General features: G+C 52.4%; 80 protein-coding genes, 1 tRNA gene and 2 pseudogenes. 32 read left to right on the top strand and 51 right to left on the bottom strand.

Annotated features, from left to right (window positions below):
• The first annotated feature begins 311 nt into the window (after positions 1 to 311).
• A complete protein-coding gene (locus H6B51_RS01595) occupies positions 312 to 578 on the top strand; it encodes a hypothetical protein (protein ID WP_204881996.1) in 267 nt (88 codons plus the stop codon).
• A gap of 384 nt (positions 579 to 962) precedes the next feature.
• Here H6B51_RS01595 and H6B51_RS01590 read toward each other — a convergent pair whose 3' ends face one another.
• The 21 genes and pseudogenes from H6B51_RS01590 to H6B51_RS01485 form a co-directional block, all read right to left on the bottom strand.
• Positions 963 to 1,712, bottom strand: coding sequence for a metallophosphoesterase family protein (locus tag H6B51_RS01590; RefSeq protein WP_204881995.1), 750 nt, complete (start codon positions 1,710 to 1,712; stop codon positions 963 to 965).
• Positions 1,713 to 1,736: 24 nt separating this feature from the next.
• A complete protein-coding gene (locus H6B51_RS01585) occupies positions 1,737 to 3,374 on the bottom strand; it encodes a recombinase family protein (protein ID WP_207753813.1) in 1,638 nt (545 codons plus the stop codon).
• Between the two features lie 23 nt (positions 3,375 to 3,397).
• Positions 3,398 to 4,174 carry a recombinase family protein gene (locus H6B51_RS01580; protein ID WP_195279772.1) on the bottom strand — a complete coding sequence of 259 codons (777 nt, stop codon included), beginning with the start codon at positions 4,172 to 4,174 and terminating at the stop codon, positions 3,398 to 3,400.
• A gap of 3 nt (positions 4,175 to 4,177) precedes the next feature.
• Positions 4,178 to 5,725 carry a recombinase family protein gene (locus tag H6B51_RS01575; protein ID WP_204881994.1) on the bottom strand — a complete coding sequence of 516 codons (1,548 nt, stop codon included), beginning with the start codon at positions 5,723 to 5,725 and terminating at the stop codon, positions 4,178 to 4,180.
• 69 nt (positions 5,726 to 5,794) lie between these two features.
• Entirely contained in the window at positions 5,795 to 5,941 is a 147-nt protein-coding gene (locus H6B51_RS01570) for an SHOCT domain-containing protein (RefSeq protein WP_006574319.1), read from the bottom strand.
• Positions 5,941 to 7,869 (bottom strand): ATP-dependent DNA helicase, encoded by a 1,929-nt coding sequence (locus H6B51_RS01565; protein ID WP_204881993.1) that lies wholly within the window; start codon positions 7,867 to 7,869, stop codon positions 5,941 to 5,943. The genes H6B51_RS01570 and H6B51_RS01565 overlap by 1 nt, the downstream gene beginning before the upstream one ends.
• A 385-nt stretch (positions 7,870 to 8,254) precedes the next feature.
• Positions 8,255 to 8,572, bottom strand: coding sequence for a DeoR family transcriptional regulator (locus H6B51_RS01560; RefSeq protein ID WP_418055050.1), 318 nt, complete (start codon positions 8,570 to 8,572; stop codon positions 8,255 to 8,257).
• A 344-nt stretch (positions 8,573 to 8,916) separates the two neighbouring features.
• Positions 8,917 to 10,686: a hypothetical protein gene (locus tag H6B51_RS01555; RefSeq protein WP_204881992.1), complete on the bottom strand. Its 1,770-nt coding sequence runs from the start codon at positions 10,684 to 10,686 to the stop codon at positions 8,917 to 8,919.
• A 235-nt stretch (positions 10,687 to 10,921) separates the two neighbouring features.
• Positions 10,922 to 11,986, bottom strand: a complete 1,065-nt coding sequence (locus H6B51_RS01550; RefSeq protein WP_204881991.1) for a hypothetical protein — start codon at positions 11,984 to 11,986, stop codon at positions 10,922 to 10,924.
• A 74-nt stretch (positions 11,987 to 12,060) separates the two neighbouring features.
• Positions 12,061 to 14,130 (bottom strand): protease Lon-related BREX system protein BrxL, encoded by a 2,070-nt coding sequence (gene brxL, locus H6B51_RS01545; RefSeq protein ID WP_204881990.1) that lies wholly within the window; start codon positions 14,128 to 14,130, stop codon positions 12,061 to 12,063.
• Between the two features lie 11 nt (positions 14,131 to 14,141).
• Positions 14,142 to 16,730: a BREX-1 system phosphatase PglZ type A gene (pglZ, locus tag H6B51_RS01540; protein ID WP_204881989.1), complete on the bottom strand. Its 2,589-nt coding sequence runs from the start codon at positions 16,728 to 16,730 to the stop codon at positions 14,142 to 14,144.
• Positions 16,731 to 16,734: 4 nt separating this feature from the next.
• Entirely contained in the window at positions 16,735 to 17,523 is a 789-nt protein-coding gene (locus H6B51_RS01535) for a DUF2971 domain-containing protein (RefSeq protein ID WP_204881988.1), read from the bottom strand.
• 57 nt (positions 17,524 to 17,580) lie between these two features.
• Positions 17,581 to 18,510 (bottom strand): annotated as a pseudogene (locus tag H6B51_RS01530) (BREX-1 system adenine-specific DNA-methyltransferase PglX); the annotation flags it as partial.
• 25 nt (positions 18,511 to 18,535) lie between these two features.
• Complete coding sequence (locus H6B51_RS01525; protein ID WP_204881986.1) at positions 18,536 to 19,459, bottom strand: DUF2971 domain-containing protein; 924 nt, start codon at positions 19,457 to 19,459, stop codon at positions 18,536 to 18,538.
• Positions 19,460 to 19,479: 20 nt separating this feature from the next.
• Entirely contained in the window at positions 19,480 to 22,023 is a 2,544-nt protein-coding gene (gene pglX, locus H6B51_RS01520; protein WP_204881985.1) for a BREX-1 system adenine-specific DNA-methyltransferase PglX, read from the bottom strand.
• A 14-nt stretch (positions 22,024 to 22,037) separates the two neighbouring features.
• Positions 22,038 to 25,577, bottom strand: a complete 3,540-nt coding sequence (gene brxC / locus H6B51_RS01515; RefSeq protein WP_204881984.1) for a BREX system P-loop protein BrxC — start codon at positions 25,575 to 25,577, stop codon at positions 22,038 to 22,040.
• A 14-nt stretch (positions 25,578 to 25,591) separates the two neighbouring features.
• Entirely contained in the window at positions 25,592 to 26,146 is a 555-nt protein-coding gene (locus H6B51_RS01510; protein ID WP_204881983.1) for a DUF1788 domain-containing protein, read from the bottom strand.
• A gap of 15 nt (positions 26,147 to 26,161) precedes the next feature.
• Complete coding sequence (locus tag H6B51_RS01505) at positions 26,162 to 26,767, bottom strand: DUF1819 family protein (protein WP_204881982.1); 606 nt, start codon at positions 26,765 to 26,767, stop codon at positions 26,162 to 26,164.
• A 317-nt stretch (positions 26,768 to 27,084) separates the two neighbouring features.
• Complete coding sequence (locus H6B51_RS01495) at positions 27,085 to 29,151, bottom strand: C40 family peptidase (RefSeq protein WP_207753812.1); 2,067 nt, start codon at positions 29,149 to 29,151, stop codon at positions 27,085 to 27,087.
• Between the two features lie 90 nt (positions 29,152 to 29,241).
• Entirely contained in the window at positions 29,242 to 31,578 is a 2,337-nt protein-coding gene (locus H6B51_RS01490; protein ID WP_204881980.1) for a VirB4-like conjugal transfer ATPase, CD1110 family, read from the bottom strand.
• A complete protein-coding gene (locus H6B51_RS01485; protein WP_006574299.1) occupies positions 31,571 to 31,924 on the bottom strand; it encodes a PrgI family protein in 354 nt (117 codons plus the stop codon). Before H6B51_RS01485 ends, H6B51_RS01490 begins: the two co-directional genes overlap by 8 nt.
• A gap of 102 nt (positions 31,925 to 32,026) precedes the next feature.
• Between H6B51_RS01485 and H6B51_RS01480 the strand changes: the two genes are divergently transcribed.
• Complete coding sequence (locus tag H6B51_RS01480; RefSeq protein WP_227602938.1) at positions 32,027 to 32,389, top strand: molecular chaperone GrpE; 363 nt, start codon at positions 32,027 to 32,029, stop codon at positions 32,387 to 32,389.
• Here H6B51_RS01480 and H6B51_RS01475 read toward each other — a convergent pair.
• From H6B51_RS01475 to H6B51_RS01455, 5 genes are all read right to left on the bottom strand, one after another.
• A complete protein-coding gene (locus H6B51_RS01475; RefSeq protein ID WP_006574297.1) occupies positions 32,386 to 33,231 on the bottom strand; it encodes a VirB6/TrbL-like conjugal transfer protein, CD1112 family in 846 nt (281 codons plus the stop codon). The genes H6B51_RS01480 and H6B51_RS01475 overlap by 4 nt on opposite strands.
• Positions 33,232 to 33,331: 100 nt before the next feature.
• Positions 33,332 to 33,658: a hypothetical protein gene (locus H6B51_RS01470; protein WP_006574296.1), complete on the bottom strand. Its 327-nt coding sequence runs from the start codon at positions 33,656 to 33,658 to the stop codon at positions 33,332 to 33,334.
• Entirely contained in the window at positions 33,655 to 35,220 is a 1,566-nt protein-coding gene (locus tag H6B51_RS01465; protein ID WP_243421089.1) for a VirD4-like conjugal transfer protein, CD1115 family, read from the bottom strand. The genes H6B51_RS01470 and H6B51_RS01465 overlap by 4 nt, the downstream gene beginning before the upstream one ends.
• A gap of 479 nt (positions 35,221 to 35,699) precedes the next feature.
• Positions 35,700 to 36,998, bottom strand: a complete 1,299-nt coding sequence (locus tag H6B51_RS01460; protein WP_204881978.1) for a M56 family metallopeptidase — start codon at positions 36,996 to 36,998, stop codon at positions 35,700 to 35,702.
• A 19-nt stretch (positions 36,999 to 37,017) separates the two neighbouring features.
• Positions 37,018 to 37,377, bottom strand: a complete 360-nt coding sequence (locus tag H6B51_RS01455; protein WP_006574436.1) for a BlaI/MecI/CopY family transcriptional regulator — start codon at positions 37,375 to 37,377, stop codon at positions 37,018 to 37,020.
• A gap of 152 nt (positions 37,378 to 37,529) precedes the next feature.
• On the opposite strand from H6B51_RS01455, the pseudogene H6B51_RS01450 reads away from it, so the two are divergent.
• Positions 37,530 to 37,969 (top strand): annotated as a pseudogene (locus tag H6B51_RS01450) (DUF4368 domain-containing protein); the annotation flags it as partial.
• Positions 37,970 to 38,104: 135 nt separating this feature from the next.
• Here the strand turns inward: H6B51_RS01450 and H6B51_RS01445 are convergent.
• Positions 38,105 to 38,593 (bottom strand): SLOG family protein, encoded by a 489-nt coding sequence (locus H6B51_RS01445; RefSeq protein WP_204881977.1) that lies wholly within the window; start codon positions 38,591 to 38,593, stop codon positions 38,105 to 38,107.
• Between the two features lie 114 nt (positions 38,594 to 38,707).
• Between H6B51_RS01445 and H6B51_RS01440 the strand changes: the two genes are divergently transcribed.
• The gene (locus H6B51_RS01440) at positions 38,708 to 38,932 is read left to right on the top strand and encodes a helix-turn-helix domain-containing protein (RefSeq protein ID WP_204881976.1); all 225 of its coding nucleotides are present in this window, start codon (positions 38,708 to 38,710) and stop codon (positions 38,930 to 38,932) included.
• A gap of 5 nt (positions 38,933 to 38,937) precedes the next feature.
• Here the strand turns inward: H6B51_RS01440 and H6B51_RS01435 are convergent, their stop codons facing one another.
• The 17 genes from H6B51_RS01435 to H6B51_RS01355 form a co-directional block, all read right to left on the bottom strand.
• Positions 38,938 to 39,585 (bottom strand): DUF3801 domain-containing protein, encoded by a 648-nt coding sequence (locus tag H6B51_RS01435; protein WP_204881975.1) that lies wholly within the window; start codon positions 39,583 to 39,585, stop codon positions 38,938 to 38,940.
• Entirely contained in the window at positions 39,566 to 40,972 is a 1,407-nt protein-coding gene (locus H6B51_RS01430) for a relaxase/mobilization nuclease domain-containing protein (protein ID WP_204881974.1), read from the bottom strand. The genes H6B51_RS01435 and H6B51_RS01430 overlap by 20 nt, the downstream gene beginning before the upstream one ends.
• Positions 40,972 to 41,289 (bottom strand): plasmid mobilization protein, encoded by a 318-nt coding sequence (locus tag H6B51_RS01425; protein WP_087378833.1) that lies wholly within the window; start codon positions 41,287 to 41,289, stop codon positions 40,972 to 40,974. The genes H6B51_RS01430 and H6B51_RS01425 overlap by 1 nt, the downstream gene beginning before the upstream one ends.
• A 430-nt stretch (positions 41,290 to 41,719) precedes the next feature.
• Positions 41,720 to 42,463, bottom strand: a complete 744-nt coding sequence (locus H6B51_RS01420) for a DNA-methyltransferase (protein ID WP_204881973.1) — start codon at positions 42,461 to 42,463, stop codon at positions 41,720 to 41,722.
• Complete coding sequence (locus H6B51_RS01415) at positions 42,453 to 43,046, bottom strand: hypothetical protein (protein ID WP_204881972.1); 594 nt, start codon at positions 43,044 to 43,046, stop codon at positions 42,453 to 42,455. The genes H6B51_RS01420 and H6B51_RS01415 overlap by 11 nt, the downstream gene beginning before the upstream one ends.
• Positions 43,043 to 43,822 (bottom strand): DUF7768 domain-containing protein, encoded by a 780-nt coding sequence (locus H6B51_RS01410; protein ID WP_204881971.1) that lies wholly within the window; start codon positions 43,820 to 43,822, stop codon positions 43,043 to 43,045. The genes H6B51_RS01415 and H6B51_RS01410 overlap by 4 nt, the downstream gene beginning before the upstream one ends.
• Complete coding sequence (locus H6B51_RS01405; RefSeq protein WP_204881970.1) at positions 43,819 to 44,454, bottom strand: hypothetical protein; 636 nt, start codon at positions 44,452 to 44,454, stop codon at positions 43,819 to 43,821. The genes H6B51_RS01410 and H6B51_RS01405 overlap by 4 nt, the downstream gene beginning before the upstream one ends.
• A gap of 8 nt (positions 44,455 to 44,462) precedes the next feature.
• The gene (locus H6B51_RS01400) at positions 44,463 to 45,206 is read right to left on the bottom strand and encodes an adenine nucleotide alpha hydrolase family protein (protein WP_204881969.1); all 744 of its coding nucleotides are present in this window, start codon (positions 45,204 to 45,206) and stop codon (positions 44,463 to 44,465) included.
• Complete coding sequence (gene metK, locus H6B51_RS01395) at positions 45,203 to 46,354, bottom strand: methionine adenosyltransferase (protein WP_204881968.1); 1,152 nt, start codon at positions 46,352 to 46,354, stop codon at positions 45,203 to 45,205. The genes H6B51_RS01400 and metK overlap by 4 nt, the downstream gene beginning before the upstream one ends.
• Entirely contained in the window at positions 46,344 to 46,748 is a 405-nt protein-coding gene (locus H6B51_RS01390; protein WP_204881967.1) for a DUF3846 domain-containing protein, read from the bottom strand. The genes metK and H6B51_RS01390 overlap by 11 nt, the downstream gene beginning before the upstream one ends.
• A gap of 15 nt (positions 46,749 to 46,763) precedes the next feature.
• Positions 46,764 to 47,288 (bottom strand): gamma-glutamylcyclotransferase family protein, encoded by a 525-nt coding sequence (locus H6B51_RS01385; RefSeq protein WP_204881966.1) that lies wholly within the window; start codon positions 47,286 to 47,288, stop codon positions 46,764 to 46,766.
• A 7-nt stretch (positions 47,289 to 47,295) separates the two neighbouring features.
• Positions 47,296 to 47,547: a hypothetical protein gene (locus H6B51_RS01380; protein ID WP_006574419.1), complete on the bottom strand. Its 252-nt coding sequence runs from the start codon at positions 47,545 to 47,547 to the stop codon at positions 47,296 to 47,298.
• Positions 47,544 to 48,515, bottom strand: coding sequence for an amidoligase family protein (locus tag H6B51_RS01375; protein WP_204881965.1), 972 nt, complete (start codon positions 48,513 to 48,515; stop codon positions 47,544 to 47,546). The genes H6B51_RS01380 and H6B51_RS01375 overlap by 4 nt, the downstream gene beginning before the upstream one ends.
• A gap of 94 nt (positions 48,516 to 48,609) precedes the next feature.
• Complete coding sequence (locus H6B51_RS17550; protein WP_243421088.1) at positions 48,610 to 48,909, bottom strand: hypothetical protein; 300 nt, start codon at positions 48,907 to 48,909, stop codon at positions 48,610 to 48,612.
• Complete coding sequence (locus H6B51_RS01365; RefSeq protein WP_204881964.1) at positions 48,899 to 49,831, bottom strand: ParM/StbA family protein; 933 nt, start codon at positions 49,829 to 49,831, stop codon at positions 48,899 to 48,901. Before H6B51_RS01365 ends, H6B51_RS17550 begins: the two co-directional genes overlap by 11 nt.
• Positions 49,828 to 50,196, bottom strand: coding sequence for a hypothetical protein (locus H6B51_RS01360; protein WP_007491742.1), 369 nt, complete (start codon positions 50,194 to 50,196; stop codon positions 49,828 to 49,830). Before H6B51_RS01360 ends, H6B51_RS01365 begins: the two co-directional genes overlap by 4 nt.
• A 16-nt stretch (positions 50,197 to 50,212) precedes the next feature.
• Positions 50,213 to 50,617: a synapsin-1 (Synapsin I) gene (locus H6B51_RS01355; protein ID WP_204881963.1), complete on the bottom strand. Its 405-nt coding sequence runs from the start codon at positions 50,615 to 50,617 to the stop codon at positions 50,213 to 50,215.
• A 338-nt stretch (positions 50,618 to 50,955) separates the two neighbouring features.
• On the opposite strand from H6B51_RS01355, the gene H6B51_RS01350 reads away from it, so the two are divergent.
• Positions 50,956 to 52,260: an RNA-binding domain-containing protein gene (locus tag H6B51_RS01350; RefSeq protein ID WP_204881962.1), complete on the top strand. Its 1,305-nt coding sequence runs from the start codon at positions 50,956 to 50,958 to the stop codon at positions 52,258 to 52,260.
• Positions 52,261 to 52,283: 23 nt separating this feature from the next.
• Positions 52,284 to 55,214, top strand: coding sequence for a TOTE conflict system archaeo-eukaryotic primase domain-containing protein (locus tag H6B51_RS01345; RefSeq protein WP_204881961.1), 2,931 nt, complete (start codon positions 52,284 to 52,286; stop codon positions 55,212 to 55,214).
• A gap of 953 nt (positions 55,215 to 56,167) precedes the next feature.
• Here the strand turns inward: H6B51_RS01345 and H6B51_RS01340 are convergent.
• The gene (locus tag H6B51_RS01340) at positions 56,168 to 56,842 is read right to left on the bottom strand and encodes an alpha/beta hydrolase (protein ID WP_243421087.1); all 675 of its coding nucleotides are present in this window, start codon (positions 56,840 to 56,842) and stop codon (positions 56,168 to 56,170) included.
• A gap of 245 nt (positions 56,843 to 57,087) precedes the next feature.
• Between H6B51_RS01340 and H6B51_RS01335 the strand changes: the two genes are divergently transcribed.
• The 12 genes from H6B51_RS01335 to H6B51_RS01280 are packed head-to-tail and all read left to right on the top strand — an operon-like array spanning position 57,088 to position 74,013.
• The gene (locus tag H6B51_RS01335) at positions 57,088 to 57,333 is read left to right on the top strand and encodes a helix-turn-helix domain-containing protein (protein WP_204881960.1); all 246 of its coding nucleotides are present in this window, start codon (positions 57,088 to 57,090) and stop codon (positions 57,331 to 57,333) included.
• Positions 57,334 to 57,344: 11 nt separating this feature from the next.
• Positions 57,345 to 60,569 carry a helicase-related protein gene (locus tag H6B51_RS01330; protein ID WP_204881959.1) on the top strand — a complete coding sequence of 1,075 codons (3,225 nt, stop codon included), beginning with the start codon at positions 57,345 to 57,347 and terminating at the stop codon, positions 60,567 to 60,569.
• A 42-nt stretch (positions 60,570 to 60,611) separates the two neighbouring features.
• The gene (locus H6B51_RS01325) at positions 60,612 to 62,351 is read left to right on the top strand and encodes a DUF262 domain-containing protein (RefSeq protein WP_204881958.1); all 1,740 of its coding nucleotides are present in this window, start codon (positions 60,612 to 60,614) and stop codon (positions 62,349 to 62,351) included.
• Positions 62,352 to 62,388: 37 nt separating this feature from the next.
• Positions 62,389 to 63,042 (top strand): DUF4391 domain-containing protein, encoded by a 654-nt coding sequence (locus H6B51_RS01320; RefSeq protein ID WP_204881957.1) that lies wholly within the window; start codon positions 62,389 to 62,391, stop codon positions 63,040 to 63,042.
• Positions 63,043 to 63,044: 2 nt separating this feature from the next.
• Complete coding sequence (locus H6B51_RS01315) at positions 63,045 to 63,869, top strand: macro domain-containing protein (protein WP_204881956.1); 825 nt, start codon at positions 63,045 to 63,047, stop codon at positions 63,867 to 63,869.
• A 17-nt stretch (positions 63,870 to 63,886) separates the two neighbouring features.
• Positions 63,887 to 64,498 (top strand): TIR domain-containing protein, encoded by a 612-nt coding sequence (locus H6B51_RS01310; RefSeq protein ID WP_204881955.1) that lies wholly within the window; start codon positions 63,887 to 63,889, stop codon positions 64,496 to 64,498.
• 15 nt (positions 64,499 to 64,513) lie between these two features.
• Entirely contained in the window at positions 64,514 to 66,499 is a 1,986-nt protein-coding gene (locus H6B51_RS01305; RefSeq protein WP_204881954.1) for a site-specific DNA-methyltransferase, read from the top strand.
• Between the two features lies 1 nt (position 66,500).
• Entirely contained in the window at positions 66,501 to 67,244 is a 744-nt protein-coding gene (locus tag H6B51_RS01300) for a DUF2971 domain-containing protein (RefSeq protein WP_204881953.1), read from the top strand.
• A 3-nt stretch (positions 67,245 to 67,247) separates the two neighbouring features.
• On the top strand, positions 67,248 to 70,310 hold the full coding sequence (locus H6B51_RS01295; RefSeq protein WP_204881952.1) for a type III restriction-modification system endonuclease: 3,063 nt from the start codon (positions 67,248 to 67,250) through the stop codon (positions 70,308 to 70,310).
• A 24-nt stretch (positions 70,311 to 70,334) separates the two neighbouring features.
• Positions 70,335 to 73,058, top strand: coding sequence for an AAA domain-containing protein (locus H6B51_RS01290; protein ID WP_207753811.1), 2,724 nt, complete (start codon positions 70,335 to 70,337; stop codon positions 73,056 to 73,058).
• A gap of 47 nt (positions 73,059 to 73,105) precedes the next feature.
• Complete coding sequence (locus H6B51_RS01285) at positions 73,106 to 73,639, top strand: GDSL-type esterase/lipase family protein (RefSeq protein ID WP_204881951.1); 534 nt, start codon at positions 73,106 to 73,108, stop codon at positions 73,637 to 73,639.
• Complete coding sequence (locus H6B51_RS01280; RefSeq protein WP_204881950.1) at positions 73,636 to 74,013, top strand: rhodanese-like domain-containing protein; 378 nt, start codon at positions 73,636 to 73,638, stop codon at positions 74,011 to 74,013. The genes H6B51_RS01285 and H6B51_RS01280 overlap by 4 nt, the downstream gene beginning before the upstream one ends.
• A 118-nt stretch (positions 74,014 to 74,131) precedes the next feature.
• Here H6B51_RS01280 and H6B51_RS01275 read toward each other — a convergent pair whose 3' ends face one another.
• Entirely contained in the window at positions 74,132 to 75,109 is a 978-nt protein-coding gene (locus H6B51_RS01275; RefSeq protein ID WP_204881949.1) for a DUF6076 domain-containing protein, read from the bottom strand.
• A gap of 502 nt (positions 75,110 to 75,611) precedes the next feature.
• On the opposite strand from H6B51_RS01275, the gene H6B51_RS01270 reads away from it, so the two are divergent.
• From H6B51_RS01270 to H6B51_RS01225, 10 genes are all read left to right on the top strand, one after another.
• Positions 75,612 to 75,821, top strand: a complete 210-nt coding sequence (locus H6B51_RS01270; protein ID WP_087242100.1) for a helix-turn-helix domain-containing protein — start codon at positions 75,612 to 75,614, stop codon at positions 75,819 to 75,821.
• Complete coding sequence (locus H6B51_RS01265) at positions 75,818 to 76,258, top strand: helix-turn-helix domain-containing protein (RefSeq protein WP_204881948.1); 441 nt, start codon at positions 75,818 to 75,820, stop codon at positions 76,256 to 76,258. The genes H6B51_RS01270 and H6B51_RS01265 overlap by 4 nt, the downstream gene beginning before the upstream one ends.
• Positions 76,252 to 76,635: a hypothetical protein gene (locus tag H6B51_RS01260; RefSeq protein WP_204881947.1), complete on the top strand. Its 384-nt coding sequence runs from the start codon at positions 76,252 to 76,254 to the stop codon at positions 76,633 to 76,635. Before H6B51_RS01265 ends, H6B51_RS01260 begins: the two co-directional genes overlap by 7 nt.
• A gap of 328 nt (positions 76,636 to 76,963) precedes the next feature.
• On the top strand, positions 76,964 to 77,371 hold the full coding sequence (locus H6B51_RS01255) for a hypothetical protein (protein ID WP_243421086.1): 408 nt from the start codon (positions 76,964 to 76,966) through the stop codon (positions 77,369 to 77,371).
• On the top strand, positions 77,371 to 79,176 hold the full coding sequence (gene mobP3 / locus H6B51_RS01250) for a MobP3 family relaxase (protein WP_204881945.1): 1,806 nt from the start codon (positions 77,371 to 77,373) through the stop codon (positions 79,174 to 79,176). The genes H6B51_RS01255 and mobP3 overlap by 1 nt, the downstream gene beginning before the upstream one ends.
• Before the next feature lie 87 nt (positions 79,177 to 79,263).
• On the top strand, positions 79,264 to 79,518 hold the full coding sequence (locus H6B51_RS01245; protein ID WP_071429261.1) for a type II toxin-antitoxin system prevent-host-death family antitoxin: 255 nt from the start codon (positions 79,264 to 79,266) through the stop codon (positions 79,516 to 79,518).
• Positions 79,511 to 79,846: a type II toxin-antitoxin system RelE/ParE family toxin gene (locus H6B51_RS01240; protein ID WP_204741395.1), complete on the top strand. Its 336-nt coding sequence runs from the start codon at positions 79,511 to 79,513 to the stop codon at positions 79,844 to 79,846. Before H6B51_RS01245 ends, H6B51_RS01240 begins: the two co-directional genes overlap by 8 nt.
• Before the next feature lie 216 nt (positions 79,847 to 80,062).
• Positions 80,063 to 80,365, top strand: coding sequence for a DUF6809 family protein (locus tag H6B51_RS01235; RefSeq protein WP_204881944.1), 303 nt, complete (start codon positions 80,063 to 80,065; stop codon positions 80,363 to 80,365).
• 3 nt (positions 80,366 to 80,368) lie between these two features.
• Complete coding sequence (locus H6B51_RS01230; RefSeq protein ID WP_204881943.1) at positions 80,369 to 81,577, top strand: tyrosine-type recombinase/integrase; 1,209 nt, start codon at positions 80,369 to 80,371, stop codon at positions 81,575 to 81,577.
• Positions 81,570 to 83,150 carry a tyrosine-type recombinase/integrase gene (locus H6B51_RS01225; RefSeq protein ID WP_204881942.1) on the top strand — a complete coding sequence of 527 codons (1,581 nt, stop codon included), beginning with the start codon at positions 81,570 to 81,572 and terminating at the stop codon, positions 83,148 to 83,150. The genes H6B51_RS01230 and H6B51_RS01225 overlap by 8 nt, the downstream gene beginning before the upstream one ends.
• A 66-nt stretch (positions 83,151 to 83,216) precedes the next feature.
• Here H6B51_RS01225 and H6B51_RS01220 read toward each other — a convergent pair whose 3' ends face one another.
• Positions 83,217 to 84,518, bottom strand: a complete 1,302-nt coding sequence (locus tag H6B51_RS01220) for an ATP-binding protein (protein WP_204881941.1) — start codon at positions 84,516 to 84,518, stop codon at positions 83,217 to 83,219.
• A gap of 101 nt (positions 84,519 to 84,619) precedes the next feature.
• Here H6B51_RS01220 and H6B51_RS01215 point away from each other — a divergent pair, with 101 nt between their 5' ends.
• Entirely contained in the window at positions 84,620 to 84,763 is a 144-nt protein-coding gene (locus tag H6B51_RS01215; RefSeq protein ID WP_172724577.1) for a hypothetical protein, read from the top strand.
• Between the two features lie 174 nt (positions 84,764 to 84,937).
• Here the strand turns inward: H6B51_RS01215 and H6B51_RS01210 are convergent, their stop codons facing one another.
• Positions 84,938 to 86,908, bottom strand: a complete 1,971-nt coding sequence (locus tag H6B51_RS01210) for an oleate hydratase (protein WP_204881940.1) — start codon at positions 86,906 to 86,908, stop codon at positions 84,938 to 84,940.
• Between the two features lie 148 nt (positions 86,909 to 87,056).
• Entirely contained in the window at positions 87,057 to 87,617 is a 561-nt protein-coding gene (locus H6B51_RS01205; RefSeq protein ID WP_204881939.1) for a TetR/AcrR family transcriptional regulator, read from the bottom strand.
• 256 nt (positions 87,618 to 87,873) lie between these two features.
• Here H6B51_RS01205 and H6B51_RS01200 point away from each other — a divergent pair, with 256 nt between their 5' ends.
• Positions 87,874 to 89,052 carry an IS110 family RNA-guided transposase gene (locus H6B51_RS01200; protein WP_204881938.1) on the top strand — a complete coding sequence of 393 codons (1,179 nt, stop codon included), beginning with the start codon at positions 87,874 to 87,876 and terminating at the stop codon, positions 89,050 to 89,052.
• Between the two features lie 85 nt (positions 89,053 to 89,137).
• Here H6B51_RS01200 and H6B51_RS01195 read toward each other — a convergent pair whose 3' ends face one another.
• A complete protein-coding gene (locus H6B51_RS01195) occupies positions 89,138 to 89,731 on the bottom strand; it encodes an SGNH/GDSL hydrolase family protein (RefSeq protein ID WP_204881937.1) in 594 nt (197 codons plus the stop codon).
• A gap of 383 nt (positions 89,732 to 90,114) precedes the next feature.
• Positions 90,115 to 90,190, bottom strand: a tRNA-Pro gene (locus H6B51_RS01190).
• A gap of 513 nt (positions 90,191 to 90,703) precedes the next feature.
• Here H6B51_RS01190 and trmB point away from each other — a divergent pair.
• Both trmB and sigK read left to right on the top strand, forming a co-directional pair.
• Positions 90,704 to 91,372, top strand: coding sequence for a tRNA (guanosine(46)-N7)-methyltransferase TrmB (trmB, locus tag H6B51_RS01185; RefSeq protein WP_243421085.1), 669 nt, complete (start codon positions 90,704 to 90,706; stop codon positions 91,370 to 91,372).
• A gap of 131 nt (positions 91,373 to 91,503) precedes the next feature.
• Positions 91,504 to 92,151 carry an RNA polymerase sporulation sigma factor SigK gene (gene sigK, locus H6B51_RS01180; protein ID WP_204881936.1) on the top strand — a complete coding sequence of 216 codons (648 nt, stop codon included), beginning with the start codon at positions 91,504 to 91,506 and terminating at the stop codon, positions 92,149 to 92,151.
• The last annotated feature ends 732 nt before the right edge of the window (positions 92,152 to 92,883 follow it).

The following is a 92,883-nucleotide window of genomic DNA, read 5'->3' as shown; positions in this document are numbered from 1 at the left end:
AAAACGCCGTAAATATTTGGAGACCTCTGATTGCAAATAAACGAACCCGGTAGGATTGCAAGTCCTACCGGGTTTTGACTGTATACGGGTGGTTATTGAGCGCTTACGGTTTTCCGAGACTGGAGCGTATCACATCTCCGACTGTGTCCAGGATCGTAAACCAAGCGGATCGGCAGAACTTAAAAGTGAGAAAAACCAGAAAACTAAATGGCTTTAATTTAATCAACTGCACCGAAGTTCTGATTTATTGCCGCACATACCCCAGATATGAAAGTGGGGCAGACAATGTGCGAATAACAGGATGCGATGTAGTGACTGCAGAGATCTTTGTATCTGAGCCAAATTCCAACATCCAGGCATCGTGCATCCAACTTCTTGAAATGCTTGATAGCAGATATCCGGAAAGCTACACAATCCGCATTATAGACGATGATTGCCGAGTTTTTGAATCGCCAGAGATCCAGCTATATATCTGGGGCAAGAGAAAGGGGCGCTTTGAGGTGTATAGGCTCCCAACTGATGGAGAATATACAAAAAGACTTGTAAACAGAGATGTTCCATTTACACCAAAAAGATAAAAAAGTGGTGCATCTGCACCACTTTTGATCAAATTGTATTTCAAATACCAATTTCGGCACTTATTTTTTGGTGCAACTCTATCTGCAAAAGTCTCGTCAATACTGGAAAAATTGATGCATAACATAGAAGAAAACCCCCGATAAACAGGGGTTTTCTTCATGCCGCCTTGTTCTCCAAGGTGACGTCTTGATATGTCTTTTGTTGCCGAAAAAGATACAGCCTGGAAAGCCTTGCGGCTCAATGGATTTATGGTTTTGCGCAACTTGTGTTTTTGTTTTTCTGCGCTTTTTTCAAGCCATTTCCGAACCCCTATATGACATACTGACAAAGCCGTGTGCAAACAGAGGCGAAAAAAGGGCCGTGCGTCAGCACAGCCCTTTGTCTTACTTCAGTCTTATGATCTGCTCATATAGCATGGCATATCTTTTCTCGATCACCATATTGCTGTGATAGTGGCCGAAGAACCAGTACTGGAAGGTACATTTCTGACGCACTTCGTCGAAGAACTCGGTCAGTGCGTCTTTTTTGAACATTCCTCCGCTGAACACATCCTGTATGCTGGAGGGGCAGCAGTGGCTGATGATGTAATCCACATTCCAGTGGACACGCGCCAGATTTGCTCTGGCTTCCAGATATTCCGCTTCGCTGGGCAGTTCCTCGGCCCACCAGGAACGACGGTTCACACGAAACAGCGCACCGCGCTGTTCGAGTTGCTGGAACTTTTCCTCGAAGTCAGGATCGTCCGGTTCCAGGATGCCGTCCTGGATATCATGGGAGGAAGCGCCGCCCATGGTAAAAAACTTCCTGCCATTGAGCTCATATACCTGACCTCGCATGAGGTGCAGAACGGAGGGACGTATCCTCTGGATCTGTCCACCATGCCATTCTTCTTTGGGGTAGTCTTTGTAAGCGTCATAGTTTTCGTGGTTCCCAAGCACAAATGCAGTAGTGTATGGCCGGTCCTCCAGCCAGTCCAGTCCTGCATCATCCCGTGGGTCACCGTGCCAGATTCCACCAAAATCTCCACAGACCAGAACCAAATCTTCCTTGGTCATGTGTTCCTGCTCGTAGAAGATGTCCGGGCGGAAGCGGCGGAAATCTCCGTGTGTATCCCCTGTAATAAATATTTCCATAAGTAGTTGCTCCTTATTTCCATTTTAGCACATGGTCTGCTCGATCTCTACATCACTGTATCGGAATTTGAGTCGAATTGTTTCCGCGTCGACTACGGTGATCCGCTCAACCAGCTGCCGAACAATCCCGTCATCATACTGTTGGAAGCCACTGAGGTGTTCCTCCAGATAAGTTGCGTACTCTGCCATACGTGAGTCCTCGTTGATTCTGTTGGCTGCCTCTTTCTTCGCCGCAACGATCCGTGTCTGCAGGTTCTGCTTTTCTTCCAGCAGGGTCTTGAGTTGCTCTGCTATCGTCAGATCCTCCATGTTGGCTAACGCCTGATCCAACAGGGCGTTCTGTTGTGCGGTCAGGGCTTCCAGTTCATGCTCCAATTCCAACAGGTTGTTACCGTCCCCTTCCGGGGTACATACCATTCGGAGCGTCTCTGCCAGTTCATCCTGCAGGCCATCGCTTGCTTCGACTACCCGGTTAAGCACCGTGAGAATTGCGGTATGCAGCTTGTCCTCCGCCATGGAAGGCGAGTTATGGCAGTATTTTTTCCCGAATTCCAACCGGGAGACGCACCGCCAGACGATCCGTTTGACGCCGTTCCTGGCCCAGGTACACCGCTTATAGGGGGAACCACACTCCCCACAGACAAGCCGCTCACTGAGCGCATACTTGGCGGAATACTTGCCCTGTTCTGTTTTTCCGCTTTTCTGCAGAATCTTTCGCTTGCTGGTCCGCCGTGCCATCTCCTCCTGTACCCGCTGGTAGATGTCCCGCGGGATGATAGCAGGGTGGTTGTCCTTGATGTAATACTGCGGCAACTCGCCGGTATTCTTCTTGACCTTCTTGCTGATGCAGTCTGTGGTGAAGGTCTTTTGCAGCAAGGCGTCTCCCGCATACTTTTCATTGGTGAGGATGTTATGCACAATCTGATGGGACCATGCCTTGACACCCTTTGCGGTGGCGATCCCATCTTGGGTAAGTTCTCTCTGGATCTGTCCCTCACTGCAGCCCTCCAGGTACCGGCGGTAGATCCGCCGCACCACCTCGGCCTCCTCCGGTACGATCTCCGGCTTACCGTCCGCTCCTCTTTGGTAGCCCAGCATGGATCTGTAGTGGAAGTTGACTTTTCCTTCTTTCATTGCCATCCGGATACCCAGCTGGATATTGGAGCTGAGTGATTCACTCTCGGCCTGGGCAAATCCGCTGAACAGGGTGATGAGGAACTCGCTGGATTCTGTTAGTGTGTTGATGTTCTCTTTTTCGAAGATGACCCCGATCCCCCTGGCCTTCAGCATCCGCACCGTCTCCAGGCAGTCTACGGTGTTCCGGGCGAAACGGGAGAGAGACTTTGTGAGGATGAGGTCGATCCCGCCCCGCTTGCAGGCGGTGATCATCCGGTTGAATTCTTTTCGCTTCTTCATACTGGTCCCGGTGATCCCCTCGTCCGCGAAGATCCCCGCCAGTTCCCAATCTGGGGACTCCTCAATTTTCTGGGTGTAGTAGGCTTTCTGGGCGGTGTAGCTGTTGATCTGCTCCTCACTGTCGGTGCTGACCCGGCAGTAAGCCGCCACCCGCTGCCTGCCGTGGAGCCTCGTCTTGTTGCTTGCTACATTGGACCGTGATGCCGGAATGCGGTGGATGGTGCGTTCCAGTGATGATTGTTCCATTTTGCTGTCCTTTCTGTTCCTAATCAAAAGTGTACGGTGATTGCGTTATCTGTTCCGATTATGATATGGGAGACCATTCGTTCGAAGCGCTCCCAGTCGATTTGGTCGGGCTGCGTTTGACTTACAGCCGTATCCACACCATCATCACAGCAGGCATACCGGGCAGCTGCCCCTTGCAGGATGTGGGAGAGAGCCTCCTTACCGTCTCCTGGCTGTTCCAACGCCCGGTTAATAGCGTTGGCCAGGCGAACGGCCTCCGCAGAGGGCGCGTATGGCTTACATACGGACTTTTCATGTGCCGCAAGCTGCCGTGCCGTCTGCGCAAGCAATTCCTCCTTCCTGACAACAAATGCGTTTCTGCAGGCAGAACATTTCAGATGGACGTTTCCGGTATGCCCGATTGGCCCTCCGGTTCGGAGCAGGCGAGTCTGACAGCATCCGCTTCGCAGCTTTTGCCATAAGCCATCCGATTCCGTCCGGCGTGGAAACTTCCCACTTGTCTTTTCTGAGATCTTTTCCTGCACTTGCTGGAAGGTATCTTGGTCAATAATGGGTGGGTATCCATTTTCCCCGGCATAGCGAGAGTTTTCCAACATTCGCTTGATTTTGTGCTTGTTCCACAGCGGCGATTCCTGAGAGAACGGGATGTTGTCTGCATTCATCCGGTCTGCCAGTGCCTGATAGGATAACCCGGCCAGATAGGTGGTAAATATATTTTGAACAGTGAGTCTTTCCTCCTCCTGGATGACCAGATCGCCGTGTATGATCTGGTAGCCATACAATATCTTCCGATTTGCCATTGCCTACGCCTCCAGCGTCTCTTGGAATTCAAATCCGCCATATAGTTGAAAACGGATGGTACTCTTGGTATCTACAACGATTCGTTCCACCAGCTTGGTAAACAGGGCTTCGTCAAAGCTGGACAGAGTCTCTGGTCCGTTCCGGATGGTATCAATCGTCAGGCGAATTGCATCGACCTGCTCATCAATATCCTCATTGCAAAGCAGCTTTCGTCTCTCCCGTCGTAGTTCTGCCAGCTTGGCATTGAGTTCCGCCTGCTTTGCGGATAAGGCAGCCTTGTCCAGGAGACCTGCCGTGTGCAGCTTTGTGAGGTGGTAACTCTGCTCGGATGCCGCAGCGATGGCTGCGTTGACCGCCAGCATGGCCGGGTTGCCGCGATGTAGGGCATCTGACAAGGTCTCCATTTGCTTTAGCACAGGTGCCAGCACGATGCCGTCATGGGTGCGGAGCTTACGATACATCCGGAGGAATGCCGCATGGATGCTGTCCTCGCTGATCCGTCCGTTGGGGCAGTCGGCGGCCTTTCTATCATGCTTGCGGCACACCCAGGTAACATATCCAGCTTTTGAAATTCTCCGCATGTATAGCGTCCCACACCGCCCACAGATGATCTTCCGAGCAAGCGGGGTCTGATCATGTGGAATCGACTGTCGCTCTGCCCGCCGTTTCAGCAGTTCCTGAACTTTTTGAAAGTCCTCATAGCTGATGATGGCAGGGTGGGTATGTTCTACATAATATTGGTCCGCTTCGCCATGGTTGTCTTTCCTGCAATATGGAAATGTGTTGGTTGTGTAGGTTTTCTGACAGAGGGCATCCCCAATGTATTTCTCGTTTGTTAAGATCTTTCGAATGGTCTGCTGATGCCATTTTTGTCCACCATGAAGGGGGGCAGGCCCATTCTTACTTAACTCCCGGGCGATCCACTCGGAGCTATATCCTTTTAGATAGGCTGCAAAGATCCACTTTACGATCTCTGCCTGGTCCTCTACGATTGCAAGATTCTTACCATCAACGATTTGGTATCCAAATGGTGCGGAGCAGGTAATAAACTCCCCACGCTCCATGCGGCGCTGATAGCTCATACGTTGGTTTTTGGAGATGGAGATGGATTCCTCCTGGGCCAGAGAAGCGGAAACGCTCACCATCAGTTCTGAGGTGAGCGTTCCAGTGTCGATATTCTCTTTTTCAAATTGGACGGTCACACCTAGCGAGGAAAGTTCCCGCAGGGTGGCGAGGCAGTCGCGGGTATTTCTGGCAAATCGGGAGATGGACTTGACCACGATCTTATCGATCTTGCCCTTCCGGCAGTCTGCCATCAGGCGGTTGAAGTCCTCATGCTTATCCATCCGCGTGCCGGTCAGGCCCTCGTCTGCGTAGATGTCCACCAAATCCCAGCCATCGTGGGCGTTGATCGCCTGCGTATAGGCACGGATCTGGGCGGCGTAGGAGTGGAGCTGGTCCGCAGAGTCAGAACTGACCCGGCAGTAGGCTGCTACCCGCAGGGTGTCTGGTCTCGCTGCCTTGGGTGGGATCACTTGTACTTCAGCCATTTCTCATTCGCCTCCTTCCATCTTTTTCGGCAACGAAACCATACCACACCCCTGCGGGAATAGCCAGCACTATTCCCAAACAGTTCCGGGTCGGTATCGTTCTGCGGACAGCCGTTTGGCTCTGGCCAGTTCTTCTTTGGTCAGCAGGCCGTCTGCAGCCATCCGTTCCCACAGGCCCACCGATAACAGGTAGCGCAGTTCGTTTCGAATCTCCATCACGCAGCCTCCTCAAAATAGCCGTTGTCTTTGACCCGCCGGATAAACCGTGCCACCTCATAGATGCTGCTGGTCATAGGCATTGGGGGTAAAGCAGTGCGGGTGTCCTTGAAATAGCGGCTGCCTCTGGCAGACCGCTCATCCAGAATGGCGATGACGCAGGTGTCGCTCTCCATGCGGATGGCACGTCCAAATCCCTGCTTTAGTTTGATCTGCATCTCCGGCACAGCTACGGTCCGGATAAAAGAGTGGAGGTCTGGGTATGCTTCCCGCTTTTTTTCTTGCAGAGCGTCCGGATACTGGAACGGCAGCCTGGGGATGACCAACAAAGAGACACAGTCTCCGGGAAAGTCAAAGCCCTCCCATGCAGCGCCGGTGGCAAGCAGAACACTCCCGGGAGCCGCCTTGAACTGAGCCATGGTGTGGGAGGCATTGCGCCCCATGGTGAACAGGGAGAACGGGAGGGGCTGGTGTTTCAGACGCTCCTTCACCGCCGACATGGCGGCATAAGAGGTGAAAAGCACCAATGCGTGACCATGGGCAGCGATCAGCAGATCCCGGATCTCACCGGCCAGCTGGTCAAAGTAATCTGCATCCTGGTACCTGGGTGGCATGGCGGGAACATAGAGCAGGCAGTTCTTCCGGTAATCATACGGAGAGGGCGAAACAGACTCCTCTGTTCTGGGATCGCGGGTAAGACCGGCCTCCTCTTTGAAACGAGAAAAATCCTTTCCAATCGCCAGGGTACCGGAGGTGATAAGGATAGGATGGGGTTGCGACCAGAGTGTTGCGTGGAGCTGGGCAGTCAGGTCGGAGATGGAGGCGCACAGCAATGTGCCGCCATCATCATCCGCCGCAGTATAGAATACCAGGTCAGAGCGTTCCTCCAAAAACAGATGGACTGTGGAGGATATCCGATCCAATTCCTTTCGGGTGGTCGGTGTCAGCACTCTGCCAATCTGTTTCTGGATGGTCACCAAGGTCTGGGCCAGTCCGATCATGTGTCGGACATAGTCCGAGAAAGGACGGTCGCCATCAGGGGGCATGGACATGAGGTCCAGGAGCGCCGCTGCCATCTCGGCCAGGGATTCCGACGCCAGCAGATATCGTTCCGCCCGTAGGGTGCTGATCAGCGTGCGGATGTCCTTGGCTGCCAGGGTAATGCCAAACATCTGCCGGGCAGTCTCAGGCAGCTTGTGTGCCTCATCGATGACCCAAGCGCAGGCGTCCGGCAGGATAGGCCGGTGGCCGCTGCCCCGATGGATGGCATCGGCCAGCAGCAGATTATGGTTGCAGATCTGAAACAGATAGCGGTCAGAGTTGCATGCGTCCATATAGCAACGATACCGGCAGCTGTTCAGGCGGCAATCACACACGGTGGGGACACATACCCGGTTTCGGTCATACTGGCTGAGATGGGGAGCTTGGTCGGTGTCCAAATGATCCCGCAAGGAGAGAAGCGCCTGGGCAGCCAGGGGATTTTTCCGAGCCAGATCCACCTGCCGCAGGCGTCGCATCAGGCGTTCATCACAGACATAGTGGCTTTTTCCTTTTCGAATGACTGCCCTGATAGGGGCCTGGATCAGCTTGTCCTCCATAAGAACAGAGGAGAGGAACGGGATGTATTCCTCCCTCACTGCCGTTTGCAAGGCAATGCTGGAGGTGGAAATGAGGATGGGCTGGAAAGGAATGTTCTCCCGGCTCAACGCACGAGAAAAAGAAACACCAGCCACCAGATAGGCGTAGGTCTTGCCGATCCCTGTTCCTGCGTCACTTAAAGCGATCTTGCTGTGGATCATGGCGTCCATCATCTTGTGGCTCAACTCGATCTGGCTGGGCCGGGCCATCATGACATGGCGAGGGAAAAGGATCTTGAAAATATGGTCGATCTCACGATGGGCGACCTGCCTGTTATCATAATTGATCATGAGTAAGATCTCCTTATATTTTGTAAGTGGTTTTATGTTCGATATCGTCGTATTTGCAGCTCGCCCCCCGACGATGGGGAACAGTACGGATCGGTTTCCGGCAATAAACCGCACGGGCTTTTACCTGGAGTCTCTACTGCTTTCAACTCCAGGGCAGCGCCGCCTGTCTTATGCGCAGGCCAAGCGAGGTGTCTCATTGTGTACCCGAACAGCGTCATTGCAAAAGCGCGTGCCATAGCGCCCCCATGCAGGTGGCGTTCTCGCTCGGCCCAGGGCATCTGCCCTGGGTGTCATGGCGCGCGCTGCATGACGCTCGACTGTTCAGGTGGTTCTCCGTACTGCTGGTATAAACTTTTCAAGGTGCCGTGGAGCGGTGGGCGCTCCTTCAGGAAGCGAAACGGGCCAGGATCTGGTTCATTTCGTCTAGGTCCTCGCCGTGAAGTCCAACTGCCAAACGCTTGAGCAGGGCGGTCTGTTTGGGGGATAGTTTGGGCCGGTCCTGAAAGTACCAGTCAGCCATCCTTACCCCGCCGCCATATCGGCCTCGGACTGTTTCAAGGGGGTATGTGAGTGTGAGTTCTTCAATGTCGCGGCGGATCGTCCGTTCACAGACACCGAGTTCTGTCGCCAGGTTCTGAACGGTATCCCTCCGCCGTTGGCACAGCAGGTCGATGAGTTGCTTCTGTCGGTCGTTGCTCCTCACACTCTCACCCCCTTTCACCTCCATGGCCGAATCATACAGGGTAAAGCGGACAGGCCATGTCCGGATTAGAAAAATTTTTTGAAAAATAAGTCCGGCCTTGGCGAACATAAGTAAGCGTAAAAACAGTCGGAGACTTGTCAGGGTACTGCTACCTGGTTTGTGCCGGACTGCTATCTCAATGCCTGCACACTGAGAACGGCCTTTTTAGACGCCCAGAGATTTTACGGTTACTTACAATAGGAAAAAAGAGCCATGAACAGCGAAATTAATTTTCGCTGTTCATGGCTCAATTTTATTTCATAACGAACTACATCACATTGAGTAACTCGTCTTAAAAATATTGCTTATTTTGTTTTAACAAATTTCTCTAGTCCAAGGGCCTGCATTCTTTCGGCATCAGTATCCGAGCAAACTTCATAAAACTGTTGGTAGGTTAATGTATCAGTACTCTTATTAAGAAAGTATATCAGCATAAAATCTTTACAATATTTTTCACTAAAGTATACCTCAAAATCAACCCTCATACTACGGCCTGTAGTACAGTCATCCTTTTCATAAAATTCATTAATCTGCCTTGCAACCTCTGCAGCAACACATTGCTCAATACCACTTCTATCTATAAAAAACTCCCGGAACATATCCAGCACATTGATTCCTTCTGGCCACATATAAAATTTTATTTTATTTTTCAATTTCTCATTGAGGTAATAAATTACTTTTTCTGCAAAACGATCGCCTATGTTCATTGCCAAAGACCTACTCATTATAGAACGTGAAGCAAGATGGTATATAACTGAATTAACGAATTCCAAGTCATCAAGATTTCTATACGAATAAATAATGCTTTTTATTTCATAGATTGTTGTTTCAATTTCCCGTTTCTTTTGAATCAAGTCAAATGCCCCGAAATTAACAGCTGTACGATTTTCTAACTTCTTTATCCATGCTTGCAACACAACAGCATCTGCCATACTAGGTTTTTTCACTGCAGCCATTAAAGAACGGTATTTGTTGTTATATCCATAATAATCGTTTGAAATCTTATCGCCATTCTTCTTGTTGTCAATAAGTTCTTGTATAATTATTACAAGCATATCCAACGGAATACCATCACTAAAATCAGACCCCTTATATTTTTCTATCCACGCTGCTACTGTTTTAACTTTGTCTACAGCATATAAGTAATGCTTGATATCAGCATGATCTATGTCATTACCATAAGATATAAGAGCTATTGCAAACTCTGCAGCGGGATCGTTATTCTTATTTTTTAGTCTTGCTTTGACCAAAGAAAGATAATCCCATTCAGCTTTATATTTTTCAGATTTTTTGAAAAATTTTATATAATCTGAGTCGGGTGGGGGATTTAGACATATTTCATAATTTAGACGAATTCTATCATTTTCATTGCACAAGAGCTTATGACACGCTAGTAAATTAAAGAAAGAAGGGAGAACTTTTTCTGGCTTAGACAGGTGGATAACATCATGATTTTTGAGTCTTTCCAGCACCTTCGTTTTTAGAAAACAATGTATCCGCTCTAATTCCTTTAAAGCGTTTTCCGGATGTTCTAGGGCACTATCATTCATTACATAGTCAAAGATTTTATCTGTAATATATTCCCAATATGAATTTATTTTTTCTAAACGAAGCTCACGTTGATCGGCATCGGCTACGACACTTTTTATCGAAGTATATAACTTGCCAAAGTGTTCTCCATAGACACTAAATGGTGTGTATTTGCTTATCATATTTGAGAGGCGTGGCTTTGCCAAAATGTCCGTAATCTGCACCCTATAGTTATCACATGTAGCCTTAGTTTTAGGATCACCACACTTTTCAATATAAAATAGGAGCTTTAGGACCTTGAACATATTAAAGCGTTCCGCGTTATCAGTGCCAGCTATGGTTCTGATATCAAAATTCAATACGGATTTCAATTTGTCAACCAGTCCTGAACCATCACTGTTAGTAAATTTATCTCTTATCGTATCCTCATCAATAAATTCCCCTGGATGAGAAAACTCAAATTCATTTACCAATTCCATATATAAAGAATGCCATGACACGGGGCAATCCTCGTGGTATGTATTACCAATATCAAATTTTCCCATGTTGCTACCTCCCTAGTTGAACGGCAAGATCACTTTATTAAGATGCCAAGGAAATTAGGATAGCTTATCCCGGACTTGATGGTCGCACCATAACAGAAAACTGGCCGCTGTCTCAAATTATATTGAGAGGACGGCCAGTTCCAGTTTATATACAGAGACTATAGTAAAGCGAGAAATGTAGGGCGTGGAAAAATATCTGATATCCTGTGATTTACTCACAGATCTGGCGTGCTTTTCAGTTAAATCCCTTGAAATAAGGGTTTTGTGCTAAAAGAGACAGAAGATATGCTTTCAGCCTCGCTTCCCCAAACCAGTTGCACGCTTCCAGTAATTCCTCCTGTAGGTCGCCTACATAGGCGCTTTGGAACAACTGCCGAACCAGACGAGCATCCTCTTTCAGTTGAGCCAAAAGCTTGGGCTGGACGGTTTGATTCTGACAGAGTTCGTACAGGTCATTACCCAGCAGTTGATCGGCGGCTTCCGGCTCCTGGAGATGTCGCTCGGCGGTGTCCAGCAGTAATTTCATCATCTGGATGCCTACTTCCGGTTTCCACTCACTTACTTTTCCCAGGAGTTCCATGGTGTCCATCTCCAAAAGTTCCTCCGCACTCCAGAAGCGGACTGCATCAGGAAAGGCGGCAATCAACAGGTCCCGGCAGGCCCACTCATTCTTTGAGAGGTCCCAGTTGCGGACGGCAGCCTCCAGAGCGGCAAGATCCGGATGGAGCAGGGGATAGGTGTTCCAATGGGTATCCAGTGCTTCTTGAAGCGTATCAAATAAAGTAGAGCTGTCCTGGCCGGAGAAAAAACTTTCCACATCGCTCAGGCCATCCACCGTTTGATAGAGCCAGTTTGGCCAGGCTTTGTATGCTTCATACTGGGGTAAATCAGGCAGCAAAGATTCCCAAAAAGAACCAAGCCGCTCCTTTGTAAGCAGAAACTGATCCTCAAAGGCTGGTTTTCCGCTGCGAGCTGCACCCAGCACCTCGCCTGCTGTGCAGAAGGAATAGCGCTGAAAAAACGCCTGCAAAAGTTGGAGGTTATGTTGTGTCTGATTGTTGGCTGGAACCAAAGCGTGGGACATCCCGTAAATGGCCAGCTTGCAGGCCAAGAGCCGTTCTTTTTCTCCGCTGCCGAAGTGCGCTTGTATTCCCTCCAGAATGGAGAGAACGCCGCGCTCCAGGTCCTCCAGTGCCGCGTCGCTGGCCCGGGAAAGCTTGATGCGCTCCGACCGGTTCAGTGATGATATGTCTCCAAAATCACCACACCAGCCGCACTCCCAGCGGTTGCCTCGTACCATAACAGGACTGCCGCAGTGCGGACATCGGATTGTAGACATGAGTACCTCCCATACAACAAATCAAATTTGAGTCGTTATTCTACACCCAGCGCCTTGAATACAGCTTCCTGCGCAGAGGTGTAAAAGATAATGCTGAAGGCCCCCATCAAATCAGGAGGCACAGTTCCAAGATCCGCAGCTGAAGTAATGGGAAGCAGGATTTTCTTGGCCCCGCTGTCCAGGCAAACCTGGAGCACATTGGCCAGCTCATCCACTTTGGTAATAGCACCACTGATGCTGATCTCTCCCAAAACCGCAAGGCTGCTGAGCGTGGGCTTATTGAGAGCAGCGGATGCGATGGCAATTACCGTGGGCAAAGCCAGAGATTTCGTCATCCCAATGCCATTGAGATCCTGATAGTTGATGATGTAGTCCTTCTGCGTTGTGCTGATGGAACGGGAGATCCCACCGCCGTTGGCTTTAAGGTAGTTAAAGGCAGTATTTGTGGCCTCCTTGGCTTCTCTGTCACTGCCCAGACCGGTGCGCTCAAATTTTCCGTTACCGGGCAGCATCTGAGTCTCCAGGCGATACACACCTACCATGCCGGACTTGGCTCGGGAGATGGTATAGACTGTTCCGGGATTTGCCATGCCCTCTGGAATCAGTTTTCCGCCGCCCTGCTCCGGCACCGACACGAAGCGCTCTTCAAAAGTTTCGTTATCGATATAGGAGAAATTCACATCATAGAACTCCATACCGCCGATCTTTTTCAGCTGCTCCTTGACCCTGCGCCGCATCTCCAGAGCATAGGTCAGGATCTCCTCCATATCGTTACGGGAGAATTCACCATCGGGATAGAGCAGTTTTGTGAACCCGGAAACCATTTTGCGGACGGCAATCGTGTCTCTCTGATTGAGATTGCTGCCGAAGCGGAAATATCGGTCGCAGGCGTCGCCCCAAGGCTCTTTCCGCATCTCTCGCATAAACTCTGCCAGATAGTCGGTGATAAAACCATAATCATTCGTAAAGAAATCAGGACGATACTTGGGGATCTCCCAACCAGGCACATAACAGTGCATACGGTCAAGAAACGCCGTGTCGTAGGCCATAGCATCAGGGAACGGCTCAAAAAGATGGGAGGTTTTCAGCAGAACATCCACGCTCTGATTGATGTTGCCTACAAAGGCCATGGATGCGCTGGCGGCCTTCTCCTCTTTTCCGCGGGCAAAGGAACCAGAAGCCATGTAGTCTTTCATGATCTGCACGCCGTCTTTGTCTTTGAAGGTGATACCGGCAACCTCGTCAAAGGCTACACAGTCCCACAGCCCCACCAGTCCTACAGTTTTGGTCCCCATGTTGTAAAACAGATTGGCCACCGTGGTCTGCCCGCCGGAAACCAGAATGCTGTTGGGGGAGATCTCCTTGAACAGATGGGACTTGCCTGTACTCCGAGGCCCCAACTCACAAAGGTTGAAGTTATTTTCTACCAATGGCAGCATCCGGGCCAGCAAGAGCCACTTTTCCCGCTCGGTAAACTTGTCCGCCTCCATGCCGGTGGAGCGGAGCAGAATGGTGATCCACTCGTCCTTGGTAAAATGCTTCCGTCCCTGCTTGATCTCAGCCAGATCAATGTGAGGCATCTGAATGGGAGTGACCTTCCGGATTTGGATGGGAGAGTTATGCTTGTCCTCTTCGCAGAACTCATAGTCCAGCTGCACGATACACCAGATCCCACCACAGAGCAGCCGGTCATACTGTGATACATACTCTGCTGCAATCGGGATGTTCTTGATCCCAAGGTTGGAAAAGTCAGCCTCATAGCGGTCATATTTGATGTTCAACTTCACGGTGAGTCGGTCGATTACGGTGAAGCTGCCCCGTTCCCGCAGCAGAGAGAGCACCTTTTGAGACTCGTCCGGACGCACGAAATTGTCGGACAGGATGCGCTTCACATTCTGAACGCCTTTCTCAATGACCTCATCATCATCCGAACTGCAGTACTGGCCAAGGAGAAACTCCAGTACATAGACGGGGACATTTGCCCCCTCTTTGATGGACTTGGTCAAATCCTTTCGGACGATCCGACCATCAAAGTATTGCCGCAGTTTTTGGTCAATGACCATGTTGGCGTCATCTGTTTCGTTGCCCAATTTCCACTCTTCCATGGTGCTTCTCCTTACAAATCAAAACCGAAATCGTCGGCCATTGCAATATCAATATGGAACTCGATCTCCTCTGGCACATCTGTCCCGTTGGTGATCACCAGCCGATAGAGTTTATTCCGGTCGTAACTGCCCGCCTTGAGGTTAAAGCGCACGCGGAACACTCGCTCAGAGGCGTTGCTGCTGGTACGGTCAGCAATGATGGTCTGGCGGTCGCTGACAATCTTGTCCTCATCATCCGTCATATAAACCGTATAAGTACAGGGTTGTACCTTGTCGCTGACAGGCTGCTTTTGGAAAAAGTCCAGAGAGAAGATAAGATTTGTAATCTTCCGGCTCTCACTGAGCAGTCCTATCTGCGCATTAGTGAGTTCCACAAACTGCTTGCTGCTGGTCCTCAGGTTCTTAAAGGCAATGACCGGAACCACCATTTCCTGCAGGCTGATTCCGCCGTGGACATAGTTTTCTCCGCCGCCTTTGATCTTGATGCGGGTGGAGTCCTGTGGAGCGTATCCCTTGACCGGTGTTCCATCCAATACCCCTGAAAGTTGGATCGGGAGCAGGAAACTGGCGGTTGTATCAGGGGTTGTCAACCCATAGCGCCGTCCCAGTTCAAAAATCTTCCCATCAAAAGCATCCCTGCTGAGTTTGTCGCTTTCGGAAAGGGGGCTGTATGTATAAAGGAACCCGTGATCTGCTGTGATGAAAATATCGGTACCCTGCATATCGTTGACCACGATGCGGAGCAGATTGGAGAGTTCCTGAACCGTGTCCCCGCAGGCTTCAAAAACCTTCTGTTCGGTAACGGACTTGTCGCCTATTGCGTCAATGGTGTTGTGGTAGATATAGACCACATCCTTGCCGCTGACCAGTTCCCGGCGCTCAGCCCGCTTCATATTCAGAATATCGGTGTACTGGACGGCCACACTTTTCGGATTTGCGGCACAAAGGATCTTCTCCCGCTCCGCCGTGGAACGGGTAGGCATACCGTCCGCCAGAACCTCCATGTCCTCAGTCACCCCCAGCCGTTGAGCAGGAAGCAGCGCGGCCATACCGAACTTGGTGATGGAGGGGAAAATCACCTGCATGGATTCCAGTTTTGCCGTACCCTTGGTGGAGCGAACCAGCGTTTCGCTGAGTTCCGCCGCCACCTCATAGCGCAGGGCATCGGAGATGATGACAAAGGCGCGGGTCGTTTTCCCTGCCAATGGGCGGACATAGTGGGTATAGAAATCCCGCTGTCTGCGGATTTCGGACACATAACCCAGAGAGGCAAAATCATCAGACACGGCGTTGGCCCAGCAGGAGGTCAGTCCTCCCAGGAACCAGTTTTTATAGAGTGATTCCACATATTCTGCGGCGTGCTTCAGTTTGTCCTCCAGTACGGCGTTGCTGTCCTTCAGGGAATTCCCAAAGTGGAGGTGGAACTGACGATAATCGCTGTCCATCTGGTACCCCTGCTCGGTATAGAGTTTCCAGATTGCCTTTGGCTCCACAATGTGGAACCCGCCCGCGTGTTCCTGGTAGAAGTTCTGCATCCGGGCCACATGGTAGAGGCACTCGTAGTAGTCAGAAAACATCTCATACCAGCCGGAGGTGCGGCGGTTCTCCACCGTTTTCAGCATCAGGTCAGTTTTCACCACCTGGCCGGAGATCTCGTCATAAAACCGCTTCAGGATGCTCTCATGGATGGCGGGGAAGATATCGCCCGTAAGCAGGGTTTCGATCTCCTGCTTGTCAAAACGGGTGGGCAGCTGCAGTTCCTGCTCCACGCTGCGGCAGAGTTCCATCAGAGCGGAATGGTCCTCCCGGTTCTGCCACTCATGGACCATGCTGTAACAGTAGGCCTTGTTTGATTCCGAGAGGAACCGCTCCAATCCCTTGAACACACCGGCGCTCATGGTCTGGGACAGGGCAGTCAGCAGCACATGAGCCGCAAAAAGGCCCAGGGGATTTTCTTCTTCGTATTGATAGCCTGTGTATTTGCGTGCCAACTGCCAAAAAGCGTCGATGTTGCCGAACTTTTTGATGTTGGAAATGGGTGCGTTGGTTTCCTCATCCAGCCCGTGGGATAGCACGGAGATAAAGACATCCTGGGCCGAGCCGCCGGGGACACCGGCCAGGACGGCCATCACATCGATGTGAAACTGGATGGGTGTCTCGTAACTGCGGCCGATTTTTTGCAGCTTACCCTTGCGCTCCTTGTTGTCCAGGAATTTGGCATAGAGTTTGACCGTCTTGCGCATGGCAGGGCCGGAGGCCACATTCAGTTCGCTCATGAGCATGGAGATGTAATCTGCCCGGTACTCCTCGCTGAACAGCTCAATGTCCCGCAGCCAGTTGTCCCTGGAGTTTTCATAGGAGAAGGGGTTGTAGATGAGGAAATCACTGGTGAGGTCGTCGTGGAGCAGCAGCTTCTTGACCTCAAAGTTGTTGGAGCCGGTGAGTTTGACGATCTCCACACCCGGCAGATCCAGCTCGTCCACCATGCCCTCAAACTCCCGCTCCTCGTCCTGCCAGAAGATGATGCGGCGCTGATAGAATTCCGGCAGAGGGGCAGCAATGCGCTCTTTCAGGGCGTACTGGATAGATTCGATAGACATGGTTTCACCCCTCTGTATGTTGCCTATCGCGATATGAACACTGTGAATGACAAATTATAACATTGTCATCAATATTAGCCGCAGAAAGCAGTTTCTTAATCTCATCTATACTGCTCGGATTATTATAGCCAATGGTTATAGAGCGAATAGCAGATGTTTTTTCACAGTCCCACGAAAGACAATAGTGTGGAACAATGTTAGTTTCTAGCCCGCTTAATTGGGGCATGGAATTTTCAAAGAACTTCGATGGATAGTAAACAATCCTTGTTTCCTTTTCGTCTTTGAATGTGGGATTTTTTATAAAGCCCGCATAATGCTTAAATGTGGGCAAAATAGCTTGATACCAAGCATGATATCCATATTTTTTTAATGCAAGATAACATATCTGGGCCAACTCATTCTCAACTTGTGCACTATCATAGATTACGCTTTCAAATCCGATCGAATGAGTAATATCAGATGATGTAATTGGATACTGCCTTTTAAGTCCCTCGATGCATTCTAAATCAAATCCTGCTGCAACTCCTGCACCGTTTTCTCCGTATTCTTTCCATTGCTGTACTAAATCATTTTCTGAGCAGAAACAACAACCAAATGGTACATCAACTATGCTTTGAAGCTTGAATGTAGACTCCAACAGGTCAAATTGTGATCTAAGTACATCTTTGTCAATATCTGTTCTTTTAAGTGACTCTTTAATTCTGCCCCATAAGCTTTGATATGCACGAATTACTTCTTCGGAATCATTAGACTTTGTAAGGTCGGTTAACCATAATGTCTTGGAGGTCAGCATAGACTTGAAAGTCTCCATTTTGCAATAGTAATAGAAAATACTCATGAAAGCTCTCCTTTACCTAATCTTCGCCAGCACATCGCCGAATTTGGCGTAGTTCACTTTTACCCCATCGTCCAGGTCGAGTTCAATATTCTGGTCGGCCAGGTGGTGGATTTTTTCCTCGTAGGTCTGCAGCTCCCGGCTCTGGTCCTGGAGCTTTTTCTGCTGCTTGGTGAGGCGGACCTTGTCCGCGCCGGAGGCGTGCTCCAGGGCGTCGGCCAGGTGGGAGAGCTGGGTGCGGTAGCGCTCCTGCTGCTCGTGGACATAGTCGGTGCGCATCCGGGCCAGCAGATCCCGCTGGTAGCGGTGGAGGTAGATGAGGGCCTTGAAGCCGTTTTTCTTACCGCTGTCAAAGAGCCAGTAGATGGGCCGCTTCTGATAGGTCTTGCAGTGGTCGGCGAAGAAGTCGTTGATGAAGTAAGACCGGATGATCTCCCGGGGGGCGCCCTTTCCGCCCAGGGCGTCGGCGATGAATTTCAGGTTCTCCTCCAGGGTGTCCTCCCCGTAGACCACCCGGACAAAGTCCACGAACTTGCCGGTGAGGTCATCCTCAAAGTAGTCGTCGTCGCAGATGGGGAGGATGTTGTCGGCGTCCGGGATGATGGTCTGATACTTGGAGGAATCCCACTCGCCTCCGGCATAGGCCAGCCCCTCCACATCCAGGGAGTAGCGGCCAAAGAGGCAGCTCACGGCGTAGGAGATGAGAGAGACGATCTCGTCCCGGAGGGTGCGGACATAATTGCTGCCCTTCATGGACTCGGGGACATCGTCCTTGGTATTGAAAATTCTATGTACTGTGACATCCTTGTCGGCCACCTCGGGGGTCAGCTCGTCCTGGAGACCGTAGATGTCAATGAAAATGCGGTTCAGCTCCTCCTCATTGGCTTTGAGCTGCTGGAACCGGGCCTCGCACTCCGCCTGCCAGGCGGTGAATTTGTCAGAGATTAGTTGTCCCATTGTATATGCACTCCTAAAATCGAACCGGAATTTCTGATTTTCGTATTTCAATATTTGGGGAGTCAAAATTGTACCCGCGCAATGCAATTCTTAGCCCATCGACAACATTTTCAGCAGCAAGTCTTGGAGATAGCATTATTTGTTTAACTGCATTTACATCAAAATCAATATCAATATAGGGCACTAACATATTTTCCTTCTGATATACCTGAATGCAATAGTCCTCATCTCTGAGTGTCGAATGCATAGACCAGCATTTTTCTGGAGCGATCGGATTACAGAGAGGATTATATGCTATACGATATTCATGCTCATCTTCAAACCCTTTGTGCTTAAAAAATGTTCCGATGTACAATACAGCCCATGACACAAACATATACCATTCACTCCCAAAAGGAACGGTGTTGGAAAAATCATTCAACATCTTTTTAAGAATTTCTACTTGTTGTTCTTGGTCATACACAACAGCGCCATAAAGAAAACTAACTGGCCACTGCGTTTTTGGATAAAGCTGCAAAGCAAAGGACTTAATAGTTTTTGACAAGCAAAATTTTATATTTACCCCATCACCCTTTGCATAGTAATTCCACATAGTCAAGCTATCGCCATTTAATGAAAAAGACACTTGATAAACTTGAAATTGTTGGATTGTGATATGCTTGCTTAAAATTGAAAGCTCATCGACAAATTTATTTTTATCATAAGTGCATGCATCAGGCCAGACATCATTTATTCTGTTTCTGCATAAGTCTAATACATATTGTCCCTCGCTATGATCATTCAAATATAGCCGATTGCTAAATCGTAACTGCTTTTTTCGCAGTATTTCTAAAAGTGTATTTACTGTTGTGTAGTGAAATACAGAGTCATCTGGGCAATCTTTTGAGATCAATGATTGATAGTCATACTTATTAAAATAATGGGAAACATGCTCCATACTACTTCTCCTAAAAATCCTTATACCAGCGGATGCCGCTTGAAATCCCAAGAAGTTTCATGGGAATCCCAATCTTGCTTCGATAATTGAACTAATTTTTCAACGGCCAAGGTACACGCTGCTTGGCTTTCTTTTGTACCAAACTGAATAGGTATGGAATTGATATGCCCTGGCAGATAGTTTATCGTAGGACTGACCATACTCAAATAAAATGCCCCAACTTTGGAATTTAGCAAGCCCAAAATGAAGAAAATTTTTCCTTCAGAAACTGTACAAATTGGGCCTGCATCATCAAACATAAAACCAACTGGAACAAATCTGCATGCAAATGTACCAGACGAAATTTTTGTCCATGTTATAGCAGCTCTAAAGGCATATTCTCCGTTATAGTTGTGCGATTTTACGCGTGATCCACTAAAATTATCGTTTTTACATTCCCATCCATCATTTTTCCAATTAAGCAAAAACTCATTGTTTCCAAACCAGCGTCTAAATTCTCCGCCTTTTTGGTACGGAAACCACTTGAAGTCAGAACTTTTTGCAGCGTCATTAGATGGACATTCCCAATAAATATTTTTTAGGGAGACTTCAAACCACAATCTCAAAAATCGATCGGTATCTCCAGTTATAAGGCCGATTCTTGGCGAAGCATACTCAGAAAGCTTCGTATTACTAAAACTCAAAAATACCTTTTCCGAAACCCAATACACAATAGGAGAACCTGGTATCTTAGAAAAATTAGAAGCATTAACCCATGCAAAACGATTTTCAGGAACGGGGAACTTCTTTGGTGCACTATTATCAATGTCTTTGAGCTTAATTTGATTATAAGTTCCTTTGAATCCATCGATGTGGCAATTTCGAAATACTGTGACGGCAGTTCCAAAGGCAATTCCCATCACCATGTTTTCCATGTGCATCAGGTTCATGATGGTTTTACTATGGAGTAGCTTCTGCCGCAGCTTTTCAAAACTGGACAAGAACATCCAACTTTGCATGGTAACCATGCAATTATATCCATCTTGATTGGCCATTCTATTTCCTCTCTCAATGAAGCAGGAAAACAAATCGCCTTTCGCATCAGGATGATTGTCCTTCACAAATTTGGACAGCTTGTCATTCATATTGCTGCTGCCCATGTAAGGCGGATTGGTTACCACCACATCATACTGCCTTGCCAGCAACGAGCGGAAGTTCCAGGTGTTCAGTTTATCCGTATAGTCACCGTCAAACAGGGTAATTTCGTCAGGCTGCTCCGGCTTGGGCTCCAGCTGATCCACGATAAGCAGGGAGCCGAATTCCTGTCCCTCGGCATAGTTTCCGGGATGGTACAGATTGGGTTGGATGCCCCGGGTGAGGAACCGCCGGTCATACTGCCGGGCTTTCATCATGACAGCAAAATAGGCCAGTTGGGCCGCCCGGCGGTCGATGTCCAGGCCGTAGAGGTTCTTCTGTACGATGGATGCGGCGGCGTCCCGCTGGCTCCACCCCTCACTCTCATAGATTTGCATGAGCACGTCAAAGGCATAGACCAGAATGTGGCCGCTGCCCATGCAGGGGTCAATGAGGGTAATGTCCTCGGGCTTGCAAGTGCGGTATTCCTCTTGCGTCTGCTCAAGCTGTACCTGAACCTCCGGTTCCTGTTTGGCTTCTGGTAAATAGTATTTCCAACCCATTTGTTCAGCAATGAACGCTTCATTCGAGATTCTTTTTGTTTCTATCTCGTCCCATGTCATCTCATCCAAGCCGCGACCATCAGCAAACACGCCTTCATTTTTTTGCTTATCGATGAAAATTCTGCCCAAGCTGTTTTCTACCATGTAGCGCACAATCCAGTCGGGGGTAAAGAGCTGGGTGGCGGAGGGAATGCGCTCCTTGGTGACTTTCACATTCTTTTTCAGCAGGTCAAATGTCTCTGCTTTCAGTTCGGTATTGTAATACTGATACAGCCACCCGATGATCTGCACCTGGTCGGTCCAGTCCTCCTCGGGGATGTCGGCCACCATACGGCCAAGGACGCTGTCCGGGCGGAGAATGTTGTTGGGAAAGAGCAGCTCGGTATAGCCGCCCATGTGCTCAAACATCTTGGGCAAGCCCTCATTGAGGGCGTTGCACTGGGTGAGGAGTAGATAGCGGTAGAGGGCTTCGTTGTCAGTCCTCTCGATATACTCCGCCACCTTGCTCTGATCCAGTCCGGGCAGGTCGATGTGGAGGGCCTCCTTCAAAATCTCCGGGTCAAAGGCACCCTGGGCGTTGGAGAACACCCGGATGTGGCTGGGCAGGTAGTTGTTGACCTCCATATACCGCAGAGCGATGAAGCGGTTGAACCAGGTGTAGGCCACTTCCTCCACCACCTGGTCATAGCCCTTGGTCTGGATCTCCCGCACCAGCTCCCGGCGCTGGCTCTGCTCCTGGGGGGACAGGGCCATGCCGTTGACGGTGACGGCGTTTTCTTCTCCATAGCCGTCCTTGGTGATACCGTATTGAAAAGCCCGTTGCCGAACCTGCTCCATGAGCGTGGTACGGGCCCACATAGCAAATTTCTGGATGGCGGATTTGTTCATCCCGGTTTCCTCCTTTAGTTGACCTGTACACCGTCGCAGCTCTCCAGGGTCTGGTAGAGCTTTTGGCGGATGCCCTCCACATAGGCGTCAATATCGTCCCTGGATTGCAGCCGCTTCACGGAACACAGGTCATAGCGGCGCACGGTGGCGATTTTCTTGGGGGCAGGGGCGGGTTGCTTGGCCTCGCCGCTCTCTTTGGCCTGGGGTTCCGGCGCGGGGGCGGCCATGACCTCCATGCGCTTGCAGACGGTATCTTTATGGTTGAGCAGCTGGGTGATCATGGCGTCCAGCTCGGTGAGGGAAAGGGCCTCCTTAGCAGCGTCCCGTTTCCCGGCAAAGTAGTCGTCGGCCTGCTTCAGCAGAGCACCGGCATCCCGGGCCTCTCCGGCCAACTGGTGGACATCCTGCATACACTGGCGGATGGTCTCGGCCACCTCTTCCTTTTTCAGCTCCAGCAGAGCCTGATAGGCGGCTTTCACCTTGCCGATCAGTTCGGGCAACTCCCCAATGCGGTTATAGGGCTTGGGCATAGCCAGAATGCCGGAGATGGTACGGAAGACCTCCTGGGTGTCCGGTTCGGTGGCGAAGTAGTCCCGCTCCCGGCTGATCCGGTTCATCTGCTTGACAGCCTCGTCAAAGACGGTGCGCTGGCTCTTGAAGAACAGCTCCACACCCTCCATGTCCTCCGAGGAGTCCAGCAGATCGTCCTGCTTCTGCACCATGCGGTTCAGCAGGGCCACATTGTCCTTGCGCTGGCTGAGGATGTCCTGGGCCAGATCTCGGGCGGTGGTCACCTGCTCCTTTTCCGGGTAGCGGTTCTGGGCATACTGATCCAGCAGACCCTGGTAGTGGGCCAGTTTGGTTTCAAAGGTATTGAGGACAAAGCGCACCAGACCATCCTCGTCGCCGGGAATATCCATAGCGCCCAGGTAGTCCCGCAGGAAGGAGATGCTCTTGCGCATCAGATCCTCCGAGGGGGCGATCCGGCGGGCCACTACGGCCTTGTCCACCTCAGACTTCTTGCGCAGATAGTCCACCAGGCGGCGGTCATCCTTGGCGACGATAGCTCCTCCGTACTTGATGGAGATCTTCTGCTGGGCAATGAGCCGGGCGATGAGGGCGGCAATGTCGATCTCCTTCCAGCCGTAGGGGATGGCCTGATAGCGCCGCTGCACATCCCCCATGGAGATGGTGGGACCGACGGACTTCAGCTCCAGCCACTGGCTGATCTCGTTGAGAGCGTCCTCATTGTTAGCGCCGGAACCCACCAGACTGAGGTCAGCATCGGCACTGCCGTTAAGAATGGCCAGGATGTCTGCGTCGCTCTCCACAAAGTGGTTGACCATGTTCAGCTTGGAGTAGACGCTCTCCACCAGACCGCTGAGGGCGGCGTCCAGCTTGTCTTTGGCGCTCCCGGCTTTGATAGCCATGATCTCGCCGTGAACCACCACTTTGGCGTCCACAATGGCTTTTTCCAGATAGCCCTTGGCCCGATCCTCCAGATGGCGGGCCTGCTGCTGGCGCTTGCGGATGATGTCCTGGATAGTCTCGGGCAGCTGAGAGACATTCTTCTGCTTGACATATTTGCGGATCTTCATGGCCTGCTCCAGCTCGTCATAATAGGGGGTGTCGCCGGAGAGGACTACGATGGCCTCGTTGTTTACCTGGGACTCCATGATGAGCTGCTGATCGGAGTCCTTATAGTGGTCGCTGGCCACGGTAATGACCCGCAGACGAATGCCGCCGCTGGCGGAGCCATTGAGCGTTTCATCGATGTACTGGTCATAGGAGAAGTCGTATCGGCCATGCTTGAATTTCTTGGCTGGGTATATATCCCCAAACACCGTCTGGGCGATGCTCTGGGTGATCTGGTTGGAGTCTACCACCGTGTTTTTGATGTCAACGGCAACATCCTGCTCCTCATCTGTCAGGAAAGCGTAGGTGTCCCCGTTGCGGGAGACATAGTTCTGGGACTGGAGCCGCGCCAGGGAGGCAGTGACAGAGGCACGGAGAGCAATTTTATCTGTGCGGATATCGTCCACCATCAGGGTGGCGATATTATCAATGTTGGCCTTGATGTCATCGATATAGCGTACCAGGTAGAGCAACTTCAGGACGGCCACATCCTGGGGTTCAATGCCGTCATGGTTGTCCGCTGCGTTTTGGCAGCGGTCGATCACTCGGCGGATGGCACTCTCCAGAAAAGTATGTACGGTATCGTAGAACAGGTAGAAGGGCAAAAGAGCATTTTCATCTTTTTCCTGTACCTTCTGTGCAGCCTCCTGGAAGCCGGAGAGCATGGAACGCTCGCCGCCGGAGAGGTGCTTGCCGGAGTTGCCATGCTTGCGGATCTCTGCCAGCACCTTCTGAATGATGATGAACTGATAGGGGACAAAGGGGAATGTGGCAACAAATTCTCCGCTGTCAGCGAATCCCTTGATGTCCAGAACAGAGTCGCTGAAGACAAAGAGGTTCTTCAAAACGGCCTGCTCCTTATCGTAGACCATGTGCAGCAGTTGGTCGGCCTCTTCCGTCTTGGCCAGCACACGCTTTTTAATGACCTCATCCACCGAGGAGGAGGACAGGCTCAAACGGGTATTGAAGCGTCCCTGGATTTTGGAGAAGTCGTCACCGGCAATTTTCACCACGGAGTCAATGGCCTCCTGACTGGTGACCATGACCCAGACCTTGCCCATACATTTAGCACCCAGCTCCTCCACCAGGGACTGGAGGTTGATCATCAGGTCGCCGTCATCACCGATGTATTGGCCCACCTCGTCCACCATGAACAGCAGACGGAACTTGTCACCCTTGCTGTCAACATACTCCTTAATGTCGGACACCAGCTGGGCGATGCTCAGTTCGTTGGTCTCCTCGCCGTTGAACCAGTTGCGGGCAGCCTGCTCGCTCATGCCCAGGACGGACTGGAGCACCTCTACCACATCGTCCTCAAAGAAAGCGAAGGAGTCACGGGTCTCCACCCAGGGACCGCCATTGACTTCTTCGAACTTCTGCCGGAATTCCTCCGTTTTGCCCTGCCGGTCAATGAAACGCTCCAGCTTGGCAATTTTCAGGTCATCTCCGTAGAAACCGCAGTGATTGTAAAACATCTTGGCAAAGGTGCGGAGAACAGCGGTCTTATCCTTGTTGATAGGTCCTTCAATGTCAATATTGAACAGAATGGATTCTGTGGGAATAGACACGCATTTGACCGCCTGGGCGTACATCATAGGGTCATCGAATTTATCTTTGAAGTAGTCAATGGCTGGAACTTCCTGCACCTCTTTGTTAGAGAGCAGGTAGGAAAGCATCTTCAGAAAGTGCGATTTACCGCTTCCAAAAAAGCCGGAGATCCACACACCCATTTTATCCGTGGGCTGATCAATGGCTTTGGTATAGTTATCAAAAAAAGTCCGGAAATGGCGGCGCAGTTCCTTAGTAATGATGTACTCGCTTAATTCCTGATGCAGGCTCTTTTCATCATCCTGGGCAACCTTAACGACGCCATTGATATCACGGTTAATATCTTTTTGAAACATGGATTGTATCTTCATAGTACCAATCTCCCTCACAGCAGATTAAACGCCCGATAATAATTTCCGTCTACAAATTCATCAAAGAGGCTCAATGTCTGCCCGTTGAAAGTGCCGGGGTAGAACATCACCACCGGAATGTCCGCAAAGAGATGCTGCATACTGTCCAGCATCTTATGAGATCGCATGAAAGGATGAATTTTCCCAATACCTGTCATAAACAAGACATCCTGTCCCTTTACATGAGGGCTGTAGTCCATCTTGGCCAGCAGAGCTTCCGGCGTAGCAATTTTCTGAAGTTGCTGCAGCAAGTAGTCTTTTCCCTTTTTGCTTTCCAGAGCGGGAGTTGACTTCAAAACTCGCTTTTCCTCCAGCACTTGAAGAAAGATCTCATAGAGATCACATTCAATGATTCGATACGGTGTTCCAGATTCGTCTTTGATCCTTCGGATGTAATCCTGCACCACCAATTCATTAGCAGGATCATAACAAAAGACATGAATGCCGACTTCGTTACTCAACCCCTTATTTTCAAGGAAATTGGGGTCAGAGATCCGTTCTCTGATCCGATCCAATTCTGCTTTCAGCATAATCTCTGCCCCTCCTCAACGAAAGCAATTAAATGCCGGAAGTACTTCCGTATCATCATTCTCGCAAATCCCTTGCTCCAATTCTTCACAGAGGAAAACCGGATTGAGTGTTGTGCTCTTGAGATGATCCAAGTACTCCGTTTCAACTAAGCAGCGCACCAGAACACTTTTGATTTTGTTGATCGTGTTGTCGCTCCAACCCGCTATGCTGTCATTCTGAGCCTGGAGACGGGAGAAGAAGGTATTGAGATCTTTTCGCTCAAAAGAGTAGTCCTGGGTACGGAACTTTTCGCCTATGACTTGGATCATAAAATCCCAGACCAGCCGATTGTACCGCATGATGGCATAGAGGTTGATTTGCTTGGCAATCTCCGTGGGAGCACTGCTGATTTCCTTTATAAGCTTCTGGTTGTTCAGCGCATCCAGACGTCGATAACACGCCCTGGCCATCCGAGAAATCTGGCGTTCTGTTGGGTACTGGAACAGATTATCCTCTCTTATTTTGGCGGCAGCGTCATCAACCGAGATGCCTTGTAAATAAAGTTTCGATGCAATTCGAATTTCGTAAAATAAGAATTGCTCTGCAGTCAACGATCCGCTATAAGGTGTTGTGTTCATCATGCATCGACCTCAAAATGTTGGTTTCTACTTTTTTACAGGATAGCACAAAACAGCGGTATTCTCTACTATAAAATTTTATCACCATAACTGTCCAATAAACAGGTCTAACACTTGCGTGGCATTACGAAAAATGAAAAGAAGGCAACAGATGGTGAAAAAGATTGAAAGCCCCACCCAGGCTTTCGGTGTATCCATGGAAACCATGCTTAAGATTGCGGAAGTGCTGGAGATTCCAGTCTCTAAACTGTTTGAAGATTAAAAAATCTCACGGCGAGACCTCATTCCGACAGGAATTGTGTCTCACCGTGAGATTTATTTTATTCTCTGTAATACAAGGGGCGTCCAATGGAGGTAAAGCCCTCCAGACCGGTGATCACCACATTATTTTGACTGAACGCACAGTGGATGATGAGCAGGTTTCCACTTTCATCTCTGCCACCTACGATCCCCACATGCTCGTCACCGGGATAGAATACCAGATCACCTGGCTGGGCCTCATTCCAAGAGATGGGGGTACAGTAGGTGTGCTGCATGTGAGCGCCGCCGCCGTGGCCTATGACGTACTCTCCATCAGTGACATTGTAAAATACCCAATCGACGAATCCACTGCAATCTAACCCGTAGGGCAGATAGGTTCCGGTAGTCGAGCTGCCGTCTGCCCATACCTTGGTGAGCTGTCCCCAGCGGGAGTCCCAGCCAATCACCAGGGACTTCCCGCCCCAGAAGTAGTTGACCTTGCCTAGCAGCCTGCAGGCGGTTTCCACCACAGCCCGGCGCTCCGGGTCCAGATCAGCGGGCAGGTCAGCCAACAGCTTCTTTGCTGTGGCGTCGGAGATCGTGAGATCTCCGGCCAAGGCAGCCAGCATGTCGGAGTTTGCCAGCAGTTCATCCAACGCCGCGTTCTGTTCCTCAGTGAAAGAATAAAATACCCGCATATCATCCGGTGTTCTGGCGGTGATCGTCACAGTGAGTATTTTCTCTGTCCAGGCCGGAGTGTCTCCGGAGGCGGGATGTTCCACCTCTCTGGAGGAGGAGGCAAGTTTTGTCATGTCCCAGAAGACTGTGCGCAGGGCCTCCACATTGGCCGCATCCAATATTTCCACGGTCGTTCCATCAGCAGCGCCCGCCGTTTTGGCGGCAAACACCGCCAGGATATCAGACCAGGGGGGCGGCTGTCCTTGGATCTCCAGCGTGTCATATCCACCCTCCGCCTGCATACTGGAGATCTTCTCTCCCAATTCGCCGTTGATCTGTGCCACTGCCTGGGCGGGAGAGACGGCTCCGGTCGTTTCATCAGGCCCGGCAAAAAAGATGCCCAGCGGTGAGGCAAGGATGATGCCGCACAGACAGATGACAACCACCACCGCGATTACCACCCCACCGCCTGCTGTGGCCGCGGCGGCCAAAGCCTTAGCTGCCGCGATCACAGCGCGTAGTGCGCGGTTTGCCGCCTGTGCGGCCTGTCTGGCGGTCACACGGGCCGCCTTTGCGGCCTTTTGAGTCTGTGCCAGCCTGGCTCCCGCCTCCGCCGCACGGCGGGCCTGTCGGGCCGGAAACGCTCTTACAGGCGGTTTCCCACCCGGCTTTCCAATCCCAGCCGTTTTGCGAATGGGATGGCCAGCCGATTTGACCGGCACGCCTCGTTCTTTTACTGCCGTCTTTGCGGTGCTGCCCATAGCCTGCCTGGAGACCTCCCCGTGAGGCCGGGGCTGCACACGAGAACCACCTGTCTGCCCGGACACCTGATGTAGCTGCTTGCGGGCCTCTGTACCTTGTGGCCGTTTTCCCGAGGGAGGAGCTGCCAAGGGGCCGACCTTTCTCACAGGCAAGCGCTGCTCCAGTTTCCTGCTGCGGAGAAGGGTGCCCTGGCGCTCCCGCACAAAGGACGTTTTTCCCTGCTGCAAGGCGCTTGGCGGTGTGGCAGGCGCGGGATCGGCTTGCATCTTCAGATAGACGTCCTTGGTCTTGATATTTCTTTTTTGAGGCGTTTGGAGTGCGGACTGCGGCTGGGGCTGGCTTCTGCCCGCACTCTGCGTCCGGAGCAGATCTCCCGCTTCTTTCCCGCGGCGGCGGCCCCTTGGAGGCAGAGTGCCGTCATCTCTTGGTCTTGCCGCTCCTGGCGGATCGTGACGGTCAGGGTATCCGTCCGGGCCTGCATCCGGGGTGTGCTTTGCACCTTTCTTTCGTTTTCCCAGCAGATGCTCGGCCAGCTGCTCCGCCCGTTTGACACCGCTCACCTCGGCATCGCCCAGCTGGTCGCCGCCGAAGTCATCCCGCTGGCCGTGCTGGGCCGTGTCCCGCAGCTGGCCCCGCAGGCGTTCTGTGCCGTCATCCAGCCCCCGCCGGATCAATTCCTTCGGCGCGGACTTGACCCGTTCTTTCAAAGTGTGCTGCACCTGGGGTTTCTCTTTGATTTTATCGATATATCTCACCTCACTCCGGCAGGGAGGGGCCTTGGCCCCTCCCTGGTTTTATTACGCGGCCAAGTCAGAGGGCTTGGTCGTCATCAGTTTATAGAGCTGCGTGTGCCTGGGGAAATTGTCCATGAAGGGCACAATGGCGCTGCCGCACTTGATGAGGCCCCGCCCAAAGTCCACATTGGTGATGTAGGAGAGCTGGTTGTCTGAGATGTTCAGCAGACGGGCCAGCTCCAGCCGGTCGGTGCTGGCCTGGTTGAGCATGACCAGGAATTCACTGTTGGCGAGCATGGTCCGGGCCGTGTGGGACTGGAGCAGATCGTCCACATTCTGGGTCAGGCCGGTACAGCAGGCACCGTACTTCCGCACCCGCTTCCAAAGGGTGAACAGGAAGTTGGCGCTGTACTCATGCTGGAACAGCAGATAGATCTCATCGATATAGATCCAGGTATTCCGCCCCAGGCGGCGGTTGCGGGTGATTCGGTTGAGAAAGCTGTCCAGGATCACCAGCATGCCCATGGAGAGCAGCTGTTTGCCCAGCTTCCGGATGTCATAACAGGCGATGCGGGAGCTCATGTCCACATTGGTGGGTTTGGCAAAGGTGTTGAGACTGCCCTCCGTGAACAGTTCCAGGGCCAGAGCCACATCCCGCGCCTCGGCCTCCGGCTGGCGCAGCAGTTCGGCGTGAAAGTCCTGGAGTGTGGGGGCCTGGCCCCGGCAGCCGTCCCGCACATAGTCGTGGTAGCACTGTGCTGTACAGCGGTCGATGATAGACTTCTCCTTGGCAGACAGCTTTCCGGCCCCCACAGACTGCTCACAGAGAGAAAGCAGGAACTCCGATTTCAGCACCACGGGGTTTTCACCCTCGCCGTAGCCCTGCTCCATGTCCATGGCGTTGATGTGGTTGCTGGAGGTGGCGGAGATCTCCACCACCTCGCCGCCCAGCCCTTCCACCAGGGGCCGATATTCCGACTCCGGATCAATAATCAGGATGTCATCCTGGGTAGAGAGGGCCAGGGCTGTAATCTCCCGTTTTGCGGTAAAGGATTTGCCGGAGCCAGACACGCCCAGAACAAATCCGTTGCCGTTGAGGAGCTGCTTGCGATCGGCAATGATGAGATTTTTACTGATGACATTCTGGCCGTAGTAGATGCCGCCCCGGTCCCGGATCTCCTGGGCTTTGAAGGGCATGAGGACGGCCAGGGCCTCGGTGGTAAGGGTGCGCAGGGCGTCGATCCGCCGCAGACCCAAGGGGAGGGCGGTGACAAGGCCCGCGTCCTGCTGCCAGTTCAGAGTGGTCAGCTGACACAAATGCTTGCGTGCGATGGACTGGAGGGTCTCTGTGTCGCTGTCCAGCTCCTCCTTGCTGTCGGCCAGATGCACCAGAGTCACCACGGCGAACATCATCCGCTGATCCCGTGTGGTTAGATCATCCAGCATTTCCCGCGTCTCTTTCCGCTGCTGCTCCAGGTCGTAGGGCACCACCGCGGAGAAGTTGTTGTTGCTGTTCTGCCGCCGCTGCCAGTTGGTGACGTTGGTCTCCACCCCCAACAGGCGGTTCTGCATCTCACGCACGGCCTCATCGGTGGGGACAGGGATCACGTCGATGGACAGCATCATGGTGCGGTTCAGGCTGGTAAGCTCATTGATCATGGAGTCCTTGATGTAGCTGGCATACTCCTTGAGGAACATGGCCCGGCCATATTTATCGCCCATGATGAAGAGATCCTTCCGAAACTCCATGCTGTCCGGGCAGATGGTGTCCTTGAAGGAGCGTCCTGTTTTCATGCACTCCCGCAGGTCGATATGGCACCGGGACTCCTCGCCCACCCGGTAAAAATCATGGAGCACACGCAGCCGCTCCACCGCGTCCAGCTCCTCACAGTGGGAATCCAGGTGATTGAGCCGGGTGGTCACATCATTCATGACCCTGTCGAAGAAGGTCCGGGCCTCCTCGGGCGTTTTCTTATGGGTGGAGACGGTGACATATCGCTCCTGCACCATGCTGTTGGAGGAGTCGGTGACCTTGTCCAGCAGCATGGCGTTGTACTCCGAACGGCCTCCGTCCAGATGATCCCCCTGGGGCGGGATCAGGATCTCCCGCTCAAAGTTGCGGCGGTTGAGCCGCTTGTTGTTGATGGTGATTTTGGTGGTAGAGCCGGTGTCCAGGGCATTGAGTAGTTCCGAGTAGCCCAGGAACATGGACGTCTTGTCCTCTTTGGAAGCGATGGCGTAATTGATGTCGGAAAAGCGGATGGTTTTCGAGAATTTCCCGCCGAACTGGAAAAGCCCATCCGGCCAGATCCGGCGGATGGGGATGGTGTCCTGAACGGACTTTGGCACCGTAAGGTGCTCCTTGTCCTGCTTCAATGTGTTTTGAAGGGGCTTAATCAAGTCGAATGGCCTCCTTTATCGATGAATGTTCCATGAGTTGGACATAGAGATCGTTTGAACGGAACAAGAGACGTTTGGGCATGAAAAATTCCGAGCGGATATACGCCATGAGAAAGCGTTCCAGCGTCATGCCGTTATAGGTGAAAAAACCACCCAGGGCGAATGGAAACGCGGCCAGGATACACACCCATCCGATCTCGCCTGTTCCAAGCACCGGGTGCAGGCAAAAGTACACGGCCAGCGCCACCAGAACGGCCAGCAGGGCAAACAAAAATTGCCGCAGGGACAGGCCGAAAAATAGACTTTCCTGGTAATTCCGCACCTCTTTATTGATGCGTACCTCCAAGGTATCACCTCCTGCATTTCTGTTTGGTTTTCATGGACAGACCGTTGCAAAGCCTGTCCGGCTATGGTACCATTTGCTCAACTTAGGAAGGGAGTTGAGCGTATGGCATATCTGATGCTCGGGAGCGTAATGATCTTGCTCTCCATTGTGTTCCGCCTGGCCGCGGTGTTTCGCCTGACCATCCCACTGGTTTATGCGCTGATCGTTCCCACCGTTTTTCATGAATGGTACTATGCCAATCAAACGCTGGCCAACGTCATCTGGTATGCGCTGCTGGCGGTTGTAGTTCTGTCCTGGGTGGTCTCCCTGGTTCGGAAGGTTCAGGACATCCTGCTCCGGAGGAGAGAGGACAAGATGCTGGAACTCATCGTGCTCAACCGGATGCGGGAGGCCCAAATGTACGGGAAACCAGAAGCGGATGGCGGATATAAGATCCAGGTGGACGACCTGTTTGACGATGATTAACCAAGCCCCATCAATTCCCGGATGATCCGGTCACTCATCTTGATGGAACCAACCAGCACCAGCATATTGAAGATCAACTCGCCAATGTAGTTCCAGACCAGTGTGGCCGGTGCTGTGGAAGCGTCGCCCACAGCGGGCGGGGCGGAGGCAAACTGCGAAAAAATGACGCAGGCCAGCACAATGATACAGCCCTCCAGGCAGATGGCGGCATAGCTTTTGAGGAAAGCGACGCCGATGCTGCTGGAGGGCTGTCCCGCGAAACTGGCCAGGGGGATAGGCGCGATGGCGGTGGCCATGTAGAGCTTGAAAAAGCGGGAGTAAACGGTCAGGATCATAACGAGGGACAGAACCCAGATAAACAGGGAGCCCAGCAGAGTCACCGCCCAAAGGGGGATGGACTCCAACAGTCCTACACTTTCAATGGCGGTAATGAGTTCTTCCGGCAGTGTGGTGGGTGACATGGCAGTCATGCCGGATGCATCCATGATGGTGGAGATTGCCCCCTGGGCCACTCGGAACAGGGCGTTCATCAGTTCCATACCATAGGTCACTGCCGCCTGTGCCAGCACAAAGCGGATAAAGCACTTGAAGGCCACCTCCGGGCGCTTAATCTCGGTAAAGCTGCCGCAGGTCTTGACTACGCCCATCACAAAAAACAGCACCAACAGAGCATAGCCAATGGCTTGCAGCGCCCCGTTGATGCTGACGATCACGTTCCAGATCCCGCCGCCTTTGAAGTCCTCTGGGGTTGTGCTGATCAGGGTCCAGATCTCTGCGAGTTTGTCGTTCCAGGTCTGCAGGGCGGAATTCAGATTGTCTACGATCCAGTTTCCACTGCCCAATCACTTCACCTCCCATACAGGCTGTATCTCATGTTGCAGCCACTCCTTTCTCACCCACGGCCCATTCCAGGGCCGTGGGTGTTCTTGCGTTTCTTCCTCATCAGCCGGTGATGAGGGTGAGGATCTCCTTGGTAAAGGTGATCACGATACCACCGGCGATGGTGAGCATGCCATTGGCCCGCTGGGAGGGGTCATGGCTCTTGAGGGACAGGCCCAGCTGGAGGACGCCGAAGCCCAGCAGGATCAGGCCGATGGCTCGAATCAGGGAGAAGATGAACTCGGAAAGGTTGTTGACGACCGTCAGCGGATCGTCTGCGGCAAAGGCCGGGACAACCATAACGGTCAGCGCCAGAACGAGGCAGGAAAACAGGGCGTACAGTTTCCGTGCGCGGCGCTCATACTTACGGGTGGTCAGATCATGTTTCATGCTGCAGTCTCCTTTTCTTTGTTGGTTTCATCGGCAGAAATAACCTGGAAGAACGGTGTGCCTGGAATGGCCGGTGTGGTGTTGTGTCCATGGTGAATATACGGCGCTCCGCCTCCGTCCACGGTGTAGCGGATAGCGGGGTGCTCGGTCAGTTCATACTTTAGGTCCATGACGGGTTTTGCTCCCCGGATAAACAAGATGCAATAGCGATTATCCAATGCACGGACCTCATCAGGGGTAAGCAGCTCCCGTCCACTCATCTGGAAATTGGTGGAGTAGGAGCCTGATTTGCCTTTGGTCTGCCCATGGGTCTTTGTATCGATGGTGGCCTTGCCCAGGGCCTCAGAGATATACTTATGGGTGCTCTGCTCGTTGCCGCCCAGATAGAGGATAGTGTCCGAGTTGCCGGGGATGGTCTCCCAGGAGTCCTTGTATAGCTCCTTGATTTGGGCCATATTCTGGATGATGGTGCTGGAGGAAATGTTACGGGAACGCATGGTGGCCAATTCACGGGTGTACCCTGGCAGCGGCATGGCCGCGAACTCATCCAATACAAAGTGGACGTGCCGGGGTAGCGCCCCATGATGGATCTGGTCCGCGCTGTAGTAAAGCGTCTGAAACGCCTGGGAATAGAGCAGGGACACCAAGAAATTGAAGGTGTTGTCATTGTCCGGGATTACGGCGTAGAGAGCGCATTTCTTTTCTCCCAGGGTATAGAGGTCCATATCGTCGTGGTCCGTGATGGCCCGGATCTGGGGTAGGTTAAAGGGGGCCAGACGAACCGCGGCGGATACCAGAATGCTCTTGGCTGTCTTGCCTGCGCTCTGCTTGAATACTTTGTACTGCCGCAGAGCCACGCTCTCCGGGTTCTCCCGTTCCATGGCCTGAAACAGTAAATCCAGGGGGGAGAGATACTCGTCATCCTCCTCTCGAACCTCTGCGTATTCCAGCACCCGCATGACCATGGAGAAGTTCTGCTCATACTCCGGGGCCTCTTGGAACAGCATGAGGATGATGGCCTGAAGGAGCGCCGTCTCAGCTTTCGTCCAAAACGGATCAGATTCATGGCTGCCCTTTGGTGTGGTGGCCTGGATGAGATTATTAACCAGCTTGAGGACATCTTTTTCATCTCTCAGATAGCGGAATGGGTTATACCCGTCCGACTCCTCCAGGTTGACCAGGTTGAGCACCCGGATGTCATACCCTTTGCTTTTCAGCCACCCTCCGGTGGCTGTGAGCACCTCCATTTTCGGGTCGGTAATGACATAATTGGTGTTGGCCTCCAGAATGTTTGGCTTGACATAGCTGCGGGTCTTAGCCGCGCCGCTGCCGCCAATAACCAGGACGTTGAGGGAGCGGCGGTGCTTGTGGGTGTCCAGGCCCAGGCGGACATGGCGGGTCAGGATCTTGTTCTCTTTTTGGCGGAACATGGCGTTGACCTGCCGGGGAGAGCCCCAGGCGGCGGAGCCGTGCTCCTCGCCGTCCCGCGTGCGCCGCTGTTCCGAGGCGTAGACGCATAGGCCCATGATATAGAGGCCGGTGCAGATCAGGATGGACAGCATGCTTTTGTCTGTCCAATGGATATCCAGCGGGTGCTGAAGCGCCGCTGTCAGGTTGGTAAGAAGTTCCGGCAATCCATGTCCCAAGGATTGAGCAATGAGCAATGCACCCCAGACCACCGGAACGTAGAAAAACAGGGCCAGGACAATGTCCCCGGCCCTGGAACTTTGTTTCAGGAAAATTCACCTCCAGACATGTTCATGTTGCATAGAGAAGCACTACGAGATAAAGACAGACGCCTCCGCTATTCCGCAGAAAAGATACGCCATAGAAAAATTCATAACCGGTGGTAAAATAGCAAATCCAGCCAAGCCAGTTAACGGTCAAGATAAACGGGCTACGCCCGCCGCTGACAGCCGCATCTGCCTTTGCTGGTGAGCAGACAAGGGGCAACAGCAAAAATTGCTGTTGCCCCTATACTATTGCACAATACTATTTATCGGGTTATTATTCTCCATGCGGTACTCAGCGAAGCCAGAAATTAGTACTGCCAAACGAGCTCACCGTTATCAATTTTCTGCTGAATGTCGTTCCACTCTTCTGGGGTATATTCAAACATTTTCATACTGCTGGTTTCAGTCCCCACATTGCCTTCTACCAGGTTTAAGTCATCAGTATCCAAAATCTGGCCGCGAGTATCAGATGGATCAATCATCTTCATGCCGTTAGATTGCGTTCCCACTTGTCCTTCCGTAAGATCGAACTGATCCAGATCTTTAACTTGGTCAGGGATGTCCTCAGAATCAACAATCTTCATATTATCAGTTTCTGTCCCGGTATGCCCTTCTGTGAGGTTAAGGTCATCTAGATCAAACTCCCGCCAAGCACCCGTAGATGTTGCAAAGGCAGTTGTTGCACCGACTACCAAAACCAACGCAAAGGCATAGGCTAAAATAGACGTCTTTTTGAATTTCATAATTGCTTCAATCCTTTCTGAAATTGCATTTTTCCCCAAATGGCTACATAAAGCGGACATACCGCTTCTCCGTTCCTCCATTTTAATTAACATCAATGCATAAGAGGAACGATTTTTCTCACCCAACATACGGATAACCCAGGCATCACACGATAACTCCATATCCCGGTTGGCGAGAACATACATGACCCAAACCAACGGATTAAACCAATGGATGCAGAGTACAGCGGCAAAGAGAATTTTTGTGATTGCGTCAAAGCGACGAATATGGACATATTCATGGGTCAGTACATACTTCAATGCCGCTTGGTCATTCCGATCAAGTTTTTTGGGCAAGAGGATCACCGGATGCAGGATGCCATAGGTCAGCGGAGAGGAAATCAAATCGGAGCTCCGCACCGCAAGGGGTCTGGAAATTTGGTGTGCGGTCAACCAATTTTGGATATACGGCGTGTTGTCGGGGATAGACATTCTGAACTTCCGCATACTCCGAAAATAGGATATGGAAAAGTAGATTGCCAACAGCAGCACGCCAACCAACCAGAGTATCTCAAAGGTAGAAATGTGTTCTGTTGCAGGACTTGGAACAGCCGTACCTATATCATAAGACGGCGGACTATCCCCCGGTAAAGTAGAAGCGATATTTCCAGAGGGTAATTCTTGAACCACATCTGAAAAAACATCAAGGCCGATATGGATGTTGAAAGGCAGCGGGATGGAGAATGGCAGGAGCAAGCGTAGAGCCGCGATCATCCACAACGCTAAAAAGGTTGTTTTAGGCAAACGATGGATTGCCAATGCGCGGATAACCACAATGAATAAGATCAATACTCCTCCGGCCACGCTCATTTGAAATAGGCTCATGTGTTACCTCCTATTCCAACTATTCCAATTCAGCCACCATCCGGCGCAGATTTTCAATTTGCTCCTTGGATAGCTTTTGATTGTCCAGCAAGGCGGCAAACAGTTTGTCGGGGGAGCCGTCAAACAGCTTGCCAATCAGCTCCTCTGCCTCCGCCTCTTGCACAACCTCTTTTGCAATCAGCGCATGGCACATGAAGTTTGGCTCGCTACGCTCAATGGCGCCTTTCGCGATGCACTTTTTAATCACGGTGTAGGTGGTGTTCATGTTCCAGCCGATTTCCTCTTTGAGAATATCAGAAATTTGCTTTGCGGTCTTGTCACCTTCTTTCCATAGCACATCCATGACCTTTAGCTCGGAATCAAAGAGCTTAATTGCCATATCATCAAATCCTTTCTTTGAACTATTGCAATAGTTTACGCTATGATACTACCACAATAGTTTTCAGTTGTCAACACTACCCCGATAGTGTGGATGAGAACATTTTGTGAACTATTTTCGGCATGGCATTTTTTAGCGCATGATGTTTTGGTGTGCTTGTCCAGCAGAACGAGATCGGCGGCAAGCGAAAGACCGCCGCAGCCACCAAGCAGCTGGCGCGGGAACGTATTTCTGAAATCAGCCGTATGATTTGATTAAGCGGTTGTATGAGGACAATGTGAACGGCAAAATCAGCGACGAACGTTTCGTGGAACTGTCGGCTGACTACGAAGCCGAGCAAGCGGAGCTGAAAAAGAGAGCGGTCGTCCTGCAAGCCGAACTGGACAAGTCACAGGTAGCCACCGTCAACGCCGAGAAATTCATGGGCATTGTCCGCAGGCACCTTGCCTTCGAAGAACTGACCCTCACCCTCTTGCGGGAAATGATTGAGAAAATCGTGGTGCATAAGTGCAGCTATGACGAGAACGGCACCCCCAGGCAGAACATTGATATTTATTGCAGCTTTGTCGGCAAGATTGACTTGCCCGAATAACCGCCCGACCTATCCGACACAATGGCAAGTGCCGGATAAGAACGGCAAAATTTTTACACTTCTATTGCTTCTTTATCGCACACAAGCAAAACACAGGGGACTCAGCAGATGGATTCATCTGCTGAGTCCCCCTATTTATGGCGTGATGATAACACATGGAATGTGCTGTTGTTTGGCATAAGCGATGGTATTTCTGGTTCCGCCGCTCTCACCTGTATAGACTGCGATTACCCGCCCGGAGTGATCCACCATCCATTCATTGCGGCGCTGGTATGTGGAATAGGAAAACTCCTGACTAATACAGCGCACCAGATCAGCGTGCCGTATCACCTCCACATAACGATCAGTCCACGACGTACTCCAATGAAGTCCGAAATTTTCATACGGAAGTGCGCAGATCAGCTTCAATCTGGCATCTGATACTCTGCGTTTAAGAACCAGTTCTGCCGCGCAAATATCTACCCCCTTTGCCATCCCTGAAATAAATGTAGTAAACCCATCCTCTATCGCTTGGTCGATTTCCTGTCCTAATCGTACACATAGCTGTTCTTCTGAGATGTTCAGCTTTTCTGGTCTGTGTCCCGTAAAGCAGCAACGGTGTTTCCGTAGCTCTTGCTCATGCATAAACCACTCCTCCTTTGGTGTAGACTATAACATTATCTAATGTAATAGTCTATATCCTCGAGTGAGCAATTCCTTATTATCTAACCATAACATTAGATAATAGGAGCATGAGATATGGTGAAACTGAATGTGTTGGAATTGCTGAAGAAACAGGGCAGGACAAAATATTGGCTCTATAAGCAACTTGGAATGAGCTATCAGAATTTCAACCGCATGGTGAACAATGAAACTCAGTCTATCAAATTGGAGCGAATTGAAACCCTGTGTTTATTGCTAAACTGCACACCAAATGATTTGTTTTTAATCGATTGCGAGTGTGAACATACGCCCCAACCGTAGGGGCATTATCTCTGCTTGGGGCGTCCTTTTTGTTTGCTTCTGGCCGGAGCCGCTTTGTGCTGCCGATTTAGCTGTTCCCGGTATCCCTTCAGCTGTGCCAGAACAGAGGGGCGCTCATGAGTCGTCTCCGTACTGATTTCGCTCTTGGAGATACTGGAGCTGCCGCTGATACCGGCCAAGTCGAACTCCGACCGAGACTCTTTTTTTGGCGTTCTTTCCTCCTGGATCACGGAATCCCGCATGGGGGCTTGCTCCTTGGCTGGTGTACTCTGGCGATCCTGCGGAAGGTATCGGATGCGCTCAAAAATGAGATTGGCTCGCTCCAGCTCTGTGACTGGCATGGCCACATCTACCACCTTGCCCCGCCCATCTGAATCCCGGATGACAGAAAACAGGATCTTCTGTTTGACCGCTCTCTGCTTGAATGCCTGATACTGTTCCGGCGACATGGGGAACATTCGGATATCCCGTGTCTCCCGGAGCATTTTTCCCATGTTGACCTTCCCGGACAGGGTCTTGTGATGCTTTGCCAAAGCCAGCGTAATGGCCAGTAGATTTTTGAGGGCGGACGCGCCCAGCCGAACCGTCACTTCTGTGCCGGTCAACATCATGCGAACCATTTGGTCGGCAGCCTCACCGCCTCCGATGTTCATCGTGTTCCACCTCTTTTCCTCTTGTTTCGGTTTTGCGGATATCTTCTTCCATCTGCTTGCTTGCCGTCTGGATCTCCCGACACAGAGCCAGCTTTTTGCGTTCTGTGCGAATCTGCCGGTTCAAATCGGCAAGTTGGTTATACACCTCCGTTTTTTCTTGCGTCAGATGCTCTGATGGGACGCCGCACCGCTCCAGCAGACGCACGGCCTCCATGTAGCGGGCAAACTCATCTTCCATGCCGGACAGCCCGTTCTCATAGAGTGCCTTGGCCGGTGCCAGGGCCTCCATATCCGCCAAGGCGTCGTACAGCGCCTGCTGCTTCTTTTTGCGCACATTGAGGATGGTGCGCTGCTTCATCAGATTGGCCAGAGTTTCCTCTGTGCGGCTTTGGTAGGCGGTCATTTCGTCAGTGGTGGAAATGTTGTTCTCTCGCAGGAAAGCGAACTGTGTTCGGTACTGCTCAAACTTCATGACTTCCTGCCGCAGGTGCGGCGTCATCCTGGGGGGATACTGTCGCTGTTCGATTTTTCCCAGCAGGTAGAGATAATGAACGTACAGGGCCAAAAAGCCCGTGTATTTGGGGTGTCTGCGGTAGGGACGAAACATGGGTCTGTCCGCAAAAGCGGCCCGTTGACCTGTCTCGATTTCCTCCAAATTGCCCAGGATGGCGGCACGGATACCGTCCTCTGAGAAGGCGGCATTTTTTCTGCCTGGATACTGGAACCGTTCCTGCCCCCGCAGGCGGAACCCCAGGCGGTTTCCGTGGCGGATCTCGTAGCCCTTGTGCTCCATGAGCAGGAAGAAGTGGCCCAGGTCATTGGCGTCCTCAATGGACTCCCGGAGATCCGCCTCAAGCATGGAGCGAAAGGTGGGTTGATCCCTGGATTGACGCAGCCACTCCACATAGCTCATGGATTTGGAGGCCTCTCCAGAGAGAATCACGGAGAGGCCGTGCTCCCGGCACAGCCGGTCTGAGATGGCCCGGATCTGGCAGTAATAGCTTCTGGCATTGCTATGATATTTCTCGCCGGTGTCCGCATTCACGGAGTTGAACACAATGTGTGAGTGGATGTGCCCCCGATCCACATGGGTAGCAATTACCGCCTCGTAACCGTTCAGATGCTCCGCAGCGAAAGTCTTGGCAATTTCCAGAGCCAGCTCGGGAGAGATTTCACCGGGCTTGAAGGACTGGACAATATGGTAATATTGGACGCCCCCCATGTTTTCAGTGTCCCGTTTGGTCTCCAGCATCTGACGGCACTCCCAGCCTGGTTCACAGCCCTGATGGGCTGTGAGAATCTTCTGCTCCGTCTTATCGCCATTCAGGATATAGTCGATTCCAATATCCAACCGACCTTTTCTAGCCAGAATCTTGGTGACGGCCATTACGGATTGGCCACCTGGTACATCAACTCATAGACTTTATCCAGCAGGAACAGTCCACGCCTGGCATCCTCTGCCGTGGCGATACCGGCATTGACGCTGCGGGCGATCTGGTTGATGTTATTGCCAATGTGATGGATCTCCGTGCGGAGGTCCTTGATTTCCTGGGAGGGCCTGGCCCGGATCGGAGTCCCATCGATGAGCCGGACGATATAAGCCCGTTTGCATAGTCCGCAGAGTTTGGCCTGACGACAGAGCTGCTGATACTGCTCCGCCGTCAGCTCGATGTGCAGATGGTGTTTTTCTTTTGGGAGCCCCAAGCGTGCCTCCTTTCTGCGGCTCTGCCGCAAACCTTCCGCCTGCAGGCGGCATTGGGGTCAGGGGTTTCCCCTGCAAGCGCGCAAAATGTACATTTGCGCTATGCTTGCCCAACGCCGCCCCTGGCGGCGTTGGCTCGGCCCCGCCGAAGCGGGGCCTTTTCTCATGCGGTAGGTGGATCATAATCCAGGCAGGCAGAGCCTGCCAACTCCTCGAAAAAGAAAAATCACCGCTCTGGGCCAGAGCGGTGACGCCTACCTTGCAGGCTGGAATGCTCAATATTCCTCTGACATGATCATCTCCATACAAGGGTGTCTATGTTAGCACCCTGAAGGTTAAAAAATCCGGGCAGGGGGTCTAATGCGACACCCTGCCCAAACTATAATATATTATCAGAAAACTCATCAAGGACAATCGGCAGATAGTACGCCGTCACGCACCTTGGGCCAGTTCCCGCTCAATCCGTTCCCTGGACAGGGCGGCGTAGGCATCCGTAACCTCAATGCCGGTGGCGGAGTAGCCCTCCAGCACAGCGGCCAGCACCGTGCTGCCGGAACCGGCAAAGGGGTCCAGAATATGTCCGCCCGGCTCGGTGATCTTCACCACATCCCGCATGAGCTGCAAGGGCTTTTCCGTCAGGTGGATGCGGTTCTGGGGATTGCCATACTTGAATACGCCGGGCAGACAGGGGACAGGTCTGCTGATGGGCATATCCCCGTTGGAACCCCAGACAATGTACTCAGCCTGCTGGCGGAAACGGCCCTTCTGGGGACGGCTGTTGCCTTTGTCCCAGACAGCTGTGCCGCGCCAGATCCACCCCGCCCACTGGAGCGCATCAGTGGCTGCGGGGAGCTGCCGCCAGTCGATAAACATGCACACAGGGGCACCGGGTTTACAGACCTTGCGGGCGTCATAGAGCCATTCAGCGGCCCAGCGGGTCCAGGATCGCTGATCCTTGGAGTCGCCGTCAAAGGGAGGGGGTGCGCTTTCCCCCATGCTGGAATATTTCTTGTCGGTGGACTTGTTTTTCTCCGCCTGGGTCCGGCCCCCAGAGGCATAGGGGGGATCGGTGATGACCGCATCGAAGGTATTAGGGGCAAACTCGCGCAGGACCTTCAGTGCGTCGCCGTGGATGATCTCCCAGCTGGGATGAATCGCAGTGATGTTATCGCTCATAGGCATGTTTCTCCTTCTTTCCTTTGGATTGATTTTGGAGCGCGGGCAGATCCGTCTCCACATATTCGCTGATGATACACAGCGCCTCATGGTAACTGTGGCAATTCCCTCCGGTGATGCGGTCGCACATCTCTTTGGCTTGGTCACCCATGCCATGCTCCCGGAGCGTTCTGGACGCTGCCCCCATCAGGTTGAAGATGTTACCGTCTTGTTCAATCAGCGAACAGTACGGTTTCGCTCGCACCTGCTGGTTCGGCTGATCCAGGAAACCACCCAGCCGGTTGGGTACATAGTCAGACAGCCAAGTACCGCCGAACTGGCTGTGTGTCTGAATCCGCCACATCGCAAGCTTTCCCACATTCAGCTGAACCCCCTCAAAAGAGAACAGCAGGCTTGTGAGACCGTCGTGCTGGAATGTAGCCGCGTTTTCGAACTTGGAGCCGTTCAGCAGGATTCCTTCCTGAGTAAGCAGCTCGTTGATGCCGTCCACCCATTCCTGAAGATCGCCGCCGCAGCCCTGGAGGATCAGCCCCTCCTCATCGGTCATGTGCCGCAAGTCCTCCGTGGTCTTTTCTCGGATCATTTGACCTCCTCGCGCTTGGCGCTTTTCTTTCTTCTGGGCGAAGTACGTCCCTTCGTTTTCAAATCGGTTACCACTGGGATATCCAGTTTATTGGCGCGATGGATCTCCGCCCACATCCCTTCCGTGACCGGTCCATAGACATTGACCTGCTGGCACTTTTCTACCAGCCGCAGGCCCATCTCCCGTGCGGCCTGATCCTGCACCGGATCGCCCGGATCTGCGATGGGCGGGAACATGAGATGGGGGCAGGCCGGGATGTCGCCCGCCTGAAAGACTTCCTGGGCTTTCTGTCTGGCAAACTCAATGTTTTTCTCTACCTCGCCTCGAAGGGGCGCACAGATGTACACCAATTTGGGGCCGTGGTTTTTTGCCGGGACTTGAATACGGAAGGTCTCCACATAATCGCTGGCCATTTGCCGGAGCTGCCGGTAGTCCTCCTGGGAGGGATGGTAGGCATACCAATCGATCCGGTCACCATCTACCCAAATATGCGGATCAACGCCATCCCGCAGGTAGGGGTTGTTGGGGATCTTCTGTTTTCCCCATACATCCTTGAACCGAAGTGTCAGCTTGTCCACCACACCCTGATTGCTGTCCAGCAGCGTCAGGCGAAGAGCTGCATAGTGATCCGCATGGCCCAGTGTAACAAATTCAGCCCTCACCTGACGATTTCTGTCCAAGCCACCCAGGCAAGCACGGCCTACAAAGACCGGATCATGGATCACAGCTCCGTCCGCAAACAGTTTGCGGAGTTCCTGCTCAAAAAAGTTGCTCATCTGCTTATCTCACAGCCTTTCTGTTTCTTAGGGGGAGAAGGAGCTGGCTGTTGAGGAGCCAGTTCGTCTCGGGACGAATCCCGGATCACAGAACGGTTTTTTCCGCTGATCACCAGAGTATCCAGTGTATCGTTGCGGATCTCCTCACCGCTGATCACCAATGCGCTACCTGTCAGACGCACATCTCCGGATACTTTGCCATAGACCGCGCAGTGGCCGGACAGAATGGGAACGCCCATGGTATCCTTGTCATTGAGGATCATGGAAAACCCGGAGGCCCTGGCAGAGGCGCTGAGCACAGCGCCGCGTATATAGGCATTGTCCTCTACCCGCGCATGGCCGGAAAGGACAGCGCCCATAGAGATATAAGCGTTGTCGCAGACGACCGCCTCTCCACGCAGAACAGCCCCCTTGTCAACATAGGCGTCATTACAGGCAATGGCATCGTCAAAAATCCATGCGGTATCGTCCGGCTCAAAAGAAAGGTTGCTCTCGCTCTCCACAAAGCCACCTAAATCACCGGCTCTGACCTCCGCACTCACATCTCGGAGTGCCCGGATACGATGAAGAAAGGGATACTTTTCGTGCGAGATCTCCGTGATTTCATATTTCTGATTGCTCGTTGTTTTCATCTCCTTTTTTATGCAGCATTTTGGAACAGACTCTCCTGCGCATCTTCCAAACGAAACTCCTCGTCAATGTCGGAGAAGGTCTCTCTGCGATTGAATTTCTCGCTCACCTTGTTGGGTAAGGCCTGCAGCTCCAACATCCGTTCCCACAGGTTCGAGTGGTAGTCATAGAGATGGCGCAGTTCTTTTCTTTTGGCGTTAGGGCAGAACCAACAGCCCCCGCGGGTTGTAAATGTGTAGACAGGCGAAAGCAGCCCTGCCCGCTGGCAGAGCTGCTTTGCATCTCCCTCTGTGCAGTTGTACTTGTCCAGTAAGGAGACTCGGTTCCCGGCCAATCGAAGCAGCCGTTCCTGCTCGTCCTTGGCGATCCCAATATACTGAACTGTGTCGGGCGGCAGCGATTTTTGGTATCGCAGGATCGGTTTCAGCTTGCAATCTCTCTGAACAGCACACCGTCCGCAGATGGGGAAAGAACGCAGAAGGCCCTTCTTGGGACCGCGGGTGATTTTGCCTGTGAAGAGATCCACATACGTTTTCTCACTGCGCAGGACGGTTACCTTCACACCCCTGCGTTCTAAAGCCGGAATGGCGGTGGTGTAGATAAAATCTCGGTGTTCCGGCACCTCGCCGGAGATCTCCTTGTCGAACATGACCTCACAATATACTACCTCATCCAGAGGCTCCCCATGTTCCAGAGCCAGTAATATGGTGGCAAGACTGTCCTTACCAAAGGAACAGGAGGCAACATGTTTCAACGGTCCGACACACCTGCTTCCTTGATGCGACAGACGTTGCACAGTACCTCCGCTTTGTCCGTCTGCTCCCAGGGAGCGTCCGGATGGGTAAAGTGGCCATAGTTACAGAACTGAGCGAAGATGGGCTTGTCCAGTCCGAGGGTGTGACGCATCCCGGCGGGGGTCAGGTCAAAGACCGCCCGGACGGCCTGTTCCAGCACATCATCCCGGTATTCGCCGGTCCCATCGGTGTCCACGTTGACCGCCACGGGTTCAGCCTTGCCAATGGCATAGGCCAGGGCGACGGTACAGCGATCCGCCAGACCGGCAGATACAATGCTTTTTGCAATATAGCGGGCCATGTAGGCTCCGCTGCGGTCGACCTTGGTGGAGTCTTTACCAGACAGCGCGCCGCCGCCGTGAGGGGCCAGTCCGCCATAGGTATCCACCATCAGCTTGCGGCCCGTGAGGCCGGTATCCGCCTCAAATCCGCCGTAGACAAACCGCCCGGATGGATTGATCAGGATCTCTGTATTCGTATCGGGCGGCAGCTCCCGCAGTGCGGGCTGGATCACATGGTCCATGAGTTCCTCTCGCAGCTGGCCCAGATCTTTCTCAGGGTCATGCTGGCAGGACAGAACAACCGATGCAAGACGCACGGGGATATCGAAGTTGTACTCCACAGACACCTGCGCCTTGCCGTCCGGACGTAGGCCCTGGATCATCCCGGTTTTTCTGGCGTTGGTCAGCAGCCGGGTGAGCCGGTGGGCCAGGATGACCGGCAGAGGAAGATAGGATTCTGTCTCATCACAGGCAAAGCCATACATGATCCCCTGGTCGCCAGCCCCGGTCTGGACTCCTTCCCGCACAGCGTGAGCAATATCATCGCTCTGATCGTGGGTGATGACCTCGATCTCATAGTCCAGCCCAGTGTACCCAGCTTCCCGGATGATCCGGCAGACAATGGAGGAGATATCCGGCATGATCTTTGCCGAGATCTCTCCGGCCACCAGCACTTTGCCAGCTGTGGCCAGTACTTCGCAGGCCACATGGGCGGAGGAGTCACCCTTCAGACAGGCATCCAGAACAGAATCCGCGATGGTGTCGCAGAGCTTGTCAGGGTGGCCCTCGGTAACAGACTCTGCGGTCAAAATGTATTTATCTCTCATGGTTAGATTTCCCTTTCTTTTTTATGTGTTGATCGCCAACGATCCGTCCCTGTTCTCCGGTTGCCGTTCGCACAGGAAGGATCTGCACGTTGTCGTACAGGGACTTGTACCGCTGGAGCTGCTCATCCGTCAGGGAAACAAAGTCCTCCTGACCAAGCCCAGCGATAAAGAAGGTCCCGCAGATGATGTCATAGGGCAGGCGATCTTCATCCAGCAGCGGGCGGTTCATCGGCAGACCAAGGAGCTTTCCCTCAGAATTGCACACCAGGGCAACCGGCTCTTGGAACGGGTACACGGCTTCAATATCTCCGCCTACGATCCGCTGCATATCTGCGAGACTATTGATCTCCTGCACACGGCAGGGCTTTTGCGGTTCTACAACTAATACTTTCATGTGCGCTCATTCCCCCTATCGCTCTTTCCCGCGTTGCTTCTTGGGCGATTTGGCCTGCCTGCCGCAGATACGGTTGAGTCTACTGCTCTCTTGATCCAGTTCCTTGGCACAATACTCCCACGCCTGTTTTAATTTGGACAGTGGCAGTCCGTTCTGGCGATAGCCATCCCGAATGCCCTGGTAATAATATTCCGAGGGCAGGGCGGGAGAGCGCCACCGATCCCCATCCGTCATCACGTAGGCCATGACAGTCAGCTGCCGCCCCGCATTATCCCGCACAGCAACAGACTCTTTTTCGTATAGGTGGGGATATCCCTCATAGAGATCGAGAGACCGCTCACAGCCCGGTGTGATCCGCCAAAGTAGGCCATGTACCTGCTGCCCTTCCTTGGGCTTGATGGTGGCAACGCCATTTCCGCTTGCGTTGCCGCGAAACAGCAGTTCATATCCCTCCAGCACGACCGGCCCCACCACCTGGGCCGCGGGACAGCGGTAGGCCATCTGATCCAGGTTGATGTTGCTGCCGTAGGCGAAATACAATTTATCTTCAGCTATGGTTCAACACCTCCAGCGCGCCGATCTTCGCCAGCGCCATGATCATGGTCTGCGCCTGCGCCTCCACACCGCGATCCGGCAGAATGCAGTCCTGATCCGTCATGCGGATGAAATTGCTGCGAAGCTGCCAGATATAGCTTTCTGTATCCGGAAACTCCGTGGGGTCAAAGGCAGCTTTCCGAAGCTGATCCATGATTTCTGTCCCGGTACCCTCGTACACGGTATCTTCAATGCGTATTTTCATCGTGCCACCTCACTGCTTCGGTTTTTCTTTTTCTTATTGACATCGTAACTGTCCTTGTCATAGCGCCATGCCCGATCTCCGTCCAAGTTGGCCAGAAGGTGATCCCGCGTGTGCTTGAACTCCGGACCATTCAACCCAAGGCGTACCAACCACACCCTGAAGGTGAACAGTTCGTTGTCACTGTGTGTCTTGCGCATGACGGTGCTGCGCTGGGCGATGGCTTGGGCCGATATGGCAAGGCACAGATTCACATAAGCGGCAGCCCGGCCCGCATGGAGAGTGGAGTTAAAACAGCGGAATTCCACGGTCCCTCGGTAAAACACAGAATGGAGATTGAGCGCATAGTACCGCGTCCAGTTGTAGTGCTCTGTACTGCCGTTGTCCCCCTCGTACCAGATGGCTTCCAGCTGTGTCAGGTTTTTGGTTTCTTCGGATGAAAGCTTGCGTGCCTTTTGCAGCATGGGTTCCCGTACTTTCTGGCAATAGTTCGCTATGCGATAGGAGTTAACCTGGAGTGCCTTGAACAGAATATCTTCTTTGGAATACATAATGCCCAGCAGGTTTTTCAGGCTCTGGCGGTTATGATTTGCAGCATCCACATGGACATGGATACCGCAGGAGGAATTGACTTTTCCCCCTGCGGTGCGGACGCGGCGGACGCATTCCTGAAATTTGGGCAATTCCGCATAGGTCAGTTTGGGCGTGACCATTTCCACACGATACCTCGGATCTGAGGTGGAGGTGTATCTGGCACCCACTTTTTGTTCTCCACGGATACTACTATCGCTCATAAGCCGCCATTCTTTTCCCTCCCCATCCCGCACATACCAGCTGTCGTAGTAGTCATCGCCACGGCGAGGCTCCGTCCCAAAATAATCTGCCAAGGCTTGGGCCGCCTGTTCACGAGTAATTCCGGTCAGTTCCACTTCCACGCCGAAACACTGATCTTTTAGTCCTGCTTCATTCATGTCACTGCTCCCTTCTAAAAGATATTTCAAAACCTTGTAAACACTGTATCCGTTCGAAAACCGCTGATCCCGGCGAACATATCAAAATGGCGTATCAGGTGATCTCATCTCCTTCCTGCTGCAGGGCAAGAAGAAAGCCGAGGACATTCTCATCCATGTCCCCGGCCTGTGCCTGCTGGCTTTTTTCTGTTGTCAGATCCAAATTGCGCAACTCTTCCCGAATCAGCCCACGGATGGCAGACAGGAGGGCATCCTGTTCATGGGCTTTACACACCATCCGACACACAGCGTCTGTCCGCTGCCCGGCAGGGATGGAGCTGAGAATGCGCCATGCATCACGCTGTTGGGGCGATGTCAGAGAAAAAGAAAGGTTGAGCCGCCGCTTATCCGCCATGGCCGACACCCCGCGATATCTGCCCCACAAGGCGCTCATACCCTTTGGCGTTCAGGGATACGTCATCCAGGATAAGCGGGCGGCACAGGCCGTCTGTGGCCGAAAGGTGGCGTTTTAAGAGCGCCGCTCCGCCACCCAGAAAGATGGTGGGCATGGCTCGGATGTCCAGGCCGCTCTCTGTGACTGCCGAGAGCAGGTTTCGGGCGTACTTGCCTGCCTGGGCGTGGATAACCGCCCTGATTCGCTCATCCATCCCGCCGGAGCTACCCCGCAGGGCGCTTTCGATCTGAGCGGTTGTCATGGACAGTCCGAACAACCGGCGCACCTGTTCGCTGATTTCATCGACACAGCGGATCATACCCAGTTCCAGGCTCCGGCAGGAGGCAGCGTTGGGGATGCGGTTGTCCAGACGCATCAGATCCACCGTCCAGCCGCCTATGTCTGCCACGATGATGGACGGCTCGTCCAGCAGCTCCGTCTGGGTCAGGACGGCAGCATAGCCCTGGGGAAACAGGGACACCTCTTGGATGGTGATGGTATAGTCCTGCCCCTCATAGCGAAAAGGAATGGCGCTCCCATCCCGGTACAGATACGAACGGAAGGACTTCTTGTCCCGGCCAAAGCTGGTCAGGGGCAGACCCGCCGCCAGGTGGATGCTGGCGGTGTGCTCCGCACCCCGGTGCTCCAGCTCCTTGGCGATGGCTGCCAGGGTAAGCAGATAGTAGTCCTCCGTCTGGGTCTTATCCCTCTGAAGGGGCTGACGACCGCTGCCCACCACATAGTATCTGCCGCCGCACTCCAGTACATCTTTCTGGGTGTACGGCTCGTGTTCGTACTCTACTAACCCGGTGGGAAAGGAGAAGTGGACAGTTTTCATGGCTGCATAGCCATGATCCACGCCGATCACAATTACATCATTCATCTGGTATCGTGCTCCTTCCGATCATGTTGTTTCTGAGGATTTAGATGGTAGTTTTGCAGTATCGCTGTGTACAGCTTTTGCTCAAATGCCCGATATGCCGGTGTGGTGCGGTCGATAGGGAGAAGGACGGCCCGTTCGTAGCAGGTTCCAGGTACGATCTCCCAGCGGATGGCATGGAACTGATCCGCCAGCAGATAGCGCATGAGCTGATGACCGTTCATCAGTTCAAACATCCCGCGGGAGTCCTCATAAGGGAACTGCTTATATAGCTCAAAGCCTGTCAGCCTTTGGGCTGTGAAGTACAGCTTGAAGCCACCTGGGTCCAGTTCTGGGGCGAGCTGCTCATAGAATGTCTTTGCGTCCATCTCAACCAGCCCTTCTTCACTTTTGGGTCAGCCGTTCCAGAACAGTCAGCCTGCCGGACACTTTCCGCGCCGAGAGATCCAGCCCATTCATCTGGCGCTGGATGCGGCGACGGATCTGTTTGAGCTGCCGCCTGTCGCCGCAGCCCTCCAGCACTACATAGCTGCCTTTTCCGTTGGCCAGCACCTCACGCCGCCCGGTATCATCCCGGAGACTGGCCATGAGACGCTGACCCAGGCGTTTGCGGTAGCTGTCCTGGAGGGCCTCCGCGTCTCCGCACACCCCATGCTTTTTCAGGATCGCGGCGATCTCGCTGGAGTGGATCTCCATTCCCTCGAACAGCGCATCCAGGATCTCCTGCTCCGCCTCTGGCGGCAGCTTGGGCGGTGGGGTTGGCTTTGCACCCGCGTTTTCCCGCTTCATCGTTCCGCCTCCTTCCGCTTCTTCTGAGGGGGACGCATCGCTTTTTTGGGCGGTGGATTTCCGCGCCAAGACTCCGGGGCCATGGAATTGATATGACGGAGCATATGCCCAAATAGGAGGTATTTTCACTCCAGGTTTGAAAAATTGTACCTCTGCCTTCAAGGACATGCAAGTCATTTCTGCACCGCAGGCATACCAGTTTTTAGTACGCCTAATCAAAGAAATATTCTCGGGTCAGGGCGTTGACAGGTCGGAATCAGTTTCTTGTCGGATGAATAGAATTTGACAAGAATGACAAGAATGACTATAATGATAACTAAGAAGAGGAGGCGCTATGTATGGCATTTGTTGAAAGCGAAGTTGTTGAGCTAAAGGCGGAGATCGTGGGTGATATTTGTAAAGAAGTCATTGCCTTTGCCAACACCAAAGGCGGTACGCTGTATATTGGCGTCAGCAACGATGGAAGTGTTGTGGGAGTCAAAAACGCCGACCAAGTCATTTTACAGATGAACAATATGATTCGAGATTCCATCAAGCCTGATGTGACCATGTTTGTGGGCTATGAAGCCCAACATGTCAGTGACAAGGATATCATCGCTGTGACCATTCAAAAAGGGACCGACCGCCCCTATTATTTGAGCAGCAAGGGGTTGAAACCCAGTGGGGTCTATGTCAGGAACGGCACGTCGTCTGATCCGGCTACAGATACTGCAATCCGAAAAATGATTAAGGAAACCGATGGCGACAGCTTTGAATCCATGCGTTCGCTGGAACAAAACCTCAGCTTTGAAGCGGCGGAGAAGCAATTCGAGAAGCAGAATATTCCGTTTGACGCCGCAAAAATGCAGACCCTTGGGATGATTTCGGCGGATGGTATCTACTCCAATGTGGCGCTGCTCCTGTCCGACCAGTGTCCCAGCACCATCAAGGCGGCGACCTTCTCGGGGGAAGATAAAGGCAGTTTTCAGGATAGAAGAGAATTTAGCGGTTCGCTGTTTCAGCAGATGGAGGAGCTGTACAGCTATCTGGATATGCGCAACCAGACAAAGGCAACGTTTGATGGACTATACCGAATCGACACACGGGATTATCCGGAAGATGCACTGCGGGAAGCACTGTTGAACTCGCTGGTCCACAGAGACTATTCCTTCCGTGCAAGCACCATTGTCAGTGTATATGCAGACAGAATCGAATTTGTCTCTGTGGGTGGACTGCCCTCCGGCATTGCACTGGACGACATTATGCTGGGACTCTCGGTTTGCCGAAACCCCAAGTTGGCAGCCATATTTTATCGTCTGCAGCTGATTGAGGCATACGGCACGGGTATGCCTAAAATCATGAATGCCTACACGGAGTCGGAATCAAAGCCCAAAATCGAAGTATCCAGCAATGCATTTAAAATCACGCTGCCCAACAGGAATACTGGCGCAAATCATGCAGAGACATTGGTTGGCACGATCAAAGGCGACGAGAAACGGATTCTGGATTTTATTGGTTCCCATGGCTATATTGTGCGCAGTGATGTGGACCGGCTGCTGGAGGTAAGCCAGGCCACAGCCAACCGGATTCTGAAACGCATGGTAGCTGAGGGCCTGATTTATCAGGACGGAAACGGCAGAAAAACCAAGTATAGACGGAAGTAACTGCTGGTGCGGAGGGGCTGTGCATGAACCGAAAAGCAATCATCAAAGGCCGAGAATATATGCTTCTTGAAATAATCCCGTCTCTGGATGGAGGGCAGTCGCTCCTCCTTTGTAAAGATGAGAATGGCAAGAGAGCGGCATGCTCTGAGTCGTTGTGGCGCAGCTGTGCGCTAACGGATATGCGGTCTGCCCCGATTCATGCACATAGCTCCTCACAGGAGAAAATCGAGTATTTCCTCTCTGTCTTTAAAGGGCGGGAAGATGTATATGCACGCCGGTATCACAGCACGACCACCGGAAAAACCGGTTACACCCCAGTCTGCAAAAATGAATGGATGCATGGCCTGTGCGATAAAAAGAAATACAGGTGCGCAGAGTGTCCCAATCGTGAGTTTCGGCCGCTCACGGCCGATGTGGTCAAGGCGCATTTGATGGGCCGTGATGCTTTGTGCAGAGATGTGGCGGCAATCTATCCGATGCTGGAGGACAACAGAACCTGGTTGTTGGCTGCGGATTTTGATGAAGAAAACTGGAAGCTTGATGTGACGGAATTTTGTAAATCCTGCAAAGATGCGGGACTGGTCCCGGCCGTGGAACGCTCCCGTTCCGGAAACGGAGCCCATGTCTGGTTTTTCTTTTCGGAGCCTGTTTCTGCCGCCGATGCCAGACGCTTGGGCACCGGTTTGCTGACTCGCACCATGTCGTGTCGGCATGAGCTATCCTTTTCATCCTACGACCGCTTGTTCCCCTCTCAAGATTTTGTGCCGAAGGGCGGTTTTGGGAATTTGATTGCGCTGCCATTCCAAGGGCAGGCGCAGAAAGACGGAAATTCTCTGTTTGTGGATGATCGCTTTGAGCCTTATCCCGATCAGTGGGCGTTTCTGTCCTCTCTGCCAAAAATCACGCCGGAAAAGTTGGAAGAAGCTTTAAGGAAACTATGTCATCATGGGGACATTGGAGAATTGGCAGATGCTGAGGAGAAGCAGGTTCCATGGAAACGCAAGCGAACCCAAACGAAACTGATGCGCAAAGATTTTCCTCTGCAGGTAAGCCTGTATAGTTCCAATTTGATTTACATTGAGAAAAAGGACTTCTCTCAAGGGGCGTTGAATACGCTCAAACGGCTTGCGGCGTTTCCAAATCCGGAATTTCGCTCCAAGCAAGCCATGCGCATTTCCGTATATGGCATTCCTCGTGTACTGGATTGCGGATATGAGGATGAGAACTATATCGGCCTTCCCCGCGGTTGTATGGATGGACTTCAGGGATTATTCGAGCAATATGAAGTCCCTGTCATTCTGGAGGATCACAGATCACTGGGACGTTCCATTGATGTGGAATTCAATGGGGTGCTGCGCCCAGAACAGGAACCTGCCGCCCGAGCGCTGCTGGATGCAGATATGGGCGTTCTGTCCGCAACTACTGCGTTTGGGAAAACTGTGATTGGCGCCTATCTGATTGGACAGCGCAAAGTCAATACCCTGGTGTTGGTGCAGTCCAGCGCGTTGCTGGAACAGTGGAAATCCTCGCTGGAACAATTTCTGAATATTCATGAGGTCCTGCCGGAACTGCCCAAAAAGCGTGGCAGGAAGAAAAAACAGCACCTCATTGGCCAAATCGGCAGCGGAAAGAATACCCGCAGCGGGATCGTCGATATTGCCACCATGCAGTCCTTGCTTGAGAGAGAAGAGAAGACCGTAAAGTCATTTGTGGCAGAGTACGGAATGGTCATTGTAGATGAGTGCCATCATGTGGCCGCATTCACCTTCGAAACCGTGCTGAAAGCAGTTGAAGCCAAATATGTTTATGGTTTGTCTGCCACTCCTGTCCGCAAGGACGGTCATCATCCCATCATCTTTATGCAGTGCGGCCCCGTCCGGTATTTGGTGGATGCCAAAAGTCAGGCGGAAAAGCAAAGATTCTCCCACATGGTAATTCCCAGATTCACACGCCTAAGGCTGCCGGATGCCAACGGGATTCAGGATATGTATGCCGGTGTGATTGAAAATCACAACAGGAACGAACTGTTGGTGTCAGACACGTTGAAGTTGGTTCAGGAGGGGCGCACACCGATTCTGCTGACAGAGCGGAAGGAACACGCTATACTGCTCGCCAGTCATCTGTCGGACCAGGTGAAACATGTTTTCCTGCTCATTGGCAGTGACAAGCAAAGGGATAAGCGTGATAAACTGACAGCATTGCAGAATGTGCCTGACGATGAGGATGTGGTGGTCGTTGCCACCGGAAAGTATATTGGAGAGGGCTTTGACGCCCCGCGGTTGGATACCTTGCTTCTTGCGATGCCCATATCGTGGAAAGGTACATTGGCGCAGTATGCCGGACGTCTCCACAGAAATTATGAGGGAAAGCAGGAAGTTCGTATCTACGATTATGTGGATATCCATGTTCCTACATTGGAGCGGATGTATCATAAACGCCTGAAGGGCTATGCAGAACTGGGATATCAGGTCAAATTCGGTGCGGCGGATCAGTCTGTCAGCGCGATTTACGATGGATACTCATCTATGCTTCCCTTTGAGCAGGACTTGGATGATGCCGCCCGCAGCGTGGTTATCGTCAGTCCCTATCTGCAAAAAGGCAGAATCGTGAAACTTCTTCCCCATTTACAGAAGGCGATTGCTTCCGGCGCCAAAATTGCGGTCCATATCAGAACAGCAGAGAGCAGAGAACTCTCAATTCAAAAAAGTGTGTGTGAAGCGATCAAGATGCTGGAACAGGCGGGCATTGTGGTTCATGCGCACAAGGCGCTCAATCAGCGGTATGCCGTTGTTGATGAAAGCATTGTGTGGTATGGCGGCGTGGATTTTCTTTCGTTTGGCAGAAAAGATACGGATGTACTTCGGTTCAAAAACCCGGATATTGCAGGTGAGTTCTTATCCCTTTCCGGTCACGCAGAAAGCGTACAGTTTGTCATAGAAGATGTTTCAATGTAGAGGGCATTTTCAGGGTATTTTTCTTAAAAACAAAGAAAGCGAATATGGCGGCGTTAGTGCCCGGAAGAAAAAGCCATAACCCGGTGGCTTCTATTTCGAATATACAGGAAATCGTGTCCGGACTTAAGGCCGAAGGGGGACGTATGCCCATTGACCAGCCAGTGCGTATGCTTGTGCTCGAGGAATTAAATTGAGAATTGTTTGCTTTGAAAATGACATCAAGCGTGAGCCAATATCTGACCAAAGCATCGAAGAAATCCGTGCAGCAGGCATATCAGTTTTTAACATGCCATAATCAAAGAAATAAGCGCTCTGAAATCTCCAATATAAAATGTACGATCGATGCTTAGTTGGAATGGGAGATAAAATTATAGTATCAGTAGGCATAAATAATCGACTGCAATTTTTGACCACCGAATTTATGTACTAAAAATGACGGATTATGCAAAAATGGAGGCAATTTTCTTGCGTTTATGTTCGGAATAATCAAATTTCATAGAATGGCATGTGGTCAAAACGGATGCCGACTATAAAAGGTTGTGATTTTTATTGGACTATTAGGAATATTTTCTGCACTTTAGCTGGATATTAGCAACTTTTTTGCAATTTACTCGTTTCTGCTGCATGAAATACCCAAACGCTTGAACCAAATTTTTTGTGGTGATTTGTAGTGCTTTCCGGCACTTTCCGTTCAGTATTGAATATTTTTTGACCCTCTTAAATCCGCTGTTTCCATGTGTTCCGGTCCTGACTGTGGTCAAATATGGGGTCAAAAACGCTTCCTGACCAGGGGCGGCAAGTGTCTGCCAACCCCGGCCGGGAAGCGTTTTTTCACGACTCTGGGTTTTGGGTATTGTACCTCTGCCGCAGCGGTTAAGCAAGTCTTTTATCAACAGTGAGCGTATCAGTTTTTCACACGCCTATTCAAAGAATAAAAGCCTACAGCCTGCGGTCTATCTGTTCAGCAGCCACTGGATGCCTGCCGCTGTCCGTTCAATCCCCTGGGCGAAGTGATTTCCGGGATTCAGCTGGAACACCGTGTCGATGCCCTTGTTCTGGTAAAAGGTCTGAATCTCCTCTGTTTTTTCCTGAACTGTTTTCAGGACTGGATTGCGGGTCTTGGCCTCTTTGTCCCCCAGAGAGAAATAAATGCAGTCTGGCCGGCGCTTCGGCTCATGGGAAAAGACGTATTCCTTGAAACCTGGAAACCACAGGGAGCCGGACATGCACCCCACCCGTGAGAACACATCTGTCTGGTAGATGGTGTACAGGGCGAATAACCCCGCCAGAGAGTACCCGGCGATTCCCCGCCACGCCGGAGGCCCGACCAGCTCTTTTTCTGCCCTGGGTATGATTTCCTCAACCAGCAGCCGCAGGTAGTCGTCTGCCCCGCCGGTGAAGGGCTCCCCGTTCTTGAACGCCGCCGGGCTGTCCCACGGGGCCATGTCCCGGTTCCAGTCCAAGTCGCTGACGGCCACCAGGGAAAAGGGTGGACAACCGACCGCCTGCGCAGCCTCATATACCTTCTGCCCCTCGTTAGAGTAAGTATTCAGGTAGATCACCGGGGCACCAGGAAAAGTAGCGGGAAAGACGGATTCGTTTTTCTTTTCCATGGTAGGGTCAATCATTTTTCGACACCTGCTCTCTATGAAAATCCTCACCATTTACTTTAGTTTTATTATATTGGAATAAATTCGGTTTCACAACGATAGTAAACTTACAAATTTTCTACATATGACAGGTCGTGCCACACAACACGAAGGAACCGGGGCACGACAGGCTAAAATTGTAGATTTATGTTGATAATATTCGCCAAATCGTGTACTATCAGAATTAAGAGAAATTTGTAGTACTGTCGATTAGGAGGGTCCAGATGGATTACATGACCATTTCTGATGCGGCTGCAAAATGGGGGATCAGCTCCCGCCGGGTCCAGATCCTGTGCGCCTCTGGCCGTATCTCTGGGGCAGAGCGCCTGGGGCGAAGCTGGGCGATTCCAAAAGACGCTCAAAAGCCTGGTGACGCCAGGATCAAAAGCGGAAAATATATCGGTTTTTCCGAGAAGTATCGAAAGAAAAAGGAATGTCCTGCCGAAAGTCCCGAAACTTCTAACCGCTGAAGGAGTCCGTTATGCAGATATTAGATAATATCAATCAGACAGTGCGGTCTGATTTGCAGGTCTCTATCAAAAAAGGAAGCAGGGTGTCCATCGCTGCCGCCTGTTTTTCCATCTACGCCTATCAAGAGTTGAAGAAGCAGCTGGACAGCGTGGATGAATTGCGGTTTATTTTCACTTCGCCTACATTCATCCAGGAGAAGATTCCCAAAGAGAAGCGGGAGTTCTATATTCCCAGGCTGAACCGGGAGCGCAGCCTGTACGGGACTGATTTTGAGATCAAACTGCGCAATGAATTGACCCAAAAGGCCATTGCCAAAGAGTGCGCTGATTGGGTACGGAAAAAGGTGACTTTCAAGTCCAATGTGACGCAGGAACAGATGATGGGATTTCTAACGGTGGATGAGAGCACCTATATGCCCATCAACGGCTTTACCACCGTGGATCTGGGCTGTGAACGGGGCAACAACGCCTATTATCCTGTCCAGAAGACGGAGAGCTATGAGAATGGCCGATATTTCCTGAAACTGTTTGAAGAGCTTTGGAACGACGAAAAGAAGCTCCAAAATGTCACTGAAATCGTTCTTGACAGTATCTCCACTGCTTACCGGGAGAATTCCCCTGACTTCATCTATTTCTTTACTCTGTATAACATTTTCAACGAATTTTTGGAAGACATCTCCGAGGATGTTCTGCCCAACGAGGCAACGGGATTCAAACAGAGCAAGATTTGGAACCTGCTCTACAACTTCCAGAAGGACGCCGCCCTTGCCATCATCAACAAATTGGAAAAGTACAACGGCTGTATCCTGGCGGACAGCGTCGGCCTGGGCAAGACCTTCACCGCCTTGGCAGTCATCAAATACTACGAAAACCGCAATAAATCCGTTCTGGTCCTGTGCCCTAAAAAGCTGTCCGAGAACTGGAACACCTACAAAGGGAATTACATCAACAACCCAATCGCCGAGGATCGTCTGCGGTATGACGTGCTCTATCATACGGATTTGTCCCGGGAACACGGCAAATCCAACGGCATTGATTTGGATCGCCTGAATTGGGGCAACTATGATCTGGTGGTCGTCGACGAGAGTCATAACTTCCGCAATGGCGGAGAAGTTTCCGGTGAGGACGCCAAGGAAAACCGCTACTTAAAATTGATGAATAAGGTGATCCGGGCAGGCGTCCGCACCAAAGTTCTGATGCTCTCCGCCACCCCGGTCAACAACCGATTCATCGATCTGAAAAATCAGCTGGCACTGGCGTATGAGGGGGATTCCGCTCAAATCAATGAGAAACTGGACACCAGCACCTCCATTGATGAGATTTTCCGTCGGGCCCAGAAAGCCTTTAACGTGTGGAGCCGTCTACCTGCCGAAGAACGCACTACGGATGCACTGCTGAAAATGCTGGACTTTGACTTCTTTGAGGTTCTGGACAGCGTGACCATCGCCCGCTCCCGGCGGCACATCGAAAAGTATTACGATACCACGGATATTGGAAAATTTCCGGAGCGGCTCAAGCCCATCTCCCTGCGTCCCTGCCTGACCGATCTTGGGGATGCCATCAACTATAATCAGATCTATGAACTGTTGATCTCTCTGAATCTTTCAATCTACACCCCCACCTATTACATCATGGCCTCCCGACTTTCCAAATACGAGGACCTCACCCATAACAAGGGGACAAGCCTGACCCAGAAAGGCCGTGAGGAAGGCATTCGACGCCTGATGAGCATCAATCTGCTCAAGCGATTAGAAAGTTCGGTCTACGCCTTCCGGCTCACCATTGACCGGGTCTATCACCTGATCCAGTCGACCATTGAGACGATCCACGCCTACCAGTCCGGCGAGCAGCTTTTGGATTTGCAAGACCTTTCTGACGCTGATGAATTTGACCTGGATGACCAGAATACCGACTATTTCTCCGTGGGCCGGAAGGTCAAAATCGATCTGGCAGATATGGACTACCTCTCCTGGCTGCGGGATTTGGAAAAAGACGCCGAAAATTTGCAGCTGCTCTCCCTAATGATCGGCGACATCACACCGGAGCATGATACCAAACTACAAACGCTGCTGAACTTGATTTGGGAGAAGCAAGAACATCCAATCAATCCTGGAAATCGAAAAATCATCATTTTCACCGCCTTTTCCGACACTGCGGACTACCTCTATCAGCAAGTCGCTCCCTTTGTCAAACAGAATTTTGGGCTAAACGCAGCGGAGGTCACGGGCACCGTAGACGGCAAGACTACGATTCCTCGTTTGCGAGCGGACTTGAATACGGTTCTTACCTGCTTTTCCCCCATCTCGAAAGGCCGGGATATTTTGATGCCTGGCAACACGGAAGACTTGGACATCCTGATCGCCACAGACTGTATCTCCGAGGGCCAGAATCTCCAGGACTGCGACTATCTCATCAACTACGACATTCACTGGAACCCGGTCCGCATCATCCAGCGGTTTGGTCGAATTGACCGCATCGGTAGCCGAAATCAGGTGATCCAGCTGGTGAATTTTTGGCCGGATATGGACTTGGATGAATATATCAATCTGAAAAGCCGGGTGGAGACCCGCATGAAGATCTCCGTTATGACTTCTACTGGCGATGACGACCCCATCAATGCCGAAGAAAAAGGAGATTTGGAGTATCGCCGTCAGCAGCTGAAGCGGCTCCAGGAGGAAGTCGTGGACATCGAGGAGATGTCCAGCGGGATCTCCATCATGGACCTGGGGCTCAACGAATTCCGTCTGGATCTCTTGGAGTACATGAAGCACCACCATGATGTGGAGACCACGCCCCATGGGATGCACGCCGTGGTCCCGGCCCGGGAGGACGCTCCGGCCGGAGCCATCTTCGTCCTTCGGAATGTCAACGACAGCGTCAATGTAGACCACCGAAACCGCATCCATCCGTTCTACATGGTCTACATTGGTATGGATGGCGAGATCCTCTGCGATTATCTCAACCCCAAGCAGATGCTGGACACCATCCGCCTGCTGTGCAGGGGCAGAACGGAACCTATTTCCGACCTCTGCCGGGAATTCAATCAGGAGACCGACGATGGCCGGAACATGGCTGAGATATCAGAACTGCTGAGCGAGGCGGTCAACTCCATCATCGATGTGAAGGAGGAGAGCGACATTGACAGTCTGTTTAAAAGCGGCGGCACGACGGCGCTTCTCTCCCAGATCTCCGGGCTGGATGATTTTGAGTTAATCTGCTTTTTGGTGGTGAAGTAGTAATCGGAAGTCGAATTAGATAAGCTTATTGGAGGAAGAAAAATGTCGAAGCTGAACGTGGACCAAAAGACAATTAAAGATTTATTCCAGGATAAACGAGCAGACTTTTTGATTCCTGATTACCAGCGTCCCTATGCGTGGGGTGAAACTGAGTGTCAGACCCTTTGGGATGATATCTTTTCATTCGCAATTCCAGACGAAGGACGCACAGAATTTGACAGTAATAGTGAATACTTTCTCGGACCAATCGTTACTTTCAAAAATAGTGTCTCCAAGATGGAAGTGATTGATGGACAACAACGGCTTACTACGCTAATGCTACTTTTACGTGCCTTCTATGAAAAATTTGGCCACATGCAAGACAAGGCCTCTGTTGCTACAAAACAGAATATTGAGAAATGTATCTGGAAAACGGATGAATTTGGTGAGCCTGATATGTCAGCTCTAAAGATTGATTCTGAAGTTGCCACTGATAAAGACAAAGACGAATTTCTTGAGATATTGAAAACGGGTGTTGTAAAACCTGGGCAAAAAAGCAGATATGCCGCCAATTACCGGTTCTTTCAGAACTGTATTGACGACTTTTTAGCAAAGTATCCGACGTATTTTGCTTATTTACCCACTCGAATCATGAACAACTGCATTCTCCTCCCTATCGAAGCAGAATCGCAGGACACTGCGCTCCGAATCTTTTCAACATTAAATGACCGAGGAATGCCACTCTCTGATTCTGATATTTTCAAGGCACAGTTTTACAAATATTACTCTGATATCGGAAAAAAGGATCTATTTATTAAGCAGTGGAAAGATCTGGAGGAATTAACGGAATCAATTTTCCATCCGCTAAACGGAACGCCAATGGATGAACTGTTTACACGGTACATGTATTATATCCGTGCCAAGCAGGGAATCAAGTCTTCCACGACTGAAGCATTGCGCAAATTTTATGAGAAAGACAATTACACCTTACTCAAAAGAGAAGATACGTTTAATGATCTGATTACACTTGCTCATTTTTGGGAGGATGTCATCAATCAAGATAAAGATCGGTTCTCACAGCGGATTTTGCGCCGCCTATTTGTATTAAATTATGCCCCAAATGGTATGTGGACCTATGTTGTTTCCGTGTTCTTTATGCAGAATCGAGATAGCGAAGGACTGTTAGATGAGGACCAGTTCTATCGGTTCCTCAGCAAAATCACTGGATTTATCTGGACATATGCAGTTACAAACCCTGGGGTAAATGCACTTCGTACCCCTGTATATGCCGAGATGGTCAGTATCGTCAACAGCCAGCCCGTTACTTTTGTCGACTTCAAGTTTGAGGCGGATAAGGTGCAGAGCATGTTTGCCAACTTTACATTCAACAATAGTAGACCGATCACAAAATCGATGTTAGCATGGTGGGCGTTCCAAGATGATGATCAGGAGCTTTTTCCCCTTGAAACGGTACTTGAGATTGAACATATCTATGCCAGGAATCGCTATGACAAAGATAAGTCTCTAACAGATGTAAAAAATCTGGAGGCGCTGGGAAACAAGGCTCTTTTGGAAAAACGCATCAATATCCGTGCCGCTGATTATCGCTTTGAGGATAAAATCAAGTATTACCAAGGCTTTGTGAATAGTCGCAATCAGAAGAAGGAGGGCACAAGAAACCATGAGTTGCATCATCTCTCTGAAACTTTGACAGACTTTACCGAAAAAGATATTTTGGATAGAACCGAGGAAATAATGGCGAAGTTCCTTGACTATTTAAGAGAAAATGGATTGCTAAAGTAATATTTGTTGACATGCATAAGGGAAAAAGGGTGATCCTGTGCTGGGCCTGCCAAAAACTACGGAATTCAATAAGCGTATTCCTAAGCAAAAATTCTATGAGAACCTGCCGGTGACGCCCGTTCTGAAGCGGGCCTTTGTGGAGCAGATCAGGACCATCTGGTGGCGGAACAAGATCGCCGCCGCAACGGTCAATCTGGCCCCGGGAGAGGCTGTCACAGAAATCGAGGTGCTGGAACTCCGGCTCAACCAGCCCTCATTGGACGAATCCGTCCTGCTCCAAATCGACAGAGAGATCCCCTACTACATTCTCTTCCTGCTGGAATACGAGGGAAAATACCAGGCCTGGATCGGCTACAAAGAAGCCGCCTCCGGCAGTTCCGCCTTCAAAGTCAGCCAATACTATCACACCGACTGGATAGAGTCAGACCAACTCCCCCTCCGCATGGAAGGGCACTCCCTGGACGCCGTATACGAGAATTTTGTGCGGCAGTGCAGGGGCAGTGTGGAGTGTGAAGAGTGGAGTGTGGAGTTATCCGTTGCGGAAAACGTGGAGCGGGACCTCCGGCGGCAGCAGCTCCAGAAGCAGATCACGGCGCTGGAAAATAAGATCCGGAAGGAAAAACAACTCAACCGGCAGGTGGAGATAAATGTAAACATAAAGAAGTTGAAGAGGGAATTGGAGATGTTGTAATTATGAAAGTTAAATTCCTAAACAAGAAATTATGGAAGGAATACTACGCAACTCTCTCTATCGTTAGCGTTATTGCCTCACTTACTTTTCTGTTTTTGGATATCCCCGATGACAAAAAAACATGTTGCTTTATTGCGTTTGCCATTTTTCTTGTCGTAGTATTTCTTTTCAGGTGGTATCGTGCGAATAATCTCAAGAAAATATCGTTAAAAATAAATAACTCAACAATGGAAATCGAAACGGGTGACATTTTTTTAGAGGATGGTTTCAAAATTATTCCGTTTAACGAATTTTTTGATACAAAAGTAGACGGCACATTGATTTCAAAAAACACATTAAATGGGCAATATATCACCCGCTTTTATCTGAATCCCTCCGACTTGGATAAAACCATTGATTCAGATTCACATTCAGCAGAATATATTCTTGGAAAATGCGAAAGAAAAACTGGCAAGACAAACCAATATAGGCTTGGAACTATAATAAAAAATGGTGAATATTTTCTCCTTGCATTTACCCACTTTGACAAAGATAATCGTGCGTTTTTAGAGATTAATGACTTCACTTCTTGCCTAATGAATATGTGGAATGAGTGTGATATTCATTATGGTGGAAACACGGTGGTTTTACCATTACTTGGTTCAGGAATCACTCGCTTCCGAGGCTACGAAAATATTACGGATCAAGAACTTCTTGAAATAATTATTTGGACGTTCAAAGTCAGTCGTATTCGATTTCAATATCCAGCTAAAGCGAAAATTGTTCTCACAAATGATTGCTTGGATAAAATTAGTTTGTACGATATAAAAAAGCGATTTGAGGCTTGAAGCATAGGAGGTTTACCATGGGGCACAAATGTTTTATTTCTTTCAAAAAGGAAGATCAATGGTATCGGGAGCGCATTGATAAGTTGATTGCAAAGTCGGATTTGATTAACAAAGGGCTTGACCGAGTTATCAACAGCAATGATGGTGACTACATTATGAAAACAATTCGCCAGGATTATCTCCAGGACTCTACTGTAACAATCTTCGTGATTGGAACACACTCCTCTGAAAATGAAGGCTGTGATTTCATGGGACGAAGAAAAAACTATTTTATTGAACGAGAATTGCAAGCTTCTCTATATAATGGGGTTGGTAACACTCGAAACGGAATTTTGGGTGTAGTCCTACCGGAAATGTATGAACGCATTTATAAAGGGAGTCACCAATGCCTTACTTGCGGCGGTACACACAATACGGTTGTAATTGGAGACTCCACTGTAATTCGAGAGTTCAGCACAAATTACTACATAGAGCCTCATTCTGGGTGCGCATGGTCCGAAAGTGAACGGTACTGTGTTCTCGTAAAATGGGATGATTTTGTTGCCGATCCCGAAAGCTATGTAAATATTGCATTTGATAAACGAACAAGTGAGATTGCATCGAAGGTTAAGGTCCGCAATTTTCGATAATGGAGGAACTTCATAATGGACCACATGAAATTTGAGACGCCGGACTTGACGGCACAGAATATAGAGAAGATTGCCGCCCTGTTCCCTGGGTGCGTCACGGAGGGCCCGGACGGCAAGGGCGGGCTGAAAAAGGCCATCAACTTTGAGTTGCTTAAGCAGATGCTGTCCGACGATGTGCTGGAGGGGGACGAGTCCTACGAGTTCACCTGGGTGGGCAAGAAAGCCTCCATCGTGGAGGCTAACAAGCCCATCCGCAAGACCCTGCGCCCCTGCCCAGAGGAGAGCAAGAACTGGGACACCACCGAAAACCTGTATATCGAGGGCGACAACCTGGAGGTGCTCAAGCTGCTTCAGGAGGCCTATCTGGGCAAGGTGAAGATGATCTACATCGACCCGCCCTACAACACTGGCCATGACTTCATCTACAACGACCGATTTGAGATGGGCAAGCAGGAGTACGACCAGCAGATCGGCCTGTTTGACGAGGAGGGTAACAAGCAGTTTGCGGAGAACTCCGAGAGCAGTCCCCGGTTCCATTCCGATTGGTGTAGCATGATGTATCCCCGGCTAATGCTGGCGAGAAATATGCTGACGGATGATGGAGTCATTTTCATTTCTATTGATGACAATGAACAGGACAGTTTGAAAAAAATTGCAAATGAAATCTTTGGACCGGGCAACTTTATTGCGACTATAATCTGGAGAAAAAATTATGCGCCGAAATCCAGTGCGCAATATTTTTCGGTAGATCACGATTATATCCTTGTATATACAAAATGTTCCGCTATCTGGCGTCCTAATCTATTGCCACGTACAGAAAAACAAAATTCAATGTATTCCAATCCAGACAATGATCCTCGCGGTCCGTGGCGCCCAAACAATCTTTCTGCCAGAAACTACTATAGTAAGGGAACATATCCTATAAAATGCCCTGGCGGACGCATTATAGAAGGACCACCGTCCGGACGCTATTGGATATACTCGGAAGAAAAATTCTGGCAACTTGATAAAGAAGGAAGAATTTACTGGGGACCCGATGGCAATAACATCCCAGCCCCTAAAACATATTTATCAGAAGTAAAACAAGGAATTGTCCCCCAGACATACTGGTCCTACGAAGAAGTTGGACATACACAAGAAGCAAAAAAAGAATTGCTGAGTTTACTTAGTTTTGCTACATCACAAGATGTATTTGACACTCCAAAACCAACCCGCTTAATTAAACGTATGCTACAAATTGCAACCACGAGAGACGGGCATGACATTGTCATGGACTTCTTCTGTGGTTCTGCCACTACAGCCCATGCAGTTATGGCACAGAATGCAGAAGATGGCGGAAATCGTCAATTTATTATGGTACAGTTGCCGCAACCAATTAAAAGCGAAGGATTTTCAACTTTATGCGACATTGGCAAAGAACGCATCCGCCGGGCGGGCGATATGGCAAAAAAGGCCTTGGAGGAAGAAGGAACAGCCGTTCGTGCAATGGAAAAGTTCAAAAAAGAGCATGGAACATCTATGGGGTTCGTTTATGCAGAATGGTCTGACTCCCCAGAAGTTGTTACTGCTAAAAAGAAAATGGCGGACGATCTGGATATTGGTTTCCGTGTCCTCAAGCTGGACGATACCAACATGGAGGACGTCTACTACTCCGCCCAGGAGTACGACCAGGGGATGCTCCAGAAGATGGAGAGCAATATCAAGCCCGACCGCACGGACCTGGACCTGCTGTTCGGCTGCCTGTTGGAGTGGGGCCTGCCCCTGTCCATGCCCTACCGCTCCGAGCAGGTGGAGGGCTGCACCGTCCACACCTACAACGACGGCGACCTGATCGCCTGCTTTGACGAAAACATCCCGGAGAACGTCATCCGGGAGATCGCCAAGCGGAAGCCCCTCCGGGCCGTGTTCCGGGACAGCGGCTTTGCCACCAGCCCGGAGAAGATCAACGTGGGGGAGATTTTCAAGCTTTTGGCCCCGGATACCCGGGTGAAGGTGATTTGAGATGGCAACCAAGTATTCCTTGAAAGTCTACCGTTACATTTCATTTCAGCGCTTCTGCGAACTTTTGTTTCATCAAGAACTTGCCTTAGTTAATCCAAGTAAATGGCCAGATCAATATGAAACATTTGTCGTTAGAACATTGAAAAATTTGCAACATCGAGAAGAGATGGCGAACTCATTTGCCCAATACGGCATTCATTGCGAGAAACATTTTAACTCGTTCATAGAGACCATCCAGGCTATCACGGACGATATGTTTTGCTTATGTTTTTCACGCAGTAAAGATGCTGAGGTCATGTGGAATGCGTATAATTACGACAATCACGCCGTTATGATACGTACATCAGTAGACAAACTCTTGGAACTTGATTCGGATTCTCTTAGTATTTTTCGGGTTCAATATGATTTAGATAGACCATGCCTGGAAACTTTGCTTAATAATACAACCTTTACAGATGATGGAATAGTCCTCTATGATGGCGATGAAATAATCCGCCACAAGCGAAAGTGTTTTAAGTATGAAAATGAAATGAGATTAGTCGGATCTTCCTTCTGTACCGTTCCACATAGAATAAACGATGGTATTCTATATCTCCCTATTAAGGATATATCTTATTTTGTTGAGCGTGTGATGGTACATCCATTGGCTGATGACGGGTATGTTGCGCTTATTAGGAAAATGTGTATGCATTTCGGAATCAAGTTCTGGGGCAGGTCAAAAATTTATGAGTTCAAGGGAATGTAGTGTATGAAACTCCAATTCAAACACCAAAAATTTCAGGCTGACGCCGCCAAGGCCGTGGTGGATGTGTTCGCCGGGCAACCCTACCTGACCCCCACCTATCTGATGGACCGGGGCTCCGACACGCACCAGCTCACCCTGGAGGCGATGAGCTTCACCGGCTGGCGCAACGAGCCCATCGTCCCGGAGCTCAGCGACCAGGTGGTGCTGGAACATCTGAACAAGATCCAGCGGGCCAACCAAATCGCTCCCTCTCCCCGGCTGGAGGGGCGGTACAATCTCACCATCGAGATGGAGACCGGCGTGGGCAAGACCTACACCTACATCAAGACCATGTACGAGCTGAACCAGCACTATGGCTGGAGCAAGTTCATCGTGGTGGTGCCCAGCGTGGCCATCCGGGAGGGCGTGTACAAGTCCTTTCAGGTGACACAGGAGCATTTCGCGGAGGAGTATGGCAAGAAGATCCGCTTCTTCATCTACAACTCCGCCCAGCTGACGGAGATCGACCGCTTTGCCTCCGACAGCTCCATCAACGTGATGATCATCAACTCCCAGGCTTTCAACGCCCGGGGCAAGGACGCCCGGCGCATTTACATGAAGCTGGACGAGTTCCGCTCCCGCCGCCCCATCGACATCATCGCCAAAACCAACCCCATCCTGATCATCGACGAGCCCCAGTCGGTGGAGGGCAAGCAGACCAGGGAGCGGCTGAAGGAGTTCAACCCCCTCTTCACGCTACGCTACTCCGCCACCCACCGCTCCGACAGCATCTACAACATGGTCTACCGGCTGGACGCCATGGAGGCCTATAACAAGAAGCTGGTGAAAAAGATCGCCGTCAAGGGCATCACCGAGAGCGGCTCCACCGCCACCGACGGCTATGTATACCTGGAGGGGATCAACCTCTCCAAGGCAGACCCCACCGCCACCATCCAGTTCGACTACATGGGGAAGTCCGGCCTGCGAAAAATCTCCCGGAAGGTGGGCATCGGCTACAATCTCTACGACAACTCCGGCGAGGTCACAAAACTGGAGGAGTACAAAAACGGCTTCGTGGTGAAGGCCATCGACGGTCGGGATGACTCCCTGGAATTTCTCAACGGCGTGAAGCTCTACGCCGGGGATGTGGTGGGCAAGGTCAGCGAGGAGCAGCTCCGCCGCATCCAGATCCGGGAGACCATCCTCTCCCATATCGAGCGGGAGCGGCAGTTGTTCTACAAGGGCATCAAAGTCCTGTCCCTGTTCTTCATCGACGAGGTGGCCCACTATAAACAGTATGACGCCGCCGGACAGCCTCATAACGGCATCTTCGCGGAGATGTTCGAGGAGGAGTACAACGACATCCTCTCCACTATGCAGCTGGGCATCGGGGAGGATGAATACCTCAAGTATCTGAAATCCATCAAGGCTGAGGACACCCATGCGGGCTATTTCTCTGTAGACAAGAAGGGCCACATGACCGACAGCAAGCTGGGCGATAAAAAGGAACGAACCTCCGACGACAAAGACGCCTATGACTTGATCATGAAAAACAAGGAGTTGCTGCTGGACCGAGACCCCAAGAAGTCCCCGGTACGGTTTATCTTTTCTCACTCCGCCCTGCGGGAGGGCTGGGACAACCCCAATGTGTTCCAGATCTGCACACTGAAACAGAGCAGCAGCGAGGTTCGGAAACGCCAGGAAGTGGGGCGTGGTCTCCGCCTGTGCGTCAACCAGGACGGCGAGCGCATGGACGCCAATGTGCTGGGAAACGACGTCCACAACATCAACATCCTCACCGTCATCGCCAGCGAGAGCTACGACAGCTTCGCCAAGGGCCTCCAATCCGAGATGGCGGAGGCTGTGGCGGACCGGCCCAGGGCTGTCACCCCGGAACTGTTCCAGGGCAAGGTCCTCCGGGACGTCTCTGGCAATGAGCAGGTGGTAGACGCCGCGCTGGCCCAGGCCATCTGCTATGACCTGATTATCAACGGCTATGTGGACCGCAAGGGTGCGCTGACGGACAAATACTTTGCGGACAAGGCCAACAACCAAGTAAAGATTGCAGAAGAAGCCGCTGACTGCGCCGACTCCGTCCTGGCGATTCTGGACTTCGTGTACAGTGACAGCGCCCTGAAGCCGGAGAATGCCCGGAGCAACAATGTGGAGCTCCAGGTGGACCCGGACAAACTGGCCATGCCGGAGTTCAAGGCCCTCTGGTCCCGGATCAACAGCAAGTCCGTCTATGTGGTGGACTTTGACACCCAAGAGCTAATCCAAAAAGCCATTCAATCTCTTGATAAGGATCTGCGAGTTTCCAAAATCTATTTTAGGGTAGAGAGTGGTTCCATGGAAGAAGTCAAATCCAAGGAATCGCTGCTGGAGGGGAGTTCCTTCTCTAAAAAGAAATCCGAGATGTACTCCCAGGATAAACAGGTACGAGCGAACAGTGCTGTGAAGTATGACCTGGTAGGCAAACTGGTTGAGGAAACCAGCCTGACCCGCAAAGCAATAATCGCCATTCTGACCGGGATTCAACCGGCGGTGTTCAACCAGTTCCGGGAAAACCCAGAGGAGTTCATTATAAACGCATCATCTCTTATCAACGATCAGAAGGCCACCGCCATCATTCAGCACATCACCTATCACGTCCTGGATGACCGCTATGACACAGATGTGTTTACTGAGCCGACGCTGAAAGGCAGGCTTGGTACCAATGCTATGAAGGCGGACAAGCACCTCTATGACCATATCCTCTATGACTCCACAAACGAGCGGGATTTTGCCAAAGACTTGGATGTCGACTCCCATGTGGCCGTCTATGTGAAACTACCGGATGGGTTTTACATCTCCACGCCGGTGGGCCGCTATAATCCGGATTGGGCCATCGCCTTTTATGAAGGAAAGGTGAAACACATCTATTTTGTGGCGGAGACCAAGGGTTCCATGCGATCTATGCAACTGCGGGATATTGAAAAGGCCAAGATTCACTGTGCAAGAGAGCACTTTAAGGCTATCAGCAGCGGAGATGTAGTCTATGATGTAATCGATGGATATCAGGCTCTATTGGACAAAGTGATGCGGTAAAATTGCATGATACGGAGGAAGAGCATGGTGAACGGAGAACAATACCTGATTTTAATCAATGGCCAGGATAAAACCGACTCCGTCGCCAGCTTCCGTTTTCAGAACGGTATGTGCGAGGTAATCTATGCCAATTCTCCAAAGTCCTATCGCTACCATGCCGAAAAAGTACAGCTTCTGAAGGTACAGAACCGGATTGATCCATCGCAGTTCATTATTGCCGTGAACGGAAATCCTCTTTCGCAGGTTGATGTGATTCTGGATTTTGGCCCCTTTTACCGTTTTCTACGAACAGGAAAAAAGGCCCTTACATACCCCAAAAGCCAAGTGGAACTCCTGAAAAACTGCCTGACGAATCAGAAGCAAGCGGGCGTTTTTGAATACTTCAAAGAAACAGCAGCGGCGGTCAGTCTGGTAGCCGAAGGTGGTCTCAACATCCTGAGTGCCCAGTATGAGCGGATCAAAAGTGTCAGCGACGTAACCGTGCTGTCCTGCTATTTAGATTCTTCCAAGAAACCCGCAGTGCGGGCGCTCCCTGAGGCAGTCATCTACCCCTTTGGTCTGAACCAAAGCCAGAAAACAGCGGTGGAGAACGCCCTTTCCTCCCAGGTCAGCATCATCCAGGGACCTCCCGGTACCGGAAAGACACAGACCATTCTAAATATCATCTCCAATGCGGTTCGAAATGGTCATACGGTAGCTGTTGTCTCTAACAATAACTCCGCCACCTTGAATGTAGCGGAAAAATTGGAGAAGAAGGGGCTCTCGTTTCTGACTGCTTTTCTGGGGAGTCGTGCCAATAAGGAGCATTTTCTGGAGGCACAGACCGGCCAATACCCCGATATGTCGGCTTGGGTTCTGGAGCAGGAGGAGAAGTCACAGCTGGACCAGGAGATAACTGTTCTCTCCAAAGAACTCAGCGAGATGCTCAATGCGAAGAACCGCATTGCTGCCGTTGAACAGGAACTCCTCCAACTGACGCCGGAACAACACTATTTTAGTGAGTACTACAACACCTATGCCCAGGCACCAAAGAATGAGGTGAAGGGTCTCTCCTCCCAAAAGATTTTATCCCTGTGGTTAGAGTGCGAGCAGCATGCCCGGCAGGAGAGTAAATTGGGTCTGCTCCAAAAGATATCCATTCTCTTTCGCTTCAATCGCAGTGCGCTGAAAGTGTTCCTTCAGACGCCAGAACTGGTGATTCCGTACCTTCAGCGGCAATTCTATGTGGTGCGCCGACAAGAATTGACGGAAGAGCGGGCTCAACTGGAGAAGAAGCTGGAGCAATATGCATTTGACGAAAAGATGGCAGAACTGACGGAAAAGTCTCTGCGGTTGTTCCAGGCGGAACTGAGCGAAAGATTCGATTGGCGGAAACCACGTCGACGCTTTGAGATACGGGATTTTCGCGGAAAGTCCAGGGAATTTAATCGGGAGTATCCAGTGATCTTAAGTACGACTTACTCCATTAAAGGAACACTAAACTTTGAACATATTTATGACTACCTGATCGTGGACGAGGCGTCCCAGGTAGATCTGGCCACTGGTGTACTGGCTCTTGCCTGCGCTCGCAACATCGTCATTGTGGGAGATCTCCAGCAGCTTCCCAATGTGCTGGACAGCAAAAACTTCCAGGACAGCGAGGCGGTCTGGTCGCGGTATTCTCTTCCGGAGATCTACCATTTCTCTGCCCACAGTCTGCTCTCCTCTGCCATTGCCACATGGCCGGAGGCTCCCACGGTTCTCCTGCGGGAACACTATCGCTGCCATCCCAAAATCATCAATTTCTGCAACCAGAAATTCTACGGTGGGAAGCTCATCGTCATGACAGAGGACCATGAAGAGCCGGATGTCCTGACCATGTATCGGACAGCGCCTGGCAACCACGCCCGTGGTCATTTGAACCAAAGACAGATCGACGTGATCCGGCAGGAGGTGCTTCCAAGTCTGGCGAGACAAGGGTATGCGAGTATCGGCATCATTACACCATACAGAGATCAGGTGGCGGCAATTCAAACACAGCTGGGCAAGGACCTGGAAGTGGCTACCGTCCATAAGTTCCAGGGCCGGGAAAAGGACACCATCATTCTCACCTCGGTGGATAATGTTATTACCGACTTTGTGGATGACCCCAGAATGCTGAATGTGGCGGTATCTCGGGCTGTCAAATCTCTAACTGTTATCACCTCTCAGGATCCACAAAATGATCGGACTAACTACGGTGATCTGGCCCGCTATATCGAGTACAACAACTGTGCGGTGATTGAGAGTTCGGTCTACTCCGTTTTTGACTTGCTCTATCAGGGGTACGCCGAGCAACGGCGGGCTTTTCTGAAAAAGCATGGGCGAGTTTCGGAATATGACTCGGAAAATCTTCTCTATGCTGTGATCCAGGATGTTCTCCAGAAGGAAGAGTTTTCTTTTGTGGACTGTGCAGTCCATGTGTCGTTGGTCAATCTGGTGAAAGACTACTCCATGTTGACAGAGGAGGAAACCGCATACGCCCGCAATCCCCTGACCCATGTGGACTTTCTCTTGTTCCGCAGGATGGACAAGTCTCCTCTGCTGGCAGTAGAGGTAGATGGAGTCGCGTTTCACGCTGCAGGAAGCACCCAGGCAGACAGAGATGAAAAGAAAAACCGTATTTTTGAACTATGCGGTATTCCGCTACTGCGGCTCCGGACAGATGAAAGCGGAGAGAAAGAACGGCTTGAACGGGAGCTGAGAGCAACGATCTCCATAGGGCAATGAGTCTATCGAAGCTCCCCCGATATCACGCAGAGAAGAGGAAATACCAAATGAACGTCATCTGTTTTGGCGACTCCAACACCTACGGCTACGATCCCCGCTCCTATCTGGGCGGCCGCTATGATCCGGACAGCCGGTGGGTGGACATCCTGGCTATGGAGACCGGGTGGTCAATCTCCAACATGGGTCAGAACGGCCGGGAGATCCCTTCTGCTGCTCTTGCTTTCCCTGCTGACACCGATCTGCTGATCGTCATGCTGGGGACCAACGACCTGCTCCAAGGCAGAAGCCCGGAACAGGCCGCCGTGAGTCTGAAGCGGTTTCTCTCCGGCATATCCCTGAATCGAAGCAAGATTTTGCTGATCGCCCCGCCGCCGGTGAAGCGGGGCGCGTGGGTGCCGGATCAGCAGCTCATTGACGATTCTCACACCTTTGCCCGGCTCTGTCAGAACCTGACAGAACAGTTGGGCATCCGCTTTGCCGACGCTGGGAAGTGGGACATTTCTTTGGCCTATGACGGCGTCCACTTTACGGAGCAGGGGCACAGAGCCTTTGCCGCCGGACTTCTGGAGGTGGTCAAATGAAACAGATCCTGCCTATACTCTTATCTTTTCTGCTGTTGACTGGGTGCAGTGGAAACTCTACGGATGGCTACCAGCAGATCACCCAGGAGGAGGCCAAAGAGATGATGGACACCCAGGAAGTCATCATCCTGGATGTGCGGGAGCAGGACGAGTACGACAGCGGCCACATCCCCGGCGCAGTGTTGTTGCCAGTGGGAAGCATCGACGAAGACACCGCCACCGAGGTGATCCCCGAAAAGGATTCCACCGTTCTGGTCTACTGCCGCAGTGGGAACCGCAGCAAGACGGCATCCTCTGCTCTGGCAGAACTGGGCTACACCAACATCTACGAATTCGGCGGCATCAGCACCTGGCCCTATGAGACGGAGTCATAGACTCGGAAATAGAGAGTCTAAGCACATATGACCCCATCAAAAACTGCATCGCCGAGTCAAAGAATACAAGGGACTGGCCTCCGGCCAGTCCCTTTCTCCGTTTTGAAACAGGCCGCTATCAGAGCGGCACCTTTGCGTTCTTCAGCCAATCCTGGAACTCGTCCAGAGTGATGACTTCCCGGTCGCATTTCTTTTTCATCTCTCTGGCCTGTTCGCTCCAGGCGTAGAACTGCTCGTCGGTGATCCGGCCGGCCTTGATCCAGGCGAACCGCTTCTTGTATTCCTTGCGGTAGGCCTTGAACACCGGGTCGTCGGACTGCTTCTTGGTCCACTGCTGGAAGGCTCCGGCCTCCCGGCAGGTCTGCTGGCCGGAGGCCACCGGGCGCTCGCAGTACTCCGCGCTGACCCGGCCGGTCTGTGGGAACCAGCGGCCGCAGTTCTTGCACCGCCGGACGGTGATCCCACGCTCCACACAGCTGCGCAGGGAGTAGTCGATCATGTCCGAAATGTGGAGGGGATACAGGACTGGCGAGCACCGCCCCGGCTCCACCGGTTCAAAGCTGAGGGGGATGGGCCGGAAGGAGAACAGAGACGGGTCCTTGGGCGCATCGTAGAGATAGTGGGCCGATGCCTGCTGCTGGGGATCGCGCCCCGCCTTGTCCACATCCAAAACGAGATCAAAGAAACGCTGTACCTGCTGCTGATACAGTGGGAGCTGCTTCGGAAGGCTCTGCAGCTCCTCCAGCATCTGCTGATCCTCCCTGCTTCCCCGGTCCTGGGTGATCCCCATTCGTCCAAACCGCTCAAACCAGCGCACATACAGAAGATGCAGGTAGATATGCCGGCTCCCAAGGTCACCCAGGTCCATCAAGGTACGGACCCCAGCATCTCTATCATCCCTGTCGATCAGAAGGGACCAATTCTCATAAGCCCGCCGCAGCAGGGGCTCCAGCTCCTTACAGTCCGCCTCCAGAAAAGACAGCAGGCTCTCCAGGAACGGGAATTCCTCGTAGGTCGAGGGAACGCCCTGAACCCCGTGGCTATCAAATTGGAAAACCTCTTTTTTCTCAGAGAAGTACATCTTGGCATACCACATGTCGGCGTCCTCCGAAATAGACAATCGTAAATTATTTTTAAGATAGTCTTGACAGCGGCTGGAAATCATGTTACGATACAGTTGAAAAGGAGCTGTCAAAATAATCTTACAATAGTCTAACACCCGCAAATCCGATTGTCAACGGGGAATTGGTCCCAAACATTCGGAACGGCACCTTGAAAACCGAATACCCATCATCAGAGACGATACTCCCCAGAGAAGTAATGCCAGGACGCCGTCATAGAAGGAGCGGTCGAGCATACCAAGGGGAAGAAAACGCTGTGTTGGTCAAACAAGGCCGCAGGGCAGGAACGGGTATGGTGCATGGCCAGACAGATCTAAAAAGACAGCTCCTGTAAAAAAGACCGCCGAACTGCTGCAACAGTTCAGCGGCCTGCCGCGTTTCGGAAAACACAGCCTGATCTGTGTCCCAGTTTAACAGAGAGACCTCCGAAACGCAAGAATTTTTTCTCTGAATTTGAAATACCGGAGGTACTAAACATTGAAACTGTCTGTCTACAAATCCTACGACGACCTGCCCCTGTTCCTCAACGCCAGGATGGTGGCGCAGGTGCTGGGCGTGTCCATCTCCACCGCCTACGAGCTGCTCAATGACCCCGGCTTCCCCACGCTGCGGGTGGGGAGCCGTATGGTAGTTCCGAAAGAGAAGTTCATTCAGTGGGCGGAGGGACAGTCGGGAGGTGCCAAATGAGAAAACAGCACTGGCCCAAGCGGGATCCCATCAAGAACTACTTCCCCCTCCCCAACGAGATCTTCTCCCTGGGACTGTCCGCCGGGGCAATTGCAGTCTACGGATTTCTCCTCCACCGGGAGGACCGAAAGACCTACCAGTGTGTGGCCAGCTACCGGACCATCGGAGAAGCGGTGGGGATGAGCGTCAACACGGTGCGCAAGTATGTGACCGAGCTGGAGGGCCGGGGTCTGATCCGGACGGAGCGCACCACCGTCACCACCCGGGACGGCCGCACCCTCAACGGCTGTCTGCGTTACTACATCCTGCCCATCCAGATGTCCATCGAACAGTTCTATGCGCGGCAGCTCCACGCAGCTGACCTGGCGCTGGAACGACAGAGAGCGGAGCGGCGCATGGCGGCGCTGGAGAGAACGGAGTGTGCATCCGGATGCTGATGCAGATGATCGACTACCTGATTGAGCAGGACCCGTCTCTGTCAGCACGGCGCACCATAGACATGCGGCGGTACATTGTCAATCGGTGGAGCCGTACGCACGAAGATCCTATCGACGAAGATGCGGTAGCTCTGTTCCTCTGCGATGAGAACCGCGGAACCCTGACAGATAAACAAAGAATCTTTGCGAGGGAGTGCCGTGAGGAGATAACGGCCTGCTATCGAAATGCGGTGTTCCAGATGTTTCAGTGCGGCGAGATGATGCGCCGGCATCTGGTGTCCGGGCCGGAGGAATACTGCCGGATCTTTCTGCCGCAGTACGTCGCAAGCAGCTCTCCCCGTGTAACGGCCTGTGAGGGGTTGTGTGCCTCGATTTAGGGAGGGGCAGAGACCCTGCCCCTCCTGGCAGTTTCGGGGCGGATTTGGCCCGTTGTTCCACCGCTGTGGAGGAGGCCTATCCGGGGAATTTGCCGCCCCATAACTGATTTACGGAGGACGAAAGGAAAAGCAGGAGAAAGCCCTGGCGCTTTTATGGCGCCTGGGCGGTCACTTCCGCCCGCAGTGCGGGCGGTTTCAGGGGTTGGAGTTGGCGCTGTTCCGACCAACCCGATTTGAGATCGGCGCTGTTTTTTCTCAAAAGCCGCCTGAATCCCCGCTGTGACAGGCTTTCGGGCGGCGCTGATGCAATAAGGAGAGGATTTTGAATTTGAAAAAGGAAAATAAGAAACATTCCGTCTGGCTCAGTGAATCCGCCTGGACCGAGGTGGAATCGCGCTACCGGCGAGATAACTGCTCCACCAGAAACGAATTTATTGAGAAGGCCATCCGATTCTACTCCGGTTACCTGGACGCGGAGTCTGCCGATGCTTACCTGCCCCGGGTCCTCGCCGATGTGCTGGAGGGCAAGCTGGGGGCCCTGGGAAACCGGATGGGACACCTGCTGTTCAAACTGTCGGTGGATCAAAACCTCATGGGGAATATCCTGGCTGCCGACATAGAGATCGACCCGGATGAGCTGCGAAAGGCCCGGGTGCGGTGCGTCAAAGAGGTTAAGGAGACCAACGGTGAGATCAGCTTCGAAGACACGGTCCGTTACCAAAAGGAGGCTGAGTGATGCCGGGGTTGATCCAGAAGTCGGGCTACATCAGGCCCGGAAATGGCGGCGGTCACTACGCCGAATACATCGCCACCCGGGAGGGTGTGGAGCTCATCGAGGCTCCGCACCCCGCCCACGACGGCGGCGGCTACCTGGAATATATGGCCCAGCGTCCCCGCTCCCACGGCCTGTTCTCTGCCGACGGTCCCGCCGATCTGGAGAAAACCATGGATGAGATCAACGGACATACCGGACCGGTGTGGACCTTCGTCTACTCCCTGAAGCGGGAGGACGCCCACCGGCTGGGCTATGAGAACAGCGAAAGCTGGCGCAGGTTATTGCTGGCTCATCAAGCAGAATTGGCGACAGCGATGAAAATTCCGCCAAGCAATTTTCGTTGGTGTGCCGCCTTCCACGACGAAAAGCACCACCCTCACATGCACATGATGGTCTGGTCGGCGGACCCCAAGCAGGGATTTCTAACGGAAAAGGGTATTGAGAACATGCGCTCCCAACTGTCCAATGAGATCTTCCGGGACGAGCTGCTGTCTCTCTACCAGAAAAAAGATCTGTCCTACAGCCAAGTGCGGGACGCGGCAACGGAGGCCATGGGGCGGCTCATCCGGGAGATGGAGACGGGCCTGTGCCACAATCCGGTCATCGCAGAGCAGATGGAGACGCTGGCCGAAATGCTGGAGGACCACAGGGGCAAAAAGGTATATGGCTACCTGAAAAAGCCGGTGAAGGTGCAGGTGGACGCCATCGTGGACGAACTGGCCAAGGTCCCGGAGGTGGCAGAGTGCTATGAGCAGTGGAACCAGCTTCGGGACGAGCTGGAACGTTACTACAAGGACGCCCCCAGAGAGCACCTGCCCCTCTCCCAGCAGAAGGAGTTCAAAGCCATCAAGAACATGGTCATCCGGGAGGCGGAACGGCTCCGGTTGGGCACGGTTACCTTCGAGGATGCCCGTATGAGAGACGAGGTGGATGAGGACCAGGGTGCGGTGTACTTTGCCTGGGACTCCGACTGGCAGATGACCGAGGCCTACCAGAGTGCCAAGGAAGTGCTGGAGGAGTACGAAAATCCGGAGAGTGAAAAGGCGGAACAGGTGCGGGTGCTGGAGCAGCTCTGGCAGAGAGGCTTCTCCCTGGCCGCCTACCAACTGGGCAAGTGCTGGCGGGACGGACAGGGTGTTCTCCCTGACGACGAGCAGGCAGAACTGTGGTTCCGGCAGGCGGCAGACACGGGATATGACTTCGCCCAATACGCGCTGGGGAAGCTTCTGCAAAGCCAAAAGAGAATGGATGAGGCGGTATCCTGGTATGAAAAAGCGGCAGCACAGGGGAACTCCTGCGCCGCCTACCGCCTGGGAAAGTTGTATCTCCAGGGTGAGCATGTCCCGAAGGATGTGCCGAAGGCGGTGGCCTATCTCACCGACTCCGCCGAACACGGAAACCAGTACGCCCAGTACGCTCTTGGAAAGCTGTACCTCACCGGACAGAATGTCAAACAGGACCGGGAGCGGGCCTGGGCGTATTTCTATGAATCGGCGGAACAGGGAAATGAGTACGCCGACTTCTTTCTGGAGCACTTCGATCAGACGTGCAGGCCCAATGTGTTCCTGGCGGCCACCCGACTGCTCCACCATCTGAGTCAGATCTTTCGTGACAACTCGGTGCCGCCCGCCGCCCCGGTGGGACAGCGGGTGGACCGAAAGCTGCGGCGGAAAATCCAGAAAAAGAAGATCGCCATGGGTCACAAGCCGGATGACCATGAGGAAGCTCCCCGGCAGGATATGGGCGGCATGACCATGGGGTGGTAGCAATCGCCAACGAAACCGCAGTAAAAAATGCCGTTGAATTTTACAGCAGATCGAGGTATACTAAGGGCAAGAAAGGGGCTGAATACCATGCCGAACATCAAACCCATCTCCGATCTGCGTAATTACACGGAGGTCCTGCGTGACGTGGCAGTAGGCGCACCGGTTTTTCTGACGAAGAATGGCCGGGGCCGCTACGCCATCGTGGACATGCAGGACTATGAGCGGACACAGGCCACCCTCCGACTGATGAACGAGCTGGCCAAGGGCCGCAAGTCCGGGGAGGAAAAGGGCTGGTTGACGCTGGAGGCCGTAGAAAAACATCTCGGAATCGCAGATGAATAACCTGCATTTATCCGACGAGGCGCAGGCTGATTTGGCCGGGATCAAGTCCTATATCGCAAAGAATTTGGAAAATCCCAGCGCGGCGATCTCCACGGTACGGAACATCACAAAGGACCTCCGCAGATTGCGGGAGCACAGTCTGATTGGCGCGTCCCTGTCCTCGATTGCCGATGTCGAGAGTGACTATCGTTTCCTGGTGACCGGCAGTTACCTCACTTTTTACCGAGTTCTTGACAACGATGTCTATGTGGATCGTGTGCTCTACGGCCGCCGGGATTATCTTCGCATCCTCTTTGGAGATGTGCAGGACGACGAAACAAACGAATAGAGACAATCTTCTCCATAGGGAGAAACGATTTGTCTCCGGAACCGTCTGCAGAGATGCAGGCGGTTTTTTCTATGGCAGGCATATCAAAATCTGGACCGCAATACAAAGATAAAATCCTGCCCGCAGATGATAACTTTCTGAAAATAGTTGCGGTTGGGGGTGGCTATTTGGAGGAAGTTCGGGTATTGTGTGTTGCTGACAAAGGAGGCGGCACACATGAGAGACACACTGGAAAATCTATACTTCGGAAACATCACCCCCAACGATCAAATCGTCAAATCGGGGACTGCCCTGAAAAAAGCTATGGAACAGTCGGCGGAGTGCGAGGAGAAACTCACCGCTCTGCTGGAGGACAAGGAAAAAACATTGCTGCTCCGGCTCATCAACGCGGAGAATGAGATCGGCAGCACCATGGCCCTGGAGAACTTCATCCTGGGGTTCCGCCTGGGAGTCCGCATGATCCTGGAGGCCCTGGATGAGGACGACGGCAGTCTGCTCGACCCAAGCAAGGAGGGATAGCCTATGGCAAAACGCAGGCCGTCCGGCGACGGCATGGTCCGAAAGCGGGAGGACGGCCGTTGGGAGGGCCGCATCGTGGTGGGCCACAAGCAAAACGGCGAGCCCATCTTCCGGTATGTCCTGGCAAAGACCCAGAAGGAACTGCTGGACAAGCTCCACCGGGACCTGGAGGCCTTTCAGGACGTGGAGCTCACCGAGGACAGCCGCATGACCCTGGGGGAGTGGCTGGACCGGTGGATGGAGGACTACGGTGCCGCCACCCTGCGGCCCAACACCCTGCGGAGTTATGAGCAGTTCATCCGGTGCTACATCAAGCCCTATCTGGGAAACAAGATCGTCTCCCGGGTGACCCGCATGGACATCCAGAAGCTGTACCGAAAGCTGAAACATGAGGGCCGGGTCCGTGAGCACCCGGAACACGGTCATGAGCTGTCGGACACCATGGTGCTCCGCATCCACGCCATGCTCCACCGGTGCCTGAAGGACGCAGAGGCGGCCCATGTGATCGCCCGGAACCCCACCGACGGGGCCGTGGTGCCCAAGGCCAGCTATAAGCCCAAGCAGATCCTCACAAAGGAGCAGATGGAGACATTTCTGGCGGCGGTGGACCACAGCGAGATCTGGCGGGACTTCTTCTACACGGAGCTGACCACCGGCCTGCGCCGGGGCGAGATCTGCGGCCTCATGTGGCAGGACTTCGACGAGAAGGCTGGGACGCTGAAGGTCCTTCGGTCGGTGAATGTCCCCAAGGCCGGGGAGCTGGAGATCGGTGAGACGAAGACCAGCCAAGGCCGGCGAACCATCCGCCTGCCGCCCAGCACCGTCCAGCGGCTGCGGGAGCGGAAACAGCACGCCGTCAGCCAGTGGATCTTCCCGGAACCCCTGGCTCCGGAGAAACCGGTGCGCCCCAGCGCCGCCTACTACTGGATGAAGCGGATCTTGAGAGAGGCCGGCCTGCCTGAGATCCGATTCCACGATTTAAGGCATACCTTTGCCACCCACGCCCTCACCAGCGGCGTGGATGCCAAGACCCTGTCCGGCATCCTGGGCCACACCAACGCCAGCTTCACTCTGGACACCTACACCCATGTGACGCCGGACATGCAGCAGGAGGCCAGCCACATCGTGGGCGGCTTCCTGGAAAATCTCCTGGGGAAAGACCTGAAACCGTGGCAGAAAAACAGGACGGAAGGAGGTGCCCGCCATGGCTAAGCGCCGGAAAAAGGGGGAGGGCTCCGTCCGCCAGCGCAAGGACGGCCGCTGGGAGGGCCGGGTGGTCATCGGCTACGACGAGAAGGGCCTGCCCATGACAAAGAACGTCCTGGCCAAGACAAAACAGGAGTGCCAGGAAAAGCTGAAACAGCTCCGGGAAACGGTGACCGGCTCCAAGACGGAGAAGGTCCGGCCGGAGATGCCCTTCGGGGAGTGGCTGGACTTCTGGTATCAGAACTATGTGAAGCCCCAGATCCGCCCCACCACCCAGGCCAACTACGAGGCGAAGATCTATCAGCACATCCTCCCGGAGCTGGGGAAGATCCCCCTGAACCAGCTGACCCAGAAGGACCTCCAGCGGTTCTATGCCCGGATGAAAACGGGCGGGCGGCTCATCCGCACAGAGCGGTTCGGCAAGGGGCTGTCCGACTCCATGGTGCGCGGCCTCCACGCCGCCTGCCGGTCCGCTCTGGAGAAGGCGGTGCAGGAGGAACTGATCCGCACCAACCCGGCGGTAGGCTGCAAGCTGCCCCCCAAGCGGGGCAGGGAGATGCAGGTTCTGGGCCGGGAGGAACTCCAGCAGTTCCTCATCCAGGCCCAGGCAGAGGGCTACTACGAACTGTTTCTCCTGGATCTGTGCACCGGCCTGCGGAGGGGCGAACTGCTGGCCCTCCAATGGGACGACCTGGACTTCAAAACCGGGGCCTTGACCGTAAATAAGCAGGTCTACGAGGTGAGGGGACAGCTCCAGGTGAGCGTCCCGAAGACCCGCGCCTCCATCCGCAGGCTGGTCCTGCCGCCCAGCGTGGTGGAGGTGCTGTGGGCGTATCGGGAGACGGTGGACTCCCGGTGGATGTTCCCCTCGCCGGTCAAAGAGGACACGCCCATGACGCCGGGCGCGGTGCGCCGGCGGCTCCAGATCATTCTGGAGCGGGCCGGGTGTAAGAGAATTAGATTTCATGATTTACGCCATACCTTCGCCACCTTGTCCCTGGAGAGCGGCATGGATGTGAAGACCCTCTCCGCCATGCTGGGTCATGTGTCTGCGGCCACTACCCTGGACATCTACACCCACGTCACCGGGGATATGCAGACCGAGGCGGCGGCCAAGATCGACCGGGGGCTGGGCAACGAGGTGTTGGAGAGCCCTGAGCAGGCAGCGCAGGACCCAACCGCGAACTTCCAGCCAGTGCTGGGACGAAAGCGAAAGCCCGGCACCGGGTGTATCACCCAGATCAATGACCACCTGTTTGAGGGCCGTTACTCCCCCACCTGGCCGGACGGCACCAAACACTCCAAATGCGTCTACGCCCACACCCGGGAGGAATGCGAGGCAAAGCTGAAGGTGCTGATCCAGCAGATGAACACAGAGCGGCAGGCCCTGCGGGACAAAATGCGGGGCATTACTCCACCGGACAAGCTCACCAAGACCCAGAAGAAGATCTGGACGTACATGAAGTTCCACCCCGACGTGACCAGTTATCGGGCCATCGCCAAAGGCGCCGGGGTGACGAGGCACACGGCGGCGAAGTGGTATGCGATGATGCAGGGAATGCTGGGGCGGGCGGCGTAAAATGTGGAAGAGGCTGGTATCACACTTTGATACCAGCCTCTTCCTGTGATCCAGATGATCCGCTGCTCAGACCAATGTATCGTCCAGCAGGAAGTCCAAGATCCCAATATTCAGAACGCCGTTGTCATCGTACCACCGTTTCCGGATGTCGTGCCGGACGATGATCTTCGGAAAAGAGTCCCCCGTCAGGGAGAGCGGTTTGTTTTCCGTGACAGACTTTTCCTCCGTCCCAAGAGCGTAGGCGGATTGGATATAAGTCTTTTTTCCGCCGGAAGCAGCAATGAAGTCGATCTCCCGTGCTACCGGGGTCAGTTTTCCTTTGGCATTTCGCTCATTGCTGTACACGATCCCAATGTCCACCGCGCACTCCCGCACCATCAGCTCATTGAAAATGATGTTCTCCATGATGTGGGTCATCTCCTGCTGGCGGAAGCCGATGCGGGCATTCCGCAGGCCGATGTCCTCACAGTAATATTTGTTGGGGTAATCGAAATAGTTCTTCCCCTTGACATCCCAGCGATTGCACTCAGTAAAAAGGAACGCGTCCGCCAAGTGATCCATATACGCTTTCACAGTGTTGGGGGAAACCGTATTCTCGCCGCTCCGCTTCTGCTTGGAGTTGATGGTGTCCGCCACCCTGGTGGGGTTGGTCAGCGACCCCACTGAGGAGCAGAGCAGGTCCAGAATATCCGAAAGCACATCCTCCCGTTTGACCTTCTTGCGCTCCACAATGTCCTTCAAATAAACTTCGGAGAAGAGAGAACTCAGGTACTGCATTTTCGCCGCGTCAGTGGGGCGGGACAAGATCAGCGGCATCCCGCCGTAGAAGGCGTAATTTTCAAATGCGTCCTCCTTGTCCCCGCCCACGGCGGAGTAGTACTCTGCAAAGCTGAGCGGATGCACCCGGATCTCATCGCTGCGCCCCCGGAACTCGGTGAGGATATCTGAGGAGAGCATCCGGGAGTTGCTTCTGGTCACATAGATGTCCAGGTTGGACAGGGACTTCAAATCGTTGAGCGCATCGTAGAAGGTGATCTTCTTCCCGTCCGGGTTATAGGGATTCGGCACTTCGTCCGACATCTGGATCTCGTCTACGAAAAGATAGAATTGCTCCCTCTGATTTTCAACGATCTCCCGGACACGATTTGCAAGCTCCAGCGGGTTCCGGTACCGGATATCACGGGTCAGATCCAACTCAAAGGAGAGAATATGATCTGCCGGAACGCCCTCCCCCAACAGATAAGTGCGGAACAGATTGCGGAGGAGATAGGACTTCCCGCAGCGGCGGATGCCAGTGATGACCTTCACTTGTCCATCCCACATGAAGGATATGAGCTTGTTCAGATAGCGGTCCCGTTTGATCTCCATAGCGCCACACCTCACTGAAAACTTTACAGATTTATCATACTACTTTTCAATGAAAATTATACAACTGCTTGCGCGCTGTGGCAAGTGATTTGTGCGGAGGTTTGCAATTTGGGACGTACATGAAGTTCCACCCCGACGTGACCAGCTTCCGGGCCATCGCCCGAGGCGCCGGGGTGACAAGGCACACAGCGGCCAAGTGGTATGAGATGATGCGGGGGATACTGGGGGTGGGGAATCTGAAATAGAGGAGGATCGTATCATAACTCGATACGATCCTCTTTCATTTGTCATTATATCAATGTTTTCAATCTCATGACGGGCGATAATCTTTGAGAAGGAGGCCCCGGTTAGGGATGAAAGTATTCTGGGTAACGGTCGTCTCCTCGGTTTTCAGGACGCAGAATGGCAGAACCCAACGGTCACATGCCGTCCCGAAGTACGTCCTGATCCCGCAGGACCTTTTCGATGACGGTCCCCCGGACCGCCTTCAGCAGGGGCTTTTTCAGCAGCTCCAGAGGACCGGGCAACGAGACCTCCAGCGGGGACCTGCCGTCCATCAAGCAGACGGTGCTGTGCAGCAGCTCCCGGATGTCGTACACGCTGCCCCACACCTCGGGCACCCCCCGGTCCACCCCCAGCAGGCCGTAGACGGCCTCCATGGCGGTGCGCACGGAGTACTCGGTGGTGAACACGGTGTCCCGGGGGGTGTCGGCGAACTGGCCCAGGAAGGCGAAGTTCACGCAGCCGTCGGGGATCACATCGGGCCGGTCTCCCCTGGTCCGGGGCATGAAAAAGGCGGTGATGTAGGGCATCATGGTGGGCACGCACACGGCGCTGTGGGCAGCCAGGTCCGGGATCTGCTCCACCGGCACGCCGATGTGGTAGAGCCACTCCTGGGTGATCTCCTTTCCGGTACACTCCTTCATGGGCTTTTTCACATAGTCGCCGGGTACGTCGGTAAAGAGGCCGTACACCCAGACGCACACCTTCTCCGGCTCCTGCTCCTTGAACTGCCCCTGGCGGTTGATGGTCCAGCTCAGCAGCCACTTGGAGTCCTGACAGCTGACGATACCGCCGGTGACCACCTTCCCGGTGCGGGGGTCCCGCTTGCAGATGTTGGTGATATAGGGGAGGATCTTGTCGTCCAAAGTGGTGATGGTGGCCGACTCCCAGTTGGTCTTGGAGATGTCGGAGCAGAACTTCTCCGGCCGTCCAAAGGCGGAATCCTGCTTGGCGATGTTCTTCCACAAGCTCCAGCAGCCGCTGGTGCGCACCTCCGCGTCCCCGTTGGGGGCGTGGTCCTGGTCGCCGTAGATGGTCCCCTCGGTGCAGGAGCCGTTGGTGACAAACACCAGGTCGTTCTCCGTGAGGACAATGCCCTGCTCCGCGCCGTTGACCCGGCACTCGATGGCGGTGGCCGTCTTTCTGCCGTCCCGGATGTCGAAGATCACGTTGGTGACCTCGGTGCCGAAACGGAAGTCCACCCCGGCCTCCTCCAGGTACTTTTGCATGGGCAGGATCAGGGACTCGTACTGGTTGTACCGGGTAAATTTCAAGGCGCTGAAGTCGGGGAGTCCCGCGATGTGGTGAATGAAGCGCTGGAAGTAGAGCTTCATCTCCAGGGCGCTGTGCCAGTTCTCAAAGGCGAACATGGTCCGCCAGTACAGCCAGAAGGTGGAGGAGAACACCTCGTCGTCAAAGACGTCCTCGATGGTCTTGTCGTACAGGTCCTCGTCCGGGGTCATGAAGAGCTTCATGATCTCCATGCAGCCCTTCTGGCTCAGGTTGAACTTCCCGTCGGTGCGGGCGTCCCGGCCCCGGTCCACCGTTGCCCGGCACAGGGAGTAGTTGGGGTCGTGCTTGTTGAGCCAGTAGAACTCATCCAACACCGAGGCCCCCGGCTTCTCCAAAGAGGGGATGGAACGGAACAGGTCCCACAGACACTCGAAGTGGTCCTCCATCTCCCGGCCGCCCCGCATCACATAGCCCCGGCTGGGGTCGAAGATGCCGTCGCAGGCCCCGCCGGCCACGTCCATGGCCTCCAGGATGTGGATGTGGTCCCCGGGCATCTGCCCGTCCCGCACCAGGAAACAGGCCGCCGCCAGGGCCGCCAGGCCGCTGCCCACGATGTAGGCGTTTTTGTTCTCCACCCCCTCCGGTTTCTCCGGCCGGGCAAAGGCCTCATAGTTGCCGTTGGTGTAATAGATGCCCTTGCGGTTTTTCTCGTGCTTCCCCAGCTCCGTATTCCGATAAGATGCCGGGGCGCAGGTTTCAGTCCCGGCATCCTCTGCCGTCTTTCTGCCGCCGGACGCCTTCTTTGCCAGGGCCACCGCAGCGCCCGCTCCGGCCACAGCCGCCGCTGCGGTCAGCGCTCCCAATTTCTTATCCATATCAGATACCGCCTTTCCGATCCTGCCGCTTCCGCGGGCTGGATTCATTTGATGGCTTGATTTTACTCCCCGCGAAACATTTCTTCCATTTACAATCCGGGCCCGATGATCAAAAACTGATCATCGGGCCCGGATTGTAAAGCGGTTCTTATTCTGTTTCCGTGAAATTTCGGATAGCGTTGGCGATACTGCCGTGCATGGCGGCGCTGATCTTTTCCGTCAGCACCCGGGGATCGGCGGTCATCCCCTGGCGGATCCAGTCCAGCATGACCCCCACAAAGCTGTACTTGTAAAATTCGGCGATAAAGGACTTGTCCTCCTCAGAGACGGCCGTCCCCCGGCTCTGTTCCTCCACCACGCCCCGGATCAGGCCGTAGGTCAGCTGATAGAGGAACCGCTCCATCTGCTCCCGGCTGATACAGCGGTAGGCGTTGAGGATGAAGGGCCTGTTTTCCTGCACCGCCTCAAAGATCTGCAAAAGCCCCTCCTGCCAGGTCTCGTAGGTCTTCTTCCCCTGGAGGGCCTTGGACGCGTCCTCGATGCAGGCCCACTCCACCAGGTCGTAGATGTCCTTGAAGTGGTAGTAGAAGGCCATGCGGCTGATGCCGCAGTCCTCGGTGATGTCCCGGATGGTAATCTTGTCCAGGGGCTTTTTCAGCAGCATATGCTTCAGGGATTCCTCCAGAGCCTGCTTTGTGGTGTTTGGCATATTACTGCGCCTCCTTGTATTATAGAGTAGTAGTTATTAAAGCCCCTCTCCAAGGGCTGTGCTACACTGTAAGGGATGCTGTGGATTGGTGTCCGCCTCCTACCACAAGATGGTTCACGAAAGGTTCCAACCACAGCCCCTTACACTTTTGTTAATCAGTTAAATACCGCCAGACGGTTGATATGGAACAAGGATACAAAAGTAAGGCGCACTGTGGATGCAGCATCACAATTCTAACCGCCGGAGGTTTTTTACTATGGTTGTTTCTGTTGGCGTTGATGTCTCAAAGGATAAACATGATTGCTTCATTCTCAGCTCCGAGGGTGAAGTCTTGGCGGATGTGTTTACCATCCCCAACAACCTGGACGGGTTCCGCTTTCTGCTGCAACGAATCCGGGATTGCACCCATGCACAGGACAAAATAAAAGTAGGGCTTGAGGCGACCGGACATTACAGCTACAATCTGCTTGGGTTTCTTCTTGACAACGGTCTACCCACCTATGTCTTGAATCCCTTGCGTACAAACATTTACCGAAAGAGTCTCAGTCTGCGAAAGACTAAAACCGACCGGGTGGATGCACGAACGATTGCGTCTATGCTGTTATCCGATGCGGGCCTCAAGCCCTACACAAATACAGCATACCACAACGAGGAGCTAAAGTCACTGACCAGATACCGTTTTGACAAGGTAAAAGAGCGTGCCAAGCTGAAAAGTTCTATCGCCCGGTTGGTCTGCGTTCTGTTTCCGGAATTGGAAAAACTCGTCCCTTCTCTGCATATTGCTTCTGTCTACGCCTTGCTGGAAGAGTTCCCTGGGGCCAAACAGATTGCCGCAGCTCATTTGACGAGGCTGAAAACACTGCTCGAAACCGCCTCTAAAGGCCATTACAAACGGGACATGGCTCTTGAAATCCGGGATGCCGCCAGAAATTCTATTGGCTCCTGGATGCCTGCCAAGTCTCTTGAATTGCAGCACACCATCCGGCTCATCCGAGAACTGGACGACGAAATCGCTGAAATTGAAAAGCAAATTCAAGCCATTATGGACGAACTTAATTCTCCCATTACCACTATCCCAGGGATTGGGTTCCGAATGGCTGCCATGATTTTTGCTGAGGTTGGTGACTTCACTCGTTTTGATTCCCCGGACAAGCTGTTGGCCTACGCCGGGATGTCCCCCTCAACTTACCAGTCTGGACAACTCAAGAATTGCTACCCACACATGGAAAAGCGTGGCTCTCGATACCTACGCTACGCTCTTTACAATGCGACCAAGTATGTCTGCCACTGGGATCCGACCTTTGCTGCCTATCTTGCTAAGAAGCGTGCGGAGGGCAAACACTACAATGTTGCGCTTTCTCATGCTGCAAAAAAGTTGGTTCGTCTAATATTCGCTATGGAGAAATCCAGGCAGCCATATTGCTTGGTGGCTTGAGTGCAACTACTTGAATAGCCAACAGGGGGCTGACAACACCTCAGCTTTGCTATACCCTTTTTGAACCATCTCCCTTTCACCACAGCTATTCATTTTGTGGTTGACTTTTAATAGTTAATCTTTCGTGCTGCTGGATCACTGCCGCAATGGTCTCCGCCGCAATATGAGAGCCCAGCTCACTGGGGTGGACGCCGTCAGTGGCGTAGAGATTCTGGGTGTCGGACAACTCATAAAACCGCCGGCCCACATCGGCGATCAGGGCGTTATTTTCCTGTGCCGCCCTGTGGTAAGCCTCGGACAGCTTCTGGGCCATCTCGTCGTAATCCCAGCCCTTGCCCGTCAGCTTGGCCCCGCCCCTCTGATAGGCCCACGTAGCAAACAAAATGGGAGCCGCTCCGTTTGCCCGGATCTGCCGGCAGAGCCCCTCCACACTGGAAAAGAAACTCTTGGGGGCGGTGATGGGGCCGTGGCTCATCTCCTGGAGCACCACATAGTCCCACTGCCCGTTTCGGAGCGCCGCCTGGGTCTGACTGCCCAGCCTGGTGCTGGGGTTCAGCTGTTCCGACAGCCGCGCCCCGCCCCGGGTGTGGTGGACCACCTTCGCCCCGGTCAGGTTGGCCAGCATCTGGGGCATATTATTGGTGGAGATAAAGCTGTTGCCCAGCATGAGGATTCGCATGGCACTGCTCCTTACTCGTTTTTTTCACTGTTTTCCACTGCCATTATACACGGCTCCGCTGAGAGGAACAAGGCTGGGAGGCGCAGACTGGCCCATCAGATTTTGCGACGCAAGAAACAAAGATAAGACTACGGCCGCGTGAACTGATCGTGAATAGGTGGTCATGACCCCATATTTCAAAAAGTGTGCAGTTTTCCTTTGCCTCTTTTTTGAATAAATAATGGTGATTGATGGCCCAAAAATTCCTTTACGGAGAAAATGCAAAACAAATCAGCAGAAGTGCTTTGCCCACATTTGAGACTCTATTTATATAAAACGCCAGATAAATTATTGCCTGAAAAGTTATAAAAACCGCCTCAAAACCGATGTTTTGAGGCGGTTTTTGGTCCGAGTGGGGAGACTCGAACTCCCGGCATCTTGCTCCCAAAGCAAGCGCGCTACCAACTGCGCTACACCCGGTTATGAAATTTTCCAACTGTGGTCAAATATGGGGTCAGCGCCGGTTTTTGACCAGTTCCCGGCGAGGGGTAAAACTCCGTCGGCCTTAGCGTCCCAGAGCTTTCCGGGATTTTGGAGAAGTGTGGCTCGAACTCCGGCCTCACGCTCCCAAGCAGGCGCGCTACCAACTGCGCTGCACCCGGACATGAAATTTTTTAATTGTAGTCAAACATGTGGTCAGGGTCATATTTCGACCAATGGTTTTGTGGAAATGGTTCCAGCTTCTAGTAGTGTCCCAGTAGGTTGTGGGGTTACGATTTTCCCACATGGATAGGCGAGGGGCAATTCCAAAGCAGGTGTGCTATTAACTGTACTGCATCCAGACATGAAGCCGTAAGCAGTCTAGATGTATATATAAAGGCCCGAGTCTATGGGGTTAGCGGTATAACAAATATTATAATATATCAGGGATGGGATTGCAAGAGTACAATTAGATATGGTATGATGCGAATTGAGGTGAGCAAAGGAATGCGAATGAGAAAGAAGCCCAATTTGGAACCGCGGATGGCTAAGTGCTCCAATGTATTGATCGGAGAGCCGGAAGCGATGCGGGGACGCTGGCAGTCTCTGATGCCTCAGGCAGAAGCTCTTTATCTGGAGCTGGGTTGCGGAAAGGGCAGATTTACCGCTGAAACTGCTGCGCAGCATCCCCATGTCCTGTATATCGCGGTGGAGCGGGTACCGGATGCCATGGTGATTGCTATGGAACGGGTATGCGCTATGGGTCTGACCAACGTCTATTTTATTGATGGAGACGCGGCCAGGCTGACTGAACTCTTTGCTCCCAGTGAGGTGGACCGGATCTACATCAATTTTTGTGATCCCTGGCCAGGTAACCGCCACGCCAAGCGCCGCCTGACCCATACCGATTTTTTGATGCGGTACCGGCAGGTACTGTCCAGAAAAGGAGCGATCCACTTTAAGACCGACAACAAAGATCTTTTTGAGTGGTCTCTATTTCAGTTTCCCAAGGCTGGATTTATTCTGACGGAAGTGACCCGGAATTTGCATGCGGATGGGATCTGCGGCGTTATGACCGACTATGAGGAGAAATTTCATAGCATGGGCACCCCTATCAATCGCTGTGTTGGTACAGTTGGACCACTGCTGAAGCTGCCCAAACCCTCCTATCTGGAGCATTAGAATCAAATGCGCGGGATTGGCATGACCGAAAGGCTGCCGTTCCCGCGCGTTTTTTCTGCTGAGCAGGGAGGAAGTGCTGTATTGGGACAAGAAGCGATGAATAGAGTGGAACCGATGGAGGTGTGAACGTTATGATTCCTGCATGGCTTTTGCTAATGCTAAACCAGATGCTCTTTACCCTCCGCCTGTCCGGCGGCACCGGCTCCTTCCCCAAGCCCCTGTCGGCGGCGGAGGAGCGGCGCTGCCTGGAGCTGGCGGCGGAAGGGGACCTGGAGGCCCGGAACAAGCTCATTGAGCACAACCTGCGCCTTGTTGCACATATCGTCAAAAAATACTATACCCCCAACGGAGACCAGGACGATCTGATCTCCATCGGGACCATCGGGCTGATCAAGGGGATCAATACCTTTAAAGCGGACAAAAAGGTCCGTCTGGCCACCTATGCCTCCCGGTGTATTGAGAATGAGATCCTGATGTACTTCCGGTCCCAGCGGAAAAACCAGGGGGAGGTGTCCCTGTCCGACGCCATTGACGGGGAGGGGGAGGGGAACGCCCTGTCGCTGATGGACACCATCTGCGTGGACGACGACATGCTGGAGAATTTGGACACCAAGGACAGCTGCCGCCGGGTCCGTCAGTGCGTATCGGAGGTACTGGATCAGCGGGAAGTATTGATCGTTACTCTTCGCTACGGCCTCAGCGGCAAACGGCCCCTGACTCAGCGGGAGGTAGCCGCACAGTGCGGTATCTCGCGATCCTATGTATCGCGCCGCCACTAATGTAAGTTGAACCAGGAAAGCCTTGTGGGACAAGGGTTTCCGGGTTTGGCTTGTGTCTGGGGTAGCACCGCGCTTATTGTAAGTGATGGTAGATTAAGGGAAATAAGCGGCTGTTCATCAATATTTGCCTAATTTAACCCAGCTAAAATCCGATTTGCCATCGCCGCAGACACTCTGCACATTCCCCTCACATCAGCGGTAATTAGGTCCAGTGAAGCATTGCCTTATCAATCTTTGCATCGCTCATTTCATCACTCATTTTAATCGCCTCTATGAGCGATGCTTCATAAGAACTGAACCGGGGCGGGATCGGGCACCGGGAAACCGATTGTGAACACCTTTTGGTGGCCACATCGAAAAAACAGATTGCCTCAGTATTTGAATAAAATAAAAGATACGCCACATAGGTAAAAAAATACCCTATGTTTGTGGCGTATTTTTTTATACTGGATTGACCAAATAAATAATATATGGTATAATATACATGTGAAACAGTTCTCTAATTCTTCAGTTCTTGGGGTCTTGGGTGCTCAGGAACTCAAGAAACCCATAAAGACAGGGGGCGGATTCTATTATGTCAGTTAAACCTGAAGCTGTGATCTATACCGATGGTGCATGTCTGGTTGACACTCCCCACGGCTAAAGCCGGGGGATTCTCGGTTCGCCCACCACAGCCTGCATCGGCGAGGTCTTACACAGTGTCCCCGAGCGTATGGGTTCGGGCGTGTCCCG

It is taken from the genome of Pseudoflavonifractor phocaeensis, assembly GCF_016901955.1.
GTDB classification, from domain to species: Bacteria; Bacillota; Clostridia; order Oscillospirales; family Oscillospiraceae; genus Flavonifractor; species Flavonifractor phocaeensis_A.
The sequence above is the reverse complement of the archived record's forward strand: the minus strand, read 5'-3'. Positions and strand labels throughout refer to the sequence as shown.

What these genes read in the sequence shown, in the direction of transcription:
- H6B51_RS01590 (WP_204881995.1), bottom strand. Translation starts at nt 1,712, where the DNA reads ATGGAAATATTTATTACAGGGGATACACACGGAGATTTCCGCCGCTTC.
- H6B51_RS01585 (WP_207753813.1), bottom strand. Translation starts at nt 3,374, where the DNA reads ATGGAACAATCATCACTGGAACGCACCATCCACCGCATTCCGGCATCA.
- H6B51_RS01580 (WP_195279772.1), bottom strand. Translation starts at nt 4,174, where the DNA reads ATGGCAAATCGGAAGATATTGTATGGCTACCAGATCATACACGGCGAT.
- H6B51_RS01575 (WP_204881994.1), bottom strand. Translation starts at nt 5,725, where the DNA reads ATGGCTGAAGTACAAGTGATCCCACCCAAGGCAGCGAGACCAGACACC.
- H6B51_RS01570 (WP_006574319.1), bottom strand. Translation starts at nt 5,941, where the DNA reads ATGGAGATTCGAAACGAACTGCGCTACCTGTTATCGGTGGGCCTGTGG.
- H6B51_RS01565 (WP_204881993.1), bottom strand. Translation starts at nt 7,869, where the DNA reads ATGATCAATTATGATAACAGGCAGGTCGCCCATCGTGAGATCGACCAT.
- H6B51_RS01555 (WP_204881992.1), bottom strand. Translation starts at nt 10,686, where the DNA reads ATGGGAAAATTTGATATTGGTAATACATACCACGAGGATTGCCCCGTG.
- H6B51_RS01550 (WP_204881991.1), bottom strand. Translation starts at nt 11,986, where the DNA reads ATGGTACGAGGCAACCGCTGGGAGTGCGGCTGGTGTGGTGATTTTGGA.
- brxL (WP_204881990.1), bottom strand. Translation starts at nt 14,130, where the DNA reads ATGGAAGAGTGGAAATTGGGCAACGAAACAGATGACGCCAACATGGTC.
- pglZ (WP_204881989.1), bottom strand. Translation starts at nt 16,730, where the DNA reads ATGTCTATCGAATCTATCCAGTACGCCCTGAAAGAGCGCATTGCTGCC.
- H6B51_RS01535 (WP_204881988.1), bottom strand. Translation starts at nt 17,523, where the DNA reads ATGCTGACCTCCAAGACATTATGGTTAACCGACCTTACAAAGTCTAAT.
- H6B51_RS01525 (WP_204881986.1), bottom strand. Translation starts at nt 19,459, where the DNA reads ATGGAGCATGTTTCCCATTATTTTAATAAGTATGACTATCAATCATTG.
- pglX (WP_204881985.1), bottom strand. Translation starts at nt 22,023, where the DNA reads ATGAACAAATCCGCCATCCAGAAATTTGCTATGTGGGCCCGTACCACG.
- brxC (WP_204881984.1), bottom strand. Translation starts at nt 25,577, where the DNA reads ATGAAGATACAATCCATGTTTCAAAAAGATATTAACCGTGATATCAAT.
- H6B51_RS01510 (WP_204881983.1), bottom strand. Translation starts at nt 26,146, where the DNA reads ATGCTGAAAGCAGAATTGGATCGGATCAGAGAACGGATCTCTGACCCC.
- H6B51_RS01505 (WP_204881982.1), bottom strand. Translation starts at nt 26,767, where the DNA reads ATGATGAACACAACACCTTATAGCGGATCGTTGACTGCAGAGCAATTC.
- H6B51_RS01480 (WP_227602938.1), top strand. Translation starts at nt 32,027, where the DNA reads ATGGCATATCTGATGCTCGGGAGCGTAATGATCTTGCTCTCCATTGTG.
- H6B51_RS01470 (WP_006574296.1), bottom strand. Translation starts at nt 33,658, where the DNA reads ATGAAACATGATCTGACCACCCGTAAGTATGAGCGCCGCGCACGGAAA.
- H6B51_RS01465 (WP_243421089.1), bottom strand. Translation starts at nt 35,220, where the DNA reads ATGCTGTCCATCCTGATCTGCACCGGCCTCTATATCATGGGCCTATGC.
- H6B51_RS01460 (WP_204881978.1), bottom strand. Translation starts at nt 36,998, where the DNA reads ATGAGCCTATTTCAAATGAGCGTGGCCGGAGGAGTATTGATCTTATTC.
- H6B51_RS01455 (WP_006574436.1), bottom strand. Translation starts at nt 37,377, where the DNA reads ATGGCAATTAAGCTCTTTGATTCCGAGCTAAAGGTCATGGATGTGCTA.
- H6B51_RS01445 (WP_204881977.1), bottom strand. Translation starts at nt 38,593, where the DNA reads ATGCATGAGCAAGAGCTACGGAAACACCGTTGCTGCTTTACGGGACAC.
- H6B51_RS01440 (WP_204881976.1), top strand. Translation starts at nt 38,708, where the DNA reads ATGGTGAAACTGAATGTGTTGGAATTGCTGAAGAAACAGGGCAGGACA.
- H6B51_RS01435 (WP_204881975.1), bottom strand. Translation starts at nt 39,585, where the DNA reads ATGAACATCGGAGGCGGTGAGGCTGCCGACCAAATGGTTCGCATGATG.
- H6B51_RS01430 (WP_204881974.1), bottom strand. Translation starts at nt 40,972, where the DNA reads ATGGCCGTCACCAAGATTCTGGCTAGAAAAGGTCGGTTGGATATTGGA.
- H6B51_RS01420 (WP_204881973.1), bottom strand. Translation starts at nt 42,463, where the DNA reads ATGAGCGATAACATCACTGCGATTCATCCCAGCTGGGAGATCATCCAC.
- H6B51_RS01415 (WP_204881972.1), bottom strand. Translation starts at nt 43,046, where the DNA reads ATGATCCGAGAAAAGACCACGGAGGACTTGCGGCACATGACCGATGAG.
- H6B51_RS01410 (WP_204881971.1), bottom strand. Translation starts at nt 43,822, where the DNA reads ATGAGCAACTTTTTTGAGCAGGAACTCCGCAAACTGTTTGCGGACGGA.
- H6B51_RS01405 (WP_204881970.1), bottom strand. Translation starts at nt 44,454, where the DNA reads ATGAAAACAACGAGCAATCAGAAATATGAAATCACGGAGATCTCGCAC.
- metK (WP_204881968.1), bottom strand. Translation starts at nt 46,354, where the DNA reads ATGAGAGATAAATACATTTTGACCGCAGAGTCTGTTACCGAGGGCCAC.
- H6B51_RS01390 (WP_204881967.1), bottom strand. Translation starts at nt 46,748, where the DNA reads ATGAAAGTATTAGTTGTAGAACCGCAAAAGCCCTGCCGTGTGCAGGAG.
- H6B51_RS01380 (WP_006574419.1), bottom strand. Translation starts at nt 47,547, where the DNA reads ATGAAAATACGCATTGAAGATACCGTGTACGAGGGTACCGGGACAGAA.
- H6B51_RS01375 (WP_204881965.1), bottom strand. Translation starts at nt 48,515, where the DNA reads ATGAATGAAGCAGGACTAAAAGATCAGTGTTTCGGCGTGGAAGTGGAA.
- H6B51_RS17550 (WP_243421088.1), bottom strand. Translation starts at nt 48,909, where the DNA reads ATGGCGGATAAGCGGCGGCTCAACCTTTCTTTTTCTCTGACATCGCCC.
- H6B51_RS01365 (WP_204881964.1), bottom strand. Translation starts at nt 49,831, where the DNA reads ATGAATGATGTAATTGTGATCGGCGTGGATCATGGCTATGCAGCCATG.
- H6B51_RS01360 (WP_007491742.1), bottom strand. Translation starts at nt 50,196, where the DNA reads ATGGACGCAAAGACATTCTATGAGCAGCTCGCCCCAGAACTGGACCCA.
- H6B51_RS01355 (WP_204881963.1), bottom strand. Translation starts at nt 50,617, where the DNA reads ATGAAGCGGGAAAACGCGGGTGCAAAGCCAACCCCACCGCCCAAGCTG.
- H6B51_RS01350 (WP_204881962.1), top strand. Translation starts at nt 50,956, where the DNA reads ATGGCATTTGTTGAAAGCGAAGTTGTTGAGCTAAAGGCGGAGATCGTG.
- H6B51_RS01345 (WP_204881961.1), top strand. Translation starts at nt 52,284, where the DNA reads ATGAACCGAAAAGCAATCATCAAAGGCCGAGAATATATGCTTCTTGAA.
- H6B51_RS01340 (WP_243421087.1), bottom strand. Translation starts at nt 56,842, where the DNA reads ATGATTGACCCTACCATGGAAAAGAAAAACGAATCCGTCTTTCCCGCT.
- H6B51_RS01335 (WP_204881960.1), top strand. Translation starts at nt 57,088, where the DNA reads ATGGATTACATGACCATTTCTGATGCGGCTGCAAAATGGGGGATCAGC.
- H6B51_RS01330 (WP_204881959.1), top strand. Translation starts at nt 57,345, where the DNA reads ATGCAGATATTAGATAATATCAATCAGACAGTGCGGTCTGATTTGCAG.
- H6B51_RS01325 (WP_204881958.1), top strand. Translation starts at nt 60,612, where the DNA reads ATGTCGAAGCTGAACGTGGACCAAAAGACAATTAAAGATTTATTCCAG.
- H6B51_RS01315 (WP_204881956.1), top strand. Translation starts at nt 63,045, where the DNA reads ATGAAAGTTAAATTCCTAAACAAGAAATTATGGAAGGAATACTACGCA.
- H6B51_RS01310 (WP_204881955.1), top strand. Translation starts at nt 63,887, where the DNA reads ATGGGGCACAAATGTTTTATTTCTTTCAAAAAGGAAGATCAATGGTAT.
- H6B51_RS01305 (WP_204881954.1), top strand. Translation starts at nt 64,514, where the DNA reads ATGGACCACATGAAATTTGAGACGCCGGACTTGACGGCACAGAATATA.
- H6B51_RS01300 (WP_204881953.1), top strand. Translation starts at nt 66,501, where the DNA reads ATGGCAACCAAGTATTCCTTGAAAGTCTACCGTTACATTTCATTTCAG.
- H6B51_RS01295 (WP_204881952.1), top strand. Translation starts at nt 67,248, where the DNA reads ATGAAACTCCAATTCAAACACCAAAAATTTCAGGCTGACGCCGCCAAG.
- H6B51_RS01290 (WP_207753811.1), top strand. Translation starts at nt 70,335, where the DNA reads ATGGTGAACGGAGAACAATACCTGATTTTAATCAATGGCCAGGATAAA.
- H6B51_RS01285 (WP_204881951.1), top strand. Translation starts at nt 73,106, where the DNA reads ATGAACGTCATCTGTTTTGGCGACTCCAACACCTACGGCTACGATCCC.
- H6B51_RS01280 (WP_204881950.1), top strand. Translation starts at nt 73,636, where the DNA reads ATGAAACAGATCCTGCCTATACTCTTATCTTTTCTGCTGTTGACTGGG.
- H6B51_RS01275 (WP_204881949.1), bottom strand. Translation starts at nt 75,109, where the DNA reads ATGTGGTATGCCAAGATGTACTTCTCTGAGAAAAAAGAGGTTTTCCAA.
- H6B51_RS01265 (WP_204881948.1), top strand. Translation starts at nt 75,818, where the DNA reads ATGAGAAAACAGCACTGGCCCAAGCGGGATCCCATCAAGAACTACTTC.
- H6B51_RS01260 (WP_204881947.1), top strand. Translation starts at nt 76,252, where the DNA reads ATGCTGATGCAGATGATCGACTACCTGATTGAGCAGGACCCGTCTCTG.
- mobP3 (WP_204881945.1), top strand. Translation starts at nt 77,371, where the DNA reads ATGCCGGGGTTGATCCAGAAGTCGGGCTACATCAGGCCCGGAAATGGC.
- H6B51_RS01245 (WP_071429261.1), top strand. Translation starts at nt 79,264, where the DNA reads ATGCCGAACATCAAACCCATCTCCGATCTGCGTAATTACACGGAGGTC.
- H6B51_RS01240 (WP_204741395.1), top strand. Translation starts at nt 79,511, where the DNA reads ATGAATAACCTGCATTTATCCGACGAGGCGCAGGCTGATTTGGCCGGG.
- H6B51_RS01235 (WP_204881944.1), top strand. Translation starts at nt 80,063, where the DNA reads ATGAGAGACACACTGGAAAATCTATACTTCGGAAACATCACCCCCAAC.
- H6B51_RS01230 (WP_204881943.1), top strand. Translation starts at nt 80,369, where the DNA reads ATGGCAAAACGCAGGCCGTCCGGCGACGGCATGGTCCGAAAGCGGGAG.
- H6B51_RS01225 (WP_204881942.1), top strand. Translation starts at nt 81,570, where the DNA reads ATGGCTAAGCGCCGGAAAAAGGGGGAGGGCTCCGTCCGCCAGCGCAAG.
- H6B51_RS01220 (WP_204881941.1), bottom strand. Translation starts at nt 84,518, where the DNA reads ATGGAGATCAAACGGGACCGCTATCTGAACAAGCTCATATCCTTCATG.
- H6B51_RS01210 (WP_204881940.1), bottom strand. Translation starts at nt 86,908, where the DNA reads ATGGATAAGAAATTGGGAGCGCTGACCGCAGCGGCGGCTGTGGCCGGA.
- H6B51_RS01205 (WP_204881939.1), bottom strand. Translation starts at nt 87,617, where the DNA reads ATGCCAAACACCACAAAGCAGGCTCTGGAGGAATCCCTGAAGCATATG.
- H6B51_RS01200 (WP_204881938.1), top strand. Translation starts at nt 87,874, where the DNA reads ATGGTTGTTTCTGTTGGCGTTGATGTCTCAAAGGATAAACATGATTGC.
- H6B51_RS01195 (WP_204881937.1), bottom strand. Translation starts at nt 89,731, where the DNA reads ATGCGAATCCTCATGCTGGGCAACAGCTTTATCTCCACCAATAATATG.
- trmB (WP_243421085.1), top strand. Translation starts at nt 90,704, where the DNA reads ATGAGAAAGAAGCCCAATTTGGAACCGCGGATGGCTAAGTGCTCCAAT.
- sigK (WP_204881936.1), top strand. Translation starts at nt 91,504, where the DNA reads ATGATTCCTGCATGGCTTTTGCTAATGCTAAACCAGATGCTCTTTACC.